Source organism: Terribacillus halophilus, assembly GCF_900101385.1.
Lineage (GTDB): Bacteria > Bacillota > Bacilli > Bacillales > Amphibacillaceae > Terribacillus > Terribacillus halophilus.
On record NZ_FMZB01000001.1, the window covers coordinates 56,014 to 171,356 of the forward strand.

106 protein-coding genes, 1 riboswitch and 2 other annotated features (2 of these 109 only partly in view) are annotated in these 115,343 nt (G+C 45.8%); of the genes, 72 read left to right on the forward strand and 34 right to left on the reverse strand.

What is annotated here, in order from left to right:
* Together BLQ53_RS00300 and BLQ53_RS00305 are read right to left on the reverse strand one after the other, a co-directional pair.
* Positions 1–423, reverse strand: the 5' portion of a protein-coding gene (locus BLQ53_RS00300) for a GntR family transcriptional regulator (RefSeq protein ID WP_244499228.1). Its footprint begins 309 nt before the window's first position; 423 of the gene's 732 nt are visible here — the first part of the coding sequence; the start codon lies at positions 421–423; its stop codon lies off the left edge, out of view.
* 128 nt (positions 424–551) lie between these two features.
* The gene (locus BLQ53_RS00305) at positions 552–1,994 is read right to left on the reverse strand and encodes a sodium/proline symporter (RefSeq protein ID WP_093724851.1); all 1,443 of its coding nucleotides are present in this window, start codon (positions 1,992–1,994) and stop codon (positions 552–554) included.
* Between the two features lie 366 nt (positions 1,995–2,360).
* On the opposite strand from BLQ53_RS00305, the gene argC reads away from it, so the two are divergent.
* The 8 genes from argC (at position 2,361) to BLQ53_RS00345 (ending at position 9,712) form a co-directional block, all read left to right on the forward strand.
* The gene (gene argC, locus BLQ53_RS00310) at positions 2,361–3,398 is read left to right on the forward strand and encodes an N-acetyl-gamma-glutamyl-phosphate reductase (protein WP_093724853.1); all 1,038 of its coding nucleotides are present in this window, start codon (positions 2,361–2,363) and stop codon (positions 3,396–3,398) included.
* A gap of 14 nt (positions 3,399–3,412) precedes the next feature.
* Complete coding sequence (gene argJ, locus BLQ53_RS00315; protein WP_139180822.1) at positions 3,413–4,636, forward strand: bifunctional glutamate N-acetyltransferase/amino-acid acetyltransferase ArgJ; 1,224 nt, start codon at positions 3,413–3,415, stop codon at positions 4,634–4,636.
* A gap of 13 nt (positions 4,637–4,649) precedes the next feature.
* Positions 4,650–5,450: an acetylglutamate kinase gene (argB, locus tag BLQ53_RS00320; RefSeq protein WP_093724855.1), complete on the forward strand. Its 801-nt coding sequence runs from the start codon at positions 4,650–4,652 to the stop codon at positions 5,448–5,450.
* A complete protein-coding gene (locus BLQ53_RS00325) occupies positions 5,443–6,621 on the forward strand; it encodes an acetylornithine transaminase (protein WP_093724857.1) in 1,179 nt (392 codons plus the stop codon). Before argB ends, BLQ53_RS00325 begins: the two co-directional genes overlap by 8 nt.
* A gap of 125 nt (positions 6,622–6,746) precedes the next feature.
* The gene (purU, locus tag BLQ53_RS00330) at positions 6,747–7,646 is read left to right on the forward strand and encodes a formyltetrahydrofolate deformylase (RefSeq protein ID WP_093724859.1); all 900 of its coding nucleotides are present in this window, start codon (positions 6,747–6,749) and stop codon (positions 7,644–7,646) included.
* 14 nt (positions 7,647–7,660) lie between these two features.
* Positions 7,661–8,545: a ribokinase gene (gene rbsK, locus BLQ53_RS00335; RefSeq protein ID WP_093724861.1), complete on the forward strand. Its 885-nt coding sequence runs from the start codon at positions 7,661–7,663 to the stop codon at positions 8,543–8,545.
* Between the two features lie 40 nt (positions 8,546–8,585).
* On the forward strand, positions 8,586–9,083 hold the full coding sequence (queF, locus tag BLQ53_RS00340; RefSeq protein WP_093724863.1) for a preQ(1) synthase: 498 nt from the start codon (positions 8,586–8,588) through the stop codon (positions 9,081–9,083).
* A 245-nt stretch (positions 9,084–9,328) separates the two neighbouring features.
* Positions 9,329–9,712: a VOC family protein gene (locus tag BLQ53_RS00345; protein ID WP_093724865.1), complete on the forward strand. Its 384-nt coding sequence runs from the start codon at positions 9,329–9,331 to the stop codon at positions 9,710–9,712.
* Positions 9,713–9,779: 67 nt separating this feature from the next.
* Here the strand turns inward: BLQ53_RS00345 and BLQ53_RS00350 are convergent, their stop codons facing one another.
* Entirely contained in the window at positions 9,780–10,787 is a 1,008-nt protein-coding gene (locus tag BLQ53_RS00350; RefSeq protein WP_093724867.1) for an NADP-dependent oxidoreductase, read from the reverse strand.
* Between the two features lie 135 nt (positions 10,788–10,922).
* Between BLQ53_RS00350 and BLQ53_RS00355 the strand changes: the two genes are divergently transcribed.
* The 3 genes from BLQ53_RS00355 to BLQ53_RS00365 all read left to right on the forward strand — a co-directional run bounded on the left by BLQ53_RS00355 (position 10,923) and on the right by BLQ53_RS00365 (position 12,825).
* Positions 10,923–11,360, forward strand: coding sequence for a DUF2188 domain-containing protein (locus BLQ53_RS00355; protein WP_093724869.1), 438 nt, complete (start codon positions 10,923–10,925; stop codon positions 11,358–11,360).
* Between the two features lie 152 nt (positions 11,361–11,512).
* Positions 11,513–12,427 (forward strand): DUF1002 domain-containing protein, encoded by a 915-nt coding sequence (locus BLQ53_RS00360; protein WP_425288270.1) that lies wholly within the window; start codon positions 11,513–11,515, stop codon positions 12,425–12,427.
* Positions 12,428–12,438: 11 nt separating this feature from the next.
* Positions 12,439–12,825, forward strand: a complete 387-nt coding sequence (locus BLQ53_RS00365) for a RidA family protein (protein WP_093724873.1) — start codon at positions 12,439–12,441, stop codon at positions 12,823–12,825.
* A gap of 36 nt (positions 12,826–12,861) precedes the next feature.
* Here BLQ53_RS00365 and BLQ53_RS00370 read toward each other — a convergent pair whose 3' ends face one another.
* A complete protein-coding gene (locus tag BLQ53_RS00370) occupies positions 12,862–14,085 on the reverse strand; it encodes an MFS transporter (protein WP_093724875.1) in 1,224 nt (407 codons plus the stop codon).
* Positions 14,086–14,320: 235 nt separating this feature from the next.
* Between BLQ53_RS00370 and helD the strand changes: the two genes are divergently transcribed.
* Positions 14,321–16,633 (forward strand): RNA polymerase recycling motor HelD, encoded by a 2,313-nt coding sequence (gene helD, locus BLQ53_RS00375; protein WP_093724877.1) that lies wholly within the window; start codon positions 14,321–14,323, stop codon positions 16,631–16,633.
* Positions 16,634–16,666: 33 nt separating this feature from the next.
* Here the strand turns inward: helD and BLQ53_RS00380 are convergent, their stop codons facing one another.
* Together BLQ53_RS00380 and BLQ53_RS00385 are read right to left on the reverse strand one after the other, a co-directional pair.
* Positions 16,667–18,100 carry an anion permease gene (locus tag BLQ53_RS00380; protein WP_093724879.1) on the reverse strand — a complete coding sequence of 478 codons (1,434 nt, stop codon included), beginning with the start codon at positions 18,098–18,100 and terminating at the stop codon, positions 16,667–16,669.
* A 306-nt stretch (positions 18,101–18,406) separates the two neighbouring features.
* Entirely contained in the window at positions 18,407–19,267 is an 861-nt protein-coding gene (locus BLQ53_RS00385; RefSeq protein ID WP_093724881.1) for an NAD(P)-dependent oxidoreductase, read from the reverse strand.
* Between the two features lie 104 nt (positions 19,268–19,371).
* Here BLQ53_RS00385 and BLQ53_RS00390 point away from each other — a divergent pair, with 104 nt between their 5' ends.
* The 3 genes from BLQ53_RS00390 (at position 19,372) to BLQ53_RS00400 (ending at position 22,324) form a co-directional block, all read left to right on the forward strand.
* Positions 19,372–20,379, forward strand: coding sequence for an LLM class flavin-dependent oxidoreductase (locus BLQ53_RS00390; protein ID WP_093724883.1), 1,008 nt, complete (start codon positions 19,372–19,374; stop codon positions 20,377–20,379).
* A gap of 47 nt (positions 20,380–20,426) precedes the next feature.
* Positions 20,427–20,538: riboswitch (SAM riboswitch) on the forward strand.
* A gap of 103 nt (positions 20,539–20,641) precedes the next feature.
* Complete coding sequence (locus BLQ53_RS00395; RefSeq protein WP_093724885.1) at positions 20,642–21,661, forward strand: LLM class flavin-dependent oxidoreductase; 1,020 nt, start codon at positions 20,642–20,644, stop codon at positions 21,659–21,661.
* 72 nt (positions 21,662–21,733) lie between these two features.
* On the forward strand, positions 21,734–22,324 hold the full coding sequence (locus BLQ53_RS00400; protein ID WP_170829523.1) for an NUDIX hydrolase: 591 nt from the start codon (positions 21,734–21,736) through the stop codon (positions 22,322–22,324).
* A 37-nt stretch (positions 22,325–22,361) separates the two neighbouring features.
* Here BLQ53_RS00400 and BLQ53_RS00405 read toward each other — a convergent pair whose 3' ends face one another.
* Together BLQ53_RS00405 and BLQ53_RS00410 are read right to left on the reverse strand one after the other, a co-directional pair.
* Positions 22,362–23,591, reverse strand: coding sequence for an aminopeptidase (locus BLQ53_RS00405; protein WP_093724889.1), 1,230 nt, complete (start codon positions 23,589–23,591; stop codon positions 22,362–22,364).
* Positions 23,592–23,643: 52 nt separating this feature from the next.
* The gene (locus BLQ53_RS00410) at positions 23,644–24,150 is read right to left on the reverse strand and encodes a C40 family peptidase (protein ID WP_093724891.1); all 507 of its coding nucleotides are present in this window, start codon (positions 24,148–24,150) and stop codon (positions 23,644–23,646) included.
* 108 nt (positions 24,151–24,258) lie between these two features.
* Here BLQ53_RS00410 and BLQ53_RS00415 point away from each other — a divergent pair, with 108 nt between their 5' ends.
* Both BLQ53_RS00415 and BLQ53_RS00420 read left to right on the forward strand, forming a co-directional pair.
* Entirely contained in the window at positions 24,259–25,011 is a 753-nt protein-coding gene (locus BLQ53_RS00415) for a 2OG-Fe dioxygenase family protein (protein WP_093724893.1), read from the forward strand.
* Positions 25,012–25,030: 19 nt separating this feature from the next.
* Positions 25,031–25,540 (forward strand): GNAT family N-acetyltransferase, encoded by a 510-nt coding sequence (locus BLQ53_RS00420; RefSeq protein WP_093724895.1) that lies wholly within the window; start codon positions 25,031–25,033, stop codon positions 25,538–25,540.
* A gap of 183 nt (positions 25,541–25,723) precedes the next feature.
* Here BLQ53_RS00420 and BLQ53_RS00425 read toward each other — a convergent pair whose 3' ends face one another.
* Positions 25,724–26,095, reverse strand: a complete 372-nt coding sequence (locus tag BLQ53_RS00425) for a histidine phosphatase family protein (protein ID WP_244499190.1) — start codon at positions 26,093–26,095, stop codon at positions 25,724–25,726.
* Between the two features lie 118 nt (positions 26,096–26,213).
* Here BLQ53_RS00425 and BLQ53_RS00430 point away from each other — a divergent pair, with 118 nt between their 5' ends.
* The 5 genes from BLQ53_RS00430 to BLQ53_RS00450 all read left to right on the forward strand — a co-directional run bounded on the left by BLQ53_RS00430 (position 26,214) and on the right by BLQ53_RS00450 (position 35,794).
* Positions 26,214–27,179, forward strand: coding sequence for a ring-cleaving dioxygenase (locus BLQ53_RS00430; RefSeq protein WP_093725826.1), 966 nt, complete (start codon positions 26,214–26,216; stop codon positions 27,177–27,179).
* Positions 27,180–27,368: 189 nt separating this feature from the next.
* Positions 27,369–29,162: an adenine deaminase gene (gene ade, locus BLQ53_RS00435; protein WP_244499191.1), complete on the forward strand. Its 1,794-nt coding sequence runs from the start codon at positions 27,369–27,371 to the stop codon at positions 29,160–29,162.
* A gap of 143 nt (positions 29,163–29,305) precedes the next feature.
* Positions 29,306–30,631 (forward strand): Na+/H+ antiporter family protein, encoded by a 1,326-nt coding sequence (locus tag BLQ53_RS00440; RefSeq protein ID WP_093724899.1) that lies wholly within the window; start codon positions 29,306–29,308, stop codon positions 30,629–30,631.
* A gap of 62 nt (positions 30,632–30,693) precedes the next feature.
* Positions 30,694–32,094: an amidase gene (locus BLQ53_RS00445; RefSeq protein ID WP_170829524.1), complete on the forward strand. Its 1,401-nt coding sequence runs from the start codon at positions 30,694–30,696 to the stop codon at positions 32,092–32,094.
* A 178-nt stretch (positions 32,095–32,272) separates the two neighbouring features.
* Positions 32,273–35,794 (forward strand): 5'-nucleotidase C-terminal domain-containing protein, encoded by a 3,522-nt coding sequence (locus tag BLQ53_RS00450; RefSeq protein ID WP_244499192.1) that lies wholly within the window; start codon positions 32,273–32,275, stop codon positions 35,792–35,794.
* 41 nt (positions 35,795–35,835) lie between these two features.
* Here the strand turns inward: BLQ53_RS00450 and nhaC are convergent, their stop codons facing one another.
* The 3 genes from nhaC to BLQ53_RS00465 all read right to left on the reverse strand — a co-directional run bounded on the left by nhaC (position 35,836) and on the right by BLQ53_RS00465 (position 39,792).
* Positions 35,836–37,233, reverse strand: a complete 1,398-nt coding sequence (gene nhaC / locus BLQ53_RS00455; protein WP_093724905.1) for a Na+/H+ antiporter NhaC — start codon at positions 37,231–37,233, stop codon at positions 35,836–35,838.
* 109 nt (positions 37,234–37,342) lie between these two features.
* A complete protein-coding gene (gene aspA, locus BLQ53_RS00460; protein ID WP_093724907.1) occupies positions 37,343–38,770 on the reverse strand; it encodes an aspartate ammonia-lyase in 1,428 nt (475 codons plus the stop codon).
* Positions 38,771–38,796: 26 nt separating this feature from the next.
* Entirely contained in the window at positions 38,797–39,792 is a 996-nt protein-coding gene (locus BLQ53_RS00465; RefSeq protein ID WP_093724909.1) for an asparaginase, read from the reverse strand.
* Between the two features lie 176 nt (positions 39,793–39,968).
* On the opposite strand from BLQ53_RS00465, the gene BLQ53_RS00470 reads away from it, so the two are divergent.
* Positions 39,969–40,295, forward strand: a complete 327-nt coding sequence (locus tag BLQ53_RS00470; protein WP_093724911.1) for a helix-turn-helix domain-containing protein — start codon at positions 39,969–39,971, stop codon at positions 40,293–40,295.
* A gap of 33 nt (positions 40,296–40,328) precedes the next feature.
* Here the strand turns inward: BLQ53_RS00470 and BLQ53_RS00475 are convergent, their stop codons facing one another.
* The gene (locus tag BLQ53_RS00475; RefSeq protein WP_093724913.1) at positions 40,329–41,162 is read right to left on the reverse strand and encodes an ABC transporter ATP-binding protein; all 834 of its coding nucleotides are present in this window, start codon (positions 41,160–41,162) and stop codon (positions 40,329–40,331) included.
* Between the two features lie 219 nt (positions 41,163–41,381).
* On the opposite strand from BLQ53_RS00475, the gene BLQ53_RS00480 reads away from it, so the two are divergent.
* Positions 41,382–41,945 (forward strand): nitroreductase family protein, encoded by a 564-nt coding sequence (locus tag BLQ53_RS00480; RefSeq protein WP_093724915.1) that lies wholly within the window; start codon positions 41,382–41,384, stop codon positions 41,943–41,945.
* Positions 41,946–41,982: 37 nt separating this feature from the next.
* Here the strand turns inward: BLQ53_RS00480 and phnE (BLQ53_RS00485) are convergent, their stop codons facing one another.
* From phnE (BLQ53_RS00485) to BLQ53_RS00500, 4 genes are all read right to left on the reverse strand, one after another.
* Positions 41,983–42,795: a phosphonate ABC transporter, permease protein PhnE gene (phnE, locus tag BLQ53_RS00485; RefSeq protein WP_093724917.1), complete on the reverse strand. Its 813-nt coding sequence runs from the start codon at positions 42,793–42,795 to the stop codon at positions 41,983–41,985.
* Positions 42,792–43,583 carry a phosphonate ABC transporter, permease protein PhnE gene (phnE, locus tag BLQ53_RS00490; RefSeq protein WP_093724919.1) on the reverse strand — a complete coding sequence of 264 codons (792 nt, stop codon included), beginning with the start codon at positions 43,581–43,583 and terminating at the stop codon, positions 42,792–42,794. The genes phnE (BLQ53_RS00485) and phnE (BLQ53_RS00490) overlap by 4 nt, the downstream gene beginning before the upstream one ends.
* Positions 43,580–44,362 carry a phosphonate ABC transporter ATP-binding protein gene (gene phnC / locus BLQ53_RS00495; protein WP_093724921.1) on the reverse strand — a complete coding sequence of 261 codons (783 nt, stop codon included), beginning with the start codon at positions 44,360–44,362 and terminating at the stop codon, positions 43,580–43,582. The genes phnE (BLQ53_RS00490) and phnC overlap by 4 nt, the downstream gene beginning before the upstream one ends.
* Before the next feature lie 142 nt (positions 44,363–44,504).
* Entirely contained in the window at positions 44,505–45,446 is a 942-nt protein-coding gene (locus BLQ53_RS00500) for a phosphate/phosphite/phosphonate ABC transporter substrate-binding protein (protein ID WP_093724923.1), read from the reverse strand.
* A gap of 172 nt (positions 45,447–45,618) precedes the next feature.
* Here BLQ53_RS00500 and BLQ53_RS00505 point away from each other — a divergent pair, with 172 nt between their 5' ends.
* Positions 45,619–47,196, forward strand: a complete 1,578-nt coding sequence (locus BLQ53_RS00505; protein WP_093724925.1) for a bifunctional metallophosphatase/5'-nucleotidase — start codon at positions 45,619–45,621, stop codon at positions 47,194–47,196.
* Positions 47,197–47,571: 375 nt separating this feature from the next.
* Positions 47,572–48,429 (forward strand): LysM peptidoglycan-binding and 3D domain-containing protein, encoded by an 858-nt coding sequence (locus BLQ53_RS00510; protein WP_093724927.1) that lies wholly within the window; start codon positions 47,572–47,574, stop codon positions 48,427–48,429.
* A 95-nt stretch (positions 48,430–48,524) separates the two neighbouring features.
* Here the strand turns inward: BLQ53_RS00510 and BLQ53_RS19265 are convergent, their stop codons facing one another.
* The gene (locus BLQ53_RS19265; RefSeq protein WP_280137049.1) at positions 48,525–48,653 is read right to left on the reverse strand and encodes a hypothetical protein; all 129 of its coding nucleotides are present in this window, start codon (positions 48,651–48,653) and stop codon (positions 48,525–48,527) included.
* Between the two features lie 109 nt (positions 48,654–48,762).
* Between BLQ53_RS19265 and BLQ53_RS00515 the strand changes: the two genes are divergently transcribed.
* From BLQ53_RS00515 to BLQ53_RS00580, 14 genes are all read left to right on the forward strand, one after another.
* Entirely contained in the window at positions 48,763–49,914 is a 1,152-nt protein-coding gene (locus BLQ53_RS00515) for a DEAD/DEAH box helicase (protein WP_093724929.1), read from the forward strand.
* A gap of 54 nt (positions 49,915–49,968) precedes the next feature.
* Positions 49,969–50,180: a binding site (T-box leader), on the forward strand.
* 24 nt (positions 50,181–50,204) lie between these two features.
* Positions 50,205–50,445 (forward strand) — a binding site (T-box leader).
* Positions 50,446–50,510: 65 nt separating this feature from the next.
* Positions 50,511–51,914, forward strand: coding sequence for an anthranilate synthase component I (trpE, locus tag BLQ53_RS00520; protein ID WP_244499193.1), 1,404 nt, complete (start codon positions 50,511–50,513; stop codon positions 51,912–51,914).
* Complete coding sequence (locus BLQ53_RS00525) at positions 51,895–52,497, forward strand: anthranilate synthase component II (RefSeq protein WP_093724931.1); 603 nt, start codon at positions 51,895–51,897, stop codon at positions 52,495–52,497. Before trpE ends, BLQ53_RS00525 begins: the two co-directional genes overlap by 20 nt.
* Positions 52,478–53,494 carry an anthranilate phosphoribosyltransferase gene (gene trpD, locus BLQ53_RS00530; RefSeq protein ID WP_093724933.1) on the forward strand — a complete coding sequence of 339 codons (1,017 nt, stop codon included), beginning with the start codon at positions 52,478–52,480 and terminating at the stop codon, positions 53,492–53,494. The genes BLQ53_RS00525 and trpD overlap by 20 nt, the downstream gene beginning before the upstream one ends.
* A complete protein-coding gene (gene trpC / locus BLQ53_RS00535) occupies positions 53,491–54,273 on the forward strand; it encodes an indole-3-glycerol phosphate synthase TrpC (RefSeq protein ID WP_093724935.1) in 783 nt (260 codons plus the stop codon). Before trpD ends, trpC begins: the two co-directional genes overlap by 4 nt.
* Positions 54,270–54,878 carry a phosphoribosylanthranilate isomerase gene (locus BLQ53_RS00540; protein ID WP_093724937.1) on the forward strand — a complete coding sequence of 203 codons (609 nt, stop codon included), beginning with the start codon at positions 54,270–54,272 and terminating at the stop codon, positions 54,876–54,878. The genes trpC and BLQ53_RS00540 overlap by 4 nt, the downstream gene beginning before the upstream one ends.
* 5 nt (positions 54,879–54,883) lie before the next feature.
* The gene (trpB, locus tag BLQ53_RS00545; RefSeq protein WP_093724939.1) at positions 54,884–56,089 is read left to right on the forward strand and encodes a tryptophan synthase subunit beta; all 1,206 of its coding nucleotides are present in this window, start codon (positions 54,884–54,886) and stop codon (positions 56,087–56,089) included.
* The gene (trpA, locus tag BLQ53_RS00550) at positions 56,082–56,855 is read left to right on the forward strand and encodes a tryptophan synthase subunit alpha (protein WP_093724941.1); all 774 of its coding nucleotides are present in this window, start codon (positions 56,082–56,084) and stop codon (positions 56,853–56,855) included. Before trpB ends, trpA begins: the two co-directional genes overlap by 8 nt.
* Positions 56,856–56,996: 141 nt before the next feature.
* Positions 56,997–57,893 (forward strand): ABC transporter ATP-binding protein, encoded by an 897-nt coding sequence (locus BLQ53_RS00555; protein ID WP_093724943.1) that lies wholly within the window; start codon positions 56,997–56,999, stop codon positions 57,891–57,893.
* A complete protein-coding gene (locus BLQ53_RS00560; RefSeq protein ID WP_093724945.1) occupies positions 57,886–59,136 on the forward strand; it encodes an ABC transporter permease in 1,251 nt (416 codons plus the stop codon). Before BLQ53_RS00555 ends, BLQ53_RS00560 begins: the two co-directional genes overlap by 8 nt.
* A 278-nt stretch (positions 59,137–59,414) precedes the next feature.
* Positions 59,415–60,443, forward strand: a complete 1,029-nt coding sequence (locus BLQ53_RS00565; RefSeq protein WP_093724947.1) for an ABC transporter permease — start codon at positions 59,415–59,417, stop codon at positions 60,441–60,443.
* A gap of 1 nt (position 60,444) precedes the next feature.
* Positions 60,445–61,134: an ABC transporter ATP-binding protein gene (locus BLQ53_RS00570; protein ID WP_093724949.1), complete on the forward strand. Its 690-nt coding sequence runs from the start codon at positions 60,445–60,447 to the stop codon at positions 61,132–61,134.
* A gap of 64 nt (positions 61,135–61,198) precedes the next feature.
* Positions 61,199–61,873 (forward strand): response regulator transcription factor, encoded by a 675-nt coding sequence (locus tag BLQ53_RS00575; RefSeq protein ID WP_093724951.1) that lies wholly within the window; start codon positions 61,199–61,201, stop codon positions 61,871–61,873.
* Positions 61,873–63,261 carry a sensor histidine kinase gene (locus tag BLQ53_RS00580; RefSeq protein WP_342005037.1) on the forward strand — a complete coding sequence of 463 codons (1,389 nt, stop codon included), beginning with the start codon at positions 61,873–61,875 and terminating at the stop codon, positions 63,259–63,261. Before BLQ53_RS00575 ends, BLQ53_RS00580 begins: the two co-directional genes overlap by 1 nt.
* Before the next feature lie 47 nt (positions 63,262–63,308).
* On the opposite strand, the gene BLQ53_RS00585 is transcribed toward BLQ53_RS00580, so the two are convergent.
* The 3 genes from BLQ53_RS00585 to BLQ53_RS00595 form a co-directional block, all read right to left on the reverse strand.
* On the reverse strand, positions 63,309–63,737 hold the full coding sequence (locus BLQ53_RS00585) for a VOC family protein (RefSeq protein WP_093724953.1): 429 nt from the start codon (positions 63,735–63,737) through the stop codon (positions 63,309–63,311).
* 92 nt (positions 63,738–63,829) lie between these two features.
* Positions 63,830–64,594 carry an NAD-dependent epimerase/dehydratase family protein gene (locus BLQ53_RS00590; protein ID WP_093724955.1) on the reverse strand — a complete coding sequence of 255 codons (765 nt, stop codon included), beginning with the start codon at positions 64,592–64,594 and terminating at the stop codon, positions 63,830–63,832.
* Positions 64,591–65,052: a methylated-DNA--[protein]-cysteine S-methyltransferase gene (locus tag BLQ53_RS00595; RefSeq protein ID WP_093724957.1), complete on the reverse strand. Its 462-nt coding sequence runs from the start codon at positions 65,050–65,052 to the stop codon at positions 64,591–64,593. Before BLQ53_RS00595 ends, BLQ53_RS00590 begins: the two co-directional genes overlap by 4 nt.
* Positions 65,053–65,323: 271 nt before the next feature.
* Between BLQ53_RS00595 and uxaC the strand changes: the two genes are divergently transcribed.
* The 6 genes from uxaC (at position 65,324) to BLQ53_RS00625 (ending at position 73,900) form a co-directional block, all read left to right on the forward strand.
* The gene (gene uxaC, locus BLQ53_RS00600; RefSeq protein WP_093724959.1) at positions 65,324–66,748 is read left to right on the forward strand and encodes a glucuronate isomerase; all 1,425 of its coding nucleotides are present in this window, start codon (positions 65,324–65,326) and stop codon (positions 66,746–66,748) included.
* Positions 66,749–66,836: 88 nt separating this feature from the next.
* On the forward strand, positions 66,837–67,841 hold the full coding sequence (locus tag BLQ53_RS00605; RefSeq protein WP_093724961.1) for a LacI family DNA-binding transcriptional regulator: 1,005 nt from the start codon (positions 66,837–66,839) through the stop codon (positions 67,839–67,841).
* 60 nt (positions 67,842–67,901) lie between these two features.
* Positions 67,902–69,356, forward strand: a complete 1,455-nt coding sequence (locus BLQ53_RS00610; RefSeq protein ID WP_093724963.1) for a tagaturonate reductase — start codon at positions 67,902–67,904, stop codon at positions 69,354–69,356.
* A 13-nt stretch (positions 69,357–69,369) separates the two neighbouring features.
* Positions 69,370–70,860 (forward strand): UxaA family hydrolase, encoded by a 1,491-nt coding sequence (locus BLQ53_RS00615; protein ID WP_093724965.1) that lies wholly within the window; start codon positions 69,370–69,372, stop codon positions 70,858–70,860.
* A gap of 365 nt (positions 70,861–71,225) precedes the next feature.
* Positions 71,226–72,749 carry an MFS transporter gene (locus tag BLQ53_RS00620; RefSeq protein WP_093724967.1) on the forward strand — a complete coding sequence of 508 codons (1,524 nt, stop codon included), beginning with the start codon at positions 71,226–71,228 and terminating at the stop codon, positions 72,747–72,749.
* A 26-nt stretch (positions 72,750–72,775) separates the two neighbouring features.
* Complete coding sequence (locus tag BLQ53_RS00625) at positions 72,776–73,900, forward strand: glycoside hydrolase family 88/105 protein (RefSeq protein ID WP_093724969.1); 1,125 nt, start codon at positions 72,776–72,778, stop codon at positions 73,898–73,900.
* Positions 73,901–73,939: 39 nt separating this feature from the next.
* Here BLQ53_RS00625 and BLQ53_RS00630 read toward each other — a convergent pair whose 3' ends face one another.
* Together BLQ53_RS00630 and BLQ53_RS00635 are read right to left on the reverse strand one after the other, a co-directional pair.
* Complete coding sequence (locus BLQ53_RS00630; RefSeq protein WP_093724971.1) at positions 73,940–74,791, reverse strand: sugar phosphate isomerase/epimerase family protein; 852 nt, start codon at positions 74,789–74,791, stop codon at positions 73,940–73,942.
* Positions 74,792–74,989: 198 nt separating this feature from the next.
* Entirely contained in the window at positions 74,990–76,609 is a 1,620-nt protein-coding gene (locus BLQ53_RS00635; protein ID WP_093724973.1) for an ABC-F family ATP-binding cassette domain-containing protein, read from the reverse strand.
* 208 nt (positions 76,610–76,817) lie between these two features.
* On the opposite strand from BLQ53_RS00635, the gene BLQ53_RS00640 reads away from it, so the two are divergent.
* Positions 76,818–78,998, forward strand: coding sequence for a DNA topoisomerase III (locus tag BLQ53_RS00640; protein ID WP_093724975.1), 2,181 nt, complete (start codon positions 76,818–76,820; stop codon positions 78,996–78,998).
* Positions 78,999–79,035: 37 nt separating this feature from the next.
* On the opposite strand, the gene BLQ53_RS00645 is transcribed toward BLQ53_RS00640, so the two are convergent.
* Positions 79,036–79,689: a LysE family translocator gene (locus tag BLQ53_RS00645; protein WP_093724978.1), complete on the reverse strand. Its 654-nt coding sequence runs from the start codon at positions 79,687–79,689 to the stop codon at positions 79,036–79,038.
* Between the two features lie 125 nt (positions 79,690–79,814).
* Between BLQ53_RS00645 and BLQ53_RS00650 the strand changes: the two genes are divergently transcribed.
* The 11 genes from BLQ53_RS00650 to BLQ53_RS00700 all read left to right on the forward strand — a co-directional run bounded on the left by BLQ53_RS00650 (position 79,815) and on the right by BLQ53_RS00700 (position 88,683).
* Positions 79,815–80,219, forward strand: a complete 405-nt coding sequence (locus BLQ53_RS00650) for an NUDIX hydrolase (protein WP_093724980.1) — start codon at positions 79,815–79,817, stop codon at positions 80,217–80,219.
* Between the two features lie 105 nt (positions 80,220–80,324).
* Complete coding sequence (gene cypC, locus BLQ53_RS00655) at positions 80,325–81,566, forward strand: CYP152 family fatty-acid peroxygenase CypC (RefSeq protein ID WP_093724982.1); 1,242 nt, start codon at positions 80,325–80,327, stop codon at positions 81,564–81,566.
* 44 nt (positions 81,567–81,610) lie between these two features.
* Positions 81,611–82,081 (forward strand): HXXEE domain-containing protein, encoded by a 471-nt coding sequence (locus tag BLQ53_RS00660; RefSeq protein WP_093724984.1) that lies wholly within the window; start codon positions 81,611–81,613, stop codon positions 82,079–82,081.
* A 156-nt stretch (positions 82,082–82,237) separates the two neighbouring features.
* Positions 82,238–83,491, forward strand: a complete 1,254-nt coding sequence (locus BLQ53_RS00665) for an alcohol acetyltransferase (protein WP_093724986.1) — start codon at positions 82,238–82,240, stop codon at positions 83,489–83,491.
* A complete protein-coding gene (locus tag BLQ53_RS00670; RefSeq protein WP_093724988.1) occupies positions 83,491–84,204 on the forward strand; it encodes a DUF6320 domain-containing protein in 714 nt (237 codons plus the stop codon). Before BLQ53_RS00665 ends, BLQ53_RS00670 begins: the two co-directional genes overlap by 1 nt.
* An 889-nt stretch (positions 84,205–85,093) precedes the next feature.
* Entirely contained in the window at positions 85,094–85,387 is a 294-nt protein-coding gene (locus tag BLQ53_RS00680) for a lmo0954 family membrane protein (protein ID WP_483162411.1), read from the forward strand.
* 17 nt (positions 85,388–85,404) lie between these two features.
* Entirely contained in the window at positions 85,405–85,566 is a 162-nt protein-coding gene (locus tag BLQ53_RS18800) for a hypothetical protein (protein WP_170829526.1), read from the forward strand.
* 20 nt (positions 85,567–85,586) lie between these two features.
* The gene (locus BLQ53_RS00685; RefSeq protein ID WP_093724994.1) at positions 85,587–86,210 is read left to right on the forward strand and encodes a PspA/IM30 family protein; all 624 of its coding nucleotides are present in this window, start codon (positions 85,587–85,589) and stop codon (positions 86,208–86,210) included.
* An 87-nt stretch (positions 86,211–86,297) separates the two neighbouring features.
* Complete coding sequence (gene liaF / locus BLQ53_RS00690; protein ID WP_093724996.1) at positions 86,298–87,014, forward strand: cell wall-active antibiotics response protein LiaF; 717 nt, start codon at positions 86,298–86,300, stop codon at positions 87,012–87,014.
* Complete coding sequence (locus BLQ53_RS00695) at positions 87,011–88,054, forward strand: sensor histidine kinase (RefSeq protein ID WP_093724998.1); 1,044 nt, start codon at positions 87,011–87,013, stop codon at positions 88,052–88,054. The genes liaF and BLQ53_RS00695 overlap by 4 nt, the downstream gene beginning before the upstream one ends.
* Complete coding sequence (locus BLQ53_RS00700; RefSeq protein ID WP_093725000.1) at positions 88,051–88,683, forward strand: response regulator; 633 nt, start codon at positions 88,051–88,053, stop codon at positions 88,681–88,683. Before BLQ53_RS00695 ends, BLQ53_RS00700 begins: the two co-directional genes overlap by 4 nt.
* A gap of 37 nt (positions 88,684–88,720) precedes the next feature.
* Here the strand turns inward: BLQ53_RS00700 and BLQ53_RS00705 are convergent, their stop codons facing one another.
* A complete protein-coding gene (locus BLQ53_RS00705) occupies positions 88,721–89,356 on the reverse strand; it encodes a YpmS family protein (RefSeq protein ID WP_093725002.1) in 636 nt (211 codons plus the stop codon).
* A gap of 14 nt (positions 89,357–89,370) precedes the next feature.
* Positions 89,371–90,276, reverse strand: a complete 906-nt coding sequence (locus tag BLQ53_RS00710; protein ID WP_093725004.1) for a GDSL-type esterase/lipase family protein — start codon at positions 90,274–90,276, stop codon at positions 89,371–89,373.
* Positions 90,277–90,496: 220 nt separating this feature from the next.
* On the opposite strand from BLQ53_RS00710, the gene BLQ53_RS00715 reads away from it, so the two are divergent.
* Together BLQ53_RS00715 and BLQ53_RS00720 are read left to right on the forward strand one after the other, a co-directional pair.
* Complete coding sequence (locus BLQ53_RS00715) at positions 90,497–90,694, forward strand: DUF2188 domain-containing protein (RefSeq protein ID WP_093725006.1); 198 nt, start codon at positions 90,497–90,499, stop codon at positions 90,692–90,694.
* 79 nt (positions 90,695–90,773) lie between these two features.
* Positions 90,774–91,025, forward strand: coding sequence for a hypothetical protein (locus tag BLQ53_RS00720; RefSeq protein ID WP_093725008.1), 252 nt, complete (start codon positions 90,774–90,776; stop codon positions 91,023–91,025).
* A gap of 7 nt (positions 91,026–91,032) precedes the next feature.
* Here BLQ53_RS00720 and rarD read toward each other — a convergent pair whose 3' ends face one another.
* Positions 91,033–91,953: an EamA family transporter RarD gene (gene rarD, locus BLQ53_RS00725; protein ID WP_093725010.1), complete on the reverse strand. Its 921-nt coding sequence runs from the start codon at positions 91,951–91,953 to the stop codon at positions 91,033–91,035.
* A gap of 172 nt (positions 91,954–92,125) precedes the next feature.
* On the opposite strand from rarD, the gene cls reads away from it, so the two are divergent.
* Both cls and BLQ53_RS00735 read left to right on the forward strand, forming a co-directional pair.
* On the forward strand, positions 92,126–93,565 hold the full coding sequence (cls, locus tag BLQ53_RS00730) for a cardiolipin synthase (RefSeq protein ID WP_093725012.1): 1,440 nt from the start codon (positions 92,126–92,128) through the stop codon (positions 93,563–93,565).
* A gap of 30 nt (positions 93,566–93,595) precedes the next feature.
* Positions 93,596–94,138 (forward strand): acyl-CoA thioesterase, encoded by a 543-nt coding sequence (locus BLQ53_RS00735; protein ID WP_093725014.1) that lies wholly within the window; start codon positions 93,596–93,598, stop codon positions 94,136–94,138.
* A 102-nt stretch (positions 94,139–94,240) separates the two neighbouring features.
* On the opposite strand, the gene BLQ53_RS00740 is transcribed toward BLQ53_RS00735, so the two are convergent.
* The gene (locus tag BLQ53_RS00740) at positions 94,241–95,845 is read right to left on the reverse strand and encodes an HsdM family class I SAM-dependent methyltransferase (protein WP_093725016.1); all 1,605 of its coding nucleotides are present in this window, start codon (positions 95,843–95,845) and stop codon (positions 94,241–94,243) included.
* Between the two features lie 239 nt (positions 95,846–96,084).
* On the opposite strand from BLQ53_RS00740, the gene pdxK reads away from it, so the two are divergent.
* From pdxK to BLQ53_RS00755, 3 genes are all read left to right on the forward strand, one after another.
* The gene (gene pdxK / locus BLQ53_RS00745) at positions 96,085–96,894 is read left to right on the forward strand and encodes a pyridoxine/pyridoxal/pyridoxamine kinase (RefSeq protein ID WP_093725829.1); all 810 of its coding nucleotides are present in this window, start codon (positions 96,085–96,087) and stop codon (positions 96,892–96,894) included.
* A gap of 66 nt (positions 96,895–96,960) precedes the next feature.
* Complete coding sequence (locus BLQ53_RS00750; protein WP_093725018.1) at positions 96,961–98,853, forward strand: ABC-F family ATP-binding cassette domain-containing protein; 1,893 nt, start codon at positions 96,961–96,963, stop codon at positions 98,851–98,853.
* A 349-nt stretch (positions 98,854–99,202) separates the two neighbouring features.
* On the forward strand, positions 99,203–100,441 hold the full coding sequence (locus tag BLQ53_RS00755; RefSeq protein WP_093725020.1) for an aminopeptidase: 1,239 nt from the start codon (positions 99,203–99,205) through the stop codon (positions 100,439–100,441).
* Between the two features lie 45 nt (positions 100,442–100,486).
* Here BLQ53_RS00755 and recQ read toward each other — a convergent pair whose 3' ends face one another.
* The 3 genes from recQ to BLQ53_RS00770 form a co-directional block, all read right to left on the reverse strand.
* Complete coding sequence (gene recQ, locus BLQ53_RS00760; protein ID WP_093725830.1) at positions 100,487–102,607, reverse strand: DNA helicase RecQ; 2,121 nt, start codon at positions 102,605–102,607, stop codon at positions 100,487–100,489.
* Between the two features lie 115 nt (positions 102,608–102,722).
* Complete coding sequence (locus BLQ53_RS00765; RefSeq protein WP_093725022.1) at positions 102,723–104,054, reverse strand: hemolysin family protein; 1,332 nt, start codon at positions 104,052–104,054, stop codon at positions 102,723–102,725.
* Positions 104,055–104,179: 125 nt separating this feature from the next.
* Entirely contained in the window at positions 104,180–104,359 is a 180-nt protein-coding gene (locus BLQ53_RS00770; RefSeq protein WP_093725024.1) for an SE1832 family protein, read from the reverse strand.
* A gap of 62 nt (positions 104,360–104,421) precedes the next feature.
* Here BLQ53_RS00770 and BLQ53_RS00775 point away from each other — a divergent pair, with 62 nt between their 5' ends.
* Positions 104,422–105,261, forward strand: a complete 840-nt coding sequence (locus tag BLQ53_RS00775) for a GNAT family N-acetyltransferase (protein WP_170829528.1) — start codon at positions 104,422–104,424, stop codon at positions 105,259–105,261.
* A 38-nt stretch (positions 105,262–105,299) separates the two neighbouring features.
* Here BLQ53_RS00775 and BLQ53_RS00780 read toward each other — a convergent pair whose 3' ends face one another.
* From BLQ53_RS00780 to BLQ53_RS00790, 3 genes are all read right to left on the reverse strand, one after another.
* The gene (locus BLQ53_RS00780) at positions 105,300–106,361 is read right to left on the reverse strand and encodes a bifunctional 3-deoxy-7-phosphoheptulonate synthase/chorismate mutase (protein WP_093725028.1); all 1,062 of its coding nucleotides are present in this window, start codon (positions 106,359–106,361) and stop codon (positions 105,300–105,302) included.
* Positions 106,362–106,676: 315 nt separating this feature from the next.
* Positions 106,677–107,885, reverse strand: a complete 1,209-nt coding sequence (locus tag BLQ53_RS00785) for an MFS transporter (RefSeq protein ID WP_093725030.1) — start codon at positions 107,883–107,885, stop codon at positions 106,677–106,679.
* 10 nt (positions 107,886–107,895) lie between these two features.
* Entirely contained in the window at positions 107,896–108,990 is a 1,095-nt protein-coding gene (locus BLQ53_RS00790; protein WP_093725032.1) for an AI-2E family transporter, read from the reverse strand.
* A gap of 176 nt (positions 108,991–109,166) precedes the next feature.
* On the opposite strand from BLQ53_RS00790, the gene BLQ53_RS00795 reads away from it, so the two are divergent.
* The 6 genes from BLQ53_RS00795 to BLQ53_RS00820 form a co-directional block, all read left to right on the forward strand.
* Positions 109,167–110,885: a phospho-sugar mutase gene (locus BLQ53_RS00795; RefSeq protein ID WP_093725034.1), complete on the forward strand. Its 1,719-nt coding sequence runs from the start codon at positions 109,167–109,169 to the stop codon at positions 110,883–110,885.
* A 259-nt stretch (positions 110,886–111,144) separates the two neighbouring features.
* Positions 111,145–111,933: a TerC family protein gene (locus BLQ53_RS00800; RefSeq protein WP_093725036.1), complete on the forward strand. Its 789-nt coding sequence runs from the start codon at positions 111,145–111,147 to the stop codon at positions 111,931–111,933.
* 118 nt (positions 111,934–112,051) lie between these two features.
* Positions 112,052–112,510, forward strand: coding sequence for an OsmC family protein (locus tag BLQ53_RS00805; protein WP_093725038.1), 459 nt, complete (start codon positions 112,052–112,054; stop codon positions 112,508–112,510).
* A 27-nt stretch (positions 112,511–112,537) separates the two neighbouring features.
* Positions 112,538–112,951, forward strand: coding sequence for a Fur family transcriptional regulator (locus tag BLQ53_RS00810; RefSeq protein WP_093725040.1), 414 nt, complete (start codon positions 112,538–112,540; stop codon positions 112,949–112,951).
* A 114-nt stretch (positions 112,952–113,065) separates the two neighbouring features.
* The gene (locus BLQ53_RS00815; protein ID WP_093725042.1) at positions 113,066–114,091 is read left to right on the forward strand and encodes a metal ABC transporter solute-binding protein, Zn/Mn family; all 1,026 of its coding nucleotides are present in this window, start codon (positions 113,066–113,068) and stop codon (positions 114,089–114,091) included.
* 123 nt (positions 114,092–114,214) lie between these two features.
* On the forward strand, positions 114,215–115,343 hold the 5' portion of the coding sequence (locus BLQ53_RS00820) for an aminopeptidase (protein WP_093725044.1). 116 nt of this gene lie beyond the right edge of the window; 1,129 of the gene's 1,245 nt are visible here — the first part of the coding sequence; it begins with the start codon at positions 114,215–114,217; its stop codon lies off the right edge, out of view.

Consider the following 115,343-nt stretch of genomic DNA (forward strand, 5'->3'; position numbering starts at 1 on the left):
GACATAATGCTCCAAATAGATGATCGGATCTTCCTCGTAGTAACGCAGACGGGTCATTTTTGTCAGCTCTACATTTTCATCCACTTTCAACAGCGGAGCGATTGCCGGAGCTTGCACCGTCTCCACATTGATTGTGTGTGATGTGATCTTTTCCCATTCGCTCAAGTAATAGTTGGTGAAACCTGTCATTCTTGTCCATAGCTGTTTTGGCCGGTTTTCGGAGACAAAGGACCCGCGGCCTTGTAATCGGTAAATAAAACCGTCACTTTCCAGCTTGGATAAGGCTTGCCTGACTGGTGTCCTGCTAGCCTGATAGAGCAGGTCCAATTCTTTCTCGGACGGAAGCTTCTGTCCTTCTTTATAGAATCCACTCATGATCTTGCTGACTAGATCATCGTAGATGGTCTTGTATAAAGACTTCATTTTCACATCGTCTCATCCTTTAAATAGAGATATAACTGAAACTAATGATAAGGAAGATTCTCCTGGAAAGTCAATGTATAGACTGAAAAAAAACAGACCGGCCAATACTGGCAAGCCTGTTTGTCATATTATAGATTCATACTTTCTTCCTTCGTGGGAGATGCATCATGTTTTTTCGTCAGCATACTAACTGCCAGCAGAACGATGGTGGAGATTGCCAGTCCCGGAATGATTTCGTATATATACGTATCCAAGCCAAATCCTTTCCAGATTACAGTGACGACTGAACCGGTGATCATGCTCCAGAAGGCACCCCATTTGGTTGCGATATCCGAATAGAGACTGAATAGAAGGACAGGAGCAAAACTGGCGGCAAGCCCAGCCCAGGCGTACTGTACGAGGGCAAAGACGGATTCCAGATTCAATAAGGCGATACCGATGGAAAGCAACGTTAGTACGACCATGGCGGATCGGCTGATGAATAAGGTTTGTTTACTGGTGTACTGCCTCTTTGAAAAGGACTTCCATATATCGCTTGCAATTGCTTGTGTCGTTACCATCAATTGCGAAGAAAAAGTCGATTGTATCGCGGCAAAAATCGCCCCGACTATTATACCTGCTACGATCGGATGCGATACGTCCAGAGCCACAGTAGGGAATACATATTCCGGATCATCCAAATTCGGCAATAAGACACGTCCGATGAGTCCGAGCAAATTGGCACCCGTCATGGTGATGATTATCCATGCCATCGCGATGATGGAGCCCTGCTTGATTGTTTGGCCGTCTTTGGCTGACAGGAAACGCTGGGAGATATGGGGCTGGCCGGGTACGCCAAACCCGAAAGCGATATGCCCAATGATGATTCCGAGTGCTAGTGAACCGACGTTGCCGGCTGCCGGGGAGACAAGCAGCGGATCGATGCTGGCAATAGTGTTGAAGAAGACATCAGGTCCACCTAATTGGAAGAAAATCATATAGATCGGGAATCCCAGGAGCACACCGAGCATTATGAGGCCTTGGGTGACATCTGTAATCATAACAGAGCGGTAACCACCGAGTATGGAATACCCTAATACAAAAATACCGCTCAATACTAGACCGGTATTGAAATCGAAATCAATGACAGCATCCAATGTCTTTCCGGCGGCAGACAATTGGGAGCCCATATAGGCAATGAAGAAAATGACGATTATCAAACTGGAGGTAACCTTCAATAAGTGCGATTTATCATGGAAGCGTTTCTCGAAATAATCGGACATACTCAGAGCTTCCGACTTTTCGGAAAACTTACGCAGTCTCGGGGCAACGACAAACCAGTTTACAAAATAACCAATCAAAAATCCAGGCAGCATCCACATAGTCGATATACCGGCAATATAGGCCTGGCCTGCTGCTCCGATAAAGATCCATCCGCTTGAATCGGTAGCACCTGCACTAATAGCAGTCGAAAACGACCCAAAATTACGATCTCCCAGATAAAATCCTTCTTCTCCTTTTGTGATGAATTTTTCTGCTGTATAACCGATTATGAAAACGGCTACCAAATAGACAATAAATGTTGCAATCATTCGTTATCTTCTCCTTCCTCTTTCATGCGGCTTGCTTGGATGAATGCAGCAAGCATACCTAAAACGGGTACGATAACGTATAAAAACCAAATGAGTGGTGTCATGATGCTACTCGCCTCCTTTAATCGATGCTTTTAAGCTCTTAAATGATAAGGGGGGACAGTTATAGAGTCTGCTTTTTACCGTTGCACATATCTGAGATGCAGTGCCAAATTAATATACTGATTATACATAGTATTATAAGTGGGGTCAAGGTGTGAGTGAGGGGATGGTTAGCTGATATTTTTCATCATAACTATTGAATAAAAATACATAGTAAAGTATAATTACTAACTAATTCATACTTGATCACAGGGGGTTACGTTTGTGAAAGTCGCAATAATAGGCGGTACAGGTTATGGCGCGGTAGAGTTGCTTCGACTTTTACATATACATCCATATGCAGAAGTAAAAGCAATCATCTCCCATTCCAGTGCTGGAAAATCATTGACCGAATTATATCCGCACACAGATGGTTTTATGCAAGGGAATATGGAGACATTTGATGTGGCAGTTTTAAAAGAGCAAGTGGATTTTGCTTTTTTTGCAGCTCCGCCCGGGGTGAGCAGAGATTTGCTTCCGCAGCTTGTGGAGGCGGGTATCCGCTGTGTGGATCTGGCAGGGGATTTCCGCTTGAAGGATCCCGAAGTTTACCACAAATGGTATAAAGCGGACCCAGCTTCACAAGCATTATTGGAAAAAGCAGTTTACGGACTGCCTGAATGGAATAAGAGGGAGATAGCGGAAGCAGACTTTGTGGCAAATCCTGGCTGCTATCCGACTGCCGCTTTGCTTGGTCTGTTGCCGGCTGTACATAATGGCCTGGTAGATCCAGCCTCCATTATCATCGATGCCAAGTCAGGCCTTTCGGGAGCAGGTAAGTCTCCGAGTGCCGTAACACATTATAGTGAAATCAATGAAAATATGAAAGCTTATAAACTGGGATCGCATAAGCATATTCCTGAGATTGAACAGCTTTTGGCAGAAGCAGGCGGTACGCAGCAGCCCGTCAGCTTTTCTACACAGCTGGTGCCGATGACTCGAGGGATCATGGCCACGATCTATGCCAATCTGCAAGTCGGTTTGTCGGAGACTGAATTATTGGAATTATATGAAAAATATTATGAGACTCATCCGTTTGTCCGACTCAGGCCGCAAGGAGAATGGCCGGCGACGAAAGAAGTTGCAACAAGCAATTTCTGTGACATCGGATTGCATCTGGATGAACGGACAAATAGGCTTACCATCGTATCTGTCATTGACAACCTGGTAAAAGGTGCAGCAGGTCAAGGCATCCAGAATATGAATATCATGCAAGGTTGGGAGCAGACGACGGGTTTATGGATGCTGCCGGTTTATCCATGAAGGAGAGGGATCAAATGATAAAGGCAGAAGAAGCGGCATATACAATAATTGAAAATGGTAATGTTACCAGCCCAAGTGGTTTCCAGGCAGGTGGGGCAGCTATTGGTATCCGCAAACACAACAAACTTGATTTAGGATGGGTATATTCAGACATTCCAGCTGCAGCTGCTGGTGTGTATACGTTGAATTCTTTTCGGGCAGCGCCGCTGCTCGTGACTGAAGAAAGCGTCGCATTCGAGGGCAAACTACAGGGAGTTGTGGTGAATAGCGGTATTGCCAATGCCTGTACTGGAGAAGAAGGTTTGGCGAATGCTTATGCAATGCGTAAAGCTTTTGCTGACCAGCTTGGGATTCAACTCCAGCATGCAGCTGTAGCATCTACTGGATTGATTGGCGTCCAGCTGTCGATGGATAAGATAATATCGGGCATTCAAGCAATAAAGGATGAAGGCAAGGCAGATGATTTTGCAAAAGCCATCCTGACGACAGATACCTGTACAAAGCAAGTTGCAGTCAGCGTGGAAATAGACGGCGTACCGATTACCATCGGGGGGGCTGCGAAGGGATCTGGCATGATTCATCCAAATATGGCGACCATGCTCGCTTTCGTGACGACAGATGCTGTTATTCCAAATGACATGCTGGAACAGCTGCTGAAGAAGACGACGGATAATTCCTATAATATGATCACAGTTGATGGAGATACAAGTACGAACGATATGGTTCTTGTACTGGCCAACGGAAAAGCGGGGAATAAAGAGCTGAACCCGACTCATCCGGAATGGGAGAAATTTTCTGCAGCCTTCCAGTATGTGTCACAGGAATTGGCGAAGAAAATCGCTCGTGATGGAGAAGGAGCGACGAAACTTGTCGAAGTCCATGTACAGCAAGCCAAAACAGCTGCAGATGCCCGGAAAATAGGCAAGGCTATCGTGGCTTCCAGTCTTGTGAAAGCGGCAGTATATGGAGCGGATCCGAACTGGGGCCGTATCATTACGGCAGCAGGATACAGCGGCGCTTCTTTTTCCCCGGATAAGATTTCAGTTTGGCTGGGCGATAGCATGGTTGTGCAGAATGGCAACCCTACATTGTTTGATGAAGCTGAAGCCAGCGAGCATTTGAAGCAGGAAGCGGTCCTGATCACGATTGATTTGCAGGAAGGATCCGAGGAAGCGACTGCTTGGGGCTGTGATTTGTCATATGATTATGTCAAAATCAATGCCTCCTATCGGACATGAGGGGGGCGGCTAGATGAATTTCCTAGTTATCAAATGCGGTGGCAGCATCATCGACCAGCTGCCGGATAATTTCTATGATAATATTGCAGCCATTCAAAAGCAGGGCGATTGGAAGCCTATCATTGTACATGGAGGCGGCAAGCTGATCAATGACCTGCTGAAACAGACAGGAGTAAAGACGGAATTCGTCGATGGGCTACGGGTGACGACAGAAGAGGTGCTTGATGTTGTCGAGATGGCGCTGAGCGGCGCTGTAAATAAGTTTCTTGTAAGGAAGCTGATGGCCAGGACGGATGCCTATGGCGTAAGCGGACTGGACGGCAAGCTGCTGTACGCAGAACCTGTTGCGAATGCGGATAAGCTCGGTCTGGTCGGAACTGTAACAGAAGTGAACACAGCTCTGATCGAACAGATTGTCTCACAAGGTAATATTCCAGTCATTTCCCCGCTGGCTGGCGGGAAAGGAAATTCCCGCTTCAACATCAACGCCGACCTTGCAGCATCAGCCATCGCCCGTGCGCTCCATGCAGAGCTGTGCTTCATAAGCGACATTCCAGGGATTTATCGGCAGGAACAAGGGCAGAAACAGATGCTCACTAATGTAACGGACAGAGAATTGAAACAGATGATAAACGAGGGACTCATCAAGGATGGTATGATCCCGAAAGTGCGAGCAGCATTGGAAGCGTTGGAGCATGGGGCAGGAAAAGTCACCATCGTCAACGGACTTGCTGATGACAGTTTATTGCAACTAGTAGAAGGTACAGTCGCAGGAACAACCATTACATTATCGGAGGAGGCCCATCATGTCTGAAACGAATACAGCTGCATCAGCTGTCATGCCGACTTACAGTAGGTTCCCGATTTCCATAACAAAAGGGGAAGGAAGCTATGTCTGGGATGATGCAGGTAAACAATATCTTGATTACACTGCCGGAATCGCCACTTGTAACTTGGGTCATGCCCCGGCAGCCGTGAAAGAAGCGGTCAAGGAACAGCTGGATACCCTTTGGCATTGTTCCAACCTTTATCATATTCCGATTCAAGAACAGCTTGCAGAGCTTCTGACTGCCCATACATTCGCAGATCAAGTATTCTTTGGCAATAGCGGTGCAGAAGCAAATGAAGCGGCAATCAAGCTGGCGCGCAGCTATGCCCAGAAAGTAAAGGGAACAACAGGATACGAGGTTGTCACCTTCAGCCAATCCTTCCACGGACGTACGCTTGCGACACTGGCTGCAACAGGTCAGGAAAAGATCCAGAAAAACTTCGCACCGCTGGCAAAGGGCTTCCGCTATCTCCCTTATAACGATGTCGAAGCATTGGAAGAGCTGATCGGTCCTGATACATGCGGTGTATTAATGGAGCTTGTCCAAGGGGAAGGTGGCGTAATCCCTGCTGATCCTGCGTGGGTAAAGGAAGTGGAGCGTCTGTGTAAAGAACATGATGTACTGTTCATGCTGGATGAAGTGCAAACCGGCGCCGGACGTACTGGTACGCTTTATGCTTATGAGCAGTATGGTGTAGAGCCCGATGTGCTGACTACCGCAAAAGGGTTGGCTTCCGGAATTCCGATCGGTGCAATGCTTGCTTCCAGCAAGGCAGCCGCAGCTTTTGAAGCGGGCAGTCATGGCAGTACGTTCGGGGGAAATCCAGTAGCGGCTGCAGCGGGAAAAGCTACCTTGGAAGTAATTACGAATCCTGTGTTTCTGATGGAGGTACAAGAGATTGCTGATTATTTCCGGGGTGAGCTGGAAGCTATCGCTGCCAAGTCCAGTGGATTCACCGATGTGCGCGGGAAAGGGCTGCTGCTCGGCTTAGGTACGACAGGAAAAGCAATCGAGCTTGTCCACCGGGCTCGTGAGCTCGGTTTGCTTGTTTTGGTAGCAGGGGAGCATGTACTGCGTATATTACCGCCGCTCAATACGACCAAAGCGGAAGCCGATTTCTGTATCGGGACGTTGAAGCAAATCGCAAGTGCATAAAGCAACGCAGCACTCATACAATACATACGATTCCAATCAATTTGGGATCGTATTTTTTTGTCACAATTATCTGTTGTCGAAACAAGATACAATCGTTAAGATAGAAGAATATTAGGAGGTTAGTCATGTCCGCACATTATCTAGATAAAATCAAAGCTTTCCAGCAGCAGAATGAAAACAGATATCGGATCGTCATTTCCTGCCCTGATCAGCCGGGAATTGTCGCAGCAGTTTCCGAATTCCTTTATAAGCAGCAAGCAAATATCATGGAATCAAATCAATATACAACAGATCCGGATGGGGGGAGTTTCTTCCTGCGGATTGAATTCGAATGCCGACAGGACGGCGATACGCAGCAAGAGCTGGAGCAGGGATTCCGGCAGATTGCAGATCATTTCCGGATGGAGTGGCAGCTTGTGCGCGTCCGTCATTTGAAAAAATTGGCTTTATTCGTGTCGAAGGAACTGCATTGCCTGCAGGAAATTCTATGGGAATATCAAAGCGGCAATCTGATGGCCGACCTTGCGGTGATTGTCAGCAATCATGAGGACGCACGCGAATTGGCAGAAGCCTATGATATCCCATTCCATCACATTCCTGCCAACAAGGATATTCGTCAGCAAGCAGAGCGTCAGCAGCTTGAGCTATTGGAGCAATATGATATCGACACCATCATTCTCGCGAGGTACATGCAGATCTTGACACCTGTCTTCCTGGAGAATTATAAAAATAAAATCATCAATATCCACCACAGTTTCCTTCCAGCCTTCATTGGCGCCAAGCCATATGAACGCGCCTTCGAGCGAGGGGTGAAGCTGATAGGGGCAACGAGCCACTACGTGACATCCGATTTGGATGAAGGTCCGATCATCGAGCAGGATATCCATCGGGTCAATCATAAGGATAAAGCAGAAGATCTGAAACGTGTCGGCCGTCTCGTCGAACGAAGTGTACTCATGCGTGCAATCAAATGGCATGTGGATGATCGTGTGATCGTATACGGCAATAAAACGATCGTATTTTAAAGGAGGACTTGGCCATGGCGCCAAAAATAACGGTAATCGGCAGTCTGAATATGGACTTGACTGCTACTTCTGCAAAGCGTCCCGCTGCCGGTGAAACAATACTGGGTGAGCGCTTTGAGACATTCCCCGGCGGCAAGGGAGCCAATCAAGCCGTCGCTGCAGCCAGGCTTGGTGCCGATGTCACCATGATTGGTATGATCGGTCAGGATCCTTTTGGGGATGAGCTGACGCAGGTTCTCAAGCGGGAAGGTATCCGGACAGAGCATATTGGCAGAGCCGACACTTCTTCCGGTGTTGCTGTCATCCAGGTGGTAGATGGGGATAATAGCATTACTGTCATCCCGGGGGCGAATTTTCAGCTCAAGTCGGCTTATATCGAAGCGAAGCGGAAAATCATCGAAGAAAGTGATATTGTCCTCATCCAGCTGGAGATTCCGCTCGAGACAGTAGCAGCTGCGGCTGCGTGCTGTAAAGAAGCGGATATACCTTACATATTGAATCCTGCTCCGGCACAGTCGCTACCGCGTGAAATCATCGATCAGGCAGCGTACATGACGCCGAATGAATCTGAAGCTGCCATTTTATTTGACGATACAGATAAGGCACTAAGGGAATACGCCAATAAACTTGTCATCACAAAAGGGGAAGCGGGCGTCATCCACAGCGGCGGGCATGTACCAGCATTCCCGGTCCAGCCAGTTGATACAACTGGAGCTGGCGACACATTCAATGCTGCACTCGGCCTCAAGCTGGCCAGCGGCATTCCGCTGGATGAAGCTTGCCGCTACGCCAACGCGGCAGCAGCCTTGCAAATTGGGTCACACGGTGCACAAGCCGGCATGCCGACGCATGAAGAAGTCATCGCCTTCATGAGACAAAACGGACAAAATCCTTTATAATAGGAAACGCTTGTGTAAAAGTTAGCAAGGAGGAATAAAAATGGCAGGAAGAAAGCCAGAAGAAATGACAGACGTAACATTGCTTGGCAACAAAAACAATGTCTACGATTTCGATTACAAACCTGAGGTTCTCGAAACCTTTGATAATAAACACACATATCGCGATTACTTCGTGAAATTCAACTGCCCGGAGTTCACGACGCTGTGTCCAATCACGAACCAGCCGGATTTCGGTACTGTCTACATCAGCTACATTCCGGATGAAAAAATGGTGGAAAGCAAATCGCTTAAGCTATATCTGTTCAGCTTCCGCAACCATGGGGACTTCCATGAAGACTGCATGAACATCATCCTGAACGATCTAAAAGAACTGATGAACCCACGCTACATCGAAGTATGGGGCAAGTTCACACCACGCGGTGGCATCAGCATCGATCCATACGTCAACTACGGCCGTCCAGGCACGAAGTATGAGCAAATGGCAGATCATCGCATGATGAACCATGATATGTATCCGGAGAAAGTGGATAATAGATAAGCAGTGATAACCTGTATGGCCATAGAAGTTTGTAAAAAAATATGACCATTTGTGTTTATGAGGAGGCATCCCTGATAAAGGGATGTCTTTTTTGTACATACTATTACATGTAATGGCGGGAATGGATGAAGGATTGTTTTGTTCAGGTGTTATAATTCATTTATAGTAATTAGAATGCTGCTCTGCTTGAATCAAGAATTCTAGCGGAGTATCATGTGCTGTATTATCAAAGGAGGAAATTCATTTTGAAAATCGTTGTTACAAGTATATTCGTAGATGATCAAGATAAGGCATTGAATTTTTACACAGAAACGTTGGGATTTGTGAAAAAGCATGATGAACCTGCCGGAGAATTCAGGTGGATAACTCTTGTTTCTCCTGATGAGCAAAATGGTACCGAACTTTTGCTCGAACCGAATAACAATCCCGTTGCCAAAGAGTATCAGGAGAAGCTTTTTGCGCAAGACATCCCCGCAACGATGTTTGGCGTGACGGATATTGAGAAAGAGTATAAACGGTTAGTGGAACGCGGGGTGCGGTTCACTACAGAGCCGACAGAAATGGGAGAAGTCACATTAGCCGTTTTCGATGATACATGCGGCAACTATATTCAAATAGTACAGCAATAAAGTGACCGGTTCATTAGCCGTTTTTTATATAAAAATGCCTGACAGATTTACCTGTCAGGCATTTTCATTATTCCTCATCCGCTACTTTAACCAGTTGCTTACCTAGATTCTCCCCTTTGAATAATCCAAGGAAAGCATCCGGTACATGCTCAAAACCTTCTACTACATTTTCTTCAAATGTAAGCTTGTCTTGTTTGAACCATTCGGATAGCTGTTTCTTTCCTTCAGCGAAGCGGTCGCTGTAGTCGCCGACGATGAATCCTTGCATTTTCGCTTTCGATTTGACGAGGAAGCCATGAACACGCGGTCCTTGATCTTCTTTTTTGTTATAGGAAGAAATGCTGCCGCAGAGCGGGATGCGGGCGTGCGCATTAAGCAAGGGATATACGGCGTCGGATACGGGACCGCCAACATTATCAAAGTAAATATCCACGCCGTCTGGGCAGGCTTTCTCAAGGGCTTTTGCCACATCGTCCTCTTTATAGTTGACGACTTCATCCGCACCTAGCGTGTTTTTGACATAGTCAAGTTTTTTCGGAGAGCCGGCAATGCCGACGACACGGGCGTCGAGTATTTTGGCGATTTGGACTACGGTTGATCCGACTGCGCCGGCTGCACCGGAGACGACGACCGTTTCACCGGCTTTTGGTTCACCGATATCTATCAAACCGAAGTATGCAGTAAGTCCCGGCATGCCCAATACACCTAATGCAGTAGAGATTGGACCGAGATCTGGATCGACTTTTTGCAAGTTATCCGGATTGGCAGCGTTGTAACGGGCCCAAGGCAAATTGCCAAGCACAAAGTCGCCTTTTTGGAATTTATCTGATTTGGATTCGCTAACTTGACCGACGACACCGCCAGCGATTGGTGCATCCAGCTCATATGGAGGTACGTAGGATTTCGTATCATTCATCCGGCCGCGCATGTAGGGATCGACACTGATATAAATGCTTTTGATGAGCACTTGACCTTCCTTGAGCTCTGGGATTTCTGTTTCTACATAGCGAAAGGTATCTTTGGTTGGCATGCCTTCCGGGCGTTCTGCTAATTGGATTTCTTCATTATTCGCCATTTGGCTTCATCTCCTTTTTGGTAATATGGCAATTGTAAGACGGGGCGGAAGCTCATACAACTCTTTTGCTTTTTGCGTTTCGTGGATACAAGTGGGGGAATAGTTAATACATAAAAACGCAAAGGAGTTTTTAGCATGCCATGGACGATGGACGATTATCCTGCTTCACTGAAAAATTTGGACAAACCAGTCAAAAAGAAAGCAATAGAGATCGCCAATGCGTTGGTGGATGAAGGCTACGATGAAAGCAGGGCTATTCCGATTGCGACCAGTCAGGCGAAAGAGTGGCATGAAAATGCCTCGAAAAGGGAAGTGAAGGATTTTATGAAAAATGATGATCCGACAAAGCGGGATTCCGATGCGTCTCACAGTAACCCGGATTTAATCGATAACGCAGAGGAGGTCGTGCCCCATGAGGAGGGCTGGGCAGTTCAAGCCAAGGGATCGAAACGTCCTTCCCAAGTATTTGATAATAAGCAGGACGCGGTGAAGCGTGCCAAGGAGATTGCCAAAAATAAAGGAACAGAAACAATCATCCATAAGAAGGATGGCTCAGTCGAAAAACGTGCTTAAAGAAAGAGCTGCATCAATCAAGATGCAGCTCTTTTGCGTTGCTTCCTTCCGGTACAACCGGAGGCGCAGGACAAGATATGACTTTATTTATTTCCATAAAAGCTTATAATGGGGGAAGCAAGACCATTTTGAAGAAAAGGTGGATCATTTCCATGAGAAGGTTAACCAAATGCATGGCGGCATGTTTCGCAGTTGCCTTGATGTTCAGCTTTGCCTTTTCCGATGTTGTATCCGCAAGTACAGGAAAGAACACGGATAGTATCAATGAGAAATTCGGCTTGCCGATTGTCGTAGTTGGAGATTCGTTATCAGAAGCACAAAAAGAGCAGGTCAGAGAAGACCTAGGTGTTACAAATACAGATAATGTAGAGGAAATCCCGGTTACTGCCGATGATATCGTGAAATACATAAATGGCGATGCCAATTCCAGAATGTATTCTTCAGCGATGATTACAAGGGAAGATGAAGGGCATGGGCTGGATGTCCAGATTGTCACGCCTGACAATATCACCCAGGTGACAGTCGATATGTATAAAAATGCTTTGCTGACTGCTGGTATCGAGGATGCAACAGTAGATGTAGCTTCCCCGGTGAAGGTTAGCGGGCATTCCGCTTTGACAGGTATTTACAAAGCCTATGATACTGCGGACGGCAATTTGGATCCGGAACGGACTGAGGTAGCCAATGATGAGCTGGATCTGGCAACGGATTTGGCGCAGAAGGAAGGTCTGGATAACGAGAAAGTCACGCAGCTTTTGACTGATATCAAACAGGAAATTGCGGAGCAGAATCCAGCCACGCGAGAGGATGTGGAGCAGATTGTTTCCGACCAGCTGAGCAAGCTGGAAATCAGCTTAAGCGATGAAGACCGTCAGCTGCTTATCGACCTTTTCGATAAGATGCGCGAGCTGGATATCAATTTCGATGGCGTGAAATCACAGCTTGATGACATTGCTACAACGATCCAGGACAAGATCGATGAAGTGGCCGGCAACGAAGGTTTCTGGCAAAGTGTGAAGGATTTTTTCAAGTCGATTGGTGATTTCTTTAAAAATCTGTTTTCATAGGAGAGATGCGTATGCGTAATATCATTCAAACTGACAAAGCCCCACAAGCAATCGGCCCTTATTCCCAGGCGGTGGAAACAGCAGGGACCGTTTACATTTCCGGGCAAATTCCACTGGATCCGGCTACAGGAGAGATGGCTGGGACTATCGAGGAACAGACGGATCAGGTCATGAGGAACTTGTCCGCGATTTTGGAGGAAGCAGGACTGTCATTCGACCAAGTGGTCAAGACAACGATATTCCTTACATCCTTGGACGACTTTGCAGCTGTGAATGAGGTATACGGTCGTCATTTGTCCGAACCTTATCCAGCACGTGCGACAGTGGAGATTTCCAAGCTGCCTAAAGGAGCGAAGGTGGAAATCGAAGCGATAGCTGTCCGCAGCTTTAATATGTAAGAAGAAAGGATTGCCGAATATGATCGGCAATCCTTTTTAGATGGAAGAGGTCCGGGTTTGTGTCCGGGCATTCCGGATATGGGCGGTTAGCAATGTGATGCCGCAAATGATCAGCAAGGCGCTGGTCATATAGAAAACCGCAGAGAAACCGAAATAACCAGCCATCATACCGCCAAGTATCGGGCCGATGAAGTTCCCGAGGAAACGAAGGCTGTTATTATATCCGAGCACCTCACCTTGCATGCTGACTGGAGCCGCTTGCCGGATATAAGCTACTCGCAGCGGAATGATACCGCCGATTGCCATGCCCAGAAGCAGGCGGATTGCAGCGAGTTCCCAGACGGAACCGACCAAGGCACCGGGAATATAAACGATGCCTGCGGCGAATATGAGCCCGATAAGGATTTTGACATAACCAATACGGTCGCCAAGCTTTCCCCAAGTCCTTGTCATGAGCAGGTTGCCAAGTCCGGCAGCTGAAAATGCGATACCGGAGTAGAATGCTATATTCTCAGGTCCATGCAGTTCCTGCACATATAAAGATAGAATTGGCTGGACACTGAAATTGGCAATCTGGATCAATGCGCTTAAAATGAGTACAACTAATAAAATCGGGTCTCGCAGGATGTGCGCCAGCACTTCCTTGGAGGTATAGTGTGATTTTTCGCCTTTTTGAATTTTGACCGGATATTCCTTTGTTCCGAACGTAACCAGGACGGCGGAGGTGAAGACGCTTATTGATACGAGCAGGAATGTCCCGTGGAACCCGATGCTGTCAGCAAGGATCCCACCGATCATTGGACCAAAGAGCATACCAGTGATACTGCCGGTCTGTAAGGTGCCGAGCACCCGTCCGGCGATGTGACTGGGTGTCTGCGTCGAGATGAATGCTTGGGAAATCCCGATGAATCCCGTGAAGATTCCCATGAATACTCGAAGCATAAATAGCTGCCAGACATTTTCGGTGAATCCGAGCAGGAGAATGGAAACCCCCATGCCGAAGGAAGATATAATCAAAATAAGCTTCCGTCCGTATCGGTCACCGAGTTTTCCCCAAAATGGCGAACAGATGAATGCGGTAACAAAAGTCACCCCGAAAATGATGCCTGACCAGCTTTGGACTTCCCGATCGGACAGCGTTCCGAATGATGAAATATATAAGGAGAGAAATGGCATGATCATACTCAAGCTCGCCGAGATGAAAAAGTTGGCGAACCACATGATAAACAGATTGCGTTTTGCGAGCTGTTCGTCCGTCATTATGTGAAAAACACTTCTTTCGCATTAATATTTCGTTTCCCTAACTAATTATACACACGAATAGAAGGGTTATGCAAAAGGATAGCCTGGAAACGACACGATAGAGAAAAATTGCAGGGGAACAATGAACATGGTAAAATAGAGGATGTTCTGCTAACACAACATAATTTAGCAAACCAATTAAAATTATACATTACTTATAGATAAATGTCAAATGTTTTGGAGGGATGCCGGTATGACAGAAGATGAAAAGGATTTGAAGGACGAACAAGCCCGTGTAACCCGGGTCCAGGAAACAATCGAAAAGAAACGGGAAAAAACCGCAGGAATGATCCAAGGGATCCGAGAGAAAGTAATCGATTTACGCAAGAATTTCTGGGAGGATGTAACTGTCAACCTGGATGAGCCGGATGATGTGAACGAAACGCAGGCCAGCCTGAAGCAGCAAGCGGAGCTTTTAGGTGAACGGGAGCGGACGCATCAGCAAATTAATAATGAAGTGAAAACACTGGACCGGCTGCAGCGCAACCCTTATTTCGGGCGTATCGATTTCCGGGAAGAAGGTGCTGATCATGACGAAGAGATCTATGTCGGCCTTGCGAGTCTGATGGATGAAAAAGAAGAGGATTTCTTGATCTATGACTGGCGAGCGCCGATCTCCAGCATGTATTATGATTTTTCGCCTGGAGATGCTTCTTATGAAACGATCGAAGGCAATATACAAGGGGAAATGACGCTGAAACGTCAGTTTATCATCCGTAATGGGAAGCTGGTGGCTCTATTTGATACGGGTGTGACAATCGGGGACAGCCTCCTGCAGTACGTGCTTGGCGGTAATGCCAGTACAGAGATGAAAAGCATCGTTGCGACGATCCAGAAAGAGCAGAATCAAATCATCCGGAATGAATCTGCTGCTAATTTGATTGTACAAGGTGCAGCAGGCAGTGGGAAAACATCGGCTGCGCTGCAGCGGGTAGCGTACTTGCTATATCATTATCGTGATCGCATCTCAGCTGAGAATATTGTGCTTCTATCACCGAACCCGCTGTTCAACAGCTATGTATCCAATGTCTTGCCCGAGCTTGGGGAAGACAATATGAGGCAGGCGACTTTCTATGCCCATATGGACGCCCAGCTGGAAGGCAGGGAGACGATCGAGACGCCATTTGAACAGATGGAATATATGCTGCTTGCTTCCGGAGAGGAAAAAGAGCAGCGGCTGGCTGGTATTCAATATAAGGCCAGTTTGGATTTCAAGCGTTATATCGATGACAAGCTGGACGAATTCAAGCGCGCGGGCCTCATTTTTAAAGATGTCAGTTTCCGTAAGCAGCGCATCGTGAGCAAACAGGAGATCCAATCTTATTTTTACAGCCTATCCAATACATTGCCGATTTCCAACCGCGCGGAGCTGACGGCGGCTTGGATCGTCGAAAAGCTGCAGCTTTGGGGGGAATGGGAAACAAGGAAGGATTGGGTACGGGAAGAAGTCGAGCTGATGGAGAAAGAGGACTATGTCCAAGCGTTCTCCGAGCTTCAGAAGAGAGACCGTACCGAAACGGCTGACTTTGAGGAAAACAAACAGGAAGAAGAAATCCTGCGGAAATGGGTTGTCGAACGGAAGCTTCGTCCATTGATAAAGAAAGTACGCAAACATGCCTTCATCAATGTGAAAAAGTCTTACTTGCGTATGCTGGCAGCAGAAAGACGTCCGGAAATGCCTGCTTCATGGGCGCAACTATATGAAACCACAAAGCAACATCTCATGCGTAAATATATGAGCTGGGAAGATGTGACGCCATTTGTTTATTTCCGTGATAAGGTACTTGGAGATCGTTCGGACAAATCCATTCGTTATGTGCTCATCGATGAAGCGCAGGACTATTCGGCGTTCCAGTTCGCTTATTTGCAGCAGGCTTTCCCGAATGCAAGGATGACATTGCTCGGTGATATCAACCAGGCGATCCAAGCCCATGCTTTGACAGGGGAGAATGTGCTTTCCGGCAATACAGCCGACAGTCACCGAATTGAGCTGTGGCGCAGTTATCGTTCGACACGGCAAATAGTCGACTTCACAAAGGAGCTCTTGGATCACGCCAAAAATATCCAGCCGTTCAACCGTGATGGTGATTTGCCGACAGTGATAACAGCTGCTGACGATAAGGAAAGACGCCAGATGATTTTGGAGAAAATCCATTCCTTGCAAAATGCTGGTTATGAAACGATTGCGGTCATCGGAAAAACGAGTAAAGAAAGCAAAGAAGCGCATGATTGGATCAAGGAAGAGATGGATGCGGATCTGATTACAGAAACAACTTCCCAATACAAAAAAGGGTTATCGGTAATACCGGCTTACCTGGCTAAAGGCATCGAATTTGATGCTGTCATCCTGTATGACGTCTCCGATGAGGCATATGGCCATGAATCGGAACGTACCTTGCTTTACACAGCTTGTACAAGAGCAATGCATGAGTTGCATATGTATATGGTCGGGAATGTTAGTCCATTTATCGAAGCGGCAGCTGCTGAAACGTATTCATCCAAATAAAAACAGGAATCCTTCGCGGATTCCTGTTTTCTTTTACCATAGACCAATCAGTTTCCACCACAGTCCGCCAATGCCGATCCAGACGATCAAGTGGATGATGGAGATGAGGAAACCTAGCCCCCACCATTTTTGCTGGGTAACGAAGCCTGCTCCGAAGAATACTGGTGCAGGACCGCTGCCGTAGTGTGTCAAACAGCCGAACAAGTTACTGAAGAAAGCTAACAATAGGGCTGACAATAATGGCGGCGCTCCGGCTGCCACAACTACTGAAAGAAAGGCTGCATACATAGCGCTAACGTGTGCTGTGTTACTCGCAAAGAAATAATGGGAGTAGAAGTACACGATAGCTAATATAAGCAAAGCGACAGGCCAGGAAAGCGTACTTACGACATTCCCCATAATGTCACTGAACCAAGGGACAAGACCAAGTTCGTTCAAGTAATTTGCCATCATGACAAGCACAGCGAACCATACAAGTGTGTCCCAAGCACCTTGTTCCTGCTTGATATCAGACCAAGTCAAAACTTCAGTCAGCAATAGTACGACTAGTCCGATGAAAGCAGCAGTCGTAGAACCGATACCGAAGCTCTCACCAAAGATCCACAATACGAGCAGCAATAAGAATACGCCGATCATATACCATTCTGAGCGCTTCAGTTTACCCATGCTTTGTAATTTCTCTGTTGCCATTTCAGTCGCCTTCGGTGTCTCCTTGATTTCAGGAGGATACAGCTTGAAGATGACGAATGGAATAACGATCAAACTGATGATACCAGGAACGATGGAAGCAAGAATCCAGCTGCCCCAAGAGATGGATTGGCCAGTGACACTCTCTGCGGCACTTGCTGCCAATGGGTTTGCTGCCATTGCTGTAAGAAACATTGCGGAAGTGATCCCGTTCCCTTGGTAGGATGCAAAAGTCAGGAAGGAACCGATTTTGCGCTCCGTACCATCACCGCTTTTAGAACCATACGAGTTTGATAACGACTGGATGATCGGGAAAATGATACCGCCGGCACGAGCTGTATTGGATGGCATCGCCGGTGAGAGAATCAAGTCACTACCAATCAACGAGTAAGACAAGCCTAAAGTCTTCTTACCGAATAGACGTACGAACAAATAGGCAATTCTGGATCCAAGGCCGGTTTTGATGAAACCCCTGGAAATAAAGAATGCAATGACGATGAGCCAGATTGTACTGTTCTGAAAGCCGCTGAGCGCTTCTTCTAGTCCAAGTGTCTTCGTCAGAACGATAGCGGTCAGCGAAAGGATAGCGACACTGCCCATTGGCATCGGTTTAATGATCAGACCGATGATCGTAGCGACGAAGATAGCGAATAAATGCCATGCTTCTGCTTTTACACCATCTGGTGAAGGGACGAACCAAAGAATTACGCCGATCAATACAGTGATCAGGAGCGGAATCCACTTGACCTCCCGTTTTGGTTTGTTAGATGAATCAGCCATGATGAAGACCCCTTTAGAAAGTTATTAAATTAATAAAACCATAATTATCTTAGCATAAAAATATTGATATGAAAGTGTTCTGTATTATAGGAGCATTTCATCAATCGATTTAAAAAATTTAATAAATCAAGTACTTAATAATGATTATAATTTGGTGAAAATAAGCAAAAAAATTACTTCATACAAATTAAGTATCTCAGAGCTTGATACCCTGCGCCTCTTGTTAATATGCCAATGTTAATTAAATAAAATAAATGAGAATAAAAAAAGAATCCGAAAAAATTCGGATCCCATGTCTTTTTTGAGTCAATCTCTTGCCAAAAGTGCATAAACGGCAGCTACATCCTGTTTGCCATAACCATTTTTTTTCGCTAATGCATACAGTTCTTTCACACTGTTTGTCATCGGCAGAGGAGCGCCTGCTTCGTAAGCTGTTTCGGAAATCTGCTGTAAGTCCTTGTATGCATGCTCCAGAGGAAATTGCGGATCAAAGTTCTGCTGGAGAATCGTATCCCTTTTACCTGCTTGAATATCACTTGTAACAGGAAGGGCAAGCAATACATCCATCAGATGCTCTTTATCAAGGCCGACTGCTTCGCCGAAGCTGATTGCTTCAGATAGACCAGTCAAGGACTGAACAAGCAGCATATTCACTGCCAGCTTAGTCGCTGAGCCATTACCGTTTGCGCCCATATACTGGATGCTTTGTCCCATTTTCTCAAGCAGCGGAGTGACCTCTTTGACATCTTGTTCTTCTCCGCCGACAAGGAAGTGCAGTTTCCCTTGCTGTGCCGGCGCCTTGGAACCGGACACTGGTGCATCAACAAAACGGATATGATGCGCGCGAGCAGCATCTGCCATTTCTTTTGTGAATGCTGGCTTGACAGTACTGACATCCACCCACAGGCTATTTTCCTTCATGCCGCTGAAAAGCCCATCTTCGCCATAAGCAACTGCTTGGACAGCCCCTGGATCTGTCAGCATCGTAAATACGATATCAGCTTGTTCGCTGACTTCACGAGGCGAGTCAGCCCAGACAGCACCTTTGTCCATTAAAGCTTGTGCTTTCTCTTTTGTGCGGTTGAAAACGACTAATTGTTCGCCCTTTTCCAGTAGATTGAGAGCCATGTTTTCTCCCATTATTCCTAGTCCGATAAATCCGATCATATAAGCACCATCCTTTATATTGGAGTCTTTTCTAGCATACAGAAAAACGGATTGTTTTTAAAAGTCTTTCGCACAGGATATGATACAAAGAAGGAGTGAAGAAAATGAAGCTTAGTATATTGGATCAATCCCGGATCAAAGAAGATGGCGGGGCGATAGAAGCGCTACAGGAAACGGTGCGGCTTGCTGAGCTGGCGGATCGGCTTGGCTATACGCGATTTTGGGTTTCCGAGCACCATAGCGGCAGCCTGGCACATAGCAGTCCAGAGCTTCTGATGGGGAATCTGGCTGCACGGACAAGTCGCATCCGTATCGGCTCAGGCGGTGTCATGCTGCCTCATTATAGTGCGTATAAAGTAGCAGAAAATGCAAGATTGCTTGAAGCGCTCCATCCTGGAAGGATCGATCTTGGTATCGGAAGAGCGCCAGGTGGGATGCCGGCATCGAAAAGAGCATTGCAAGAGTATAAGGTGATGCCTGAGGATTGGTATGATCGGCAAATACGTGACTTGCTTCATTATCTGAATATAAGAATAGAAGAAAAACATCGCTTCGGCGACTTGATCGCGATGCCGGATATCAACACGGCTCCGTCAGTCTGGCTACTAGGCGGCAGCGCGGGCAGTGCAGGTCTAGCAGCATATCATGGAATCGGGTTCGCTTATGCCCAATTCATACGTGGAGAAAAAGATGCAGCAGTGCTGGATATGTATCGGAAATCCTACCGGAATAATGGACAGAACCCGCAAATGATGGTTAGTCTGTTTCTATTTTGTGCAGAAACGACAGAAGCTGCAGAAGCACTGGCAAAAAGCCATGAAGTAGCATCACTGCTGCAGGAGCAGGGAAGACCTGTCAAAGGAATGCTGCGGCCGGAAACAGCAGCCGATTACAAGCTGTCTCCTTATGAAAAAGAGCGCCTGGAAGATAACCGTCCGACCATGGTGATCGGAACAGCTGCTGAAGTGCTACAGCAACTGGAGGAGTTGGAAGATTATTATAGCGCGGAGGTCGAGTTCATGCTAACAAGCCCTGTCTATGAAGAGAAAGCAAGACAAGATGGATTCCGTCTGTTGATGGAGGCATATAACCGCCGCAGTTATTCTGTTTGAATCGGACACTGCTATTCTGGTATAGTAATAGTGACAATTCATAAGAAATCTTATAACGAGTGGCGGAGGGAAAGGCCCGATGAAGCCCGGCAACCCACTGCAGGAGGGCAGTCCTGCAGGAAGGTGCTACGACCTGCAGCAAAAGCTGCGTGATAAGATGACGACGGCTGCAAGCAAGAGCTTCTTCTCATCGAAGAAGCTTTTTTAGTAGATTTTATATGTCGTTCGGTAGGATTTCCTATGTGTAAAAGGAGTAATAACAATGAAATATGCATACTGGCAGCCAGTTTCAAACAGCTGGCTGCGCCATGTGGAGGATGGGGGGCCTTTGAGCCTTACATGTGTTCAGGAAACTGCGCATATGGCTGAAAACTTAGGGTTCGATGCCGTATTCCTCCCAGATACCTACTTATACCAAGGAAAAAATGTCGATCAGAAGCTGGACTTTTGGAAAACGGCTGGAGCTATAGCCGAAGCAACAAATAAATTGCATATCATGGCAGCGGTCCGGCCAAGCATCGATCAGCCTGCAGAAGCAGCCAGACAGGCGGTGAAGATAGATGAAATCAGTAATAGCCGGTTTTCCCTGGCAGTCGTTTCTTTCCTGCGTGAGGAGGAAAGAAAGCGGCAAGCAGGTGATATGGAGGGAACGGAGGAGTTCTATCTTCAAACAGAAGAATTCTTCGAGGTGCTGCGGGGAGTTTGGACCGCTGGCAGCTACACATATGATGGACTGTATTATCAAGTAGAACATGTCGATTATTTGCCGGCGGGGAGGAAAAAGGGGATTTCGCCGTTATATGCAGGCGGAGAAAGCGACTACCTGCGCCAGACGATTGCGGAGACATGCGACGCATATGTCATGAAGGGCGGCACCGTGCAGGAAGTAGCTAGCATGATTGCCGATATGCAGATCCGCCGCGAAGCAGCTGGCAAGTCCGCGTTTACGGAGTTTGGTATGACAGCATACGTCATATGCCGGGAAACAGAGGAAGAAGCTATCCAGGAATGGGAACGGATTACCAGTGCGGACTATGAAGCTTATGTAACGGAAGAGGAGCTTGCACAAAAAAGCCAGATAAGTGATGATGCTGTTGCCGCTAGGGGGCTGCGACCGAACTTGGTCGGTACACCGGTACAGATTGCACAGCGTATATTAGCGTATGAGCATGCTGGTGTCAGTCTCCTGCTGCTCCAGTTTTCACCGCATAGGCAAGAGATGGAACGTTTCGCGAACGAAATCATGCCATTGGTGGAAGAAATGCGCGAAAATTCCATTTGATTGGAAGCGAACGGTAGACAATCCTTTTGTTATCGCGTACATTAGAAAAAAAGAGTAAGTATGGGGGAAACTATGGAGTTATTGACGATTTTCGATGAGCGGCATCGGGAAATTGGCGTAAAAGAAAGACAGGCAGTCCATCGTGATGGGGACTGGCATGAGACTTTCCACTGCTGGTTCGTGGAGCACGATGGTACAGATCTATACATTTATCTACAGCAGCGATCTTTCAATAAAAGTGAATTTCCCGGGAAATACGACATTACCGCAGCTGGTCATCTGGAAAGCGGCGAAACGCCCGTGGTAGGTGGCTTACGAGAGGTGCAGGAAGAATTAGGTGTCACACTTGAAGAAAGTGACTTATTCTACAAAGGTATCATCCAGGAAGAATTATTCGCCAAGGACTTAGTCGATCGGGAGTTTTGCCATCAGTTCTTTTATTATTTAGAGGAATTGCCGGACATCTTACTGAATGAAGAAGTGGTTCAGATTGTTCGGATGCGGGTGAATGATCTGGAGAAACTAGTTGAGGGAAAAGCAAGCACAGCGGAAGCGGAAATTGTCGCTGGAGTTCCCCAGCAGCGAATCGAGATTACCCGCGAAGCGCTTTGTCCACATCAGCTCGATTATTATCGGGAAGTCATCATGATCTGCCGTACATAGAAAAGGAGCAGCTATTGCTGCTCCTTTTCTTCTATCATCAGAAAGCCCAATTTCCTTTTTCGAAAATCTTTTCGACTTTGCCATCCGCTGTTTCGCCTGTAATGGATAGTTCTCCAGAACCAACCATGAAGTCAACATGTGCCAGACTGTAGTTGAACCCAATTGCTTTTAACGCTTCTTTCGTTTTGTTGCGGGCATCTTTCACGCACATGCCGATTGCTTGTCCAAGTGCCAAATGGCAGGATGCATTTTCATCGAATAATGTATTATTGAATACGATTCCGGATTGGGAAATCGGTGATTGATGGGGTACGAGCGCAACCTCGCCCAGGAAGCGGGCGCCTTCGTCGGTTTCCAGCAGGTTTTTCAACGTGTCGTAGCCTTTTTCCGCTGTGAAATCAACAACTTTTCCTTGCTCAAAAGTGAGGGAAAAGTTCTCAAGCAAAGTGCCTGCATAATTCAGTGGCTTTGTGCTACTAACCGTTCCGTTCACCCCATTTTTCACAGGAATAGTAAATACTTCTTCTGTAGGAAGATTCGGTATATAGGTAGAGCCATCTTCTTTCATGAATTCTGCACAAGTCCAGAAGGATTCCGGATGCAGCTCAATCGTCAAATCGGTTCCAGGTCCAGTATAATGCAGCTTGCGATAGTCACGTGCATTCAAATGGTCAGCGTTTTTCTTCATTGCTTTGACATGCTGTTCCCATAGCTCGACCGTATTTTCCTGATCGGAACGGGTAGTGAAGAAGATTGCATCCCATAGTTTGTCGACTGCTGCTTGTCCCTTCGAATCAGGGAAAACAGATTCCGCCCATTCAACGGTCGGAACGGACGCAATGAGCCAGTTTATCCGGCCATTCGTTTTGTGGGCTTGATATCCTTGTCTAGCTGCGCCCATTGCTTTCGTATAACGGGCAACCCTTGCCGGATCGATTCCATCAAACAGGGATGGATTCGGTGTTTTAAGCTCCAGGAAAGCTGTATCAGCAGCTGCCAATTCTTCGTAAACACGACCGCGGAATGGTGTGAAGTAATCCAAATCTTCTACTTTTGCATGCTTTATTTTTGCTTTCGTGATGTTATCATCCTGATAATCGACAATGATATCCCGCATTCCAGCTTCGTATGCCTTCTCGGCAATAATCTTTGTAAATGGTGCAGCTGCCAATTCTGCCACAATCATCAAATCCTGATCTTGCTTCACCTTCAAGCCGATATGCAGTAAAAGCTCGGCGTATTTTGCTAACTTTTGTTCGAATTGCATGAGAATCCCCCTTTTATCATCGTATCTCCATCATTTTACCAGAAAATTATGACTAGAGCCGATACTCCAAGGAGAATTTTGCGATCGGATCAAAATGAGAGGAGTGCTTGATATGACGCGGGAAGATCCAGCGTCGGGAAATCTGTTTCACTGCATCGGTCAAATCAGTGCCTGCACCGCTCCAAAAGGCCTGCCAGACGAACTTCGTGCAATAATTCCAATCGGTATCCGCCAAGGTGCGGTTGAATCGGTATCCTTTCATTGAATGAATCGACTTCTCCGCCCATGCTGCTGCTCCTGCTGGATCCGTTTTTGGTCGAAGCAAGGTGATCGTTCCGCCATAACGATGCCGGGATAGATAAGAGGCCAACGATTCAGTGATCCCGCCAGATGGATGCGCATGAAAAATTCGATCACCATTCCCGGCAATGCCGGCATGGCTGAAGAAAAAAGTGGAGGGGCTGATCGAACTGTACAGTACATCACCAGTCTGAAGCAACGCTCGTATGTCAGTAGCGGTTTGATAGAGCTTTTCAATTTCTGCTTTGGACTTCCTCATCGGGGTCACTCCTTGTTTAAATGTCATAAAATCGCAATCGAAAGCATGTTCCTTTAACGCTGCATGTATTATGATAGAGAAAGATTCTAGATTTGTGGAGGTTTAAGCATGCACGCATTAAAGAAACAAGGATACAGCATATATGATTTACAAAAGGATCTCGCATATGACGGGATGGAAAAGGATTTAGCTGAGATACAGGCTGTTTTTGATACATTGCCTGCTGATAGTTATGCACCGGAACTGAACCGTTACCGCCGTTATTCGAGGGCAATCATCTTCGATAAGGACAATCGCCTGGAATGGCTGCCGGGAATCGAGCGGGAGAATGGGAGCATGGCGCAATATTTCCAAGGCCGCTTCAACCCGGAGTACGTCGATTCCTATCGGGAATTCCCATCACTACCGGATCATATCCTGGAAAATAAACTATTGCAGAAAATCATCATGCATGATTACCATGAAACGTTCTGGCAGAAAGAGGACTTGATCCTCCCGGTTCATGCGGGCATTCATTTCGTCAAACTTGAGGTGACAGAAGATGGACAAGAGGGTGTATCTTCTCCTAACTTGATTCATCAGGACGGTGAACCGTTCACTTTTGCACATCTTATCAAGCGTGACAATGTTGTCGGCGGACTGAATATCATCGCGACTCCTGCCTGTGCAGGTAAATTGCCGGAGGATGCAGACTCCAGTCAGTTCCACGAAAGTTTCGAAATTCACCAGCCGCTTGAATCCTACGGGGTGCATGATGAGGCTGTCAGTCACTATGTAAGCCCAATCAGAAAAGGGGAGGCAGACCGACCTGGTGTACGTGCAGTCCTCTTGATCGATTTCCAGCCAACTGTATTAGCTTAAGTCCAGAAAGGGGATAGGGATGGCAGTTACCATACGCGAGGCAAAGAGAGCTGACTGTGGAAGAATCGGTGAAATCAGTACAAAAAGCTGGCAATTAGCTTATCAAAACATATTGCCGCCTGATTATTTGGCTGCCATTCGTCAGGAAGATAGGGCGGCACGTTTCGAAAAAGTACTCGAATCCGGTTCCCTTATGTTTGTTGCGGAAGTGGATGGAATGCTTGTCGGTTTCATCAGCGGGGGAAGATCCCGGGGAGGTGTGCATCCAGATTATGACGGTGAAGTATATGCCATTTATATAGATCCCGATTACACGAAGCGGGGAATCGGTACATTACTTTTGCAGTCACTGGAGAACAGGCTTGCTGCCGAAGGAATTCAAGGAGTGTTCGCCTGGATGCTTGTTGGGAATGAGTCCAGATACTTCTATGAAGGTCTTGGCGGAAAGAAGATTGCTGAGGATCAGTTTGAGATAGATGGTGTCTCTTATCCTGAAATTGCATATGGATGGAAGATAGCGGACAGATGATGTCCGCTATTTTTTTATGCGCAGGAACTCTGCCTGTATGTAGTGTGAACCATCAAAAGTGAGTTTCCAGATAGCTGGCATCGGTAGCTCCTTCCAAAAAGCATAATCAAATCTTTTATCGTAATGACCCATAGTCAGCGCCATCAGATTTCCATGCGTCCCAATAGCGACCCTTTTACCAGGTTAAGCAGTGAGTATATCTTGACAAGCAGCCGCACCCCTTTTCCTGGCCGTCATATTCGATTCGCCACCTGGAAATTGGTACACTTCCTCTGACCATAAACGGTCCATCGCTCCCTGGAAGTCTTCGACCGGAGAGGACGCAATTTGTCTTTCGCGGAGTCTTTCATCAAAAACAGCAGCAGATGGATCAGCTACGATCGTTTCCCAAGCGCGCCGGTAGGGGCTGGAAATAAATACGTCTATATTTTCCGCTTCCAAAAACTTCTGAACAAACTTCGCATCGGCGTAACCTTGCTCGGATAATGACCGGTTCCGTTCATCCGGTGTATAGATAGTATGTGCGTGGCGAACAAAATAAAGTGTTGTGTGCATAGCGATCCTCCTCAGGTTTATTCTATCAGAATGAAGGAGGGCATTTGCAATTTCAGTTGATCTAAGTTACATTTTGTAAGTAACTAATAAATTGTACGTTTAGGGGGCGAAGCAGATGATGGAGCTTCACGGTATTCACCATGTTTCAGCCATAACAGCGAATGCGGCAAATAATTATGATTTTTATACAAAAATAATGGGAATGCGCCTTGTCAAAAAGACTGTCAATCAGGATGATACATCCATGTACCACCTATTTTATGCTGACAAGCTCGGCAGTCCGGGCACGGATCTGACTTTTTTCGAAATTCACCGGGCAGGCAGGACGTATACAGGCAATAATAGTATCTCCTTGACTTCCTTGCGTGTGGCATCAGATGAAGCAATCCATTATTGGGCAGGTCGTCTAGAAGAATATGATATCCAATCAAAAGAAGTGGAACTACAGGGACGAAAGGTTCTCTTCTTTGAGGATCCAGAAAAACAAAGGCTCATGCTGGTGTCCGATGAACAAAATGAAGGCGTAGCAGCAGGCATTCCGTGGGAAGGTACCGATGTTCCGGCTGAGTTTGCGATCATTGGACTTGGTCCAGTAAAGCTTACAGTGCCAGAGCTTGAACCGACAGAGCGGGTCTTGCTGGAATTGATGGGATTCCGAAAGAAAACAGAGGCTCAGCTTGCTGATGGTACGAATTTACACATTTACGAAGTAGGACAAGGCGGCACAGGTGCCGAGGTAATGGTGGAAGTTGAACCTGGATTGCAGCGGGAACGTCCTGGCCGCGGCAGTGTGCACCATGTTGCATTCCGGGTGAAAGATAGGAAAGAACTAGAGCGGGCAAAGAAAATCCTTTATGCAGCTCACTTGCCGAATTCCGGTCTGGTAGACCGCTATTACTTTCAGTCACTTTATTTTCGGGAGCCGAATGGCATTCTGTTCGAGCTTGCGACAGACGGACCTGGATTCGCTACGGATGAAGACCCGGATGCATTGGGTGAGACGCTTGCACTGCCGCCGTTTCTAGAAAGTGAGCGCAAGAGTATTGAAGCTAGACTGACACCGCTTGATACGAAGAAGAAATAACAAGTGGAAACCGCCTTACAGGGCGGTTTTTTCGTTTAGCAGGGTTGACGCAAGCAGCGGAAGTATGATTCTATAAATAGAAATAAATGCGTATAGAAAAGAGAGTTTCCCGAGCCTGAATTCCATGGTGCCGGGAATTTTTTACACGTTTATGGGCATAACGTATAAGGATAATAGGAGTTGAAGACAGTGGGAAAAAGAACAAAACTATATGAAGCAGCAAAACAATTGGGTGAGGTTGCATTAGGAAAGCGTCCCGCTGATTTAATTATCCGAGATGGTGTGCTAGTCAACGTATTCACAGGAGAACTGCTGGAGCATACTGATGTTGTCATATCTGGTGACCGAATTGCACTAGTCGGTAAAGCACGGAAGGAGCATGAAGGACCGAATACTAAAGTGATAGAAGCAAATGGACAGTATCTTGTACCAGGGCTGATTGATGGCCATATGCATGTGGAGAGTACGATGCTTTCCGTTACGGAATTTTCCAAGGCAGCACTTGCAAAAGGTACAACGACGGTATTCATGGATCCTCATGAGATAGCGAATGTATTCGGAATTGAAGGCGTTCGTTATATGCACGAAGAGGGGCAGCAGCTGCCGTTGAAAGTGTATACGACGTTTCCATCCTGTGTCCCTGCTACAGATGATTTGGAAGACGCCGGAGCCAGCCTGACTGTGGCAGATATTCAGGAAGGTCTAACCTGGGAGAATGTTCAAGGACTGGGAGAAGTGATGAACTTCCCTGGTGTCGTTCATGGAGACAGCAAAATGCATGGGGAAATAGCGGAGACAATTAAAGCGGATAAGACGGTAACCGGCCACTTCCCTTCAGAAGACCCGTACGCGCTGCAAGCATATATCGCAGCAGGTGTTACATCCGATCATGAAACAATTGCCAAGGAAGATGCATTGGCTAAACTTCGTGCAGGCCTTCATGTGCAGATTCGTGAAGGTTCAGCATGGCGGGACGTGAAGGAAGTGATCAAGGTGATCACAGAATATAACGTGGACACACGCAATATTTCCTTGGTTACGGATGATGTTTATCCGGAGACATTGATTACGAAAGGACATATGAACCATGTTGTCCGCCGGGCGATCGAGGAAGGGCTCGACCCTGTGACAGCAATTCAGCTGGCTACAATCAACTCTGCTCGGTATTTCCATATGGAAAATGATATCGGCAGTATCAGTGCGGGTAAATTCGCAGATTTGCTTCTTATAGAGGATTTGCAGCAGATGGAAGCATCTACTGTCATAGCAGATGGAAGCATCCAATTTGAAAAAGGAGAGCTGCAGCAAGTATTTCCAGTGTACACATATCCAGATGCTGTGCGAAGCTCCGTGCATCTAGCCCGTGAAATGAAGGCCGATGATTTCCTTCACCGCACAAATCGTCCGGATGGTGAAGTGAAGGTGAATGTCGTTAAAGCAATTGAAGGAAGTGCGCGGACAGAAAAGATGACTGCTTCCCTGCAAGTCAAAGATGGAGCGGTGCACATAGATAAGAAACAGGATATCATCCATTTAACTTGTATTGAACGGCATAAAGGAACTGGGCAAATATCCAATGTCTTTGTGCATGGATTCCAGTTCCAGCATGGAGCAGTCGCTTCGACCGTGGCACATGATAGTCATAATCTGCTCGTCATGGGTGTGGATCGTGAAGATATGGCTATTGCTGCGAACCGTCTGGCAGAAATCGGCGGCGGACTTGTTGCTGTACGGAATGGCGAAGTTCTAGCAGAATTACCGATGCCGATTGCCGGACTGATGTCTGATCAGCCGCTTGAAACAGTGGTGGAACAAGTAAGTAATCTCGTGAAAGCCTGGGAAAACCTAGGGTGCAGCATAACTGATCCGATTATGACATTCTCCCTGATTGCCTTGGCGGTAATTCCAGAGATTCGGGTAACGAACCGCGGCCTTGCAGATGTCACCACATTTGAATTGATTGATGTTGTTATATCGGAATAAGGTGGGAGAAACCAGCAGAAATGCTGGTTTTTCTTCTTGTATATTGAATATTCCGATTACTTCTGATTTCATTGACAAAAAGTTAGATTATCTGTTATCTTACTTTAATACTTTACCATAATAAAGTGATGGAGGAATTAGAAGTGAATGCAGTTGTGATCGGCGTTATATTAGTACTTATACTAAGTTTATTACGAGTCAATGTAGTATTTTCCCTTATTTGCGGTGCGCTTGCTGGCGGTCTGGTCGGCGGTCTCGGGATGGATGGAACATTAGCTGCATTTACAGACGGAGTTGGAGGAGGAGCTGAGGTAGCCCTTAGTTATGCGATGCTCGGCGGGTTTGCTGTTGCAATAGCGAGTACTGGTTTGCCAGAGGCGATGGTTCGAGGGATCATCTCGATCAGCGGAAAGAAAGACACGGCTTATTCTAAGAAGCGTTCACGTGCGCTGATCCTGATTTTGATTTTGATCATGGCTTGTCTGTCCCAGAATGCTATTCCAGTTCATATTGCATTCATCCCATTGCTCATACCGCCTTTGTTATCAATTTTGAATGACTTGCAGATCGACAGGCGGCTGACAGCGACTATTCTTACCTTCGGCTTGGTGACACCGTATATGGCACTTCCAGTAGGTTATGGAGAGATATTTCAAGGTCTCGTCGCGAGCAATATAACTTCGAATGGTCTGGAAGTAACATCAAATCAAGTTACCAAGGCGATGATACTGCCTGCGCTTGGCATGGTGGTGGGTTTACTGATTGCACTCATAACTTATCGTAAACCGCGTGTTTATGAAAACAAGGAGCTTCCTGTTCCAGAAGGAGTACGTGAGGAAAATTCACGACTCGATTTAAAAACGTTGATCTTTTCTATTTTGTCCATCCTGGCAGCGTTGTCTGTTCAAATCTGGACAGACTCGATGATTTTTGGCGCACTTGCAGGTATTGTTGTTCTGTATGCAACAGGTACTGTCAAATGGAAGGAGGCCGATAACATACTGACAAACGGTATGCGGCTCATGGCATTCATCGGATTTGTTATGATTGCTGCATCGGGATTTGCAAATGTCATTGGTGAGACCGGCGATGTTGAAGGTCTGGTTGAAAGTGCCGCAAGCGCGATCAACGGCAGCCAAGCATTAGGGGCTTTTCTGATGCTGGTAGTCGGCCTGCTTGTAACGATGGGTATTGGATCTTCTTTTTCAACGGTACCTGTCATTGCTACTATTTTTGTGCCATTAGCAGTTGAATTAGGCTTCAGTCCGCTTGCGATCATAGCATTGGTTGGTACTGCGGGAGCTCTTGGCGATGCTGGATCACCAGCATCCGATTCAACGCTTGGTCCAACATCAGGCTTAAATGCGGACGGACAGCATAATCACATATGGGACAGCGTTGTTCCTACTTTCCTGCATTACAACTTGCCTGTTATCGCACTCGGCTGGATTGCTGCGATGATCCTCTGACGGTTGAACGCGGGACTTGCTAGCGTTATGATACGTGTAGAGGATAAAAAGGGGCGATGACAGTGGAAGGCAAAACAGTACGCGAATTAGTGACAGCTATTCAAAACAAGGAAATCTCTCCTGTTGAGGTGGCTTCCTATTATTTGGATCAAACAGAGCGTAAAAACGGCGAGATCAATGCGTTCGTTACCATGAATGATAAGCTGCTTGAAGAAGCGAAAGAGGCAGAGCAGGCAGTCATGCGCGGGGAGAAGACAGGCCTGCTGCATGGAATTCCTGTCGGTATCAAAGATCTTACACCTGTAAAAGGTATGCGTACCACTTTTGGCTCACCGGCCTATAAGGATCACATCGCCGATCGGGACGCTACGATCGTCAAGCGTCTGCGACAAGCAGGTGCTTTGATCATGGGTAAGACGAACACACCTGAATTCGGTCATAAGGGCACGACGGATAATATGGTATTCGGTGCTACCGTGAATCCATGGGATCATTCCAAGACAGCAGGCGGATCAAGCGGTGGTTCTGCTGCTGCAGTAGCAGCAGGAATGGTGCCGCTGGCGGAGGGAAGTGATGGAGGAGGCTCCATCCGCATACCGGCGAGTCTTTGTGGGATATTTGGCTTCAAACCGACATATGGCCGAATTCCGATGGATAATAATTTGGGTAATGTTTTCGGTTCCAGCTCACCATTCGTCAACCATGGACCGCTTTCGAATAATCCCGATGATAGCGCGCTGTTCCTGGAAGCTGTACAGGGTCCGTCCACAACGGATCCATTCAGTCTCCCGCTTTTGGACAGCCAAATCGGCACATCCTATTTGGAAGAACAAGCGCAAGGTCTTCGTATCGCTTATACACCGGATTTCGGCATGTATGCTATCGATCCGGAAGTACGCCAAGTTGTCGAAGCAACATTCGATAATTGGCGCGCGCTCGGCATGTCTGTTGAGACAGTGAATCTTGATTTTGATATGGATCGTCGTCAGTTCAATGGATTCTTCACAAGCATGTGGTATGCATCTTCAGCAGCAGGAAGTGCAAAATTGCTTGAAAGCAATCCGGAATGGGTGTCCGACTCCTATCGTGAGATGATTGAAAAGGGCAAACCGCTGATGGCTTCTGATTATCGTGCGTACGAACGGAATCGCACGACAGTCTGGAACAGACTGCAGACGGTGCTTCAGGATTATGATCTAGTCCTCTCACCGACACTGGCTGTTCCTGCTTTTGACTATCATTTGTTGGGGCCATCTGTCATTGATGGACAGCAGGTGAAGGAAGATGCAGACTGGATGATGACGCACGCTTATAATGTGACTGGTCTACCAGCAGCGTCACTTCCAGCAGGACTTTCACAAGGAGGCTTGCCGATCGGTATGCAGCTGGCCGCCAACCGTTTCCAGGATGCCCGTGTCCTACGAGCAGCCAAAGCCTATATGGATGCCTATCCACTTCGTTAAAATAGCAGCTTCGGCTGCTTTTTTCATTTGTCCCAAATATCCCGGTTGTTTTACAGAAAATTAACCAGAATCATGTCTATCCTCCTATATCGGGATAGTTTGATACCAGCTAGTATGGTAGATGACGGAGTTCGTCGGTATTTGCCGAACTTACTATTATTTTGGGGGAATCATGTTAATGGGTAAAAAAGTAGTATCTGTTTTTGCAATAGTCGCACTTATTTATTCAGGAATTTTGCCGAGCTTCTCTTCCAGGGCACAGGCAGCGGAGCGAATTGCGGCGCCGATACTATCGGAGTACGTAGAAGGAAGCTCATATAATAAAGCGATCGAGCTTTATAATCCGACCGATGAGCCGATCGATCTCGGTCAATTCGAATTGGCAGGATATTTCAATGGTAAAACGGAAGCAACTGCTTCTGTTACCTTATCGGGTACATTGGAATCGGGTGATACATATGTCATTGCCAATCCGCGTGCGAGTGAAACCCTGCTTGCAGCAGCAGATCAGACGAACGGGAGTGTCATCAATTTCAATGGGAATGATGCTGTCGCTCTCCAGCACGATGGAACCGTTCTTGATGTCGTTGGTGAAATCGGGAATGATCAGGACATAGCCAAGGATATCGGCCTTATCCGATCTGCTGACGTGACCGAAGGCAGCACAGTCTTCGTTCCAGAGCAGTGGGAAGAGACAGCAAAAGATACATTCGACTCAATTGGATCTCATGGAGAGGAAGAACCCGGCGAAGAACCCGAAGCAGGAACGGTCCAGCCGATTGCCGATATAAAGGGGAAAACCGGTGAAACGGTGACCGTAGAAGGAATTGCTACCGCAGATAATGCAAGCATCAGCGGTGGGAAACTATCTGTATTCATCCAGGATGAAACGGCTGGACTGAATATCTATCATACGGATGAAGCAGCCTTTCCGGAGATAAAAGAAGGTGACCTTATCCGCGTGACCGGAGAGATTACCAGTTATCGTGGGTTGACAGAGATAGCCCCCTCTGTGGACGGTGTGACTGTCATTTCCTCTGACAATGAAATCCCTTCACCGGAGGTAATGACAATCAGCCAGCTTCAGTCTGAAGCGACAGCTGAACCAGCAGAAGGGGAACTTATCCGGGTGACAGGATACATCAAAGATATCCCGTCAAGCTCAGCTGGCGGTGGATACAATATTCAATTCATCAATGAAAACTATGAATCTATCACATTGCGTATCATGGAATCTGCCTTGGACATTTCGACTGTGGAAGAAGGCAAGTGGTATACCGTTACTGGTATCCTGAGTCAATACGACAGCTATCAAATCCTCCCGCGTAAACAAGCGGATATGCAGATAGCGGCAGAGCAGCCTGAAGCGCCGAAAACAGAAGGTAGCTATAAAGCAGTTGTGGAATCTGTCACGGATGGAGATACGATTCGCTTAAAAGACCCTGTTTTAGGATCGGATCGCGTCCGCTTTGTGAATGCGGATACGCCGGAAACATTTCATGCAATCAAAAATGAAATGGACCAGAATCAGATGGACCACGGCAAGGCAGCCTCTGATTATCTAAAATCCAAGCTGTCTGCAGGTGATGAGATTACACTTGAAGTGGGGGAAGAGCCAACAGATAATTATGGCCGACTCCTGGCGCAGGTCATCACCGCCGATGGGGAGAATATGAACCTTGAATTGGTGAAAGAAGGTTTGGCTGTTACTTACTTTATCGCACCAATTGGTGATGAGCGTGAATATGCAACCTATCAGCGAGCAGTAGCAGAAGCCAAAATGCAGGAAAAAGGAATTTGGAATCCAGAATCTCTTTTGGAGGAGCTGCCGTTTGAATTCCGTGCCCGTTATGATGGCGGTGGACTGGATAAGTACGTTGGGAATTCGGATGCAAAGCAATACGTCGCTCCTGACCAGTGGGAGTCCATTCCAGTTGATAAGCGCATCTTCTTCTGGACAGAACAGGATGCGCTTGACGCGGGATATGAAGCAGCTGGTGATGCAGAGCCACCTGTGGAGGAAGATAACCTGGCTGTGCAGCTGCTTGGTATGAACGATCTTCATGGCAAAATTGATCAGCAGTATGAACTGGATACGGACGGAGATGGCACAATGGATGGCACTTTCGGACGTATGGATTATACAGCAGCAGCTATCAAACAGCGGGAAGCAGACAATCCGAATAGCTTGCTCGTCCATGCTGGGGATATGATCGGCGGCAGCTCTCCTGTATCGGCACTGCTGCAGGATGAGCCGACAATCGAGATCATGGAAGCGATGGGCTTCGATGTAGGTACGATCGGCAATCATGAACTGGATGAAGGTACAGAAGAGTTATTGCGTATCGTGGAAGGCGGGGAGCATCCGAGTGGAACTCCTGGCTATGATGGAACGGACTTTCCGACACTTTGTGCCAACTGTGTCTACAAAGACAGTGGTGAAACGATCCTGCCTCCTTACAGCATTCAGGAAGTCGATGGGGAGAAAATCGGCTTCATCGGAGTAAATACAACGGCATCACTTGGTATGGTCATGCCAGAAGGGATTCAGGATATTACCATCACCGATGAAGTAGCAGCAGTCAATCAAGCAACAGCCGAATTGAAAGAACAAGGCGTCAAGGCAATTGTCGTCCTGTCCCATATGCCAGCTGAGCAAAGTGGGGACAGTGCGATAGGCGATGCAGCTGATATGGCTAATGCGGTGGATGATGAAGTTGACATCATTTTCGCAGCGCATAACCATGCTGTCGTCAATGCAACGGTTGATAATAAACTGATCGTTCAGGCGTCTGAATATGGAAAGGCTTTTTCAGATGTGGATGTGGAGATTGATCGAAAAACAGGCGATATTGTTTCCAAAGAAGCTGAAATCGTATGGGTAGATCAGGGAGTTTACACACCTGATCCGACAGTCGGAACCATCTTGGATAAATATGCCGAAGAAGTAGCGCCAATCATGGATGAAGTCGTCGGCGTGGCAGCTAATCCGATGACTGGCGGTTATGCAGTCAAGGGTGAAGTAGGTGACAATGCGCTTGGCAATTTGATCGCCGATGGCATGAGAGAGGCAATGGATAGTGACTTTGCCCTGATGAATGGCGGAGGGATCAGGGATGATTTACTCGAAGGCGACATTACTTGGGGTGAGCTTTTCAACATTCAGCCATTCAACAATACACTCATGACATTCGAGATTGACGGAGCGGATCTGGAGGCAATCTTGAATGCACAGATTACTTCATACGGTCCGGATTACAGCATAAGCGGCTTTACGTATACATGGAATGGAGAAACGAATCAGGTTGTGGATATTAAGCTTCCTGATGGTTCTCCGATTGACGAAGATAAAGTGTATACGATTACTGTGAATAACTTCATGGGAACATCTCAAGGTGATAAATACCGTCCGATCAGCGAACTTGGCCGCAATCCTGTAATGGGACCGGAAGATTTGGAGGCAACTGTTGCATTTGTAAGAAGCTTCGAGATGGAGCCGATTGCTTATGAAGCAGAAGGGCGTATTTCGGAAGTAAGCGGGGATGCACCAACTGAGCCTCCGGTAGATCCGGAAGAACCACCGACAGAACCAGAAGAGCCAGAGGAGGGCGAGAAGCCGCAGCATCCGATTATAGATTTCGTAAAAGATGTTGTTGATACAGTGTGGAATTGGGTGAAGAAACTGTTTTGGCGCTGGTAATGGAAAAGACCTTCAAGCAATTTTTACTTGAAGGTCTTTTTTTAGCTTTCAACAGCTGTTTTATCTTTGTTATACCAGATGAATTTACCGGTATAACCATAGATGATTGCAAGCCCGATAGCGACAAAGCTCAGCCACATGAATGGCAGATAGGCAAAAGTGGAAACTCCTAGAATCCCTGCCATATAAATACCGTTGTCTGACCATGGCACCATACCGGAAGTCAACGTACCGCCGACTTCTGTATTACGGGAAAGAACACGGCGGTCAAGCTGCTGCCTGTCATACGTTTTTTCCATCATTTTAGGTGTCAGGATCAAGGAAACATACATGGCGCAGCCTAGGACATTTCCAAGGAAGGCGACGATCAAGGTTGCCAATGTCGTATTGCCCGCGGATATAAGTTTCTTTTCAAAGGTGGACACGATCACTTGCAGGACACCGAGTTTTTCAAGAAGCCCGCCGAAACCAAGACCGAAAATGATAACCATCAAGGTATCGAGCATACCCATCACGCCGCCTCGGTTAAGGATGCCATCGATGAAATTCACACCTGTATCAATCGAAAATCCATTATAAGCGGTGCCAAGAGCTTCTGTGAAATGCATTCCTTGGAAAAGGGATGCCCAGATGGCACCAAGCAGAGCGCCTGTAGCGATGACTGGCAGGGATGGTTTTTTCATAGCCAATAGTACCAGTACTGCTATAGCTGGAATCAGCATCAGGATGCTGATATCAAAGTTATCCATAAGCGCGCCCTTCAATGATTCCACCCTAGCCTGATCGATATCTTTTCCTCCGTAAATGAATCCAACCCCTGTAAAAAGGATAGCCGTGATGACGAAAGCTGGAAGGGATAGGAAAAGCATAGCCCGGACATGTTCCAGAACATCTACCTTGGAAAGAGAGGATGCGAGTACGGTACTATCAGATAGAGGAGATAGCTTGTCCCCGAAATAAGATCCGGACAGCACTGCTCCGGCCACAAGCGGCAGTGGCATGCCAAGTCCTTCCCCGATCGCCATCATGGCGATGCCTGCCGTACCTGCTGTTCCCCACGATGTACCAGTAGCAATGGACATGATGGCACAGATGATCAAGGTTGCCAGCAGGAAAATACTTGGGTGGATGAATTCAAGACCATAGTATATTAATGTCGGTACGACACCCCCAGCAATCCATGTGCCGATCAAGGCCCCGACGGCCACTAGAATCAGAACGGCTTCCAGTCCATTCGAGATTCCGCTCATAATTGATTTCTGTAAATCCTGATACTGGTGCCCAAGCCGTATACCAAGGATGATGACGACAAACCATGATATGAAGAGCGCCAGCTGAATCGGCAAGTCAAGATAGACTGTGAAGGATAATACAAGCGCTAGAAAGATTCCTAGTATGATGATAATCTCCGTAACTGAGGGTAATCTTGCTTCTTTCAAATCCAGTCCTCCTAAAAATAATAGTGAACCCGCTTACATAAGGATGCGGATAAAGATGCGCTTTATATCCCGCTTTTTTAAAAAAACGGGACATATGCACATTTTTCTATTATCTATCAAAAAGCTCCTCGCCGGCAATACCCGGTTTTGTCATTTCGTAAGGATTTAAGATGATATCCAGTTCTTCTTCGGTTAGGACATCGTATTGAAGGCATAGCTCACGGATCGATTTCCCGGTAAGAATCGCTTCACGCGCGATACGCGCAGCAACTTCGTATCCTAAATGCGGATTGACTGCTGTCAGCAATCCGACACTTTTATCAACATATTCTTTCAGCATAGCCTCGTTTGCTTCGATACCGATCAGACAGTTATCGGTGAAGGAGCGGAAGCCGTTGTTCATGATACTGATGGACTGCAAGAGGTTGAACACAAGTACAGGTTCCATGACGTTCAGTTCAAGCTGTCCAGCTTCGGAAGCCAAGCAGATAGTATTATCATTACCGATTACTTGGAACGCAATCTGGTTGATCATCTCTGCCATAACCGGATTCACTTTACCTGGCATGATGGAGGAACCTGGCTGACGTGCTGGTAAGTTGATCTCGTTCAGCCCTGCTCTCGGACCGGAAGCCATCAGGCGGAGATCGTTTGCGATCTTGGACATGTTCATCATACAAACTTTCAGGCTTGCGGAAACCTCGGTATAAGCATCCGTGTTTTGTGTTGCATCGACCAAGTTTTCAGCTGTGACGAGCGGCAGACCGCTGTTGTCAGCCAAATGTTTGACGACACGCTCGATATATTTAGGATTTGCATTCAATCCTGTACCGACTGCTGTCGCTCCCATATTGACTTCATACAGATGCTGACGGGATTGTTTTATCCGTTTGATATCCCTTTCCAGCACGCGGCTGTACGCTTCGAATTCCTGTCCAAGACGAATAGGTACTGCATCCTGTAGATGCGTACGTCCCATTTTGATGACAGAATCGAACTGTTGTGCTTTTTTCTTGAATTCACCTTGCATATATTCCATTGTTTCGAGCAGTTTTTCGAGCATGTTCAATGTAGAAATATGGATTGCTGTCGGAAATACATCATTCGTCGATTGGGACATGTTCACGTGCGTATTCGGGCTTAAATGCTGATAATCGCCTTTTTCATGCCCAAGGATCTCCAGTGCGCGATTCGTGATGACTTCATTGGCATTCATATTGATGGAGGTGCCAGCACCGCCTTGGATCGGATCCACGATGAACTGGTCATGCCATTTGCCATTTATGATTTCTTCGGATGCTTGAACGATGGCATTTCCGAGCCCTTCATACAAGCGTTTTACATCCATATTGGCAAGTGCGGCTGATTTCTTCACGATGCCGAGTGCCTTGATCATTTCTTCATGGATGCGATAGCCTGTAATCGGGAAGTTTTCCGATGCTCGCAATGTCTGAATACCATAATAAGCATCTTTGATAATTTGTTTTTCTCCCAGAAAGTCTTTTTCAATCCGATGTTTCTCTTGTAAGTCTGCCATGACTTGAACCTTCCTTTTTCAATTATTTAAGAGGGCCATATAGTAATATCTTCAGCAATCGGCGTTTCCATCATGCCTTTTACTTCCTTTGGATCAGTGGATCGGCCAAGTGCCCACATGAGTTTCGGTACGATTGCTTCTGTGTTCATATTGCTGGAGCGAATCACTAACTCTTGATCGATACGACGTCCAACTTCATAGATGGACATATCTTCGCCTTCTTCCAGACATTGTGTCGTGATAACGACTACAATGCCCTTTTCCACTAATTCATTGATCTTTTGCAGAAGGTCTCGTTCTTCGAAGGGGATGCCGCCGCTGCCATAGCTCTCAATTACAACACCTTTATACATGCTTGCCAAAGCATCAAGCATTTCAGGCTTGAGTCCTGGATACAGCCTTAATAAGAGTACATCAGTACAGAGGGAAGTATCAACGGAAAACGGCAGATTTTCTCCGTGTGTTTTCTTGTTATATTCGATGGTATCATCATGGATGAAGGCAATGTATGGATAATTGATACTTTCAAATGCATCATAGCTTTTGGTCCGCAGTTTTATTGCCCTTGTCCCTTGTATGACCCGGCCGTCAAATACGACATAGACGCCGCCGACTTCTTCACAGGCAAAGCGGATGGCATCTTTGATGTTCTTTTTCGCATCTGTTTTCTGGAAGGTGATCGGGATTTGGGAACCAGTAATGACAATTGGTTTACTGGAATTTTGCAGCATATAGGACAATGCTGCTGCTGTATAAGCCATTGTATCTGTTCCGTGCGTGATGACAAAACCATCATAGGCATGATAATGATCCCGCACAGCTTCAGCCATCGTCACCCAGTCTTCCGGCTGCATATTCGTGCTATCGAGATTCATAAGCGATATTGTTTCCATTGTATATTCATTATCCAAATCGGAAACATAGCTTAGCAATTCATTCGCATCCACAGCCGGTGCCAAACCATTCTCTCCTTCGACTGATGCGATGGTGCCGCCGGTGGTAAGTAATAATAGCTTTTTCATTCCTGCACCTCTTCTATCTATCGTTACATATAATGAGTTATTCGCTAATTGCGTACTTAGACCCTAATTATAGAGAAGATAGAGGTTATTATCAAGGTTGTATTATTCGTATCGCGTACGAAAGGCATAAGTTTGTGCTATAATGTAAAGAAGGAAAAAATAGCGGGGGAAGTAAGATGAATCTGGATCGGCTAACAGAATTGAGAAAGAAGAAGAATTGGTCTTTGCAAGATACGGCAGATCGCCTCGGTATTGCCAAAAGCACGTATGCGGGCTATGAATCTGGATACCGGCGCCCTTCGTTTGAAGCGTTGATCACGCTGGCTGAGCTGTTTGGTACGAGCTGTGACGATTTACTTGGACGGCATTTCGAGAAGGATATCGAGCTGACCGATTTAAAGAAGAAGGAGCTGTCAGTCGATTACAGAAAGCTGACGGAAACGGAAACAAGCGGGGTAATCGCTTTTATCCGGGCAATGAGGGAAATAGAAGAAAAGAAATGAAAAACGCTTTGCAGTAAGCTGCAAAGCGTTTTGTTATGCCAGTGTTTTCTCCAAGACACGTTCTGGCTCAATGGGAGTAGTGTTTGCGAGCGTATTATATGGCAAACAAAGCGGCACTCCAGAGCGAGGATCGATGATGACATCTGCTTCGATATGGAAGACTTCCCGCAAGTTCTCTGCCGTTACAGTCTCAACAGGAGACCCTTCGCAAACAACCTGCCCTTTTTTAATCGCAATCATATGATCGGCGTAACGCGTAGCATGGTTGAGATCATGCACAACCATGACAATCGTCCGATTTTCCTCACGGTTCAGTTTATGCAGCAGCATAAGTACTTCCAGCTGATGTGCCATATCGAGGAATGTTGTCGGCTCATCAAGGAAGAGGGTTTCCGTTTCTTGTGCTAATGCCATCGCAATCCAAGCACGCTGGCGCTGCCCGCCGGAAAGCTGGTCGACTGCACGTTGGGCGAAGTCTGCCATACCGGTTACATCGATTGCCCATGCAATCACTTCTTTATCATAAGGAGTAAGTGTACCGAAGCCTTTCTGATGCGGATAGCGGCCATAAGCCACAAGCTCGGATACTGTCAGTCCCTCGGGTGCGACAGGGTTTTGCGGCAGGATGGCAAGCTGCTTTGCGACTGCTTTCGTCGATTGTTTATGGATGCTTTTACCGTCCAATAGCACGGTGCCGTTCTTCGGCTTCATGACACGAGCCATCGTTTTAAGTATAGTGGACTTGCCGGAACCATTAGCTCCCACCAGTGCCGTAATCTTTCCTTTAGGAATTTCTATAGTCAAATCTTTTACGATTGATTTATCTCCATAGGCTACTTCAAGTAATTCCGTCTGCAAACGTCCCATTACTGGTACCCCTTTCAGCTTCTCTGTGAGAATGAGATTCGTTATCATTTATATTGTCACAAAATAAGAGGCTATTCAAGGTTTATCCGGCAAATTTCATAAAAAAGTAAGATTTCTTCCAACTGGTAGCACATTGACTTTGTGTGGAATATTCAGATATGATAATGATAATGATTTTCAATTAAAGGACAGACCGGGAAGAGGATAGGAGTGTTGGAAATGCAATTGGAGCAGCTGATCAAGGAAAGAAGATCGATTTCGAATTATGATACAAGCAAACAAATCTCTTATGAAGAGATCCAGAATCTGCTCGATGTATCAGTATGGGTACCGAACCATAAGATGACACAGCCTTGGCGATTCATCCTGATAGATGGAGAGACGAAGGAGAAGCTGGGTGATATCAATGCCAAGCAAGGCGCAAAGGGTGTTGCAACTGCTGAAGAAAAAGAGAAAAAGGCAGAGGCGCTGAAGAAGAAGATTATCGATGTGCCGTTATGGATAGCGGTTGTGCTGGAGGAACATACGCAAATGAAATTCAGGGAAGAGGATTACGCGTCTGCCAGCATGCTGATCCAGAATTTCAGCCTGCTAGCCTGGGAAAAAGGGATCGGTACGATCTGGAAGACGAATGCTTTGCTGGAGAATCAAGAGGCGAGGGAATTGCTGCAAATCAAACCAGGGGAGCGTAATATCGGTCTGCTGCAAGTCGGTTATATAGGGAAAGAACCAAAAGTGAAGCCCCGAGTACCGGCAAGTGACCGGACAACGATACTAAACTAAAAAACAGCGATTCTGTTCAAGCAGAATCGCTGTTTTTCTAGACGATCTTTTTACGCAAATAACCTGATATCAAGTCGATCAAAGATACGAGTATAATGACACCGAGCAATATGATTCCTACCCGCGGCCAGTTACGTGATTGCAATGCGAAGATAAGCGGAGCTCCGATACCACCGGCTCCGATGATACCAAGAATGGAAGCTCCCCGCACATTCAGTTCGAACCGATACAGCGTATAGGAAATGAAGCCAGGAAGGACCTGTGGTAAGACAGAGTAAACAAGGACCTGGATCCGGTTCGCTCCGGTAGCAATCAGTGCTTCACGAGGACCATGGTCGATTGCATCCACTTCTTCAGCAAATAATTTACCAAGCATCCCGATGGAGTGGAGTCCTAAAGCCAGCACTCCGGCATAGGAACCTGGACCAACTGCTTTAATGAAGATGATAGCCAGTACAACCTCTGGAAATACCCGGATATAACTAAGGATAAATCGTCCTACTCCTGTGACGAAGAAGCCTCCTTTACTGCGGCGTCTTGCAGCCCAAAAGCCAAATGGCACGGTAAGAATCGCAGAAATGAATGTACCAAGAATCGAAATCGCCAATGTATCAATCAACCCGTAAATTAAACCTTCCTCATCATTAATGAAGTCCCAATCCGGGTGAATGATTCCTTCAAAGATAGCCTTGGAAATCTGTCCAGCTGTATCCTTGATCTTGAACTCCTCGACACCTGAGAATGCCCAAACATAAATCGCAGCCAGAATCACTAGAATTAGCACGCGGTTGAAAACCCGCTTACCGCGGCCTTTTGGTTTGTCGACGGTTTGTGTGGATAGTTGGCTCATAGTAATTTCTCCCGAAGTTTATTGCTGATAAAATCGATGATTACTACAACGATAAGTGTTGCGAAAACCAATGTGTTGACATTCGGATAGTTGAAAAAGCCAAGGTTGCTGTCAAATAAGAGACCGATACCCCCGGCGCCAACTAGACCAAGAATAGCCGCTGCTCGAATATTTACTTCAAATGTATAAAGCACATAAGATACGAAATATGCAGCCGCCTGCGGAATGATGGAGAAGGTGATCCATTGCACTTTATTCGCACCAACTGCAGTCATCGCTTCCATTGGTCCTTTGTCAATGCCTTCGATGGATTCATAAGTCAATTTGGCGATGATTCCGACAGAAAAAATGGTCAAAGCAAAGATACCAGGAATCATACCGAGTCCGAAAATAGCAACAAAAACAGCCGCAAGAAGGAGCTCTGGTACAGTACGGATCAAGTTGAGCACAAAACGTGCTGGATAAGAGATCCAAGGAATCCGGTTAACGTTATTCGCACACAGCAGGATAATAGGAACAGCTATAATCGCACCAAATGTTGTACCAATTACTGCCATACGGATCGTTTCCAGCATGGGATCGATTATTTCAAGGAAATAGCCCCAGTCTGGCGGGAACATTTCAACTATAATGGTTGCCATTTGATCACGATTGGTAAACAAATCCACGATGCTGGCTTCAGAACGCCAGTAGCTCCAAGCGAGCAAAGCGAGAACAATGATGCCTGTGAGATAATGCTTTAGTTTTGACGGTGCTTTCGGAACCATTTTTTTTGGAGTCTGGTTCATTCGGCTCCAGCTCCAACTGGTCCTCGCTGCTGTTCTTTTTCCAGCTGCTGTCCGTAGATTTCCTGGAACTTCTCATCAGTCGCTTCTTCCACTGGTCCGTCAAAAACGACTTCCCCGGCATTCAGCCCGATGATGCGTGTTGCATACTGACGGGCAATATCGATGAAGTGAAGGTTGACGACCGTCGTGATGCCGAGTTCTTGATTGATTTTTTTCAAATCGTCCATTACTTGTTTGGTAGTCAGCGGATCTAGCGATGCTACTGGCTCATCGGCTAAGATGATTTTGGCTTCCTGCGCCAGCGCCCGGGCGATGGAGACACGCTGCTGCTGACCACCAGAAAGCTGATCGGAGCGTGTGTACGCTTTGTCGACAATATTTACACGATCCAAAGCATTAAGGGCTAAATTGACATCCTCTTTCGGAAATAAGCCGAATACGGTACGTAATGTAGAGTGATAAGCAACACGCCCAGATAGAACATTGCGCAGTACAGTGGAACGTTTCACTAGATTGAAGTTCTGAAAAATCATGCCGATATCACGGCGGAACATGCGCAAGCTCTTTCCTTTTGCAGCGGTAATCGACTTGTTATCAATCAGGATTTCTCCCTCTGAGATTTCATGCAATCTATTAATCGAGCGCAGCAATGTGGACTTACCAGCACCGGAAAGTCCGACAATGACAATGAACTCGCCTTTTTCGATAGTCAAGTTGATGTTTTTCAAACCTTTGACGCCATTTGGATATGTTTTCGAAACATTGCGAAATTCTATCACTTTCTATACCAACCTTTTTATGTAGTTTAATAGTTAAGAAAAAGAACTGTTCTGAAAAGATATACATACAGACAAAAGCCCAGCCAGTCCAAGGATATCTCAGGCTGGCTGGATGGATAGGTAGATTATGAAAGGGACTTGATTATTCTAGACCGTATTTCTCAGCGTACTCACGTACAACTTCGAAGTTGCTGTCATCGGATTTCACATAACCTTCATGTGTGTAAACATCGCGGATGATTTCCAAACCTTCCGGATCTTTACCGATGTTGATGAAAGCGTCTGTGATTTTTTCTTTCCACTCGTCATTGATCTCAGGCGTGACGGCAATTGTATCGTTCGGGATTTTTTCCGTAGTGGCGATTACTTTTGTATCTTCAAATACAGTCGGATAGTCGCCGCTTACAGTATTACGTGCATCCTGGAACGTAACAGCTGCATCTGTATCACCGTTCAATACGCTGATGATACCTGCATCATGACCTTTGACGATTGTCGGAGTCAAGTCCTGCTGGATGTCCAAACCAGCTTCATCAAGTGCGCCGGCCGGCCATACATAACCTGCAGAAGAAGTTACGTCCTGTACTGCGATGCTTTTGCCCTCAAGGTCTTCAAGGGAATTGATATCGGAATCAGCTTTGACTACGAATTGTGCAAGATAGTAGTCTACTAGTTCATCTGTCGGAGAACCGTCTTCTGGATTGACACCGTAGCGCTGGGACTGAAGGATAACATCCGCAGCATCTTTTTCATGTGCCAAAACATATGCTGTAGGTGGTAGGAAACCAACGTCTACTTGACCGGAAGACATCGCTTCAACGATAGTGTTGTAGTTAGTGGATACACTAACTTCAACAGGAATATCCAGCTCTTCCTCCAGAAGTCCTTCAAGTGGTTTTGCTTTTGCTTCAAGTGTTTCAGCGTTCTGAGAAGGAACGAACTGCACACGCAATTCTTCTAGATCTCCATTGCTGCCGCTCCCGCTGCCGCCGCCCTCTGCGCTGGAATCCTCGGATCCGCACGCGCTGAGCAAGCCTGCTGCTAGAAATAGAGTCGCGCCGACGCCTGCAATTTTCTTAAACATGATATACCCCCAAAAATTGTTTAATTTGCACTGCATGAACAACTATATCACGACTTGTTCCAGTTTATGTTAACTTACTGTAATAAGAATGTAAAGATAGTTTTGGCATGTTATGATAGATAATAGCAAAAACTGTTTTAATTCAGAAAATAAGGTCGGAGGAATCGATAGAATGTCTGATAACACGACAAATATTACACTGCTAGTCACTAGTGATGTGCATGGGAATATCTTTCCAACTACATACCGGGATCACGAACCAGCTCCCCAAGGCCTGGCACGGACTGCTGCTTTGATTAAAAGAATAAGAGAAGATAAGAAGCATGTCCTGCTCCTTGATAATGGAGATATGATACAAGGAACACCTTTGACCTATCATCATGCGAAATATCATTCTGACAGAGATAACCCGATGATCCGCTGTATGAATGAGCTCAAGTACGATGCAGCGGTGATAGGCAATCACGAGTTCAACTATGGCATGCCATACTTGCAATCAGCGATACAGCTTGCGAATTTTCCTTATCTTTGCGGTAATATCCTTGATGAGACAAAAAAGGAACCTGTTTTCGGAAATCCATATGTGATCAAGCGGATTGGGGATGTCAAACTGGCCATCATCGGTGTCACGACTCACTTCATACCGAATTGGGAGGATCCGCACCACATCGAAGGGCTTGCCTTTGAGCATGTGTTGGAATCGACGAGAAGATGGGTGAAGGAAGTTCGGGAGAAGGAGCAGCCGGATGTCCTGATCGTTGCTTATCATGGTGGATTCGAACGTGATTTAGAAACCGGCGAGCCGACGGAATCACTCAGCGGGGAAAACGTGGGATATGAAATTTGCCATTCAATAGAAGGAATCGATATTTTGGTTACGGGACATCAGCATCGAATCCTTGCAGAAAAAGTGAATGATGTCACCATTGTGCAGCCGGGATCGAATGGTGCATATCTGGGTGAGGTATCGATTGCTGTCGAACGACTATATAATAGTAGGAAGCGAGTTGCATCAGAGGCGAAACTGCATGAAATAACGAATGAAATCGTTCCTGATGAAACGATTCTGAACCTAGTTTCTTCCTATGAAGACGAAACACAGAAATGGCTGGATCAGCCGATCGGAAAAATAGATGGGGATATGATCATTCACGATGCATTTGAAACGAGGGTGAAGGAGACACCTTTTATCGAGTTCATTAATAAAGTACAGATGGATGCAGCCGGCGTGGCCATCTCCAGTACAGCATTGTTCCATAATGCCTCACCAGGATTTCCACAGGATATTACGATGAGGGATATCGTTTCTAATTATATCTATCCTAATACACTGAAAGTGATGGAGATTTCCGGTGCCGATATGAAGCAGGCATTGGAACTATCTGCGACTTATTTTTCATTGAGTGAAGATGGACAGCTCGAAGTGAGCCGCGCCTTCTTGGAACCGAAGCCGCAGCATTACAATTATGACATGTGGGAAGGAATCGAATATATATTGGATGTCAGTCGTGAGGTCGGGGACCGTGTGCAAGGATTGTCCATCAAAGGCAGCCCTGTCCTGGCAGATCAAATGTATCAGGTTGTAATGAATAATTACCGAGCCGCTGGCGGAGGAGATTATATCATGTTCAAAGGAAAACAGGTGGTCCGGGAAATTACAACAGACATGACAGAACTGATTGCCGATTACATCAGCAAGCGCAATGTAATAGAAGCAACTTGCAATCATAATTGGCGGGTGAGGAAGTAGGAAACAGGTGCAGCTGCACCTGTTTTTTTATTCAATTGGTAAATAAAAGGGTGTTGTTAGTCCGTTTTTGTAACATTTAACCCAAAAAAAGCGGAAAAACGACAATTTATTGAGGAAAAAAAGCCATTAAAAACAAAGTCAACAAGAAATTTCAGTTTATCAATTTACATTATGTGGAATAAAACGAGGTCTTTTATTACAGAAAAGCCCTCTGGAGCTTGGTTATCGTTAGTTTTATTACAGAGATATTACAATGTAACAACAATATTGCTATGCGCAGAGCCTGTAATATAACCTTAAACTTCTTGTAACCCATTCCCCTCACCCCATGTGTTAGCATAAGTCTTGTTAGAAATTTAAGGAGGTAAACGACGAATGAAAAAAACAGTCGTATCTTTAGCTACAGGACTAGTAATTGCGGGGGCATTCGGTACATCAGCATCGGCTGCTGAATATAATGTTCAAAAAGGGGATTCCCTTTGGAAAATCGCAGATAAATACGAAGTTAGTGTTAATCAGCTTAAAGAACTTAACCAACTTGATTCTGACCTAATCTTTCCTAATCAAAAATTGACTATAGATAAAGAAACAAACCAAGCAGACACATACACAGTACAAAAAGGCGATTCTCTTTATAAAATCGCAGGGAAGTTCAACGTATCGGTAGGCGAGCTGAAAGCATGGAACAGCTTGAACTCCGATTTGATTGTAATAGGTCAGCAACTGGCGGTGACTGGCGGCGCGGTAGCAGAAGCAGCACCAGTGAAGCAAGAAGCACCTAAGCAAGAAGCAGTTCAGCAAGAAACAACACAAGAAGAAGCACCTAAGCAAGAAGAAAAGCAGGAAGCACCTGCACAAACAGAACAAAAAGCAGAACCTGCTAAACAAGAAGCAGCTCCTGCCAAAGAAGAAGATACAGCCACTAGTACTAGCCAAGAAGCAACGAAAGAACTCACAGTTTCCGCAACTGCATATACTGGACAATGTGAAGGTTGCTCTGGTGTGACGGCTACTGGTATCGATTTGAATGCAAATCCAAATGCAAAAGTTATCGCTGTAGACCCAAATGTAATTCCTTTAGGATCCAAAGTATGGGTAGAAGGCTATGGTGAAGCAATTGCGGGCGATACTGGCGGTGCAATCAAAGGTAATAAAATCGATGTGCACGTACCAGACCAAGGCACTGCTTTGGACTGGGGCCGTAAATCTGTAACAGTAAAAGTTCTAGACTAATACGAATAGCTTAAACAGGTGGGGCAAATGGCGGTTTGCTCTGCCTGTTTTATTTATATTACAGTTTCCCCGCCTGGGTGCAGGATAAACGGGAGTCATTTTAAATTTACAGACGATTTACTTGTCTCATTTATGTCATGGATTTTTCCTTCACTGCGAAAAAGACCGATGATGCTGAAACTGATGATCAGCAAGACAAAAATGCCGATCAGCCATTTTTGCATATAATTTCCCCCTTAATATGTGTATACTAGTATCTTACAAACATTTTAAGTGTACATCTATGGAAATTTCTCATAATAATCATGGAAAAAGTATGAAAGAGGGAACAACATGAAGCTGTTCAATGACTTGAACTTACAAAATAAACGGCTTGAATTATTACATAAATTGGGTTTGAATGAACCGACCCCGGTACAGCAGCAGGCTATCCCGGAAATCCTGACAGGGAAAGATGTGATTGCCAAAGCACAAACTGGTACAGGCAAGACGCTTGCGTTCCTGCTTCCGATACTGGAGATGCTGGAGACTGATAATACAGGTATTCAAGCACTCATTCTCAGTCCGACGAGGGAGCTGGCCATCCAGATTTATGATGAATTGGCAAAGCTGATTCATCCTGAGGAAGAAGTCGGTACGCTCGCTGTATATGGTGGACAAGATATCATCAAGCAGCTTAAAAAATTGGAAGGGCGAGTGGATATCGTTGTCGCGACACCAGGTCGGCTCCTCGATCATATGCGCCGCGGCACGGTGGATCTCTCCCATGTCCGGACATTTGTCCTCGATGAGGCAGATCAGATGCTGCATATGGGTTTCTGGCATGACGTCAAGGACGTTGCGGCTGCTCTGCCTGATGCGAAACAGACACTGTTGTTCTCTGCGACCATGCCGAAGGAAATCCGTCAGCTGGCATCTTCCCAAATGCAGAAACCCAAGGAGATCACGATTCAATCAACAAATGTGACCTTGAAGGAAATCAAGCAGATCGTACTGGAGATGCCGGATCGTGAGAAGCGGAATACATTGAAGGTACTATTGCAGATGTACCGTCCATTTGCTGCGATCATTTTCTGCAGGACGAGAAGACGTGCGTCTGAGCTGCATGGTTACTTGCGCGGTCTTGGATTTGAATCGGATGAATTGCACGGCGATCTGTCACAGGCAAAACGTGAACGGGCGATGAAGAATTTTCGAGATTACAAGACGCAGTTTCTTGTTGCGACGGATGTTGCTGCCAGAGGATTGGATGTGGAAGGTGTGACCCATGTATTCAATTATGATCTGCCGGAAGACACCGAAAGCTATATCCACCGTATTGGCCGAACAGGAAGGGCTGGCAGTACGGGCTTGACTGTAGCCTTTGTGACACCTCGCGACCGACACCAAATCAAACAGATCGAAAAAGAGACGAAGCAGCGTCTGCCGCGGAAAGAGCTCGTTTTTGGTGAAAACGGAAAACCTGATTTACGGGATGCAGAATAAATATCCCTTGACAATTGAAAACAAGGGTACTACAATGAATGCAACATAACTGATACGTGAGCGAAGACGAAGAGTAGTAGCTTATGTGGTCACTTCAGAGAGCCGATGTTTGGTGAGAATCGGTGTGACACATAGGTGAATGGACTTCCGAGCATCATGGCTGAAATGACCAGTAGGCTGTGGCGGCAACTCCCCCGATAAGAGGAGCAAAGTGAGCTAGTTCGCTAGCTAACAAAGGTGGTACCACGGGTAATCTCGTCCTTTATTGGAGAGATTGCCTTTTTTTATACACTAAATCGTGGATGAAGAGGAGTACATGCTGCTAGATTTGCACAGAGAGCCGGGTGTGGTGGGATCCCGGCCAAATCGGCAGCATGGAATGGACTTCAGAGAGATTCCCTGAACAATAGTAGGGGAATCCGGTTTCCCCCGTTACCGGGATAGGATATCAGGCTTGTGCCTCGTATCCGAATGAGCGGAAAGTGAGAACTTTCAATAGAGGTGGCACCGCGGTGAAGAACCGTCCCCTATGCATATGAAGCAATTCATGTGCGTAGGGGACGGTTTTTTATTTTAAAAAAGAGGGAGCGAGAAAGATGATGGTTACAGAAAGCATGCGATATGAAAAGAAGCAATTGAACGGAGACACATTGACGCCAGTCGTGATTTACAAACGACTGACAGGAGAGAAGAAGTTTTTATTGGAGAGTTCGGTACACCATGCAGGAAAGGGACGCTATTCCATCATCGGTGCCAACCCTTACAAAGAACTGATTGGCAAGGGACGGGAAACGCTGGTCAAGGTAGCTGATCAGAAAGAAAAAGTTGCCCAAAAGCCGTTAGAAGTTTTGAAGGAGCAGATAAGCGGCATGCAGCTTCCGATTGATTTTCCTTTTTACGGCGGTGCGGTCGGATACATGGCATACGATTCTATCCGGCAATATGAAGCAATAGGTGATGTGCCGAAGGATCCGATCGGGATGCCGGAAATTCATTTCATGTTTTATGAAGATATGATCGTATACGACCATAAGCATCAGCAAATCACGCTGCTGGCAGTTGATAGCACAGGCAGCAGATCGGAAGAAATGCTTCGGTCAAGACTGGATGAGATGGAAAAAGAGATAACGACCTTCAAGGATATACCGGATGCCATGTTGGCGCCAGTACGATTCCAGCCTGAAACGGATCAAGCGACTTTCATGCAAATGGTGGAAGATGCCAAAGCATATATCAAAGCAGGAGATGTATTCCAAATTGTGTTGTCACAGCGACTGACTGCTGATTTCACAGGAGATGCTTTCAGTTTTTACCGGAAGCTGCGGGCGAGCAATCCTTCCCCGTATATGTTCTTCCTCGATTTCGACGATTATACGGTCCTTGGAGCTTCGCCTGAAAGCTTAATCAAAACAAGCGGCAATACAGTGACAGCTAATCCAATTGCAGGATCGAGACCACGTGGCAAGACGAGGACACAGGATGAACGGCTGACAGATGAGCTATTGGCAGATGAAAAGGAACTGGCAGAGCATCGGATGCTTGTCGACTTAAGCCGCAATGATCTGGGTCGGGTGTGTAAGGTGGGCACCGTTGAGCTGACGAAATATATGGCGGTGGAAAAGTACCAGCACATCATGCATATCGTTTCCGAAGTACAAGGAGAGCTGGCAGATGGCATGACTGGATTGGACGCACTGATAGCTGCTCTTCCAGCGGGCACAGTATCCGGCGCCCCGAAAATACGTGCAATGGAACTTATCAATCAATTTGAAAAGAAAAAACGCGGTCTCTACGCAGGGGCAGTGGGCTATATCAATATGAATGGCGATCTTGATCTGGCGCTTGCAATCCGGACGATGATCGTAAAGGACAAAAAAGCATATGTACAGACCGGAGCCGGGCTTGTATACGACTCCGATCCCGAAACGGAATATCACGAAACGCTGCACAAAGCGAAATCGTTAACGGAGGTTGGTTTACATGATTCTACTGATCGATAATTATGATTCTTTCACATATAACCTGTTTCAATATACAGCGGAACTTGGCGAAGAGGTTAAAGTGGTCCGCAATGATGCACTAACTATCAAGGATATCGAAGCGCTGGATCCAGAAGCGATCATCATCTCACCAGGACCTGGCAGACCCGAGGATTCAGGGATCTGTGTCAAGGCAATCCGACATTTTACTGGCAAGATTCCAATACTCGGCATCTGTCTTGGACACCAGGCAATCGGCACAGCCTTCGGAGCAGACATCATCCGGGCCGGGCAAATCATGCACGGCAAGACATCGACACTTCGTTATGAAGGAGCAACGAGCATCGAGCAGGTCATCGGGGACTTACCGATCATGAGATATCATTCTCTCGTCATTGATAGACATACTGTCCCGGATCAATTGGCAGTCACCGCTTATTCAGAGGGTGACGAGGAAATCATGGCTGTGGAGCATATTCATTATCCGGTATATGGTTTGCAGTTTCATCCGGAGTCGATCGGTACCGAAGCTGGTAAAGAAATCGTGAAGCATTTTATCCAACTCATGAAAGAAGGGGAAAGTAATGGAACCGTTATTGGCTAAGCTGACAAACACAAAGGTTTTGACGTATGCAGAAGCATTGCAAGCATCACGTGAATTGCTGGACGGCACCATGCCGGATGCTGTCGCAGGAGCCTTCCTTTCCATGCTGCAAACACGTGGGGAAACAGCCGATGAAGTAGCCGGCATGGTGGAGGCAATCCGGGAAAAAGCACAAATCATCCCTCTTCAAGCTGCCAATGTGATGGATAACTGTGGTACAGGGGGCGATGGATCGCAAAGCTTCAATATCAGTACGACAGCTGCCTTTGTCATTGCTGGAGCTGGCGTTACCATTGCCAAGCACGGCAATCGCAGTGTTTCCAGCAGAACCGGCAGTGCAGATGTACTGGAGAAGCTGGGTATCCCATTGTATTTGCCAGCTGAAGAGATGACACATCTGCTTGAAGAGAATGGCATTGCCTTTCTTTTCGCACCTCATGTACATCCAGGTTTGAAGCAGGTGATGCAGCTTCGCAAAGTGCTGCGCATACCGACGATTTTCAATTTGATCGGACCTTTGACCAACCCAGTGCAACTTGATTCACAGCTGCTCGGTATTTACCGTCGCGACATGCTGGTGATGATGGCAGAAGCTCTTCATAAGCTTGGGCGCAAGCGGGCAATCGTCATCAACGGCGCAGGCTACATGGATGAAGCATCACTGGCTGGAGAGAATCATCTCGTTTTGCTTGAGGATGGCAAGCAGACAGCCTTCACACTCCACCCGGAAGAAGTCGGTTTGCCGGTATATCCGCTGGAAGCAATCAAGGGCGGTGATGCGGCTGAGAATGCAGACATTTTGCTGCGTGTATTGAACGGGGAGCCTGGTGTCCATAGGGATACTGTCATATTGAATGCTGGTCTTGGCATATTTGCCAATGGCAAAGCACCCTCCATCCAGGAAGGAATCCAGCTTGCCAAGGAAAGTATCGATAGTGGTGCGGCGAGACAGAAGCTACAATATCTGATGGATTATAAAAAGGAAGTGACTCCATGACATTCTTGGCAAGGATACTCGAAGAAAAACGGACAGAAATCAAAACATTAAAGCAAACGTATCGTTCGACAGCAGTACAGCGGAAGCCAATTTCCTTATATGGACGATTCCAGGAGCAGAAGCAGCTTCAGATCATTGCAGAAATCAAACGGGCTTCGCCCTCAAAAGGTATGATCAATCCGGATGTGATACCGGCGGAACAGGCAGAAATCTATGAAACAGCAGGTGCCGGGGCCATTTCCGTCTTGACTGATACACCGTTCTTCAAAGGTACGATGGATGACTTGGCAGCTGTCCGGGAAGCCGTCGAGCTCCCGATTTTGAATAAGGATTTTATCCTTGATGAAATTCAGATAGACAGGGCAGCGGATTATGGAGCCGATGTGATCCTGCTCATCGTCGCAGCTCTGGAAAAGGAACGGCTGCAAGCTCTTTATCAGTATGCGAAATCGAAAGAGCTGGATGTGCTGGTAGAGGTGCATGATGAAGAAGAACTGGCACAAGCACAAGAACTTGGGGCAAATATTATCGGCATCAATAACCGGAACTTGAAAACCTTCGAAGTTGACTTAGGTGTGACAGAGCGATTGATAGAAAAAATCGATACCTCAGCTACACTTGTCATCAGCGAAAGCGGCATGGCTGTTCCAGAAGATGCTGCCCGTGTTGCAAAAGCAGGTGCAAAGGGCATCCTTGTCGGGGAAACGCTCATGCGTGCTTCTGAAGTATCCTCCGTATTGAAATCACTCCAAGTTCCTGTAGGAGCAAAGCCATTATGATCGTAAAAATATGCGGGATCCAGTCAGTTGAGGCTGGGAAAGAGGCAGTGGAAGCAGGGGCTGACATGATCGGCTTCGTCTTTGCCGACAGCAGACGGAGAGTGTCACCTGAGCTAGCTGCCAGCATCAGCCGGGAGCTGCCGGCAAAAGTAAAAACAGTAGGGGTGTTCGTCAACGAACCAATCGAAAGTTTGCGGGATATTGCCGAAACTGCGGGGCTGGATTATATCCAGCTGCATGGAGATGAAACACCAGCTTACGTCAAATCCATCAGTAAGCCGGTCATAAAGGCCTTTTCGATTGCGTCAGAGGGGGATTTGAAGCAGCTGGAGGCATATTCTTGTGATTATTATTTGCTGGATAGTCCGGCAGAAGCATATCGCGGAGGTAACGGCACGACATTCGACTGGTCGCTGGCAAGCTCCAATTCAGTACCGAGGGAAAAACTTTTCCTTGCAGGTGGTTTGCATGCCGGTAATGTGCAGCGGGCCATTCAGGAAGTGCGCCCTGGGGGAGTCGACGTCAGCAGCGGCGTGGAAACAGACAGACAAAAGGATCCGGTTAAAATCCAGCAATTTATTACAGCGACTAAGAAAGGGAAGTGAAAAATATGGCTTTATATCCAACAGAAACGGGGCTTTATGGCAGCTTTGGCGGCCGTTTTGTACCTGAAACATTGATGCCAGCCATCTTGGAGCTAGAGCAGGCTTTCAAAGAAGCAAAAGAAGATCCAGCCTTCCAGGAAGAGATGGCATATTATTTGAAGCAATATATCGGACGAGAGACACCGCTTTATCATGCAGAACGATTATCGGCAACTCTGGGCGGACCGAAGATCTATTTGAAACGGGAAGACCTCAACCATACGGGTGCCCATAAAATCAACAATACAATCGGCCAGGCACTGCTGACACAGCGGATGGGCAAGAAAAAGGTCGTTGCGGAAACAGGTGCCGGACAGCATGGTGTGGCCACCGCGACAGTCAGTGCTTTGCTTGGATTGGAATGCATCATCTTCATGGGGAAGGAAGACGTCAGACGGCAGGCTTTGAATGTTTACCGAATGGAACTGCTTGGAGCACAGGTCGTATCCGTCGATCAAGGTAACGGTACACTGAAAGATGCTGTAAATGAAGCGATGCGTTACTGGACAGCGAACGTCGAAGATACCCATTATATCTTCGGCACGGCAGCTGGTCCGCACCCATTTCCTCAAATCGTCCGGGACTTTCAGCGCGTCATCGGGGATGAAACGCGCAAGCAAATCATCGAAACCGAAGGAAAGCTTCCGGAAGCGATTGTTGCCTGCGTCGGCGGCGGAAGTAATGCAATCGGCATGTTCTATCCATTCGTGGAAGATCAAGAAGTGAAAATGTATGGTGTGGAAGCCGGCGGGAAAGGGTTACCGACAGGAGAGCATGCGGCTTCCCTTACCGAAGGAAAAGCAGGCATCTTGCATGGTTCATTATCCTATCTGCTGCAAAATGGCGACGGCCAAGTGCAGGAGGCCCATTCGATTTCTGCCGGGTTGGATTATCCAGGTGTCGGACCGGAGCACAGTTATTTGAAAGATGCTGGGCGCGTCACATATGATGCAGTCACCGACGAAGAAGCTTTGGAGGCAGTACGGCTTCTTTCCAGGACAGAAGGCATCATCCCAGCATTAGAAAGCGCGCATGCCGTGGCATACTGCAAAAAACTTGCACCGATGATGGGAACAGAAGATGTGCTGGTTGTCTGCTTGTCCGGACGCGGTGATAAAGATATGAATACAATCAGGGAAGCACATGAAACTGGAGGAGATTTCAATGACTAAAGCGAAGCTGGATACCGCATTTCAAACGGTGGCAGATGCTGGAGAAAAAGCGTTCGTACCTTATATCATGGCTGGTGATGGCGGCTTGTCCGGCCTGAATGAACGCATTCGTTTCCTCGCTGACTGCGGCGCAACAGCAATCGAACTGGGACTGCCGTTTTCGGATCCAGTCGCTGATGGCCCGACGATCCAGGCAGCAGGCATCCGTGCACTGGAAGCTGGTACAACTGTCCAAACCGTTTTGGATGAGGTGGCAAAGGAAAAAGCCAGCCGTACCGTGCCGCTTGTTATCATGACTTACTTGAATCCTGTTTTTGCTTATGGGGTGGAAGCTTTTGCATCCGCTTGTGCTGAAGCAGGCATATCCGGTCTCATCCTGCCTGACTTGCCGCTCGAGGAAGAAGGAATGGTAACAGAGGCACTGAAGAAGCAGGACATCGCATTGATTCGTTTGGTTGCATTGACGAGCACTCCTGCAAGGATCCAGGCACTTGCAGAGCGCGCGGAAGGATTCCTTTACGCAGTAACAGTGGCAGGAACGACAGGAGAAAGAGCAAGCTTCGTCGATCAGCTAGGCACACACCTGAAGGCATTGACAGAAGTCAGCAAGGCGCCTGTACTGGCCGGCTTTGGCGTCTCCACGCCAGAACATGTAAGAGAACTGAGCCAGTACTGTGACGGAGTGGTAGTAGGAAGCAAGATCGTCGATGCCTTGCATCAAGGAAACAGACAGCAAGTGAAAGATTTGATTGCTTCCAGGAAATAAGCGAGGTGACTGGAATCAGGGAGTGGAGAAAAGGATGTTTTCTCTGCTCTTTTTTATTTTGGAAGGGTTGGTTTGATTCAGTGAAACATTTTCCAGCATCCATCCGTATATGTATTGAATAAGAAAGGAAGGATGGTGCGGATGCTTGAATTGAAAGATGTGACCAAAAGGTTCGGCAGCCATACTGCTGTAGATCAGCTGACATTATCGATACCAGAGGGAGAAATATTTGGATTCCTAGGAGCTAATGGTGCCGGGAAAACAACTACTTTCCGTATGATTCTTAATCTACTGGAGAATACGGAAGGAGAAATATTCTGGCAAGGTAAAAAGATTACATATGATCAAAGCAATGAAATAGGCTATCTCCCAGAAGAACGCGGACTTTATCCAAAGCTAACCGTGAAGGATCAGCTCGTATACCTGGCCAAACTTAGGGGCATGGCAAAGGCAGACAGTGTCAAGGCGCTTAAAAGATGGCTGGAGCGGTTCAACATCACAGAATATGAAAACAAAAAAGTGGAAGAGCTGTCCAAAGGGAATCAGCAGAAAATACAATTCATATCCGCTGTATTACACAATCCCCGTCTGCTGATACTGGATGAACCGTTCTCGGGATTGGACCCAGTTAATGTGGAAATGCTGAAGCAAGCAGTCATCGAGTTAAAACAAGCGGGAACCTCAATCATATTTTCTTCTCACCGTATGGAGCACGTAGAAGAGCTATGCCGTTTCCTTTGCATCATGAAACATGGAAGCCCCGTTGTGGAAGGTGATTTGGTAGAAATAAAGCGTTCTTTCCGCAAAAAGAACATTATCATCGCAGCGGATTATGACTTAACCTTCTTAAAAGAAACTGCCGGCGTTGTAAAGTATCAGGAAACACAGCAGGGCTGCAAACTTCAAATTGCTTCTTCGGAAGATGCAGAGACCGTTTGGCGCCAGCTGACCGAGAAGGGATTTGTCCGTAAATTCGAAGTAGAAGAACCTACTTTGAACGATATTTTCATCGAAAAGGCAGGTGAGTCTTATGCGTAAGTTTTGGATTGTATTTTTGCATACGTACCTTTCCCGTGTAAAAACAAAAGGCTATATCATATCAAGCGCAATCTTTTTACTTATCATTTGTGGAATTTTCTACGTGCCCGATATTATCGAGCGCTTTTCCGGTGACAGCGAAGATCCGGTGGTGGCGGTGATTGATGAGACTGAAAATCAGCAGCTTTACGAAGCATTGAGCACCAGTGCCGATGGATATCAACCGATGCTGTTTGACGGCAATGAAGAAGAAGCAAAGCAGGCGGTCGAAAATGAAGAATATGAGGGTTTGCTCGTCTTGAGCCAGTCGGAGCAAAACCTGCCGCAGGCCGTCTTTTACGGTATGCAGCTGATGAATAGTACCAGCGATGATATTGAAGCACAGCTGCAGCAAATCAAAGTTGCCCAGGCTGCCACGCAGGCTGGAGTGGATGAAGCCACCATACAGGAAATTTATACGCCGGTTTCTTTCGAGCGGGAAGCGCTTGATAAGGAAGCAAAAACAGAAGAAGAACTGGCAGGATCATACGGCCTTGTCTATATTTTAGTCTTTGCGCTTTATATGAGTGTCATTGTTTACGGTATGATGATCGCAACGGATATCACCAATGAAAAATCATCTAGAGTGATGGAGATTTTAATTTCCAGTTCCTCTCCGGTCGGTCAAATGTTCGCTAAAATTCTTGCAATTGGAATGATGGGACTTACGCAAGTTGCGTTAATTACAGTTGCAGTGTATACCATGATTCAAATCCGCGGTGAAGAACTGGGTGGAGGCTTCATCGATTTCATTGGAATAGCCAATGCTTCACCAGTCACGTTGACTTTTGCGCTGATCTTCTTTATTTTAGGCTACTTCCTATACGCAACCATATGTGCTGGGCTTGGTTCGGTGGTAAGCAGGATGGAAGATGTCCAGCAGCTTGTCAGTCCGGTTATCTTCTTGGTGATGGGGGCTTTCTTCCTTTCCATATACGGACTTAGTTCACCCGATTCGCCTATCATTGTCGTTGCATCGTACATTCCATTCTTTACACCGATGATCATGTTCCTGCGAATCGGAATGCTGGGAGTGCCGGCTTGGGAAATAGCTCTGTCGATTGCAATCCTTGTAGCAGCAATCTTGCTCATTGCCTGGGTTGCAGCCAAGGTTTATCGCGGCGGTGTCCTGATGTATGGAAAAGGCGGTTCATTCAAACAGCTGAAGGAAGCGTTGAAATTATCGGGTAATATAAAAAAATAAAAGGTGATCACGATATTAAAAAGGCTGTCGAGACTTTCTCGACAGCCTTTTTGGTTCATTCTCCGTGATTTTTCAACCATTGGGGAAACTTGCCATGAAACACCGAAAATATAATTTTATTTGACCATATAAGATAGGTCACACATTTCCGGTAAATCGTTGGAAACAGTGATCCCTGCTAGTTCACCTCATTCCGTGATTTTGTAATCTGCTGTTCATTGTCTGTTCATATAAAACTTATAGACTATAAAGGTAATCAATGAACTGGAGGAATGATCATGAATCTAGCCTGGAAGGAAATGAAAAAGAGTAAGCTGCGATTTTCTATTCTAGCATCCATTGTGTTTTTGATCAGTTTGCTTACTTTTATCATAGCGGGACTGGCAAACGGGTTAGCTGACGATAATGCATCCCTTATTAAAAAACTGCCAGACGGTACATTCTATTTAGCGGATGATGCAGACCAAACGTATAATCTATCTGCTATAGACAAACGGAAGGAGAACGATATACTTGCGGAAACAGGCGATGCGGCCGCCTTTTCCGTCCAAATGGGCTTTGTTTTTGACAAGGATGAGAAACAGCAAAGTGTGGCATTTGTCACGTCTACGAATTCCGATTACTTTGAACAGGTAGACCCAGGAGAAGTGGTACTTGACGTTTCTTTAAAAGAAGAGGGAGTCGAAATCGGTGATGAACTGACGAATCAATTCAATGAGAAGCTGACCGTGGCCGGATTTGCAGACCATCAAAAATTCAGTCATGCTCCAGTGGCTTTCCTGAATAAAGCGGACTACCAGGCAATCTATGGTACGGACAAACAGCAGATGATTTTGGTGCCGGATGAAGATGCTAAAGATATTGCCGGTTTGGATGCTGTATCCAAAGATGAATTGCTTCAAAGTCTTGCCAGCTACAAGGCCGAGCAGATGACATTGGATATGATCGTATGGTTTCTCATCATCATAAGCGGGATGCTGTTTGCCATCTTCTTTTATATGATGAATGTCCAGAAAATCGGGATGTATGGCATTTTAAAAGCAATGGGACTAAAAACAGCAGTCTTGCTGCGGATGATTTGGACCGAAATGCTGCTGCTCTCTGGATCGGCGATCATTTTGGCGGCAGCGTGCGCCATGATATTCGGAACGGCTGCACCTGATGGAATGCCATTTGCATTAGATTCTATCATGCTCATATGGCTTGCCCTCATTTTTCTAGTGGTTGGTTTTATCGGTTCAACTGTATCTGCTATACAGATTAAAAAGGTGGAGCCTCTGCAAGCCATTCAACAAGGAGACGTTTAATATGGAACTATTGGAAACGATAAACCTACAGAAAACAGTCCAAAATGGAGATACACAGGAAAACATCCTAAAAGGGATCCAGCTATCATTTCAGAAGGGAAAAATCACTGCTTTAATAGGAGCATCAGGTTCGGGAAAGAGTACCTTCCTCACCATCCTTGCAGGATTGCAGTCCGTCAGCAGCGGCGAGGTGCTGTTGGAAGGGAACTCGCTGGTTGCTATGAGTGCAGAACAGCTTCGCAAGCTAAGAGCCAAGGAATTTGGGTATGTGTTTCAGTATGCGCATCTGGTGCCATTTCTGACAGTGGAAGAACAGCTGCATCTCATGCTGGATATTGCAGCATCTCCATTATCGAAGCAGGAAAGGAAACAAGAAGTGCATGATGTCTTGGGGATGATAGATATGTTGCATCGCCAGCATGCATATCCTTCAATATTGTCGGGAGGGGAAAAACAACGTGTTGCGATTGCGAGGGCTGTCATCCATAAGCCGAAACTTTTGTTTGCCGATGAGCCTACAGCAAGCTTGGATTCCAAGCGTTCCATGGATATAATGGAATTGATCTTGAAATTGACGAAAAAAAATGACATAACCACATTGATGGTCACGCACGATGAGGATATGCTAAGATATGCGGATCGTGTGATCAAAATGAATGATGGAAAGATCACAGAGGATCGGACGGTATAACTTCCCGGCGACTTAGTGCAATTGCTTTTAGCAGAAGTTTACGAAACAAACAGGAGCTTGCTATATGATAAAAATCTTAGTCGTAGATGATGACCTGTTAACCCGGCAGTTCATTCAACTGCTGCTGACAGAAGAAGGGTACGCTGTTTCTGTCGCGGAGGACGGTATGGCTGCGTGGCGGGTGCTGCAGCAGGATATTTTTAATCTGGTTGTAGTGGATGTCATGATGCCTTTTTTGGATGGATTCACATTGACTGCAAAAATCAAACAGGAAATGGATATCCCTGTCATCGTCTTGACTGCCAAGGGGCAAATGGAAGACAAAGAGCAAGGTTTTCTAGCTGGAACGGATGATTACCTAGTCAAGCCATTTGAGGGCAAGGAATTGATTTTCCGTATCAAAGCCCTTCTCCGTCGCTATTTCAGGTCGACAGAAGAGGAGAGTATCCAGGTCGGCAGCACTATTGTGAACAAGAAAAGCTATGAAGTACGGGTGGGAAGACGCACATTCCTATTGCCTTTGAAGGAATTCGAGCTGCTGTATTTCCTGCTCTCCCATCCAGAGCAGGCCTTTACACGTCAGCAATTGATCGATAGTGTCTGGGGGATGGAATTCCAAGGGGATGACCGGACAGTCGATGTCCATATCAAACGTCTTCGGGACCGTTTTGCCGAACTGTCAAAAGACTTTTCGATAAAGACGATACGCGGTGTTGGCTATGCGGCGGAGATGAGGTGATGACAATGAAGTCCCTTTATGTAAAATTTGTTGTCGTTACGATAGGAATCATGCTATTCAGCAGTGTGTTAGCCTTTGCCCTTTCCAATGTTTATTACCAGCATAGTTTAAAACCGAAAAATGATGCCAAAATTACAAGTATCGCAGAAAACATCAGCTCTTTTGCAGCGTCACACCCCGAAATTGCATTAGATGATTATTTGGAACAAACCTCTGCCACGGGGTATCAAATTTTCCTTCTGGATGAAGAAGGAAAGGAAACCTTCTTCGGGTCAGCGTATCGGGAAACTGACCTTTCCGATACGGTCAAAGACAGTGTCATAGGAGGAAAGACGTATCATGGAATACGCCATTTCCCGAGCAAGCTATTCGTTACCGGCTTCTTTGCAAATGAACTGACCAATACCATTGGAGTGCCATTCGAGCATAATGGCGAAAGATATGCGATGTTCATCCGTCCAGATATTAAACTGCTTTTCAATGAAATGCATTTTTTGTTTGCATGGATGCTGGCTTTGACGATTATCTTTAGTATGGTACTTGTTATATTCAGTACGAAACATCTCATCGATCCAATCAGGAAACTGAAAGAGGCGACAACGGTAGTGGCGCAAGGAGATTATGAGGTAAGGCTAGATACGTCCCGAAATGACGAACTAGGTGACTTGGCAAAGAGTTTTTCGGAGATGGCGTTTCGTTTATCCCGTACAGATGAGCAGCGAAAGGAATTCATTGCTAATGTCTCACATGATATTCAATCTCCGCTTGCCAATATAAAAGGTTATAGCAACCTGCTGGCGAACCCATCCCTGTCCACGGAAGAGAGACAGCAGCATAGTGCGGTGATCAGTCAGGAGATCAGCAGGCTGTCAACTTTGACGAAACAACTATTGCTGCTGACGGCTTTGGACCAGGGTAAAAGTGTACTCAATAAAAAAACATTTGCTTTGGAAGAGCAGATTAAACAAGTGATCCGAAGCGCACAATGGGCCATTCAGGAAAAGAGAATTATGCTTAGCTACGACCTGGAGAATGTGCAGATTCACGCAGATCCATCATTCCTATATAACATCTGGGATAATTTGCTCTCCAATGCGATTAAATATAACCGTATGGATGGAAGTATCGAATTTGAGTTGAGGCAAATAAGGGAATATGCCCAGGTACGTATAAAAGATTCTGGTATAGGAATGACAGAAGGAGAGGCGGGGCGTATTTTCGATAGATTTTACCGGGCAGACTCTTCCAGGTCGCGGACAATTGCCGGAACAGGACTTGGAATGTCGATTGTGGCTAGTACAGCTGCCTTGCATGAAGGGAAGGTTTGGGTGGAACAAACCTCGGTGAACGGAACTTCCATCGTTGTGGAACTGCCAATATATAAATAGAAAAGACACTGCCATGCTGCATGACAGTGTCTTTTCCCGTATCCTTTTTATTCGTCTTGAGTTAAGGTGGATACTTGCCAAGTGACGCCAAATTTGTCTTGCACTTGTCCATACAGCGGACTCCAGAAAGTCTGCTGAAGTTCCATTGTGACAAGTCCGTCGATGGATAGCTTCCCAAACACATCTTTTGTTTTTTCAGGAGTGCTGATCATGACAGCGATTCCTACTTGGTCACCGAGTTTCAGCGAGCTGCCAGGAAAGGTGTCCGATAACATCAATTCGTTTTCTCCCACTCTCAGATGCGCATGCAAAACGCGATCTTTTGCTTCTGGCGGAGTTGGATGCTCTGGATTTTCCGGCATATCACCGAATGTTTGTAAACTTAGCACTTGTGCATCCAGTGCATCCTCATAGAACTTGACTGCATCTTGTCCATTACCATCCGTTACAATGTACGCAATGATTCCTTTAACCATGCATCGTCATCCTCATCCATGTTTTTATTTTGGGACCTGTATTGTTTTCGCTGCAAACCGCAATTTTCCTTTATGAAAAGCGGGAACGCTGATCATCTTCCGAAATTTGTGAACGCCCCGCCAATGTAATCTGTCACATTCTCAAGCTTCACATTTTCAATTTCTTCTCTGTAATCCTCGGGGTTATCCTCCGGGGCATAACCGATTTTTGCAGCATCGCGGTTGTCAAAATAATCGTTATGCAAGGAAGAGACACCATAAAACACACTGGTACCAATTCGATCCGCTTCCAGACAGCGGACGATGAGCTGATTCATATCACGGATACTGATCCATGTATTCAGGTTCCGATGCTCGGCTGGTTTTTCGAGATAGCTGCCGATACGGAGGCAGGCGGTTTCAATACCGTGTTTTTTGTGATACATGTTTGCCAGGTTTTCACCGAAAGCCTTACTGGCACCATAGAAAGTATCCGGCAAGTGAGGTGCATCCGGTCCAATCGATTGATTGATCGGATGAAAACCGACAGCATGATTGCTGCTGGCAAATACGATGCGTTTGATGCCGTGTTTCCTCGCAGCTTCATAAATATGGAGGGTACTATCAAAGTTCGCTTTTTGAATCTTTTCATATGTACTCTCCGTGGCGATGGCGCCAAGATGGACAATGGCATCGATGCCATCCATCAGCTGTTCGGTTTCCTGTGCATTTGCTAAATCGGCTTGGATAAAATGACCGTAGCGGTGCAATTCCTCATCTTCCTTCACATCCGTCAAAACCAAATCATACTTACGGTATATAGCTTTTGCTAGATTTTTTCCAATATGTCCTGCTGCTCCTGTGATGAGTGGTTTCAATGATGTTCGCTCCTAGCCTGTTCAAATTTAAGCAGCCACTCTTTCCGCCATGGCTCCCACGCGTAACCAGTAATTTGATTGTTCTTGCCTATCACGCGATGGCATGGGATGGCGATCGCAAAAGCATTACGCCCGATTGCATTTGCAGCTGCCCGTACAGCCTGGCTATTTCCAGCCTGGGCTGCGATTGCGCTGTATGTAGTGGTGGTGCCTATCGGTATCGTTTTGACTTGCTGCCATATGCGCTGTTGAAAAGCTGTTCCAGTCGAAGCCAAAGGAAGCTCGAATGTATGGCGCTGTCCCAGAAAAAATGCTTCCAATTGCATCCTTGCCATTTTTGTCAATTCGTTATCAAAATGAGAAGTGTCATTTGTGAAAGTGATGGAGGTGATCAAACTATCTGTAGCAGTTATTCGTATATTGCCAATCGGAGTAAGTACATTTTCGATATAAGACATGGAATATACCTCCTTGTTGTAGCTGCTGGTTCATTAAAAATATCAACATGGATAAGGAGGGAACCAATATGGTAGACCTTGATATCCAGTAAAATTATAACATGAAGGCAACCAGCCCTCCAAAGATGCACAAAATAGGTTGTTGGAAAATTCTTAAAAATAACCTTGCCAAATAGTCGAACTGCTACTAAAATGTACTTAAATGTTAACGATAACATTTTGGCAGAGGGCAGCTTTTGTCATACAAAATACGACGGGAAGGCGGAGGTGTATGAAGCAATTCATGGCGGAAGATTTTTTGCTGTCCAACAGGACGGCAGAAAGGCTATATCATAGCTATGCAAAGCAGTTGCCGATCATCGATTATCACTGTCATTTGAGCCCCAAGGATATATACGAAAATAAGCAGTTTCGCAATTTGGCTGATGTGTGGCTGGATGGAGATCATTATAAATGGCGATTGATGAGGGCGAATGGGGTGGAAGAAGCATATATCACAGGAGACAAGACAGATAAAGAAAAATTCCTAGCGTGGTCCAAAACCATTCCTATGACGATGGGAAACCCAGTTTTTCATTGGACCCACCTGGAGCTGCAGCGCTATTTTGATATTCATGAAGTGCTGCAAGAGGAAACGGCAGAGCGAATATGGCATAAAGCGAATGCGAAGCTTACAAGCGGTTCCTTCGGGGCCAGGGATATGATTGAGACCTCTAATGTGGAGGTGATTTGTACAACAGACGATCCTATTGATGATTTGGAGTATCACCGGAAAATAAAGGGATTGGATGACTTCCATACGAAGGTGTTTCCAAGCTTTCGTCCTGATAAAGCATTGGCAATCACCAGTGATGGGTTCATGGAATGGGTCCATCAATTGGCAGAGGCAAATGGTCAAGTGATCCAGGATTATGACGACTTTCTTCAGACCTTGCGTGACCGTGTCCGCTATTTCCACGAAGCTGGTGGAAGGGTAAGCGATCATGCCTTGGAACGCGTCGTGTACGAAAAAGCGACAAAAGAAGAAGCCGCCATGATTTATAAAAAAGCAACAGCGGGAGAGGGGATCACCGAAAAGGAAGAAAATCAGTTCAAGACGGTCACTTTGCTGTTCCTGAGCAAGGTCTATAAAGAATTGGGCTGGGTCATGCAATTCCATATCCATGCTTTGCGCAATAACAGCACCCTTGGCTTGGCTAAACTGGGTCCTGATACTGGATATGATGCAATGGATGATGGAGAGCTTGCCAAACCGCTCGTTAAGTTCCTTGACCATCTAGATCGAAGCGATTGCTTACCCAAGACCATCTTGTATTCATTGAATCCAAAGGACAATCCTGTGCTTGCTACAGTTATCGGCAGCTTTCAAGGCGGAGGAGAACCAGGGAAGATGCAATTAGGAACAGCTTGGTGGTTCAATGATCAGCGTGATGGTATGCTGGATCAAATGAAAACGCTATCAAATATGGGCGTGTTCGGGAGGTTCATCGGCATGCTGACAGATTCCAGAAGCTTCTTGTCCTATCCGAGGCATGAGTATTTCAGGCGGCTTGTCTGTGACTTGGTAGGCTCTTGGGTCGAACAAGGGGAAGCACCGAATGACGAGGCTTTGTTAGCGCAAATTGTCGAGAACATTTGTTATCATAATGCAAAAAATTACTTCAATTTTCCTGTCCACTCTTTGAAAAATGCGTGATTCCGCTTCTATACTGATTTCCGTGTTCCCTTTTGTGATATGCTGAAAACAGAAAAATAGAGGGCATACGTAAAGGCGGGTAGAAGAGATGAGTGTGACAATCAAAGATATTGCGAAGCTAGCCAATGTGTCTCATACGACGGTTTCCAGGGCATTGAATGATAGCCCGCTGATCAAAGAAAAAACGAAGAAACGTATTCTGCAATTGGCGGAACAATTGAATTATATACCGGATTATCATGCTAAAAATTTGGTTATGCAAAAGTCTCATACAATCGGATTGTTTTTTACAAGTATGGAAAAGGGGACTTCATCCAGCTTCCTTGTTGATGCGATCCGGGGTGTGAACAAAAGAATAGATGTGCAATACAACCTTTTTGTTCGCGGGATAGATGATTATGATGATTTCTCATACATTAACAACAAGCGGTTTGACGGAATTATCTTAATGAGCCAGAGTGATAAGGACAATGCTTTCATCTACAATATCATGCAAAAGGATATTCCAATTGTCGTACTGAACCGCCAGGTAGACGACGAAGCAGTAATGAATATCATATCTAATGATAAAGAAGGATCTTACAATGCAGGGAAGTACTTTATCGACTCCGGACACCAGAGGCTTGCCATTATCGAGGGGATACACGGCTTCAAATCGACCCAGCAGAGAAGAGATGGTTTCTTGCAGGCGTTGATAGATCATGCAGTTCCGATCCATCAGGAATATCTTGTTCAAGGAAACTATGAGATGCATAGCGGTTATGAGGCGATGAATAAGCTGCTTGATTTGCCTGAACCGCCAACAGGCGTCTTCTGTTCCAATGATGACATGGCAATCGGAGCGATGAATGCTGTGTTTGAGCGGAATCTTCAAGTTCCGGCAGATGTATCGATCATTGGATTCGATGATATGGAATCAGCGAGGTATACAAATCCTTCACTTACGACGATCAAAAGGCCGATTGAAAGAATCAGCATGGCTGGGATGGAAGCGATTCTAACCTTGATAGATGGGAAGGAAGCTTTACCGCATAAACGATCGATCGATACTGAACTTATCATTCGAAAATCAGTCAGTGAGCGCAGTGGCTAAGCCGTAATCGGTCTAGCCAACGCCGTTTTGTTAACGTGTGCATTAAAAGGGGAGGAGCAAATGCATTTGAAACGGAATCATCATCCCGTCGCACCCCAGCGGGAGACTGTCTTACAGTTTGGCGATGGTGTGTTTTTAAGAGGGTTTGCAGATTGGATCATCCATCATATGAATCAGAAAGGACTATTTCAGGGAGGTGTTGTGACTGTCAACCCTCGCCGCTCAGGCAATGCCGAAAAAATGAATGACCAAGATGGACTTTATACTGTCTCGATACAAGGTATGCATGAAGGAAAGCTTATCAAGAGGGATGAAATCGTCAGTTGTATAAAAAGGGGAATCCATCCTTATCTCAACTATCCATCTTATATAAAACTCGCGGAAAGTGATGATTTGCGATTCGTCATATCAAACACGACGGAGGCCGGAATTCGTTATCGGGAAGGAGAGAGACTGAACGACCAGCCGCAAGAGAGTTTTCCGGGTAAACTGGCAGCATTTCTCTATCGCCGATATCAATATTTTGAAGGGGATCCGGAAAAAGGACTGATTTTCCTGCCGTGTGAATTAGTTGCGAATAATGGCGGACTGCTACGTGAAATCATCTTACGGTATGCAGAGGAATGGCAGCTGGAAGCTACTTTTATCGACTGGGTTAATCAGGCCAATACGTTTTGTAATACGCTTGTTGACCGTATCGTCCCTGGCTATTCCGAGGAGGATGCTTTGCGTATCCAGCAGGAGCATGGTTATGAAGATAAGCTAGCGATTGTGGCAGAGCCTTATTATAAATGGATCATCGATGCTCCATCATTTGTACAAGAGGAATTCCCCGCTGCTGCTGCCGGTCTTCGAGTTCAGTTCGTAAGCGAACTAGGTCCATATGCATTGCTGAAAGTAAGAATCTTAAATGGATTGCATACTGCCATCATGCCGATAGCCTATCTCGCTGGGAAAGAAACGGTCAGGGAGGCAACAGAAGATCCATTGATTGGTTTATTGCTGAAATCCCTATGTTATGAAGAAATCATTCCGGTCTTGGGCGTAGGTGAGGAGGAAGCCATTGCTTTTGCAGAAGCGATATTCGAACGTTTCCGCAATCCATTCATCCGTCATGATTTATCCAGCATATCCTTGAACAGCATTTCGAAGTTCCGCACAAGAAATGTACCTACTCTGAAAGCTTATATCGAGTCTTACGGAAGAGTGCCGAGATATCTTGCCTTCTCTCTGAGCGCATTACTAGTCTTTTATCGAGGTGTAAGAGCTGGTCAGCGAGTTCCGCTGAATGATCAAGAGGATGTTCTGGAATTTTTCGGCTCAGTATGGCATGCCGAAGAGGGAAACTTGCTACATTTGACTGTTTCCAAGATTCTGGCCCAGGAAAATCTTTGGGGAGAGGATTTGACGGAGTATGGTGAATTGGCTGGGCAAGTGGTGAAACAAGTGGAGATGATGCTCACTTATGGAATGGGAGAATCACTGATACGACTGTTCCAAGTGAAGACAACTTGAAAGGAGGACAAGGATGAAGGATGTCATCAAAATTCACAATGATGATAATGTAGCGGTAGCACTACGACATTTCAAAGAGGAAGAGAAACTGACGATTGCCGATCAATCCGTCATGGTGCAAGATGGTGTGGCTCGCGGCCATAAGTTTGCTTTGATGCCAATAAAAGCAGGGGAGGCTATTCGGAAGTATGGAGCGGTGATTGGTTATGCCACAAAAGAAATCGAGGCTGGTGAATGGGTTCATACACACAATATGGAGACCAATCTTCACGATGCCATCACCTATACGTATGAGCCCAAGCAATATCAGATGCCAGTACCCGAGCAGCTTCGGACATTCATGGGGTACCGCCGAAAAAATGGAGCTGTTGGTGTACGCAATGGGCTTTGGATTGTTCCCACCGTAGGTTGTGTCAATGGAATCGGTGAACAAATCATCAAAGCATTCGAAGCCGAAATGGCCGGGCAGCATCCTTTTGATCATGTGATGGTCCTGAAACATCACTTTGGCTGTTCCCAGCTGGGCGACGATCACATCAATACACGCACAATCCTCCAGCAAATGGTCAAACATCCTAATGCAGGAGGTGTTCTCGTCCTAGGGTTGGGCTGTGAAAATAATACGTTGGACGCTTTTAGGCAGACGATGGGGTCTTTTGATGAAAGCAGAGTGAAATTCCTTGGCTCACAGGATGCAGATGATGAAATCGAGGAAGGTGTACGGCTTCTCAAGGAAATAAGCCAAGCAGCCTGCCATGACAAAAGAGAGGAAGTATCCGTGAGTGAGCTGAAAATCGGTCTGAAATGCGGGGGATCGGATGGATTATCCGGGATTACAGCTAATCCATTGCTCGGGAAATTTTCGGATTGGCTGATTGCATCGGGCGGATCGACTGTTCTCACAGAGGTGCCAGAAATGTTTGGCGCAGAGACCTTACTTATGGAAAGGGCACAAGATGAGGAGGTCTTCAACAAGATTGTACAGCTGATCAATGACTTCAAAGCATATTTTATCGAACATGGTCAGCCGATATATGAGAATCCTTCTCCTGGCAACAAGGAAGGCGGCATTACGACATTGGAAGACAAATCGCTGGGGTGTACACAAAAAGCAGGAGTTGCCCCGGTAGTTGACGTAATAAACTATGGAGAGATTCTTAAACATAAAGGTCTAAATCTGCTGAATGCACCCGGAAATGACTTGGTCGCTTCGACAGCGCTTGCAGCTGCGGGCTGTCAGATAGTATTGTTCACAACTGGCAGGGGAACACCATTCGGCACATTCGTGCCTACGATGAAGATTGCAACAAACACGGCAATCTATGATAAAAAACAGCATTGGATCGATTTTAATGCCGGTACGATCGTCGAGACTGAAAATGAGAAAGCGGTATTGGAACTTTTTATTGATAGCATCATCGAGTCGGCCAGCGGAGCAGAAGTAAAAAATGAGAGAAATGGATTCCGCGAGATTGCTATTTTTAAGACAGGAGTCACTTTATAAAGGAAGTGTTTTTTTATCACATAATGAATGCGCTTTCAACGAAGCTGAACGATGTCCTCAATTTTTGGAGCTTCCCAAGATTAACGTTAACAAAGAAAATAAAGTTTCGTTAAGACTACGACTATTAAAGGCAGTGTTTCCCAATATGAAATATATCTATTTCGTTTCACGTTAACATGAGGGTGTTCAAAAAGAGCGATGGATGAGATTGCATGCTGAACTGGAGATTAGGCAGTAATCCCCATTCCTTCCTCACCATCGCTAAAAAACCAAAAGGCTACTATCATTGAAACATAAATGACAGTCGTAGACAAACAAAAGGATAGATGTTTCTTAAGCGTAGCTGTAAAAAGGAGCAAATCTACGTGCAAAGAAAAATTGGGCTGACGCATCAAGTTGCTTATGGAAGTGCAAATTTGCTAGGAAGCGGAGCGCTCGCTATCAGCGGCGCCTGGTTGATGTATTTTTATACGACATTTTGTGGTTTGTCGATCGTACAGGCCGCTGCCATCTTTTCGATAGCAAGTGTAGTGGATGCAATAAGCAATCCGATAATGGGCTTTGTCACTGATAACTTCCATAAAACAAGACTAGGGAAGCGTTTTGGAAGAAGGAAATTCTTTATTTTGCTTGGTATTCCGATGATGGCTGTTTACCCGATGTTATGGGTGGAAGGTTTTGGTTTTTGGTATTACTTGCTCACATTCATCTTGTTCGAGCTCATTTATACAGGAGTCATGGTACCCTATGAAACGCTTGCCGCCGAGATGACGAACGACTTCAGCCTGCGCTCCAAACTGACCGGATTCAAGGCAATCTTCGGGAAAGTCGCCAATTTCCTAGCGGCTTTTATTCCGGGACGGTTTATCGCCGAATACGGCCAAGATTCGCCGCTGCCATTTTTTTATACAGGTCTCTTATATGGGGGAATCATGTTCATTGCACTGATCGGTCTGTATATCTTCTCTTGGGAAAGACCAGCTGATCAGATCAAGGAGGAGCATACAAACTCCTTATGGGAATCGATGAAAAAGCTATTTGTCGATATGCTATCCACATTCCGCATTCGTACGTTCCGTCACCATTTAGGTATGTACTTATTCGGCTTTGGGGCTGAGTGGCTATTTGCATCCGCGTTCACTTACTTTATTGTTTTTGGGCTTGGTCAAGGCTCGGAGCTTGTGTCCAATTTGCTCAGTTTCAGCTCGATCATGCAGTTGATTTCCACGACATTTTTTATCTGGTTGTGTGTACGCATGGGATTTGCCAGACCATATCGTATTGCTCTCAACATTGTCATCTTGAGTGTCATTGCATATACGACGCTTTATTTCACAGGTTCGCAGCATATGGTAATCCTGCTGTTTGCCATCACAATGTTCTTTGGTCTTGGTACAGGCGGAGTGTTCTATATCCCTTGGAATGTGTATACCTTCCTGGCGGATGTCGATGAAGCAGTTACAGGCCGCAGAAGAGAGGGATTGTATGCTGGCGTCATGACCTTTGCCGGCAAACTGACAAGGGCAGTGATCGTCTATATTCTTGGTTGGGTACTTGGCTCTTTCGGATTCGTTTCAGGAGAGACGACTCAGCCGCAATCCGCCGTGTATGCTGTAGTAGGTGTCTTTGCTGTCGGTGTCATTTGTCTGGCGATCGGGGGAGTCATCTCCGCGTATAAGATGAAGCTTGACCGTCAATCACATAGTATTCTTATTGGCGAAATCGAACGCGTAAACAATGGAGGCTCGATGAAAGAGGTGAAGGAAGAGGTCCGCAACATAATGGAAGCGCTAACAGGATTCCCTTATGACAAGTGCTTCGGCAACAATAATGTTGGGTACAAATCCAAGCAAATAGATGACAACAAACAAGGTAAATTCACTTCTTGAATAAATATAATGGAAAGGGTGTTATCATGATAAACCAAAAAACAAAGAAGCTGCATAATGATTGGGCCGAAAAGACAGCATTATCCGTCATGAGAAGAAAGCCGGAGATCAATACGAAATGGGAATATGAAGATGGGGTTGTCCTCCAAGGAATGGAACTTGTTTATCATCGGACCAATGATAGGAAGTATTTAGATTACATGGTGAAGAGCATGGATCTTTTTGTTGATGCAGATGGTAATATACCAAAGTATGCACCGACAGAGTACAACATCGATCATATCAATAATGGAAAAGTTTTATTGGCTTTATACGAACATACTGGGGAAAAACGTTATAAGAAGGCAGCAGCCTTGCTGCGTGATCAACTGCGGACGCATCCTCGTACAAGCGAAGGCGCTTTTTGGCATAAGATGATTTATCCGTATCAGATTTGGCTGGATGGACTCTATATGGGATCGGTATTTTATGCCCGTTATATTCAGGAGTTCGGGGAAGAGCATGAATTTGATGATGTGCTGAAGCAGTTCGACATATCCTATCGTCATACAAGAGATGACCAAACAGGTCTCTTGCACCATGCCTGGGATGAGAAAAAGGAGCAGCCCTGGTGTGACAAGGATACAGGGTTATCCAAGCATTTTTGGAGCAGATCGGTAGGGTGGTATGTAATGGCAATTGTGGATGTATTGGATTATCTTCCAATTCATCATGACGGACGGAAGAAACTGCTTCGGATGCTCGAGGAAACTTTGGCAGCGTTAATGCTGGTACAGGACAAGGAAAGCGGTACCTGGTACCAAATCCTTAATCAGCATGGGCGCAAGGGGAATTATTTGGAATCATCCGGAACAGTGATGATCTTATACGCGATTGCAAAAGGTATCCGAAAAGGCTATTTGCCGGAGAAGTGGTTCGATCAAGCGGAAAGGATCTATCGCGGTATATTGGATGAATTCATCTTGGAGACGAAGGAAGGCTTCGTGAACGTCAACAAAATTTGCCAAGTGGCAGGACTTGGTGGAAAAGATAAACGGGATGGCTCCTTTGCATATTATATTAGTGAACCGATTGTCGCCAATGATCATAAAGGTGTTGGTCCATTCATCTTGGCAAGCGCAGAAATGGAAATGCTGCAGGCGAAAAAATGATAGAGATGAAAAAACTGCTGCGGTCTGCAGCAGTTTTTTTCATAGATCATGCTGGGGAAGCTGGCTGTATAGCGAGCGCAGGTAAGCGATGCTTTTTTCTATATGAGGTTCTTTCGTACTCTCCAAAATGATTTGGATATACGGTTTTTTCTTGTGTATAAGGGAAAAGAGCAATTCATAATTCAACATTCCCGTGCCGACTGGTACTGTCACCAGTTTACCGTCCTGAATGGTGAAATCTTTGGCATGTATAATGGAAATATCGTCAGCGAGCAATTCGAATGCCTGCGTAATGATCTTATCTTGGTCTGTGTATGTAGCAGTTGTCAGCAGGTTGACTGGATCGAATATTACCGTGACATTGGAAGATCTGATGGTTTCCAGTAAGCGCTTTAATTTGTCGGCAGAATGAATAGGATGATTAACCCCAGCTTCTATCCCGACACACACACCGAATTTCTCTGCTTCAATAGCTAATTCCCTGACACTTTCGACGACTTGCTGAAAGGGCTCTTCGTGGAAGTTATCCTCCGTATAAACAATTTCTTCTCGTACATTGCCTGTTTCGGTGGCTACAATTCGGCAGCCAAAGTCGCTTGCCCATTTTAGGTGTTCCTTGAATGTATCCAAGCTGGTGCGTCTTTTTTTCGGATCGGGATGAATCATGTTGATATAACAACCGAGTACGGCAATGGTGATTCCATGCTGTTCGAATGTCTGGCGTAAAGTTGCACCCAGTCCTGGTGTCAGACTGCCAGCATCCGTTTGCAAATGCGGAAAGGATTTACCCAATGCAAGCTGCACTGCTGTCAGCCCTTTCTGCTTTATCTGTTCAGCAAGCGTTTCCGCCGTGACAGTTGAAAAATCATGTCCCCTGATACCTAAGTTCATTTCCATTCCTCCTTATCATAAGCAGCAACATAGGTGTGCATCCTCATGCAGTTGGAGTATCTGGTTGCTATTACCAGTATAGCATCCACCCAATAAAACTGTATAAGGATGTCTGGTAAAAAAGAAAGCACGTTAAAAAAGGCAGAAGGCAACCGGCTAAATAGCAAGTTTCCTTCTGCCTTTTGGCATTTATGATGATTAGCTGTACATCGCTGCAATTTCTTTCTGCAGCTTCTTATCCGAAACATATTCATCGTAAGTCATTTCTTTATCCACGATACCGTTAGGCGTGATCTCGATCAGACGGTTCGCGATACTGTTCACAAACTGCTGGTCATGGGAAGTGAATAGAAGCACGCCTTTGAATTTGATCAACCCTTCGTTCAAGGATTGGATGGATTCCAGATCCAAGTGGTTCGTCGGTTCATCCATTACTAGGACATTGGATTTGCTCAGCATCATCTTCGATAGCATACAGCGTACTTTTTCCCCTCCGGAAAGTACACTCGCTTCTTTCAGTGCATCTTCTCCGCTGAACAGCATACGGCCAAGGAAGCCGCGAAGGAACGTTTCTGTCTGATCCTCCGGTGAATATTGACGAAGCCATTCAACCAACGTCAGGTTCACACCATCAAAGTATTCGGAGTTGTCTTTCGGGAAGTACGATTGGGAAGTCGTGATGCCCCATTTGTACTCGCCAGCGTCAGGCTCCATTTCACCCATGATGATTTTCAGGAGTGCCGTTTTTGCGATTTCGTCGCGTCCGACTAGAGCAACCTTATCTTCACGGCCGATTGTGAAGCTCACATTATCCAGTACTTTGACACCATCGATTGTTTTCGTAATGCCTTTTACTGTCAATACATCATTACCGATTTCACGCTCTTGCTGGAACCCTACATATGGATAGCGGCGAGAAGAAGGTTTGATGTCTTCCAAAGTAATGTTATCAAGCATCTTCTTACGGGATGTCGCTTGCTTCGACTTGGAAGCATTGGCACTGAATCGCGCGATGAAGGCTTGCAATTCTTTGATTTTCTCTTCTTTTTTCTTGTTTTCATCCTGTGCCATTTGCGTAGCAAGCTGGCTGGATTCATACCAGAAATCATAGTTACCTACATAAAGCTGGATCTTACCGAAGTCGACATCCGCGATATGGGTACAAATCTTGTTTAGGAAGTGACGATCGTGGGATACGACGATGACGGTGTTCTCGAAATTGATCAAGAACTCTTCTAGCCATTGGATCGCCTGCAAATCAAGTCCGTTGGTCGGCTCATCCAGCAGCAAAACATCCGGGTTACCGAACAAAGCTTGTGCAAGGAGCACTTTCACTTTCTCCGCCCCAGTCAATTCCGCCATTTTTTTATCATGCAAATCCTCTGGGATACCAAGTCCTTTCAGAAGGACAGCGGCATCGGATTCAGCTTCCCAACCGTTCAGCTCAGCGAATTCACCTTCAAGTTCAGCAGCACGCATTCCATCTTCCTCGGAGAAGTCAGCCTTTGCATAAAGGGCATCTTTTTCTTCGATGATTTTGAATAGACGTTCATGTCCCATCATGACGGTTTGCAGAACTTCGTGCTCTTCATAACCGAAATGGTTCTGTTTCAAGAAAGCAAGACGCTCTCCGTCACCCATCGACACGTTACCAACTTGCGGCTCAACATCACCAGAAAGTACCTTCAGGAAAGTGGATTTTCCGGCACCGTTCGCACCGATGACACCGTAGCAGTTACCAGGGGTGAACTTTATATTAACTTCTTCAAATAGCTTTTTGTCGCCATATTGCAGACCTACATTATTTACCGTTATCATGTATACCTTTTCCTCCATGATCAAAAATGTCACGCATGCCTTAAGCTTACGGGATTTATAGGTGTAAGTCAATGTTCTAAATTTTGTATGATACGTGCTAGATGCACCAATGGTGAAACCTTTTCGAGTTGCAGTCCCGTGCCCGCCGCTCCCGAAAAACGCTGCCATATGCTAAACTATAGGAAGTGATTCGAGAAAGGATGTTTTCATGGGTAAAACGGTTGTACTGGCAGAGAAGCCATCTGTCGGCCGCGATATAGCGCGTGTTCTTGGATGTACGAAGAAAACGAACAGCTATATGGAAGGTAAAGACTATATTGTGACATGGGCGCTTGGTCATCTAGTGACGCTTGCGGATCCTGAAACATATGACGATAAATACAAAACTTGGAATATAGAAGATCTGCCGATGCTGCCCGACAAGCTGAAGCTTGTTGTGATCAAGCAGACAGGTAGACAATTCAGCACGGTGAAAACACAGCTGAATAGAAGCGATGTCAGTGAGATTGTCATCGCGACGGATGCCGGACGTGAAGGGGAACTTGTAGCGCGCTGGATTTTGGAGAAAGCACGTGTGAACAAGCCGGTGAAGCGTTTGTGGATCTCCTCTGTAACGGACAATGCGATCAAGGATGGTTTCAAAAACCTGAAAAGCGGCAAACAATTTGAAAATCTGTATAAAGCAGCGGTAGCCCGTTCGGAGGCTGACTGGTATGTCGGACTGAATGCGACACGAGCTTTGACAACGAAGTTCAATGCACAGCTATCCAGCGGACGTGTGCAGACACCGACACTCGCGATGATCCATCAGCGGGAAGAAGAGATCAAGAACTTCAAGCCGGAGACATTCTACGGCATCGAAGCCAAGACGCAAAAAGGCTTGCGCCTCATCTGGAAAGATCAGAAGCATAACAGTACACGCACATTCTCCAAAGACAAAGCCAAGCAGGTACTGCAGAAGCTGCATCAGGTGAAGGGTACAGTGAAGGAAGTGGAGAAGAAGCTGAAGAAAAGCTATGCTCCGCAATTGTATGACTTGACTGAATTGCAGCGCGATGCCAACCGTCTGTTTGGCTTTGGTGGTAAAGAAACACTGAATATCATGCAGCAGCTGTATGAACGTCATAAACTTTTGACATATCCGCGGACTGATTCCCGCTATCTGTCCTCAGATATCGTGCCGACGCTCAAGGATCGTGTAAAAGCTGCAGGTGTAGGCAGCTACGGCCGTTTGGCGACGAAAATCACAAATGCACCGATCAAAGCGACAAAAGCTTTTGTGGATGATAAAAAGGTATCGGATCACCACGCGATCATTCCGACAGATCAAAATGCATACGGCGCCGATCTTTCCGATAAAGAACGGAAAATCTATGACTTGGTCATCAAGCGTTTCTTTGCGGTCTTGTTCCCGCCATTTGAATATGAACAGACGACGTTGACTGTCGATGCTGCGGGGGAACTATTCACCGCCAAAGGAAAAATCGTGAAGAAACAGGGCTGGAAGGAAGTCTATGCAAACCGTTTCGATGATGAGGAAGCTGATGATGACCAAACGCTGCCGAATGTCGAAAAAGGTGAAGAGTGGACGCTTACGTATCGGATGACAACAGGCGAAACAAAACCTCCGGAAAGATTCACGGAAGGTACTTTGCTGCATGCGATGGAAAACCCAGTCCGCTTCATGGCTGGAGAGAAAAAAGATCTTATCAAAACGATCGGCCAAACTGGCGGACTTGGCACCGTTGCGACACGGGCCGATATCATCGATAAATTGTTCAATACGTTCTATATCGAGAAACAGGGCAAATATTTGAAAATCACTTCCAAAGGACGACAGCTGCTGGAGCTCGTACCGGAAGACTTGAAATCCCCTGCCCTGACAGCTGAATGGGAGATGAAGCTAGGTGCCATTGCCGAAGGAAAGCTGAACCAGAAGCAATACATCTCCGAAATGAAGCAATATGCCAAAGAAGTCGTCACGCAAATCAAGAACAGTGAACACAAATACAAGCATGATAATATTACTGGAACACAATGTCCTGATTGCGGCAAGCTGATGCTGGAGGTCAATGGTAAACGCGGTCGCATGCTCGTCTGTCAGGATCGGGAATGCGGACATAAGAAGAATATCGCCAAAACGACGAATGCCCGCTGTCCGAACTGCCATAAACGTTTGGAGCTTCGCGGAGAGGGAGAAGGCCAGATGTTCTTCTGTAAATGTGGACATCGTGAAAAACTAAGTACATTCAACGAGCGTCGTAAAAAGGAAAAATCTAATAAAGCAAGCAAACGCGATGTACAAAAGTATTTGAAGAAAAACCAGCAGGATGATGGCTTTGCCAATACTGCTTTAGCAGATGCGTTAGCGAAATTTAAGAAACAGTAAATAGGAAAACCTGCCGATTGCGTGTCGGCAGGTTTTTTTAATGCATGCGGGATGACGTTCCCTCTTGCAAGCTGAGTTTGCTTACCACATCATCCCAGACGATTTTTCCTCCGTAAACGAGGAAGACAACACCAAATATTACATCCAAGTAAGCCTGAAATCTGACGACAATCTTTCGAATACGTTTCATACCGACAAGAAGCAATGTTCCTATATACCATGCGCTATTGCCAATCAAGAAGCAAACGATCAGCAACAACGGATTGTGCAACTGATCTGTACTGGCGAATTGCGGGAAAATACTGAGGAAGAACAAGCTGACTTTCGGATTCAGGAAGTTGCTTAAAAATCCCATACGAAAAGCCTGTGTTTGCGAAATTGTCAATATTGCTTCATCCTGCTTTCGTTTCTGACCGCGACGGACAAGATGAATAATCTTCTTTATTCCGAGATAAATCAGGTAACATGCACCGAGCAGTCGGATTGCAGTGAACAGAATGACGGACTGTTGCAGGATCATCGATAGACCTAGCAAGGCAAAGCTGATATGGATTAGCAGACTGCAGCGGTTGCCAAGCAATGTGATGAAGCCGAATCTTTTGCCTTGTGACAATGTGTTCCGTGTCATAAGCAGGAAATCAGGACCCGGCGTTGCAGCCAAAGCAAATCCGAGCAGGATGATATCAAGCATGGGGAAGCCTCCTTTTTCAAAAATTCTAACATTTTCGAAAAAGAAAGAGAATGCACATAGAAAATCTTTATGGAGGCAGGAGCAGACTTTCTCTTTATGGAATGAGTATGCAGGAGGAGATAGACATGCCACCGAAACATATAGTTTCTGCAGCAGCAATCGTTCGCAATGAACAAGATGAAATCCTATTGATTAAAGGACCGAGAAGAGGCTGGGAGATGCCTGGCGGACAAGTGGAAGAAGGCGAATCACTCACTCAAGCAGCAATACGGGAAGTGAAGGAAGAAAGCGGGATAGAAATCGAAGTGACGAAGTTTTGCGGAATCTATCAAAATGCAGGGGAAAGTATTTGCAATACGTTATTCCTTGGCAAACCGACGGGTGGTGTTTGTACGCCATCAGAAGAGAGCTTGGAAGTTGGATATTTTCCACTTGAGCAAGTCAGGAGCATGGTTACTTGGGGAAATTACTTGGATCGGATCGAGAGCTGCCTCGATGAAAATCAACACCCTTTTTATGTAGCATTCTAATACATAAGAAGCACCTTGCTTAGGAAAAATAAGCAAGGTGCTTTGTCGTTTTCAAACGAGAATCGCAGGGAAATAGGAATGTAAAACAGGGAAGGGTGACGTTGTATGTCCATGCCGAAGGAAGAAGGATTAGATCATAGTCTTGCATTTTTAAAGGAAGGTTATGAGTTCATCCTGCACCGGAGGAAGAGCTTTCAGTCCAATGTGTTCGAGACAACCTTGCTAGGGAAAAAGGCGATTTGTCTTGGCGGTAAAGAAGGAGCAGAATTATTTTATGATACGGATAAGTTCATACGTGCTGGAGCAGCTCCAAATCGGCTTGTCAAAACGCTGTTCGGTGAAGGTGGCGTGCAGACGCTGGATGGGGAACAGCACCGTAAACGCAAGGCGATGTTCATGTCCATCATGACAAAGACACAACTGCAACAACTCGATCAATTGCTGGAAACGGAATGGGAGAAAGCCAGCGAGCAGTGGGAAAAAAACGATCAAATAACGCTATATAAAGAATCACAGAAAATCTTGATGAAGGCAGCATGTGACTGGGCAGGGGTACCGCTGGATGATGAAGAAAAAAGGACAGACCAAATGCGCTGCCTTTTCGAATCGCCAGCTAGCTTAGGACTTGCCCACTGGAAAGGACGCACCTCTCGTTCTGATGCAGAAGACTGGATCGCTGAACTTGTCGAGCAGGTAAGGAACGGGGATCTGCATGCGACCAAGGAGGGCGCACTCCGTGTCTTTTCCGAGCATCGGGACAGTGATGGGAAACTGCTGCCGCAGAGAATAGTTGCTGTAGAAGTGCTGAATATTCTGCGGCCGATTGTCGCCATCAGTATTTATATAGCGTTCGCTGCACTTGCATTGCATCAATTTCCGCAAGAAAGCGAACGGTTGAAAAAAGGAGATGGCAGCATCCGCCGATTCGTCCAGGAAGTCCGCCGCTTTTACCCATTCTTCCCGGCGACTGTCGCAAAAGTGAAACAGGACTTCGAATGGAAGGGATATCAGTTCAAAGAAGGTACGATGACCTTGCTTGATTTGTATGGTAACAATCATGATCCGAATCTATGGGAACAGCCGGATTTATTCCGCCCAGATCGATTCCTTGATTGGAAGGAAAGTCCGTTTGACTTCATCCCGCAGGGTGGCGGGGTCTTCGACATGGGACATCGCTGCGCAGGAGAATGGGTCACGATACAAGTGATGGAAGTTAGCATCGATTTTCTTGTAAACCGCCTGCAATATACTGTACCGAAACAGGATTATAGCTATAGCTATTCCTCCATGCCCAGCATGCCGAAAAGTCAAATAATACTGGCTGATGTTCGGAAGCAAAACAATTGATTCGTAATAATATGCGATAATGAAGGGGAGGGGAGAGATTATCTATGGAAATCCTGCTTTTCCTTATCGCAGTTACTTTACATAACGTAGAGGAGGCTTTCTTTTTGCCTGCTTGGTCCAAGACAAGCAGGTTTCAAAAGACTGTAGAACCAAATGTATTTCGCTTTGCGGTAATAGTGATTACTTTACTTGCATACTCCATTGGTGCCTTGTATCTGCTTTGGCCATCTAATATATATTTTCAATACCTTCAGGCTGGTTTGATTGGCGCTATGCTCTTGAATGTAGTCGTGCCCCATGTCGTTGCAACGATTGCAGAGAAAAGATATGCGCCCGGCATCGTCACAGGTATTGGCTTGATTTTTCCCTTTGGAGGTCTGGCAGTGTATCATATCCTTCAAGTTACAGAGATTACCATCTTGGAGATTGTTGTTACCTCTATTTGCATCGGCATTTTACTGTTAGGTTTAATACTTGCACTGTTTGCTATCGGAAAACATTTCTTTTATCGTTAGTCCTAGTCATTCCAGGTCCTTTTGACCGAATACAAGCTTTACATAAATCTCCTTAAATGGATAACACAAAAGGAAGTAATATAGTACAATTTTATAGTTATGTTTGAGAACGTTTTATTGGTAAACGGAGAAACCGGGTAAAAAGGGGATATTGGCATGGAAACAGATTGGTATAAATTAGATAGTGCTGGTAAGCTTTACGCTTCTACTGTTTCTTCCAGGGTATCCACTGTCTTTCGTCTTTCTGCAAGTATGTATAAATCTATCAATGCTTCACTACTCCAAGAAGCTTTAGAGGAAACATTAGAAGAGATGTCTTCTTTTAAAGTTATCGTAAAGAAAGGCGTATTTTGGTATTACTTCGAAAAAACAGCTACTATCCCAACTGTATCTGAAGAGCACTATTATCCTTGTTCCAATCTGTTCTTCAGAGGTCGCAACACATTTCCTTACAGAGTGCTTTACTATAATAAAAAGATTTCTTTGGAACTCTCCCATATGTTGACCGATGGTACTGGAGGGATGGAATTTTTAAAGCTGTTAGTTAGAAACTATTTGAAAAAAGAAGGAGTCAACGTTCCATGTGTAAGAAAAAAGCTTAATGGATTTAATTTCGATAATGCTTTTTTTCAGCATTACGAGAAGATGGTTCCGAACTGGCAGGACACCTTGGATAAAGCCTATAAGCTCCCTTTACGATTGGACAAAAGAGGTGTGTATCACGTTACGACTGGTAAGCTGGAGATTCGGGTATTGAAGAACATAGCAAAGCAGCATCAAACAAGTATCACAACTTATTTGCTGGCGTTATATGCTGAAATATTGATTGATATCCAAGCACAAAATTCGAAAACAAGAAGACCTATTACAATAAATGTCCCTGTTAATTTGCGTAATTTCTTTGAAACGAATACATTGAAAAATTTCTTCGTAAGTGTTCCGGTAACGATCGACCCTCGTCTCGGTACATATAGTTTCGAAGATATCATTGAAACGATCAGTATAGAGCTTAAACGATATCTAAACGATAAACAGTTAAAAACATTAATTGCCCGTGGTGTGAGGGGCGAACGGAATTTCCTGCTTCGAGCGCTTCCATTGTTTGTAAAGGACTGGATCTCCCCGATGGTACACGCCAAGTTTGGTGAAAATTTATATACAAGCTCGATTTCCAATTTGGGGATAATATCACTTGATAAAGAATTGGAAAAACATGTGGAGCGATTTGAATTTTATCCTCCGCCAAGTATCGGTAACAAGATAAAAGCAGGGGTAATAAGCTACAAGGATGATATGTATATCACATTTGGTAATTTGTCGAACGATCGGCTGGTAGAAAGAATGTTCTTTAGAAAACTAGTTAAAGAAGGCGTACGAATAAAAATCGAAACAAACAGGAGTGCATATTGATGGCTTACTGTCCTAAATGCGGGGTCAGTGTCGAAAAAGACCAAGTTCCTTGTCCGCTATGCTTTACATATATACCGAAAATAGTGAGCGATGAAGAGTTGTTGGATGCAAACGGATTTCCGACATACTATAGTTTATATGAGAACCTAGTGAGTTTTTTCATACGCGTCGTGTATCGTGTTCTTTGTGTTTTGATGATCCTGGGATTCCTCATTCCTACCCTTATCGATTTCATATTGAATAAAACGTTGACCTGGTCTTTATATAGTAACTTATCTATCATTATAAGCTGGAGTTTCCTGTACGTTGCCTTTGGCTATGTAAAAGGAACAAGAGACAAAATTATCGTCATACTCATAACGGTATGTGCTGGATTGGTAGGATTTGACGTAATCAATGGATATGCTGGATGGTCAGTCGAGATAGCATTCCCACTCCTGGCGATTACCTTGTCATTACTGATAATAAATATAACTATCTTTAAAAGGAATAGAAGCTGGTTTCGCCAAAGCGGTTATATTATTTTTTCGATTCTTATTCTCCTCATCGGAATTGAATTTATCGTAGGCAGGTATTCAGATACGGAGAATATAGTTTTTCATTCTGTGGATGAACTTCTGCCGTCTACTTTATTAGGTTCTATTTTGCTGCTGATTTCGTATCGGATGCCGAAAAAATGGGTTGAGAAGTTGAAACGGAAATTTCATATCTGAAGTGAATTATGGACGCTCGTAAATTGTTCTTGGTAATTTACGAGCGTTTTTTGTTTGCTCTTCTTTATAGGAGCAATGCGTGGCAAATGAAGCCCTGCGGAAGGGAAGGACGCCCACTCCGGGCTTTCTCGCTTCCTTCTCCGTTCCTAACCGGCTTTTTCCGCTTTTCGGTGATGTCTAGCTCCAAAAGCCAGAAACTGCGCCGGAAGCAATAAATCCCTGCGTGGGTTAAGGCGCCCACTCCGGGCTTTCTCGCTTCCTTCTCCGTTTCTAACCGGCTTTTTCCGCATTTCGGTGATGTCTAGCTGCAAAGACCAGAAACGGAGGTATAAGTGATGAATCCCTGCGTGGGTTAAGGCGCCCACTCCGGGCTTTCTCGCTTCCTTCTCCGTTTCTAACCGGCTTTTTCCGCATTTCGGTGATGTCTAGCTGCAAAGACCAGAAACGGAGGTATAAGTGATGAATCCCTGCGTGGGTTAAGGCGCCCACTCCGGGCTTTCTCGCTTCCTTCTCCGTTCCTAACCGGCTTTTTCCGCTTTTCGTGGTTGTCTAGCTGCAAAGACCAAAAACTGCGGTATAAGGGATGAATCCCTGCGTGGGAATGACACCCACTCCGGGCTCCTTCCCTTATCCCTCCGTTTCTAACCGGTCTTTTCCGCTTTTCGGCGTTGTCTAGCTCCAGAAACCAGAAACTGCGGTATAGGTGATAAATCCCTGCGTGGAAAGGACACCCACTCCGGGCTTTCTCACCTATCCCTCCGTTTCTAAGCGGTTTCTTCCGCTTTTCGTAAGACCAAAGTCTTATGCAAGTTATGGCTGGGGGTCGTTATGGGAGAGGGGGAATGAAGGTAGACTAGGGGTATAAAAGGAGTGAGGCGTGTTGAAGAAGGTGTTATTGGTCATTGGCGCTGTTATTGCTGGGGCGGTGTTGTTGGCGAATCTTGGGTCATTACTTGTACTGGCAGTCAGTGTGGCGATTGGTTATTACGGTTTGAGGAGATTCATCATGACAGATAGTGTTGGTGCCAAGATTGGCTGGGGTGCAGTGATTGGGATTGGCGTTTGCATCTCTCTTTCCAATCTGCCAGCGTTAATCGGTTTGATTGCCCTTGCGGTTCTGTACTACCTGTACAAAGCCTGGAAGAAGGAAAAAGAATCAGAGAAGTTCGATTATACTCTTTAAATTAAAGGAGGAGCATAGTGGACGATTACTTGGAGCAGCGCATCCGTGTGCTGGAGCTGGAAGTGGAGGAATTGAAAGAGCAGGCGAAACCAAGTCAGGTTAACACATGGATTTGGGCGTTTATTCCGATTTTGGCACTGTTAATCCCAGTGTTGGCTCTTGTAGGGAATATATTCTAAACAAAAAAGGAGAGATACACATGGAAAACATTTTTACTCGAATCAAACAGGCGGTTGCAGCAGATTTTCACGAAATTTTGGATAAGAAGGAAGAAAAGAATCCAACGGTGCAGCTTAGCCAGTATATCCGTCAATGTGAGCAGCAAGCGAAGAAAATTCGCGAGTTGATCGAGAAGCAGTATCAGCTGAAGCATGATTTCACGAAGGAATACCATGCAGCACAGGCGATGGCGGATAAGCGGGAGCGCCAGGCGAAGCTTGCACAAGAGCAAGGTGAAACTGAACTTGCTGAACAGGCTCAAGATGAACGCGAGCAATACCAAGAGCGTGCAGATAGGATCAAGGCGATGAAGGAAAAAGCGGATTCTGATTTGCAGGAGCTGGAGAAAAAATACGTACAGATGAAGCACAAGCTGAAGGATCTCTATGTAAAGAAAATGGAATTCTCCGAGCGGGAAAATGTCGCAAAAGCGCACCGCGGGATGAATGAGATTCTCAAGAACAAGCCGGAATTCGAATTCGCTTCCAATAAATTCAATGACCTGGAAGGATATATTGATCGGCTGGAGCGTAAGGTGGATGCAGATTATCGCAAGATGACGCTTGATGCCAAACTGGCAGATTTGGAAAGGAAATCTAGTTAAAATAAGCATGACGTGGTAATCTAGGAAGGACACAGACGGCTGTGTGCTTCCTTGTTTATACTTGCCGCATGAAAGGGGTGCCTCGGAGTGAAGCCGAACGATACGATACGCTGGCTGCTCATCGCTGCAGCAGTGGTTTTCCTGGCTGAATTAGTGCTATCGGGGACGGGCGTGCTGATTGGTATCGGGATGGGTATACTGTTCATCTACATTGGAAAAAGGCAGTTATCCGGCCGTAAAGGGACGATTTTATTTTGCCTTGGCATATTCATAGTTGGCATGAGTTTATTGCAATCATTGGCTTTTTATCTAGTTTTGACAGCTGGAATCATCTATTACTTTTCCAAAATCCACGATACAACGGATAAACCGCAAGCCTATCAGCCTTCCTTTGACCAGACCACCTCAGGGGAGCAGGTATTCGAACAAAAATCATTGTTCAAGAACAGCTGGTTTGGTGCCCAGTCCGCAGGCAGCACAGTGTACGAATGGCAAGATACTAATATTCAATCCTTTATTGGGGATACGGTCATCGACCTGAATTATACCGTACTGCCGAAAGAAGAAGCTGTCCTGATGGTACGTAAAGTACTGGGGAATGTGCGCATCATCGTTCCATATGATATTGAAGTGGATGTGCATCATTCCGTTGTTTACGGGTCGATCGCCATTTTTGAGCATCGGGAACAGAACAGCTGGAATAAAGTGATTCATATGCGGACAAAAGGTTATCAGCAATCCACCCAGCGTATCAAAATTGTCACAAGTATTGTGGCCGGCAAGCTGGAGGTGGTGCGCGTATGAGTAATATCGTAAAACGCCATGTGGGATTCGGTATGCTGTACAGCCTGCTTTTGCTTGCGGGATTGGCTGCTTTGTATCTGTTGGATTTTCCAATTGATGATTGGAAATCCATCTGGACCATGCATGAAAGCAACATGCCGTTTCTGATTGCAGCACCACTCTTCGTCTTGTTCTCTGGTGCAATTCTTGGGTTGTTTTCCGGTCTGTACTGGCGCAGGCGCTGGCATCAGGCCGCGCGGGAGTTGGAGAGCATCCGGGAGGGACAGCAGCCTTTGAAGAAGCGCAGTTTCAGTTTATCCGAGCTGCAGCATACATGGACTGAGCTGGAACGTCTGCAAGCTTATATGAATGAACAGGCAAAGCTGGCACAGAAATTGACAAATGAACGAGTGATCGACCGAGAGGAAGAAGTTCAGCGCATCGTCTCGGAAGAAAGAAATCGTTTGGCAAGGGAGCTGCATGACTCCGTCAGCCAAGAGCTGTTTGCGGCCTCCATGCTGATCTCCGCCTTGACGGAATCAGAAGAAGAGAATACGCCAATGTTTACTGCGCTGAAGCAGCTTGAGGTTATGGTCCAGCAATCGCAGCTCGAAATGCGGGCGCTGCTGTTGCATCTTAGACCTGCAGCACTGAAGGGGAAAACGCTGCAGGAAGGAATGGATTTACTTCTTGAAGATTTGCGGGCAAAGGTGCCACTTTCAATTGAGTGGGAGCTGGATACATTTCCAGTGGAGAAAGGTATCGAGGATCAGCTATTCCGCATCGTGCAGGAGTCGGTTTCGAATACGCTGCGTCATGCAAAAGCGGAAAGTCTGTCCATCAAGCTTCTCCAGCGTGACAGCTTCATCATCTTGCTCGTTGCAGATGATGGTATCGGCTTCGAAATAGGCACCGAACAGCCGGGAGCTTATGGTTTGCAAAATATGAAGGAAAGGGCAGCGGAAATCGGCGCCCATCTGCGGGTGGTAAGTGTGCCGAAGCAAGGTACACGCTTGGAGGTACGCGTTCCGATGCTTGATAGGGAGGAAGAAAAAACATGATCAAGGTACTGTTTGTGGACGATCATGAAATGGTACGGATCGGTGTTTCGGCATATTTATCGACACAAGCCGATATCGAGGTAATCGGGGAAGCGGATAATGGAGAGGAAGCAGTAACGCTTGCGCTCGAATTGAAACCAGATATCATCTTGATGGATCTTGTGATGGACCGGATGGATGGCATAGAGGCGACCAGGCAAATCGTCAAAGCCTGGCCCGAGGCAAAGGTGATTGTCGTCACAAGTTTTCTTGATGATGATAAAGTATACCCGGCCCTGGAAGCGGGTGCTGCCAGCTATCTGCTGAAAACATCCAAAGCAACGGAAATAGCGAAGGCGATAAGGTCTACATATAACGGAACAGCTGTTTTCGAGCCGGAAGTGACGAATAAAGTGATGGCCCGCATGCGAAAGCCGCAAGCGCCTGTCTTGCATGATACACTGACAGCAAGGGAGCAGGAGGTATTGCTTTTGATTGCCAAGGGAAGATCCAATCAAGAAATTGCTTCGGAGCTTTTCATCGCTTTGAAGACTGTGAAAGTGCATGTCAGCAATATATTGAGCAAGCTTGAAGTACAGGATCGCACGCAAGCAGCGATCTATGTCCATGAAAATGGGCTGCTCAATTGAAAAAGCAGGCTTCCCATCTAAAGGGATAGCCTGCTTTTTATAAACCGAATGTATCATTCGGGATATATAGTTTGAAGCTCAGATTATCATTCGGCAAATCGAATTGTTCTACTTCCACATGGAAGTTGTTTTGTAACTCCATTTGTGTGACAGCGACATAGATAGATTCATCGTCTGGATTGATCGTGACCCATTCCGGCAACTTGTAATATCTATCTATATATTTAAGAACTTTATCATTCGGCAGGGAAAGACTGCCAAGTGAGATATCGCGCTGTACGAGCAGTAGATCGCCATTTTCCTGTACTTGCGGTTCCAGTGTGATTTGCAGTGGAATCCTTACGCCGAATGCCGTGATTCCGCCACTCAATTCAACGGCATCGTCACCGAGTACAACCGAATAATTATCGGAGTCATCGTTCAGCTCCTTATCGATATAGGCATTGATCAGTTCATTGACATTCGCTTTGGTAGAGCTGATGGTGAACTCAGACGAATCCGAGCTATCGAATTGAGCTTCCTCTGGCGGTTCTGGGGCCGGACTGAAGGCCGGAAGGAAAATAAGCAAAAGCAAGAGCAGCAGGACGATGCCGTTCGCAATAGCCAGTATTTTAAAGTATTTCTTCCAGTCACGCTGTTTTGGCGGCTGTGTTTCATTCTTCCTGTTTTCCATGATTGTTCACCTGCCTATTCATCTTCTTCCTGTATAACCGGCTTGATACTTTCCAATACCCGTTCGGCAACTTTTCCATACCCGACTTCATTTGGATGGAAGTAGTCATCTGCCAGTAAAGTGGCCGTTTGGTTGTGGAATAAATCGGCTGTTTCAATATAATGCTGGTCTTTTTCTTTTGCGACCTGCTTGCCGATATCATTGTACTCATCGACGATCGTGCCAAGCTGATCCTCTATTTCAGGGAAAGATTCTTCGAAGGGATTATAAAAGCCGATCAAATAAACTTCAGCATCCGGGTTCAGCGTATCAATCTTTTCGAATATATCTTTCATTCGTTCCTCGTACGACGGCATGGCCGCACTGTAGTCATCGTAATCCAAATCAGTGAAGTGATCTTTCGTCACTTTCATGATATCATTGGCGCCGATTGTAATCAGGACAACATCGGCATTCTTGATCGAGGCTGAAATGACAGGATCGTCCAGCCTTTTCAACAGCTGATCCGTCCGATTGCCGCGTTTACCGAAATTATCGATTTTGACATGATCATCTGTTTCTTCGAACGTTTGCTTCAGAATGCCGACATAACCGCCATTCTCTGTCGCATCACCCACACCCTGGGTCAGGGAATCACCAACTGCTGTAATATGAAGATCTTCTTTGATGAAAAGTCCGAGTGTATCCTTGAGCAATCTCCGGAAGGCATCCTTGATTTCAGAGGAAGTGTCGGTTTCTTCTTCCGATAGAGCTGGATTCTCTTCTGAGTCATCGGGTGTTTCTGTTTCACTCGGTACAATCTCCGTGGGGGCATTTGTGACCGTTGCCTTTTGATCGGACCCTGCAAAAACGATCACTGCCCCGATTACGATAACGAGCAGGAACGATGCAACAAGATAGTAGATTTTTCTTTTTTGCAAGCATCATCACCCTCGGGAGAAATATAGTAACGTATTCCCGCCTATAAGTCTTTTAGACGGCGGTATACCGGAAAATGCAATTGTAAATTGGTTGTAAAATTATATCTTACTAGATTCAGGGAAAGTTGGATAGTGGGAAGAGCTGGTACACTATGCACTATGTTTCGCTAAATGCTTTGCTGGGAACACGTCTTATTAAAAGGATAAGGAGGAACGCAGTATGAAGGAGTACAGTGTAGTACCGAATAAAAACGTGTCAGGCTGGTATGTGAAAATGGAAGATATTGCACCGACAGAATACCATAGCACGCGAGATGATGCCGTTTTGGAGGCGGAAGGACTTGCTCGGGAAAATTCGCCTAGCAAACTCGTCATCTACGATGCACAGCATGAAGTGGAAGAAGAGCGGCAGTTTTAAAATTACCGGCATGAAATTGCCGGTAATTTTTAACCGTTTGGGCAGTTCTTGAATAAGCTGAACAGCAGGAGGTGCAAGTATGGAATTTTCCTTGCTGCTGTTAGCTTTTTCCGGAATCGCATTGATCTGTATCGGAGTGTTGCGGCACTTCACGAAGGATCCGTTTGTCTTATTCATCCCTGCCGCTGTAACGGCGCTGCTATTACTCGTCACCAGTATATTCTCCTTCCTGTTTCAGGAAGAGCTTATCAAAGGAACATTATATATCTTTGCTTCTATCTTATGCGGACTATTCGTCTTATTGCTATTCTTGCCACCTTTTCGTAAATGAAGGTGGCTTATTTTACAGCTTCGGCATGCTGCAGCTGCTTTGTCGTCAAGCGCTTCATGCGGATGCCCGAAATGGTATAGAGGATCAACGCACCCCAAATGCATGTGAAAGCAATCATGTGTGCATGTGTGAATGCTTCACCGAAAAAGGTGACGCCAAAGATCAGCATGAGTGTCGGTGCAATGTATTGGAGCAGACCGATCGTCGTCAAAGAAAGCCTGCGAGCACCATAGGCGAATAGCAAAAGCGGCGCGGCTGTGGCCGCTCCGGATAAAAATAGGATGATAGCTGTACCGGTTGATATGGGGCTGCTGTCTGCAGCAGGTACAAAAAGCAAATACAAAATAGCCAATGGGGTGACGAACATCGTCTCGATTGTCAGTCCGAACATCGGCGGTATCGTCACTATCTTTTTTAGCAGACCGTACACAGCGAATGTGATTGCCAGCAGGAACGACACCCAAGGGAACACGCCATAGCTGATGGTCAAATAAATGACACCGATCGCGGCAAGGATGAAGCTGAAAATCTGCAAACGCGTGCTTTTTTCCTTCAGGATGATCATGGCGAGCAGGATGCTGATGAGTGGGTTTATGTAATAACCCAGGCTTGATTGCAGGACATGACCGGAATTTACTGCCCAGATGAATACGAGCCAATTGAGACTGACCATGATGGAAGCTGCAAATAACCCCCATAATGCGCGTTTATTCAAAAACAATTCCTTTAGCTGTTTGATGAAAGGACGGATTTTTCCTAGCAAAAGGACGACCAGGATCATCGTGACAAACGACCAGACGATTCGGTGGGCAAGCAAGTGGCCGGCATCGACTTCTTCTAATAAATTCCAAAACAGCGGCAGTACGCCCCACATCATGTACGCGATTGCAGCATACACGACACCGGACTTCGATGATTGCGATTGCATGTTGGCATGCGCCTCTCTTTCTATCTCTGTATGGATTAAGTGTAAGGTTGGGAATCGGGCTTTTCAATACATTTGCTTCGTTAAAGGGTAGAGAAGTTGTCAATGGCTGTTGGAATGCTATATATTAGTATGGGTAATTGGAAATATGCTACATATGAAGGGAGACGCTCATGTGCATATAATTGCGTACTTATTAGGATTATTGACTATTATAAATATCCTCCTCGCACTGGCAATTGTCTTCCTGGAAAGGCGCGATGCCAGTGTCACATGGGCATGGCTGCTCGTACTTGTATTCATTCCGGTAGCAGGCTTCGTTATTTATTTGCTTTTTGGGCGCAAACTCTCAGGCAAGATCTTCACCTGGGATACGAAGTCACGGCTCGGTGTGAAGAAACAAGTGCAGGCTCAATTGCGTGCCATCGAGGAAGATACTTTTGTCTATAAACAAGAAGCAGTCAAGGAATATAAAGACCTTGCCTACATGCATCTTCGCAATGATGATGCCATCCTGACCCAGGGAAACGAAGTGGAACTGTTCACGGATGGTCAAAAGAAATTCCATGCACTGCTGCACGATCTTTCGCAGGCGAAGGACCATATACATCTATTATATTATATCGTGCGCAGTGACAAGCTGGGGGAACGTTTGGCGGACGTACTCATAAAGAAGGCACAAGAAGGTGTAAAGGTACGTTTTCTGTATGATGATATGGGTTCGCGCAGTATCAAAAAGAGCTATGTGCGCAAACTCGTAAAAGCCGGAGTGGAAATTGAAGCGTTCTTTCCGTCATTCATTCCGAAGATCAACCTCAAGCTCAACCACCGGAACCACCGGAAGCTGGCGATCATAGACGGAAAAGTTGGTTATATTGGCGGTTTTAACATCGGTGATGAGTATTTAGGCTATGATAAGAAATTCGGATATTGGCGTGATACGCATCTTCGGATAACCGGAGAAGCTGTAAGGGCGATGCAGACGCGTTTCATTTTAGACTGGAATCAAGCCTCGCGTCACGATATCGAGTATGAGGACCGTTATTATTTGTCGGAACCAGCTGGTAATATCGGGGTGCAGATCGTTTCAAGCGGTCCAGATTCCGAGTGGGAGCAAATCAAGCATGGCTATATCAAGATGATTCTCTCAGCCAAGAAATACGTCTATATCCAGACACCGTATTTCATCCCCGATGAGAGTCTGGCGGATGCGCTGAAGGTTGCTGTACTGTCAGGTGTGGATGTCCGCGTCATGATACCGAACAAACCGGATCATCCTTTCGTTTATTGGGCGACTTATTCCAATGCAGGTGATTTGATCAAGGCTGGGGCCAAAGTTTATATTTATCAAAATGGTTTCCTCCATGCCAAGACGATCGTGGTGGATGATAAGATATCTTCCGTCGGGACAGCGAATATCGATGTCCGCAGCTTCCGGTTGAATTTTGAAGTGAATGCATTTTTATATGACCAAAATACGGCAGGGGTATTGAAAGAAAAATTTGAAGAGGATATCCTATTATCAACGGAGCTTTCACATAAACTATATAAACAGAGATCAAACTGGATTCGTTTCAAGGAATCCATCTCACGTTTGATCTCGCCGATCTTGTAGCCTAAAGTTTGGCGGAAAGAAGGAACCCAAGTGAAATCGAAACCATGCATCGCATCTTTGACAGTGAAAACGTCCCATGTACTTCCTCCTGATACAAATACACATGGCACATTATTCGGTGGGACACTTATGTCCCATATCGATGATGTTGCCGCTATAGCGGCTTATCGGCATGCCAGACAGCTAGTCGTGACAGCTTCGACTGACAGTGTCGACTTCCTTGCACCTGTGAAGGTGGGGGATACGATCTGTGTTGAAGCATTTGTTACATGGACTAATAATACTTCCATGGAGGTATTTGTTAAAGCCGTGACAGAAGATTTGCGAACAGGAGCAAGGAAAGTATCGGCGACCGCGTTTGTGACCATGGTGGCGCTGGATGAAAATAATCAGCCGATCGAGGTCCCAGAAGTATTCCCGGAAAGCCCCGAGGAGAAATGGCTGTATGATGGTGCACCGCAGCGTGCCGCTTACCGCAAAGAACGACTGAAACGTTCAAAAGAGATGGCAGTCGCATTTGGAACAGACTATCCATGGTTCCGCAACGACGGACGTAATTTTGAAGAAGAATAAGCAAGACGAGCCTGCTCCAACGGCAGGCTCGTCTTTTTTTATGTCAGGATATTTTTTTCTGCAATAGTTTAGCGTTTTTTATAAAAAAGAGGGCTGTAAAAGTTACAGCTCCTCTTCTTCCAATGGCTGGATCAAGTTGCTGAACAAGTCATTCAACAGCCCGTAATGATGCATCAGCTCCCGCTCGTCGCCATCATGTGTAGTCAAGTATTCGATCCGTTCGTAAATGCTGTGAATCTCTTGTTTCTGCTCTGTGGTGAGTGCTTGAATGTCCAGGACAAGCGATGCGTCCATATCACTTGCTTCCAATTTTTTCAGATCCTTACCGTATTCTTTATGAGGATTTGCCATCAGCTCCTGCGCTATGTCACTGAGAAAATAGGCCATGAAAAGGTCCGCATCCTGCTTATATTCATCATGGAAGTAAAGACCGATCAATTGATCCAGATGGCGCACATTTGTTTTATTTCGGACGACTTGAATTTGCTTCCGATTGAATACGCTCACCAGGATCGGAGCTGCATCTAATACAGGAAACTGATACCAAGGTTTACGGGCGCGGATGAGATGGCGTTGATCGACCCGGTGAGCCTTTCCATCCTCCAAATATTGTGCTAAGCCGTGCTCTCGTTCTCGTTCGTCTTCTACGTATAGCAATAGCATCTGCTCGTCCTGCTGTACGAGCTGTTTGTAATCAACGTATGTAAAGAAAGGCTGCTGCAATTGGGCTGCTTTCGATATACAAGGCAGGAAATGCTGCTTGCCGATCTGCCACTGCCGTATTTTGCTGTTGTTAAAGCAGAAATACTGATTCGATCCCGTTTTTATACCGTGTTTGGCACTGGCGAATTGATTCAGGGGCCGTACATTCGTGAAGCGTTTTTGGCTTTCCTGATAAAAATGCAATTTCCATTTATCAACTGCATTCAAATCCTGACGTCGGCGGATGACGCCGAGGGGATTTATCCGGTCGGATAGGATATATGCTGCTGCTTGTTGCAGTTCCTGAACGGATTGGGTGCGGATGAACTCAATGGTGTCGTCGCTGCTTGATTTATCGAAAAGCAGCAAGGAGCTCGTCGTGGCAGCCCCTTTGAACCAGCCCATTTGGATATCAGTGTTGATGATCATTTTCAGGCTGCCGTCTAGCAGGAGATACTCTTTTATTTTCGCACCATACCTCGCATTCAGGAAGTCCGAGGGCACGATGAAGGCAGCACGTCCATGTTCGTCCAGTTGATGTAGTGCTTTCAGCATGAATAGACCGTACAAGTTTGTATATGTAGAAAGCGAGATGCCCATTTGCTCCCGGAATAGATTCAAGTAAATCTCCTTCTCCTCATCGGTCCGAAAAGTTATGTAAGGAGGATTGCAAATGATACCATCATAAACTTTCTCCCAGCCATCTGTAAGGAAATCCCCCTCATACAGGTGGAGGGAAGGGCGAGATGTGAAAAACGCTCGATTAAACTCCAAAATCTCATCATCATCTTCATATGCATCAACTTCGTACCCGGCTGGTATATCCTGGATCAGCTTCCCCAGACCGACAGCAGGATCAAGCAGCCGCCCACCATCCAGATTGTGCAGCACCCACTGTTTCATCATATCTGCGACCGTATCGGGGGTGAAATATTGTCCGTAATGCCGGCGGTGGAGCGCAGAGCTCTTATTTAAATATATTTCTTCCAAACTAGATTCTTCCAACAGGGCACACCTCCAAAGGGGAATAGGTAAAAACAACTAGAATCATTGTATTATAAATCCTACATACTTTTCCAGTAAAAGGAGGGAGATTGCCGAAAAACCTGCCGGATTGACGAATTCTTCCGATATTAACCATCCTTCTTTAAAGATATGCAGGCTGGTTGATGGACATGGAGGAAAAGGAGTATAATACAACCAGTTATAAAAATGACAGCATGTATGAAAAAGGGGTTACGGACATGAAAAAAGCATTAACAATTGCAGGCTCAGATTCCTCTGGGGGAGCAGGTATCCAAGCGGATCTGAAGACGATGCAGGAATTTGGCGTATACGGAATGTCTGCTGTGACGACAATCGTCGCAATGGATCCTTACAATAGCTGGCATCATAATGTATTTCCGGTTGATGTGAATACGGTGAAGGAACAGCTGAATACGATCGTTGTCGGTGCAGGTGTCGACGCAGTGAAGACAGGGATGCTTGGTTCTCCTGAAATCATTGAATTGGCAGCCAGCATGATCGAAGAAAATAATATTCCAAACGTAGTCATCGATCCGGTGATGGTATGTAAAGGTGCTGATGAAGAACTTCAGCCGGAAAACACAGTCAGCCTTCGGGAAAAACTTGTCCCGCTTGCAACTGTCATCACACCGAACTTATTTGAAGCTGCCAAATTGGCACAAATGCCATTGATTCATTCTGTGGAAGAAATGAAAGAAGCGGCACAGAAAATCCATGCTTTAGGTGCAAAATACGTCCTTGTCAAGGGCGGCAGCAAGCTGGAAACGGATAAAGCAATCGATGTGCTTTATGACGGGGAAAACTTCGAGATTCTTGAAAGTGAGAACGTTGATACAACGTATACACATGGTGCAGGATGCACTAGCTCTGCAGCAATATGCGCATTGCTGGCAAATGGAAGCAGTGTGAAAGAAGCGGTTTACGAAGCGAAGACATTCATCACCGAAGCCATTCGCGGAGGCTTTAAGCTAAATGAATATGTAGGCCCTGTCAATCACGGTGCCAGAAAGTCCATGCCGCAGCGATAAGCAAGGATGGATGAGGATTAGCCGCCTGCACGGGCGGCTTTTTCCTTGTCCGGGAAGGAGGAGAAAATGCGTATTTTCAGCGTGGAAAATCTTACGAAAACATATGGCGATAAACAGCTGTTCCAAACAATTGGGTTTCATATCGAAAGCCGTGAACGAATCGGGCTTGTCGGTGTCAATGGAACCGGAAAGTCGACATTGCTGAAGGTCCTGGCTGGCATCGAAAGTGCAGATAGCGGTGACATCGACCATAGCAAGACGTTCCAGCTTGCTTACTTGGCGCAGGAGCCCCAACTGACTTCCGGCAGCACAGTCCTGGAAGAGGTATTCAGCGGATCCAGTCCGATTTTACAGACAATCCGTGCTTATGAGGAAGCAATTTCGGCTTTGGAGAAGGAACCGGATAATGTCAAAAACCAAAATCGCCTGTTCACGCTTCAAGCTAAGATGGATGCCGAAGACGCATGGGATGCGAGCACCCAGGCGAAAACGATTTTGACGAAGCTAGGTGTTGATTATTATACAACTTCTGTCGATGATCTATCAGGCGGTCAGCGAAAACGTGTAGCGTTGGCGAAAGCGCTCATTCAGCCTGCTGATTTATTGCTGCTGGATGAGCCGACTAACCATCTGGATAACGAGACGATCGAATGGCTTGAAGGCTTTTTGCCTAGCTATCCGGGAGCGATTATGCTGGTGACACATGATCGTTACTTCCTGAATCGGATCACGAGCCATATCTTTGAATTGGAGATGGGCAGTCTTTATCGATATGAAGGAAATTATGAAACATACTTGACGAAAAAGGCAGAGCGGAAAGCACAGACACTCTTGGATCAGGAAAAGCATCAAAATACGCTTCGCCGGGAGCTTGCTTGGTTGCGCCGCGGCGCCAAAGCACGTACAACAAAACAAAAAGCACGTATTCAGCGTGTGGAGGAAATGAAAGAAGCGAAGTTCCAAACACAGGATAATGATTTAAGCCTCCAGGTCGGAGCTGCCCGGTTAGGCAAGAAGGTATTGGAAGCAAAAGATGTAGCGGTTAAATTCGGTGATAAAACGTTATTCAGTCACTTTGATTTTCTGTTCAAGCCAGGTGATCGTATCGGTATCATCGGTCCAAATGGAAGCGGGAAAACGTCTCTTCTGAATACACTTGCAGGCAGGATCTCACCGGCAGCCGGGGAAGTGGAAACAGGGGAGACAGTCAAACTTGGTTATTACACGCAGCTGCAGCAAGACATGGATCAACAGCTTCGCATCATCGATTACATCAAGGAAGTAGCAGAAGTCATCCATACCGCTGATGGCAATGTCATTACAGCGGAACAAATGCTTGAGCAATTCCTTTTCCCTCGGAGTCATCAATATACGTATATTCATCGTTTGTCAGGCGGGGAAAGGAAGCGGCTGTACTTGCTCCGTGTGCTAATGGAGGAGCCGAATGTCCTTTTCCTTGACGAGCCGACCAATGACCTGGATACAGAAACACTGGGGATTCTTGAGGATTATTTGGATGGCTATCCTGGCGTTGTTATAACGGTTTCCCATGATCGTTATTTCTTGGACCGTGTAGTGGAACAGCTGATTCTTTTTCAAGGTGCAGGAGTCGTATCCACATTTTATGGCAACTATAGTGAATACCGGGATAAAGTACAGGAACAGCCAAAACCGCAGCAGCAAGCAAAGTCGGAACCTGTCCAAGAGCGAAAAGAAAGGAAAAAGCAGAAGCTCTCTTACAAGGAACAGCAGGAATGGAATACGATCGAAGATGATATTGCAGAACTGGAACAGCGAATCGAGGCATGTGCGGCAGGCATAACTGAAGCCGGCAGTGATAGTGAGCTTGTCCAGAAGCTGTTTGCTGAGCAGCAAGAACTCGAACAGCAATTGGAACAGAAGATGGAACGATGGGAAACATTGTCCCTAATGGTGGAAGAAATAGAAAAGCAGAGGTGACCGTTCAGAAACGAAGGGATAGGGAGGAGAAAGCCCTATGTGGGTGTCCTTCCCGCATAGGGATTTATCACCTATACTGCAGTTTCTGGTTTCAGGAGCTGGACACCATCGAAAAGCGAAAGAAACCGGTTAGAAACGAAGGGATAGGCGAGAAAGCCCGGAGTGGGTGTCCTTCCCGCATAGGGATTTATCACCTATACTGCAGTTTCTGGTTTCAGGAGCTAGACACCACCGAAAAGTGTAAGAAACCGATTAAAAGCTAGACAAAGGCATATTTCGTGTGAAATTGCTCATAATCTACTAGAATGAAGAATAGTCTGAATTCAATGATGGGAAGGATTTGATTCCAATGCCAGATAAGGAATTATTAGAAAAATATGCAGACGTCGCGTTGCGCACAGGCGTGAATATACAAAAGGGGCAGCCTCTATACATCATGGCACCGATCGATGGAGCGGAGTTTGTCCGTCTAATCGCCAAGCGTGCCTATGAGCTAGGGGCCAGTGATGTACATATCAATTGGTCTGACGACACACTCACTTTTTTGAAATATAAACATCAATCCGAAGAAGTGCTGACAGACATTCCTGATTGGATCGTTGAACGTCGTGCTTATTATATGAAAAAGGGAGCAGCCCTCCTGCAAATTCGTTCCACAGACCCTGATCTATTGAAAGATGTCGATGGGAACAAAGTGGCACAAGCGACAAAAGCGACCGCGAAAGCCTTGCAGCATCTTCGTAAGTATACGATGAATGATATCATCCCTTGGACGATTATCACCATTCCAACAGATGCTTGGGCACAAAAGATCTTCCCGGGGAAATCAGCAGAGGAAGCGACGAAGCTTCTTTGGGATTCGATTTTTAAAATTGTCCGTGTCGACCAGGAAGATCCTGTCCAAGCCTGGAAAGAACATAATGCGAAGCTGCACCATGCCCGGGATGTCTTGAATGACAAACGCTATAAAAAGCTTCACTTCAAATCCGAAGGAACGGATCTTGTAATTGGCTTGCCGGATGGACACATTTGGAAAGGTGGTTCATCGACGACAGAAAGCGGTACGGAATTCAACCCGAATATGCCGACGGAGGAAGTGTTCACGCTTCCGCATAAATATGACGTGGAGGGAACCGTCACAAGCAAGAAACCGTTGATTTATGACGGGAATATGATCGATAACTTCACACTTACTTTCAAGGAAGGAAAAGTTGTTGATTACAAAGCAGAAGTGGGGCAGGAAACGCTCAAGCATTTACTGGAAACAGACGAAGGTGCTTTGCGGCTTGGCGAGGTGGCTTTAGTGCCGCATGAATCACCGATTTCCCAATCTGGTCTTATTTTCTACAACACCTTGTATGATGAGAATGCTTCCTGTCACGTTGCTTTAGGGAAAGCTTATCCGACAACGCTTGAAGGCGGTTCTTCCATGACGGAAGAGGAATTGGATAAACACGGTGTCAATGATAGTCTGATACACACAGATTTCATGATCGGTTCAGCGGATCTTGCAATTGCCGGGGTTTTTGCCGATGGAACATCCGAGCCTGTTTTCCGTGACGGAAGCTGGGCAATCAAATTCGATTAAAAAATAACCCGCAATACTGGAGTGCATCCAGTATTGCGGGTTATTTTATTGTTCGACTATAGCATGGTGCACGAGCACTGCACGGATGCCGTGATAGTCGCATGCTATATCCAATTGGTCCTTGATTTCCCGTAGCCTTGGCAGCTCTTCATACTGCTTCAGCACTTCGAGTACGGCATTCTCCTGCTCTTCTGTGAAAAATTGCTTCAGATCAAGCGCCTGTCCTTCTGCATAAGCTTTGAATAAATGATTGCTCACAGTCATCGGAGTCAAGTTCCGTTCCTTGGCTAGGCTTTCCATTGACATGCCTTGACTGAAAGCCTCATAGCTCATCAAATGACTCGGTGTATCCTGCTTTTCCTGGAGGAGGGACTTTTGATCGTGAGACGTAGTGGATGCTGTCTGCTCATATTGCTTCAGCACCTCTAGGAACTGCTCTCCATACTGTTCCATTCGCCTTTCTCCAATCCCCTTGATACCGAGCATTTCCTCCTGAGTATGCGGCACATATCGGCAAAGTTCTTTCAAGGTTGCATCCGAAAAGATGACATATGGAGGGAGTCCCTCTGCTTGGGCTATGTCCTTGCGCAATTCACGCAGTTCCTGGAATAACGCTTCATCATAATCCGCTTCGGCAGTTTCCGTCGCTTTGGCGATCTGCATCATTACTTTTTTTTCGCCTTTCAGTATACGGACAGCTTCATCCGTGAGTGTCAGCACAGGGTATTTATCATCGGTTGGGGCAAGGATCATTTCGGCGGAAAGATAATGGATGAACTGTGTGATATCTTTTTCGGTACGGTTTTTCATGATACCGTACGTAGAAAGCCCTTCAAGTCCGAATTGCTTGATTCGTTTGTCTTTGGAACCTTTCAATACTTTTGCAACCAAAACGGCTCCAAAGCGCTCGTCCATCCGTTTGACGCAAGAGAGTACCATTTGCGCTTCACGTGTCATATCCGTCTTTTCAAACTCATTCAAGCAATTGCTGCACCTGCCGCAATCTTCGGGAACATGCGGATCCTGGAAATAGTGAAGCATATACGTCTGCAAACAGCTTTGAGTATGGCAGTAATGAATCATTTGCTGCAGTTTCTGATACTCCGCTTGAGTGTCCGAGGCGGAGTTCTCAATCAGGAATTTCAGCAGATGCACATCCTGTCCGGAAAAGAGCAGAACACAATCACTTGGTTCTCCATCACGCCCAGCCCGACCTGCTTCCTGATAATAAGCTTCCATGTTCATCGGCAAGGCATAATGCAGCACATAGCGCACATTACTCTTATCGATTCCCATTCCGAAAGCATTCGTCGCTATCATGACACTGACTTCGTCTTGAATGAATGAAGCTTGTGCAGCCTGGCGATCTGGTTCGCTCATGCCGGCATGATATTTTGCAGTCTTGACTCCTTGACGGTCCAGAAACAGGGAAAGCTGATCGACCAGCTTTCTTGTCGGTGCATAGATGATACCTGTATCTTGTTTGCGTTTTTTGATGAAATCCAGGATATAGCGCTCTTTATCTGCCCCTTTTACGACTTGGAAGCGTAGATTTTCACGAGCGAAACCGGTACGTACTGTATAGTCTTCCTGGATATCCAGCAGCTTTTGGATATCATCTGCCACCTGTGGTGTTGCAGTCGCGGTCAAAGCCATCACTGGTGGCGTTCCTGTCAGCTTATCCAAAATGGATATGGCAGATCGGTAGCTTGGACGAAAGTCATGTCCCCATTGGGAGATACAGTGAGCCTCATCGAAAGCAATCAAGCTTATCGAAAGGTTACGGACCATTTGTAAAAAGCGAGTATTTTCCAGCCGTTCAGGAGCAACGTAAAGAAAGGAGAATGCACCTTGAGCAGCTTGCTGCAACGTCCATTCCAGTTCGGCTGCTTCCAATGTACTGTTTATATATGCGGCAGGTATATCCATTGCTGTCAGTGCATCTACCTGATCCTTCATCAAGGAGATAAGAGGGGAGATGATCAGTGCAGTCCCTTGACGCATCAAGGCTGGCACCTGGTAGCAAATCGATTTACCACCGCCTGTCGGCATGATCGCTAACGTATTTTTATTCTTCATCACATGATCAATCACTTCGGCTTGCCCTCTTCGGAAGGTATCGTAGCCATAATAATCCTTCAGTATTTGCTCCGCAGTAGCTTGCACGTTCAAAATCCTTTCCTGATTCTTGATATGTACAGCATAACATGATTCTGTACCGATCAGCATTTTAGTAGGAAAAATAAGAAACTGCCTGTATGGAGACAGGCAGTTTCTTATTTTATATTGTCGCCTCGCTTTGCGGGCGTTTCAATTCAATTTTGATTTTTTCCAGGCGATTATCTCGTACAGATTCTACGGTGAAAAGCATGTTTTCGTATTCCACGACTGTATCGGCATCTTCATCTGGAATGGAACCAATGCGGCTTAGGATAAAACCAGCAATCGTATCGAAATTCGGTACGTCGATATCTGTATCGAAGAAATCATTGAACTCATCGATTTGCAGAGAACCGCTCGCCATATACGTATTGTCATCGATACGTGTCAGCTCTCCCTCGATTTCATCGTATTCATCATCGATGTCTCCGACAATTTCTTCAATCATATCTTCCATGGTCACAATACCAGAGAAGCCGCCATATTCATCTATCAGGACGGCGAGATGATTATGAGTCTGCTGCAATTCTTTCAGCAGGTCATCAATGTACTTGGTCTCGGGCACGAAATGTGCTTCCCGCAGTATCGTTTCCAGCCGGACGCCATCGAATCCATGCTCCCGTACTGCTTTGAAATAATCTTTTATGTTTAGGATACCGACAATCGTATCGCTGTCTGTCTGGTAGACAGGAATTCTGGAATATTTCTGGTCCAGCAGGATATCCGCCAATTCTTCAGCAGGCGTATCAATGCTCAATGTAAATGTATCTGTCCGAGGTGTCATGATCTCACGTGCAATTTTATCATCCAAGTCGAAGACACCTTTGATCATGCCGAACTCATCCGCATTCAGTATGCCTTCCTCTTGGCCGGTCTGGGCGAGAAGCTTGATCTCTTCACGGGAGACTTTCTCTGCTTCCGCATCATTCCCTACACGGGTTATTTTAACGAGCATATTGGTGGAAAAGGAAAGGAACTTTACGAACGGCATCGCGATTTTACTGATAAATAGAATCGGTGTGACAGAAAATCTGGCAATCTTCTCCGCGTTTTGAAGGGCAACCCTTTTGGGGAATAACTCACCGAATACAAGTGTTACATAAGACAGCAAGACAGTGATGACGACAACGCTGATTTGTTGTGCATAAGGGATATCTCCCAGTACGCCAGCGAATCGATTTGCAAGTCCGGTAGCGGCAGAGGCACTCGAGAAGAAGCCGGCCAGCGTAATACCTACTTGAATCGTAGCGATGAACTTACTAGGATCGGCAATAAGCTTCTGCAGCATGGCAGCTTTCTTATCCCCTTCATCCGCTTGCTGTGCAATGCGGTTCTTATTCAGTGATACCAATGCGATCTCTGCTGCTGCAAAAAAAGCATTCAGTAATGTCAAAATACCAATCAATACGAGTTGGAGTAAAACTGGACTCCCAGGATCATCCGGACTATTCATGTATAAAATCTCTCCCTTAAAAAAATAAACGCAAAAAATGCGTTTTCATTATAAACATTATACGCTTTTTCTATGTGTAATCCAAATGGTGTGCACGTAATGTAGTATATCCGGGAAATTGGGAATTATTCCAAAGCCCGCAGCTGCTGACGAAGCGATTTGATCTCTTTTTCCATCTCTTCCAGCTGTCTTTCCATATGGGATGCACCAGCTCCGGTTGACGCCAATTTATCCGCATCTGCTGACACGCTTGCATACGACATTTTCAACTCAGCCAGTTTGGCTTCCAGTTCTTGCCTATTCATATCATCACCTCTACACTTAGGATAGAAAGATGAGGTCAATACGTCAAGCGGGAGGGGAAAGGATGCATTTTGTACTGGAGCATGATGTGCACCATCTGCTTGCCAAAGCTGAGTCATTGTTAGTAGCGCATGAAGCAGAGAATAACTTACTGTTAGGGCTGTTGGGCAGATTGGCAGCAGGAGAGGATATGGGGGCGTTGTTTGGATATGGAGAAGATGATAGGGGGAATCGTGCCTTTTTCTTGCATACGAAAGGAAACCGAATCATTCTTTCTCATAACATCATATGGAATGATGAAGATGCTGTTCAGCTTGCCCAGCTTGTAAACGCATGGACGCCTGATCTTCCAGGAGTCATCGGTCCAGAGAAACAGGCAACGCAGTTTGCGCGAGTATGGCACAAGCTTTACCGGAAACAAATAAGGATACATATGAATCAGTTCATTTATCGGCTTGATCGAGTGAAAGATGCCGGTGCTGCAAAAGGGGGGATGCGTGCAGCAGATAAGGATGATTTTACCTTGTTGCGGGATTGGCTCATTCGATTCGGTAAAAAAACTGGTGAAGATATGACGGAAGAACGAGCGAGTACGGTGATTGGCAGGCTGATCGCCCAAAGGCGAATGTATGTCTGGACAGTCGAAGATAAGATCGTAAGTATGGCGGGCTGCGCCAGGGAAAGCCGGAATGGTATCGTCATCAATGCGGTCTTCACACCTGAGGAACACCGGCGGAAAGGATATGCGGAAAGGTTGATGGCAGTACTATCGGCAAAGTTGCTTGATGAAGGAAAACAATTCTGCTGCTTGTTCACGAATGCAGATGATCCAGGTCCGAATAAACTGTATCAAAAGGTGGGATACCGCCGTGTTGCAAAAAGCTGCGCAATCGATTTCTATTAAAAAGGATCGTCACAGAGATGTGACGATCCTTTTGGTTGTTATATTTTGCCTTGGAAGGCAGCAAGTTCGTTGTAGAATTTGTCGAACGTTGGAATATCCATTTGCTGACCTGCATCGGACAATGCAACAGCTGGGTTCGGATGCACTTCCGCCATGACGCCATCTGCACCGACAGCCAATGCAGCTTTCGCGCATGGTAGCATGATATCTTTTCGTCCAGTGGAATGTGTCACGTCGACCATGACAGGAAGATGTGTTTCCTGTTTCAAGATCGGCACAGCTGAAATATCAAGTGTATTCCGCGTCGCTGTTTCATAAGTGCGGATACCGCGTTCGCAAAGGATGATTTGACCATTTCCTTCGGAGTGGATATACTCAGCGGCAGCGATGAATTCTGCAATTGTACCGGACAAAGCACGTTTGAGCAGGATTGGTTTATTCGTACGGCCCGCTTCTTTCAGTAATTCGAAGTTCTGGGCATTACGCGCACCGATCTGAATGACATCGACGAAATCCAGTGCTTTTTCGATATCCTGCGGAGAGACGATTTCACTGATGACGGCCAAATCGTATTCATCCGCTGCACGTTTCAGGATTTCCAGGCCTTCCACACCCAGCCCTTGGAAATCATAAGGGGATGTACGCGGCTTGAAAGCCCCTCCGCGAAGCAGCTTAAGACCTTTGTCTTTCAAAGATTCCGCTACCGCTGCCACTTGATCATAGCTTTCCACCGAACATGGTCCGAAGACAAAGCTCGCTTTGCCAGTACCGACTTTTTCACCTTTTAGGTCGATAACCGTATCTTCGTTTTTGTAAGCACGGGAGACAAGCATCGGGCGTTTGCTGGCAGCTTCTTCTTCTTTCGTCTTAGCTTGCATGACAGCTTTGAAAATAGCGTCCAAAGTGGATTCCCCCAGGACACCTGATTCATTCTGTGCCTTCAGTTCTGCCAGCAGCAATTTTTCTGACTGGCTGCGCTCACTCTCAGGAAGATCCTTCAGCTGCTGCTTAAGGCTTGCCTGTTCGTTCAACAATTTCAACAGCTCGAAATGCGTTTGTTCATACTGCTTCTTAAGCTCCAAAACATTTGTAGTCTGCATAAATAGATCCTCCTTATAAGTTTAAATGCCCCTACTAACCTTCAATAGCCCATTCAGCCGGTATCAGTTATCTTGTAAGGGAGAATTCCCGGATCCCGGGGAATCCCTTGCAAACCGCCGCCGCCCTGAGACGGGTTATGGAAGGAACACAACATCAACATCGCAATCCGAAATAAATACAATGTTGAAAATATTATCCCTATACTACATGCTTTTATAAATAAATACAAATGAAAGCTTCAAAGTATGCAGAAAAAAGGACGATAGTACCTATTTCCCCTTGATTGCTGCTTTGGTTTATTTTTGATGTAATCTTTATAAATTTTTTACATTTGCAACAGGATGCCGATCTTTTCGGCGCTTGATGACAAAATCGGTCAATGTGAACAAGAATACGAGCAAAAATAGAAAACTGGACATTTGGAACAGGGAGGAAGTCGAAACAAATTGGTGCAGGATGCCAAGGATGACAGCACTCAGACCAATGCCAAAATCGATAGATGAATAGTACATACCATTGGCAATACCACTTCTTTCAACATCCGTCTTGGATATTGTCCACGCTTGCAAAGCAGGGATCATAGAACCATAACCAATACCGAATAAAGCACCGGAGATGATGAAATACCAGTTTGCCGATGCGATGCTGAGTATCCACATAGCCAGAAAAGCAATGAGGGAACAGCCCATGATCAATAGCCAAGGTCCCTTGGCATCGAACAGGCGCCCAGTGAATGGTCGGGATATGGTGGCGCATAAGGCATTGGCTAAATAGAATAGGAATGTTCCGGTAAGATGCTGTTCCTCCCCAAAAAGGACAAGATAAGTAACGATGGAACCGTAACCGAATGATGTCAGGAACGTGATGAATACCGGATAAGAACTTTTCTTTTCGATCAATGATTGGAAAAATGAAAACTTCGGCGGTTTGGCTTGGTTTCGTGAAAGTGCTTCAGGCTCTGCATAACGCGTCAGCGACAGGAATAGGAAAGCGATGATGCCAAGCAAAATAGAAACAAATACGAGTGTCTTGAAGTTATAATTTTGATAAAGGAAAATACCGATACTTGGTGCAATGATCATACCGATTGTGATCGAAAGACCAAAATACCCCATGCCTTCTCCCACACGCCGTCTCGGTACAAGATCAACCGCAGCTGTACCGTTCGTTGTAGTGCTCCATCCCCAAGCCGCCCCATGCAGGAAGCGGAAGATGAGCAATAGTGTAACGATCTGTGTGAAAGGGTAAAGGATTGTACAGACGAGCAAAAGAAAAGAGCCGATGAGTATCGGCATTTTCCTCTTTTTCGTCAGCAGGATATGGCCGATGAACGGCCTGATCAGAATGGCTGCGATGGAGAACGACGTCGTTACCAACCCCACTTGAAGACTGCTGCCGCCGATAGAGGCAATATAAGGCGGCAGATTAGGCAGCAGCATCTGGAAGCTCATGAAAGTAAAAAGATTGCCAAGCAGCAGGAAAACAAAGGCTTTCGTCCATAATGGAGGCGTATTGTTTACCATGATGTGCCCCCTATTCTGCCTGAATTCCAGCTGCTGATTTTTTCTTCATCCTATAATCGACCCATTCCCGGTAAAAGTGGGAAATGATCACTTTGCATACTGCATAAAACGGAATGACGAACAAAAGACCGAGGAAGCCGGCAATATTCCCTGCGGCCAATATCAGTGTGATGACTGTCAACGGATGGATGCTCAACACTTTGCCCATGACATTCGGGGAAATGAGATTTCCCTCAATTTGCTGGGCAATCAGCATGATGATTGCCGCCAGGATAGCTAATTTCGGCTCTTGGAAAAAAGCGACCAGGATAGCTGGTGCAGCTGCCAAATATGGTCCGAGGAACGGAATCACATTGAAAACGAGCCCGATGACAGCGAGCGTGAAAGCATAATTCAGGTCGATAATCGCATAGCCGATGAATAGCATCGTCCCGACACACACTGATACGATGAACTGCCCTTGGATAAAGGACGCCAGCGTATGGTTGACATCTTCCATCAGTTTCTTTACACTGGCGCCTTTTTTCTTATCGAAAAATTTTGTTACGAATGGAATCAATTTATCCCCATCTTTGAGCATAAAGAATAAGAAAAAGGGAATTAAGACCAGCGAGAGCACGAAGTTGACAAGGCTGGAAATGAAACTAATGAGATAACCTGGTATGTCTGACAGGCTGGATTGCAAGTTTTTCGCATAGTCTTGGATGGATTCCTCTACTTGATCCGGCAGGGCAGAATGATTTTCTTCCCAATAATTCACGATGGACGTGATTTCATTCGTTATTCCCGGGATATTATTTACCAAGGCCCGATATTGATTCTGCACGATTGGAGCGGCGAATTGGAATACGATATAAACCAATCCAATCAAGAGCAGGAATATCGTCAGGATGGCCACCCATTTCGGAAAACGAATCTTCTCTAAGAGCCGGACGAGGGGTTTTGTAATATAGAATAGAAGACCGGCCGCAATCATCGGAAATGCAATCGCTGCTAAGTATGTGGCAAGAGGCCGGAAAATGAAGCCTGCTTTCGAAATCAACAAGATCAGGGTGAAAGTCAGGACAGCGGCCACAAGGCCTTGAAACCATTTTTTCTGAGTCAAGTTAAATCAGTACCTTTCCAGTTATTGATATAGCATAGCATAGCACAGCCGGACTGCGGAGTAACCCTTTCCCCAAGTTTTTATTAAATTTCCAGTAAGATGGGGATTCCGCGCCATTTCACGATATAATGTGGTAAAATCTCACTATACCTTATTTTTTCAGGAGGAAAGCACACATGGCATGGCAAGATACATATGAAAAATGGAATTCTTTTAAAGGACTTGATCCTAAATATAAAGAGGAACTAGCGAAAATTGCCGATGATGAAGCAGCATTGGAAGATGCTTTCTATAAAGAATTGACATTTGGCACCGGCGGTATGCGCGGTGTGCTTGGAGCAGGGACGAACCGCATGAATATCTACACCGTCCGCAAGGCAGTAGAAGGGCTAGCAGTATATATGGAGAAACACATTGCGGATTACAAGGAACGCGGCGTCGCTGTTGCTTATGATTCCCGCTACATGTCCGCCGAGTTCGCAGATGAAACTGCTCGTGTTCTCGGGGCGCATGGAATCCGCGCGCATGTATTCGAATCACTTCGCCCGACTCCATTACTATCCTTTGCGGTGCGTCATTTGAATGCCGCTGCTGGAATCATGATCACAGCAAGTCATAACCCGCCTGAATATAATGGATTCAAAGTCTATAATGAAGACGGTGGCCAGATTCCGCCTGCACAGGCAGAAGCAATCATAGCTGAAATTGCCAAAGTCGAAGATGAACTGGCAGTGGAAGTGGCGGAATTGGAGACAATCCGCGCCAATGGCCTGCTGCATTCCATTGGGGAAAACGAAGACAATGCCTACCTCAAAGAATTAAAGACAATCTCAAACATGTCCGATTCTGCAAAAGGGCAGCTGGACAAGCTCCAGATCGTATTCACTCCGCTGCATGGTACATCGCATGATCTTGTCCTGCGCGGTTTGGACCAGCTGGGCTTCCAACATGTGCATGTGGTAAAAGAGCAGGCACAGCCAGATCCGGAGTTCTCGACTGTCGAATCTCCGAATCCAGAAGAGCATCAAGCCTTTACACTTGCAATGGAGCAAGGAAAAGAAATCGGAGCAGATGTACTGATCGGGACTGATCCGGATGCAGACCGCCTGGGAGTTGCTGTACAGAACGGAAAAGGTGCTTATCAAGTACTGACAGGGAACCAGCTCGGAACCTTGATGCTTGATTATGTACTGACCAATGCTTCAGAAGATGACCTTCGCAACGGAAAACTTGTCAAGACTATCGTGACAACCGAGATGGGGCGCGCAGTGGCAGCGTCCTATGGCGTGGATACGATTGACACGCTTACCGGTTTCAAGTATATCGGTGAGAAAATCAAGCAATTCGAAACGACTGACGAGAAATTCCTCTTCGGTTATGAAGAGAGTTACGGTTATTTGATCGGTGACTTCGTACGTGATAAAGACGCTGTACAAGCTGCTATGATAGCTTGTGAAATGGCTGCTCATTGGCGCGCCCAAGGCAAGACTTTGCTTGAAGCATTGCATGTGCTTTACGAAAAGCATGGTTACTTCCTGGAGGATCTTCACTCCATCACATTGAAAGGTAAGGACGGTGCAGCGAAAATCGCATCAATGATGGATGCTGTCCGTGCCGATACACCACAAGAACTTGGCGGCCTGAAGGTAATCGCTGTGGAGGATTATGCCGCACAAACACGCCTTAATCTCGAATCTGGTTCAAAAGAGAAGCTGACACTTCCACAGGAAAATGTCATTAAGCTATTCCTTGAGAAGGATAGCTGGGTATGTCTTCGTCCATCCGGAACGGAACCGAAAATCAAAAGTTACTATGGTGTCAGCAGCGCAAGCTACGAAAGCAGTCTGGAGCTATTGGAGAAACTGAAAGCAGATCTTGGCAAGTACCTGCAATAAAATGTTGACATTGTGCTGATATTCAACTAGACTGAATGTGTGATAAGCGCAATTTGCTTTTAAAGGGGAGTAGCTACACAATAAAGTCGTCATTCCGAGAGAAATCTCCGGCTTTATTGGCAACTCAGACGTTGTTAGCGAGACCTTTACCATCTTGGTAAAGGTCTCGCTTTTTTTGGATAAAAAGTGTTACGTCTTTACTAAGAAGGGGTATGATTGCAAAGAATATCGCATACTACACTTAAAGGAGCGTAACTACATGGATGCACAATTACTTTTTGAGTATGGCTGGGTTCTCATCGTCCTTGTCGGACTGGAAGGTATTCTTGCCGCGGATAACGCATTAGTACTTGCAATCATGGTAAGGCACTTGCCTGAGGAACAACGTAAAAAAGCACTTTTCTATGGATTGATGGGGGCATTTATTCTCCGCTTCGCATCCCTATTCGTCATTTCCTTCCTTGTTGATGTATGGCAAGTACAGGCGATCGGTGCGGCTTATCTATTATTCATATCCATAAAGAACCTGTACGACAGATTCAGTTCTAAAAATAATGATGTAACAAATAAGAAACCGAAAAAAGAAAGTGGTTTCTGGATGACTGTTTTGAAAGTCGAACTTGCTGACCTTGCTTTTGCAGTCGATTCCATCCTTGCAGCGGTAGCACTTGCTGTCGCACTTCCACCGACTGGCTGGGGGGAAGTAGGAAGCTTGGATACAGGGCAGTTCGCTGTCGTCCTTGCAGGCGGTATGATCGGTATCATCATCATGCGTTTTGCAGCGAATATCTTCGTTGATCTACTCCATACGCGACCTGCTCTTGAAGTGGCAGCTTTCATCATCGTCGGATGGGTAGGGGTAAAGCTAGTCGTAAGTACACTTTCCCACGATGCACTTGGCATCCTGCCGCATGACTTCGCACATTCGACACCATGGAAGCTTATCTTCTATGGAGTGCTTGTTGCAATTGCAGTAATCGGCTGGATTGTATCCGGCAAAAACAAAGTAGAGCATAAGAAAGAGGATTCTGCTCAAGAAACTGAATAATCTCCGAAGACCTTCTGCTTATCGGCAGAAGGTCTTTTTTGAACAGACATTTTGTCTTTCCAGCTTAGAAGCGTTAAAATAGTAAATAGTACAAAGATAGCAGAAGGGAACGAGTACGATGTCAGAACATCATTTTCATTTAGCTGCAGCCTGGCCGGGAGGAAGGAACAGCTCTGGTACAATCGAAGCAGGCAATCTAAAGACAGAGATCAGCATTCCGCCGGAAATGGGTGGTCCTGGCATCGGTACGAATCCGGATGAGATGCTGCTCGGTGCGGCAGCTACTTGTTATATCATCACTTTGGCAGCTATGATTGAACGAGCTCACTTACCGCTGTCGTCCATGAAATTGGAGTCGGAAGGTATCGTTGATGAAACAAACGGTGTGATCACGTACAAGAGAATCATCCATCGTCCAACGGTATATTTGAAACATGATGCGACAGAGAAACAATTTCAGATGCTAAAGAAGCTGGCCACCAAAGCGGAAGAAAGCTGTATGATTACAAGAGCGATTAAAGGAAATGTGGCAGTCAGCTTGGAAGCTGATTTGAACATCGAGAAGAACACTTACTAATTTTGTAGGATAAAGGACGGAAAGCGTATGAATAGTGAACGGGCGATGCATATTCTAAAAGAAAACGGCTTTAAACAGACAAAGCAGCGCGAAAAACTACTGGACATTTTCCAGAAACGATCCCAGTATTCCGCGGTGACCGATCTTTGGAAAGAATTTCGAGAGGACTTTCCAAGTGCAAGTTATGATACTGTGTACAGGAATTTATATACGATGGCAGAGCTTGGCATATTAGAAATGACCACAATAGATGGAGATAAGCATTTTCGTTTCCACTGCAATATTGAAGGCCATCATCATCATTTCATCTGCAAGCAATGCGGCATTACAAAAGCGATCGATGTCTGCCCGATAGCAGACGTGCAAACAGTACTGCCGGGTGGCTATACAATAGAAAATCATAATTTTGAGGTGTATGGCATTTGTCCTGCCTGTCAATAATTGATTGATAGGCAGTATTTTTTTGTGAACGGAACGTAATGACTACTGTTTACAAATAGTAATGGTTACGATATAATCTCGGTTAGAGCTTATATGTAACGGGAGGAAATCATTTTGAAGAAATCATTATTCTTAATCAGTACAGCCCTGCTTGTCGTGCTGCTTGCAGCCTGTTCGGACAGCGGGAGTCAAAATAGCTCCGACAATGGGAAAATGAAGATCTATACGACAATATATCCAATCCAATACTTTGCAGAAAGAATTGGCGGAGACCACGTAGAGGTGGAGTCCGTACTGCCAGCTGGCAGTGACGCACATAACTTCGAACCGACATCGAATCAGATGGTTGACATCGCTAAATCAGATGCCTTCTTGTATTCGAGTGATGAGCTCGAAACGTATGCCGAGACGATTGCGGATGCTGTTGGAGACGAGGATATAAAGATTGCCCAGCTTGCAGATGGCATCAATTTACTTCCTTTTGAAGAACATGATCATAGTCACGAAGAGGCAGCAGAAGAAGAACATGATCATAGTCACGAAGAGGCAGCAGAAGAAGAACATGATCATAGTGAAGAAGCAACAGAAGAAGAACATCATCATGACCATGGCAGTATAGATCCGCACTACTGGCTTGACCCGGAACGTGCAAAACAGATGGCAGAAAATATGAAGAATACTCTTGCAGAAATGGATCCTGACAACGAAACGACTTATGAGGACAATTATAAGGCTGTCGCGGAAGAATTGGACGAGCTTGATCAGAAATTCCAGCAGGTGGTCGAAGGAAAAGAAAATAAAAAAATTATCGTGTCTCATGCTGCATATGGATACTGGGGAGACCGTTACGGTATTGAGCAAATTGCCATAACTGGCTTGTCACCAACAAATGAACCTTCTCAGAAAAAATTAGAGGAGATCATCCATACGGCAGAAGATAATAAATTGAACTATATATTGTTCGAACAGAATATTTCGCCGAAGGTGGCAACCATCGTACAGGATGAGATCGGGGCGGACGTCCTCAGAATTCACAACTTGGAGACGATTACCAAGGATGAAAACGATGCTGGTGAAGATTATTTCAGTCTGATGGACAAGAATATTGAAACGTTGGAGCAAGCTTTGACAAACGAATAAACTAGGCATGTGCAGGAAAGGCTGTTGAGAGAACTCAACAGCCTTTCCTTATCCTTTATGTTTCGTGAATATTCTAATTTTAGGATATAATGTAGAGGTACATATGTTTTTGGAGGGTAAGCAATGAAAAAATTCGAAGAACAGCTGCGTCAATTCGCCAAACTGGCTATCCAGACAGGCGTTAATTTGCAAGAGGGACAAGGACTGATGCTATTTGCGCCAATAGAAGCAGTGCGTTTCGCCCGGATGGTTTCTGAAGAGGCATATAAAGCTGGTGCTAAAGATGTACATACGGAATGGTTGGATGATGAGCTGGCTGTCCAGCGTTATATGTATGCTCCACTTGAATTTTTAGAGAATGTGCCTGCTTGGAAGTTCCATGCGCGCAACGAAATGGTCAAGGATAATTATGCAGTATTGAATATCCTGGGAGAGAATCCAGATCTTTTAGAAAGAGTGGATGGAACCAAAGTTGCTGCTTTTATGAAATCTTCCGGAAAAGGTCTGACACCTTATCGGGACTATATGATGAAAGATAAAATGCAATGGTCGATTGTTGCCTATCCGACAGTAGCTTGGTCCAAGAAGGTGTTCCCTGACAAATCGATCGAAGAAGCACAAGAAGCCCTGATGGAAGAAATCCTGCGCATCAGCCGGGTTACCGGGAATGAAGATCCAAATGCCGCTTGGAAGGCGCATAATAAACAGCTTCACTTAGCCGCTGATTATATGAATAAGCAGCAGTTTTCCAAATTGATTTATAAAGCAAAGGGCACCGATTTAACCATTGAGCTGCCGAAAGGCCATATTTGGAGCGGCGGTTCCGGTCCGACAGAAGCAGGCGTCGAATTCAACGCTAATATCCCTACTGAAGAGGTATTTACGATGCCGCATAAGGATGGGGTGAATGGCACGGTATCCAGCACCTTGCCTTACAATTTCAATGGACAGCTGATCGAGAACTTCCAGCTGACATTCAAGGATGGCGAAGTAGTGGACTACAAAGCGGAAAAAGGCGAAAAGGCGCTGAAAAATCTGCTGGAAGCTGATCCAGGTTCTAAACGGCTTGGTGAAGTGGCGTTGGTTCCGCATAAGTCGCCGGTATCACAATCAGGTTTGATTTTTTATAATACACTTTTTGATGAAAATGCATCATGCCACCTTGCATTAGGGAAGGCATATCCGACTTGTATTGCAGGCGGCAATGATATGACTGCTGCACAGCTTGAGGCAGCAGGTGTGAATGATAGCA

Coding starts and splice junctions, on each gene's coding strand:
- BLQ53_RS00305 (WP_093724851.1), bottom strand. CDS start 1,994: ATGATTGCAACATTTATTGTCTATTTGGTAGCCGTTTTCATAATCGGT.
- argJ (WP_139180822.1), top strand. CDS start 3,413: ATGATAAAGGCAGAAGAAGCGGCATATACAATAATTGAAAATGGTAAT.
- argB (WP_093724855.1), top strand. CDS start 4,650: ATGAATTTCCTAGTTATCAAATGCGGTGGCAGCATCATCGACCAGCTG.
- BLQ53_RS00325 (WP_093724857.1), top strand. CDS start 5,443: ATGTCTGAAACGAATACAGCTGCATCAGCTGTCATGCCGACTTACAGT.
- purU (WP_093724859.1), top strand. CDS start 6,747: ATGTCCGCACATTATCTAGATAAAATCAAAGCTTTCCAGCAGCAGAAT.
- rbsK (WP_093724861.1), top strand. CDS start 7,661: ATGGCGCCAAAAATAACGGTAATCGGCAGTCTGAATATGGACTTGACT.
- queF (WP_093724863.1), top strand. CDS start 8,586: ATGGCAGGAAGAAAGCCAGAAGAAATGACAGACGTAACATTGCTTGGC.
- BLQ53_RS00350 (WP_093724867.1), bottom strand. CDS start 10,787: ATGGCGAATAATGAAGAAATCCAATTAGCAGAACGCCCGGAAGGCATG.
- BLQ53_RS00355 (WP_093724869.1), top strand. CDS start 10,923: ATGCCATGGACGATGGACGATTATCCTGCTTCACTGAAAAATTTGGAC.
- BLQ53_RS00360 (WP_425288270.1), top strand. CDS start 11,513: ATGAGAAGGTTAACCAAATGCATGGCGGCATGTTTCGCAGTTGCCTTG.
- BLQ53_RS00365 (WP_093724873.1), top strand. CDS start 12,439: ATGCGTAATATCATTCAAACTGACAAAGCCCCACAAGCAATCGGCCCT.
- BLQ53_RS00370 (WP_093724875.1), bottom strand. CDS start 14,085: ATGACGGACGAACAGCTCGCAAAACGCAATCTGTTTATCATGTGGTTC.
- helD (WP_093724877.1), top strand. CDS start 14,321: ATGACAGAAGATGAAAAGGATTTGAAGGACGAACAAGCCCGTGTAACC.
- BLQ53_RS00380 (WP_093724879.1), bottom strand. CDS start 18,100: ATGGCTGATTCATCTAACAAACCAAAACGGGAGGTCAAGTGGATTCCG.
- BLQ53_RS00385 (WP_093724881.1), bottom strand. CDS start 19,267: ATGATCGGATTTATCGGACTAGGAATAATGGGAGAAAACATGGCTCTC.
- BLQ53_RS00390 (WP_093724883.1), top strand. CDS start 19,372: ATGAAGCTTAGTATATTGGATCAATCCCGGATCAAAGAAGATGGCGGG.
- BLQ53_RS00395 (WP_093724885.1), top strand. CDS start 20,642: ATGAAATATGCATACTGGCAGCCAGTTTCAAACAGCTGGCTGCGCCAT.
- BLQ53_RS00400 (WP_170829523.1), top strand. CDS start 21,734: ATGGAGTTATTGACGATTTTCGATGAGCGGCATCGGGAAATTGGCGTA.
- BLQ53_RS00405 (WP_093724889.1), bottom strand. CDS start 23,591: ATGCAATTCGAACAAAAGTTAGCAAAATACGCCGAGCTTTTACTGCAT.
- BLQ53_RS00410 (WP_093724891.1), bottom strand. CDS start 24,150: ATGAGGAAGTCCAAAGCAGAAATTGAAAAGCTCTATCAAACCGCTACT.
- BLQ53_RS00415 (WP_093724893.1), top strand. CDS start 24,259: ATGCACGCATTAAAGAAACAAGGATACAGCATATATGATTTACAAAAG.
- BLQ53_RS00420 (WP_093724895.1), top strand. CDS start 25,031: ATGGCAGTTACCATACGCGAGGCAAAGAGAGCTGACTGTGGAAGAATC.
- BLQ53_RS00425 (WP_244499190.1), bottom strand. CDS start 26,095: ATGCACACAACACTTTATTTTGTTCGCCACGCACATACTATCTATACA.
- BLQ53_RS00430 (WP_093725826.1), top strand. CDS start 26,214: ATGGAGCTTCACGGTATTCACCATGTTTCAGCCATAACAGCGAATGCG.
- BLQ53_RS00450 (WP_244499192.1), top strand. CDS start 32,273: ATGGGTAAAAAAGTAGTATCTGTTTTTGCAATAGTCGCACTTATTTAT.
- aspA (WP_093724907.1), bottom strand. CDS start 38,770: ATGGCAGACTTACAAGAGAAACATCGGATTGAAAAAGACTTTCTGGGA.
- BLQ53_RS00465 (WP_093724909.1), bottom strand. CDS start 39,792: ATGAAAAAGCTATTATTACTTACCACCGGCGGCACCATCGCATCAGTC.
- BLQ53_RS00470 (WP_093724911.1), top strand. CDS start 39,969: ATGAATCTGGATCGGCTAACAGAATTGAGAAAGAAGAAGAATTGGTCT.
- BLQ53_RS00475 (WP_093724913.1), bottom strand. CDS start 41,162: ATGGGACGTTTGCAGACGGAATTACTTGAAGTAGCCTATGGAGATAAA.
- BLQ53_RS00480 (WP_093724915.1), top strand. CDS start 41,382: ATGCAATTGGAGCAGCTGATCAAGGAAAGAAGATCGATTTCGAATTAT.
- phnE (WP_093724917.1), bottom strand. CDS start 42,795: ATGAGCCAACTATCCACACAAACCGTCGACAAACCAAAAGGCCGCGGT.
- phnE (WP_093724919.1), bottom strand. CDS start 43,583: ATGAACCAGACTCCAAAAAAAATGGTTCCGAAAGCACCGTCAAAACTA.
- BLQ53_RS00500 (WP_093724923.1), bottom strand. CDS start 45,446: ATGTTTAAGAAAATTGCAGGCGTCGGCGCGACTCTATTTCTAGCAGCA.
- BLQ53_RS00505 (WP_093724925.1), top strand. CDS start 45,619: ATGTCTGATAACACGACAAATATTACACTGCTAGTCACTAGTGATGTG.
- BLQ53_RS00510 (WP_093724927.1), top strand. CDS start 47,572: ATGAAAAAAACAGTCGTATCTTTAGCTACAGGACTAGTAATTGCGGGG.
- BLQ53_RS19265 (WP_280137049.1), bottom strand. CDS start 48,653: ATGCAAAAATGGCTGATCGGCATTTTTGTCTTGCTGATCATCAGTTTC.
- BLQ53_RS00515 (WP_093724929.1), top strand. CDS start 48,763: ATGAAGCTGTTCAATGACTTGAACTTACAAAATAAACGGCTTGAATTA.
- trpE (WP_244499193.1), top strand. CDS start 50,511: ATGATGGTTACAGAAAGCATGCGATATGAAAAGAAGCAATTGAACGGA.
- BLQ53_RS00525 (WP_093724931.1), top strand. CDS start 51,895: ATGATTCTACTGATCGATAATTATGATTCTTTCACATATAACCTGTTT.
- trpD (WP_093724933.1), top strand. CDS start 52,478: ATGGAACCGTTATTGGCTAAGCTGACAAACACAAAGGTTTTGACGTAT.
- trpC (WP_093724935.1), top strand. CDS start 53,491: ATGACATTCTTGGCAAGGATACTCGAAGAAAAACGGACAGAAATCAAA.
- BLQ53_RS00540 (WP_093724937.1), top strand. CDS start 54,270: ATGATCGTAAAAATATGCGGGATCCAGTCAGTTGAGGCTGGGAAAGAG.
- trpB (WP_093724939.1), top strand. CDS start 54,884: ATGGCTTTATATCCAACAGAAACGGGGCTTTATGGCAGCTTTGGCGGC.
- trpA (WP_093724941.1), top strand. CDS start 56,082: ATGACTAAAGCGAAGCTGGATACCGCATTTCAAACGGTGGCAGATGCT.
- BLQ53_RS00555 (WP_093724943.1), top strand. CDS start 56,997: ATGCTTGAATTGAAAGATGTGACCAAAAGGTTCGGCAGCCATACTGCT.
- BLQ53_RS00560 (WP_093724945.1), top strand. CDS start 57,886: ATGCGTAAGTTTTGGATTGTATTTTTGCATACGTACCTTTCCCGTGTA.
- BLQ53_RS00565 (WP_093724947.1), top strand. CDS start 59,415: ATGAATCTAGCCTGGAAGGAAATGAAAAAGAGTAAGCTGCGATTTTCT.
- BLQ53_RS00570 (WP_093724949.1), top strand. CDS start 60,445: ATGGAACTATTGGAAACGATAAACCTACAGAAAACAGTCCAAAATGGA.
- BLQ53_RS00575 (WP_093724951.1), top strand. CDS start 61,199: ATGATAAAAATCTTAGTCGTAGATGATGACCTGTTAACCCGGCAGTTC.
- BLQ53_RS00580 (WP_342005037.1), top strand. CDS start 61,873: ATGACAATGAAGTCCCTTTATGTAAAATTTGTTGTCGTTACGATAGGA.
- BLQ53_RS00585 (WP_093724953.1), bottom strand. CDS start 63,737: ATGGTTAAAGGAATCATTGCGTACATTGTAACGGATGGTAATGGACAA.
- BLQ53_RS00595 (WP_093724957.1), bottom strand. CDS start 65,052: ATGTCTTATATCGAAAATGTACTTACTCCGATTGGCAATATACGAATA.
- uxaC (WP_093724959.1), top strand. CDS start 65,324: ATGAAGCAATTCATGGCGGAAGATTTTTTGCTGTCCAACAGGACGGCA.
- BLQ53_RS00605 (WP_093724961.1), top strand. CDS start 66,837: ATGAGTGTGACAATCAAAGATATTGCGAAGCTAGCCAATGTGTCTCAT.
- BLQ53_RS00610 (WP_093724963.1), top strand. CDS start 67,902: ATGCATTTGAAACGGAATCATCATCCCGTCGCACCCCAGCGGGAGACT.
- BLQ53_RS00615 (WP_093724965.1), top strand. CDS start 69,370: ATGAAGGATGTCATCAAAATTCACAATGATGATAATGTAGCGGTAGCA.
- BLQ53_RS00625 (WP_093724969.1), top strand. CDS start 72,776: ATGATAAACCAAAAAACAAAGAAGCTGCATAATGATTGGGCCGAAAAG.
- BLQ53_RS00630 (WP_093724971.1), bottom strand. CDS start 74,791: ATGAACTTAGGTATCAGGGGACATGATTTTTCAACTGTCACGGCGGAA.
- BLQ53_RS00635 (WP_093724973.1), bottom strand. CDS start 76,609: ATGATAACGGTAAATAATGTAGGTCTGCAATATGGCGACAAAAAGCTA.
- BLQ53_RS00640 (WP_093724975.1), top strand. CDS start 76,818: ATGGGTAAAACGGTTGTACTGGCAGAGAAGCCATCTGTCGGCCGCGAT.
- BLQ53_RS00645 (WP_093724978.1), bottom strand. CDS start 79,689: ATGCTTGATATCATCCTGCTCGGATTTGCTTTGGCTGCAACGCCGGGT.
- BLQ53_RS00650 (WP_093724980.1), top strand. CDS start 79,815: ATGCCACCGAAACATATAGTTTCTGCAGCAGCAATCGTTCGCAATGAA.
- cypC (WP_093724982.1), top strand. CDS start 80,325: ATGTCCATGCCGAAGGAAGAAGGATTAGATCATAGTCTTGCATTTTTA.
- BLQ53_RS00660 (WP_093724984.1), top strand. CDS start 81,611: ATGGAAATCCTGCTTTTCCTTATCGCAGTTACTTTACATAACGTAGAG.
- BLQ53_RS00665 (WP_093724986.1), top strand. CDS start 82,238: ATGGAAACAGATTGGTATAAATTAGATAGTGCTGGTAAGCTTTACGCT.
- BLQ53_RS00670 (WP_093724988.1), top strand. CDS start 83,491: ATGGCTTACTGTCCTAAATGCGGGGTCAGTGTCGAAAAAGACCAAGTT.
- BLQ53_RS00685 (WP_093724994.1), top strand. CDS start 85,587: ATGGAAAACATTTTTACTCGAATCAAACAGGCGGTTGCAGCAGATTTT.
- BLQ53_RS00695 (WP_093724998.1), top strand. CDS start 87,011: ATGAGTAATATCGTAAAACGCCATGTGGGATTCGGTATGCTGTACAGC.
- BLQ53_RS00700 (WP_093725000.1), top strand. CDS start 88,051: ATGATCAAGGTACTGTTTGTGGACGATCATGAAATGGTACGGATCGGT.
- BLQ53_RS00705 (WP_093725002.1), bottom strand. CDS start 89,356: ATGGAAAACAGGAAGAATGAAACACAGCCGCCAAAACAGCGTGACTGG.
- BLQ53_RS00715 (WP_093725006.1), top strand. CDS start 90,497: ATGAAGGAGTACAGTGTAGTACCGAATAAAAACGTGTCAGGCTGGTAT.
- BLQ53_RS00720 (WP_093725008.1), top strand. CDS start 90,774: ATGGAATTTTCCTTGCTGCTGTTAGCTTTTTCCGGAATCGCATTGATC.
- rarD (WP_093725010.1), bottom strand. CDS start 91,953: ATGCAATCGCAATCATCGAAGTCCGGTGTCGTGTATGCTGCAATCGCG.
- pdxK (WP_093725829.1), top strand. CDS start 96,085: ATGAAAAAAGCATTAACAATTGCAGGCTCAGATTCCTCTGGGGGAGCA.
- BLQ53_RS00750 (WP_093725018.1), top strand. CDS start 96,961: ATGCGTATTTTCAGCGTGGAAAATCTTACGAAAACATATGGCGATAAA.
- BLQ53_RS00755 (WP_093725020.1), top strand. CDS start 99,203: ATGCCAGATAAGGAATTATTAGAAAAATATGCAGACGTCGCGTTGCGC.
- BLQ53_RS00765 (WP_093725022.1), bottom strand. CDS start 104,054: ATGAATAGTCCGGATGATCCTGGGAGTCCAGTTTTACTCCAACTCGTA.
- BLQ53_RS00770 (WP_093725024.1), bottom strand. CDS start 104,359: ATGAATAGGCAAGAACTGGAAGCCAAACTGGCTGAGTTGAAAATGTCG.
- BLQ53_RS00775 (WP_170829528.1), top strand. CDS start 104,422: ATGCATTTTGTACTGGAGCATGATGTGCACCATCTGCTTGCCAAAGCT.
- BLQ53_RS00780 (WP_093725028.1), bottom strand. CDS start 106,361: ATGCAGACTACAAATGTTTTGGAGCTTAAGAAGCAGTATGAACAAACG.
- BLQ53_RS00785 (WP_093725030.1), bottom strand. CDS start 107,885: ATGGTAAACAATACGCCTCCATTATGGACGAAAGCCTTTGTTTTCCTG.
- BLQ53_RS00795 (WP_093725034.1), top strand. CDS start 109,167: ATGGCATGGCAAGATACATATGAAAAATGGAATTCTTTTAAAGGACTT.
- BLQ53_RS00800 (WP_093725036.1), top strand. CDS start 111,145: ATGGATGCACAATTACTTTTTGAGTATGGCTGGGTTCTCATCGTCCTT.
- BLQ53_RS00805 (WP_093725038.1), top strand. CDS start 112,052: ATGTCAGAACATCATTTTCATTTAGCTGCAGCCTGGCCGGGAGGAAGG.
- BLQ53_RS00810 (WP_093725040.1), top strand. CDS start 112,538: ATGAATAGTGAACGGGCGATGCATATTCTAAAAGAAAACGGCTTTAAA.